General features: G+C 70.8%; 97 protein-coding genes, 3 pseudogenes and 1 riboswitch (2 of these 101 only partly in view). Of the genes and pseudogenes, 57 read left to right on the top strand and 43 right to left on the bottom strand.

Annotation, left to right across the window (positions count from 1 at the left end; genetic code table 11):
* On the top strand, window positions 1-1349 hold the 3' portion of the coding sequence (locus ACGFZF_RS18220) for a condensation domain-containing protein (RefSeq protein WP_393555213.1). It extends 4 nt beyond the left edge of the window; only the last 1349 of its 1353 coding nucleotides appear in the window; its start codon lies off the left edge, out of view; its stop codon occupies window positions 1347-1349.
* A gap of 93 nt (window positions 1350-1442) precedes the next feature.
* On the opposite strand, the gene ACGFZF_RS18215 is transcribed toward ACGFZF_RS18220, so the two are convergent.
* Window positions 1443-2306: a PP2C family protein-serine/threonine phosphatase gene (locus ACGFZF_RS18215; RefSeq protein ID WP_393555211.1), complete on the bottom strand. Its 864-nt coding sequence runs from the start codon at window positions 2304-2306 to the stop codon at window positions 1443-1445.
* Between the two features lie 338 nt (window positions 2307-2644).
* Between ACGFZF_RS18215 and ACGFZF_RS18210 the strand changes: the two genes are divergently transcribed.
* From ACGFZF_RS18210 to ACGFZF_RS18170, 9 genes are all read left to right on the top strand, one after another.
* The gene (locus ACGFZF_RS18210; protein ID WP_393555209.1) at window positions 2645-3487 is read left to right on the top strand and encodes an SDR family NAD(P)-dependent oxidoreductase; all 843 of its coding nucleotides are present in this window, start codon (window positions 2645-2647) and stop codon (window positions 3485-3487) included.
* Between the two features lie 245 nt (window positions 3488-3732).
* Window positions 3733-5277, top strand: coding sequence for an AMP-binding protein (locus ACGFZF_RS18205; protein ID WP_393555207.1), 1545 nt, complete (start codon window positions 3733-3735; stop codon window positions 5275-5277).
* 1 nt (window position 5278) lies between these two features.
* Entirely contained in the window at window positions 5279-5539 is a 261-nt protein-coding gene (locus ACGFZF_RS18200) for an acyl carrier protein (RefSeq protein ID WP_356777129.1), read from the top strand.
* A 2-nt stretch (window positions 5540-5541) separates the two neighbouring features.
* Window positions 5542-6612 (top strand): hypothetical protein, encoded by a 1071-nt coding sequence (locus ACGFZF_RS18195; RefSeq protein WP_393555205.1) that lies wholly within the window; start codon window positions 5542-5544, stop codon window positions 6610-6612.
* Complete coding sequence (gene trpA / locus ACGFZF_RS18190; protein WP_393555203.1) at window positions 6605-7420, top strand: tryptophan synthase subunit alpha; 816 nt, start codon at window positions 6605-6607, stop codon at window positions 7418-7420. Before ACGFZF_RS18195 ends, trpA begins: the two co-directional genes overlap by 8 nt.
* A 50-nt stretch (window positions 7421-7470) precedes the next feature.
* Complete coding sequence (locus tag ACGFZF_RS18185; protein ID WP_393555201.1) at window positions 7471-7845, top strand: ectoine synthase; 375 nt, start codon at window positions 7471-7473, stop codon at window positions 7843-7845.
* 33 nt (window positions 7846-7878) lie between these two features.
* On the top strand, window positions 7879-9018 hold the full coding sequence (locus tag ACGFZF_RS18180; RefSeq protein WP_393555200.1) for an acyl-CoA dehydrogenase family protein: 1140 nt from the start codon (window positions 7879-7881) through the stop codon (window positions 9016-9018).
* Window positions 9018-9701 carry an N-(5'-phosphoribosyl)anthranilate isomerase gene (locus ACGFZF_RS18175; RefSeq protein WP_393555197.1) on the top strand — a complete coding sequence of 228 codons (684 nt, stop codon included), beginning with the start codon at window positions 9018-9020 and terminating at the stop codon, window positions 9699-9701. Before ACGFZF_RS18180 ends, ACGFZF_RS18175 begins: the two co-directional genes overlap by 1 nt.
* Window positions 9685-10434: an indole-3-glycerol-phosphate synthase gene (locus ACGFZF_RS18170; RefSeq protein WP_393555196.1), complete on the top strand. Its 750-nt coding sequence runs from the start codon at window positions 9685-9687 to the stop codon at window positions 10432-10434. The genes ACGFZF_RS18175 and ACGFZF_RS18170 overlap by 17 nt, the downstream gene beginning before the upstream one ends.
* A gap of 64 nt (window positions 10435-10498) precedes the next feature.
* Here the strand turns inward: ACGFZF_RS18170 and ACGFZF_RS18165 are convergent, their stop codons facing one another.
* The 10 genes from ACGFZF_RS18165 to ACGFZF_RS18120 all read right to left on the bottom strand — a co-directional run bounded on the left by ACGFZF_RS18165 (window position 10499) and on the right by ACGFZF_RS18120 (window position 20379).
* Window positions 10499-11230: a hypothetical protein gene (locus tag ACGFZF_RS18165; RefSeq protein WP_393555194.1), complete on the bottom strand. Its 732-nt coding sequence runs from the start codon at window positions 11228-11230 to the stop codon at window positions 10499-10501.
* A 419-nt stretch (window positions 11231-11649) separates the two neighbouring features.
* Window positions 11650-12165 (bottom strand): RICIN domain-containing protein, encoded by a 516-nt coding sequence (locus tag ACGFZF_RS18160; RefSeq protein WP_393555192.1) that lies wholly within the window; start codon window positions 12163-12165, stop codon window positions 11650-11652.
* A gap of 206 nt (window positions 12166-12371) precedes the next feature.
* The gene (locus tag ACGFZF_RS18155) at window positions 12372-12731 is read right to left on the bottom strand and encodes a hypothetical protein (RefSeq protein WP_393555190.1); all 360 of its coding nucleotides are present in this window, start codon (window positions 12729-12731) and stop codon (window positions 12372-12374) included.
* A gap of 313 nt (window positions 12732-13044) precedes the next feature.
* Window positions 13045-13656: a TetR/AcrR family transcriptional regulator gene (locus ACGFZF_RS18150; RefSeq protein WP_393555188.1), complete on the bottom strand. Its 612-nt coding sequence runs from the start codon at window positions 13654-13656 to the stop codon at window positions 13045-13047.
* Between the two features lie 156 nt (window positions 13657-13812).
* A complete protein-coding gene (locus tag ACGFZF_RS18145) occupies window positions 13813-15003 on the bottom strand; it encodes an acyl-CoA dehydrogenase family protein (protein ID WP_393555186.1) in 1191 nt (396 codons plus the stop codon).
* Window positions 15004-15040: 37 nt separating this feature from the next.
* The gene (locus tag ACGFZF_RS18140) at window positions 15041-16216 is read right to left on the bottom strand and encodes an acyl-CoA dehydrogenase family protein (RefSeq protein ID WP_393555184.1); all 1176 of its coding nucleotides are present in this window, start codon (window positions 16214-16216) and stop codon (window positions 15041-15043) included.
* A gap of 33 nt (window positions 16217-16249) precedes the next feature.
* Window positions 16250-18343 (bottom strand): acetate--CoA ligase family protein, encoded by a 2094-nt coding sequence (locus ACGFZF_RS18135; RefSeq protein WP_393555182.1) that lies wholly within the window; start codon window positions 18341-18343, stop codon window positions 16250-16252.
* Window position 18344: 1 nt separating this feature from the next.
* Entirely contained in the window at window positions 18345-18536 is a 192-nt protein-coding gene (locus tag ACGFZF_RS18130; RefSeq protein WP_393555180.1) for a ferredoxin, read from the bottom strand.
* Window positions 18533-19951 (bottom strand): NADH-ubiquinone oxidoreductase-F iron-sulfur binding region domain-containing protein, encoded by a 1419-nt coding sequence (locus ACGFZF_RS18125; protein WP_393555178.1) that lies wholly within the window; start codon window positions 19949-19951, stop codon window positions 18533-18535. Before ACGFZF_RS18125 ends, ACGFZF_RS18130 begins: the two co-directional genes overlap by 4 nt.
* Window positions 19948-20379 carry a hypothetical protein gene (locus ACGFZF_RS18120; RefSeq protein WP_393555176.1) on the bottom strand — a complete coding sequence of 144 codons (432 nt, stop codon included), beginning with the start codon at window positions 20377-20379 and terminating at the stop codon, window positions 19948-19950. Before ACGFZF_RS18120 ends, ACGFZF_RS18125 begins: the two co-directional genes overlap by 4 nt.
* 331 nt (window positions 20380-20710) lie before the next feature.
* Here ACGFZF_RS18120 and ACGFZF_RS18115 point away from each other — a divergent pair, with 331 nt between their 5' ends.
* The 8 genes from ACGFZF_RS18115 (at window position 20711) to ACGFZF_RS18080 (ending at window position 29602) form a co-directional block, all read left to right on the top strand.
* Window positions 20711-21928, top strand: coding sequence for an aromatic ring-hydroxylating dioxygenase subunit alpha (locus tag ACGFZF_RS18115; RefSeq protein ID WP_393555174.1), 1218 nt, complete (start codon window positions 20711-20713; stop codon window positions 21926-21928).
* A gap of 209 nt (window positions 21929-22137) precedes the next feature.
* Window positions 22138-23277 (top strand): spermidine/putrescine ABC transporter substrate-binding protein, encoded by a 1140-nt coding sequence (locus ACGFZF_RS18110; protein WP_393555172.1) that lies wholly within the window; start codon window positions 22138-22140, stop codon window positions 23275-23277.
* Between the two features lies 1 nt (window position 23278).
* Window positions 23279-24193, top strand: coding sequence for an ABC transporter permease (locus tag ACGFZF_RS18105; protein ID WP_393555169.1), 915 nt, complete (start codon window positions 23279-23281; stop codon window positions 24191-24193).
* Window positions 24190-25023, top strand: coding sequence for an ABC transporter permease (locus ACGFZF_RS18100; protein WP_393555167.1), 834 nt, complete (start codon window positions 24190-24192; stop codon window positions 25021-25023). Before ACGFZF_RS18105 ends, ACGFZF_RS18100 begins: the two co-directional genes overlap by 4 nt.
* Window positions 25024-25028: 5 nt before the next feature.
* On the top strand, window positions 25029-26156 hold the full coding sequence (locus ACGFZF_RS18095) for an ABC transporter ATP-binding protein (protein ID WP_393555165.1): 1128 nt from the start codon (window positions 25029-25031) through the stop codon (window positions 26154-26156).
* Window positions 26153-27469, top strand: coding sequence for a flavin monoamine oxidase family protein (locus ACGFZF_RS18090; RefSeq protein ID WP_393555163.1), 1317 nt, complete (start codon window positions 26153-26155; stop codon window positions 27467-27469). The genes ACGFZF_RS18095 and ACGFZF_RS18090 overlap by 4 nt, the downstream gene beginning before the upstream one ends.
* A 55-nt stretch (window positions 27470-27524) precedes the next feature.
* Complete coding sequence (locus tag ACGFZF_RS18085; RefSeq protein WP_393555623.1) at window positions 27525-28865, top strand: aldehyde dehydrogenase family protein; 1341 nt, start codon at window positions 27525-27527, stop codon at window positions 28863-28865.
* A gap of 188 nt (window positions 28866-29053) precedes the next feature.
* Entirely contained in the window at window positions 29054-29602 is a 549-nt protein-coding gene (locus tag ACGFZF_RS18080) for a YciI family protein (RefSeq protein WP_393555161.1), read from the top strand.
* Window positions 29603-29635: 33 nt separating this feature from the next.
* Here the strand turns inward: ACGFZF_RS18080 and ACGFZF_RS18075 are convergent, their stop codons facing one another.
* Window positions 29636-30103 carry a hypothetical protein gene (locus tag ACGFZF_RS18075; protein WP_393555159.1) on the bottom strand — a complete coding sequence of 156 codons (468 nt, stop codon included), beginning with the start codon at window positions 30101-30103 and terminating at the stop codon, window positions 29636-29638.
* Window positions 30104-30359: 256 nt separating this feature from the next.
* Between ACGFZF_RS18075 and ACGFZF_RS18070 the strand changes: the two genes are divergently transcribed.
* Both ACGFZF_RS18070 and ACGFZF_RS18065 read left to right on the top strand, forming a co-directional pair.
* Window positions 30360-30842, top strand: a complete 483-nt coding sequence (locus ACGFZF_RS18070; protein ID WP_393555158.1) for a hypothetical protein — start codon at window positions 30360-30362, stop codon at window positions 30840-30842.
* Between the two features lie 123 nt (window positions 30843-30965).
* Window positions 30966-31343, top strand: a complete 378-nt coding sequence (locus ACGFZF_RS18065) for an FKBP-type peptidyl-prolyl cis-trans isomerase (RefSeq protein WP_393555156.1) — start codon at window positions 30966-30968, stop codon at window positions 31341-31343.
* Window positions 31344-31485: 142 nt separating this feature from the next.
* Here ACGFZF_RS18065 and ACGFZF_RS18060 read toward each other — a convergent pair whose 3' ends face one another.
* From ACGFZF_RS18060 to ACGFZF_RS18040, 5 genes are all read right to left on the bottom strand, one after another.
* Entirely contained in the window at window positions 31486-31866 is a 381-nt protein-coding gene (locus ACGFZF_RS18060; RefSeq protein ID WP_393555154.1) for a hypothetical protein, read from the bottom strand.
* Window positions 31863-32450 carry a TetR/AcrR family transcriptional regulator gene (locus ACGFZF_RS18055; RefSeq protein WP_393555152.1) on the bottom strand — a complete coding sequence of 196 codons (588 nt, stop codon included), beginning with the start codon at window positions 32448-32450 and terminating at the stop codon, window positions 31863-31865. The genes ACGFZF_RS18060 and ACGFZF_RS18055 overlap by 4 nt, the downstream gene beginning before the upstream one ends.
* Window positions 32451-32616: 166 nt before the next feature.
* Window positions 32617-33447, bottom strand: a complete 831-nt coding sequence (locus ACGFZF_RS18050) for a hypothetical protein (protein WP_393555150.1) — start codon at window positions 33445-33447, stop codon at window positions 32617-32619.
* A 93-nt stretch (window positions 33448-33540) separates the two neighbouring features.
* The gene (locus tag ACGFZF_RS18045; protein ID WP_393555148.1) at window positions 33541-35154 is read right to left on the bottom strand and encodes an alpha/beta fold hydrolase; all 1614 of its coding nucleotides are present in this window, start codon (window positions 35152-35154) and stop codon (window positions 33541-33543) included.
* A 14-nt stretch (window positions 35155-35168) separates the two neighbouring features.
* The gene (locus tag ACGFZF_RS18040; RefSeq protein ID WP_393555146.1) at window positions 35169-36572 is read right to left on the bottom strand and encodes an alpha/beta hydrolase; all 1404 of its coding nucleotides are present in this window, start codon (window positions 36570-36572) and stop codon (window positions 35169-35171) included.
* A gap of 633 nt (window positions 36573-37205) precedes the next feature.
* Here ACGFZF_RS18040 and ACGFZF_RS18035 point away from each other — a divergent pair.
* Window positions 37206-37997, top strand: coding sequence for a PIG-L deacetylase family protein (locus tag ACGFZF_RS18035; RefSeq protein WP_393555144.1), 792 nt, complete (start codon window positions 37206-37208; stop codon window positions 37995-37997).
* Window positions 37998-38244: 247 nt separating this feature from the next.
* Here the strand turns inward: ACGFZF_RS18035 and ACGFZF_RS18030 are convergent, their stop codons facing one another.
* A complete protein-coding gene (locus tag ACGFZF_RS18030; RefSeq protein WP_393555142.1) occupies window positions 38245-40611 on the bottom strand; it encodes an MMPL family transporter in 2367 nt (788 codons plus the stop codon).
* Between the two features lie 328 nt (window positions 40612-40939).
* Here ACGFZF_RS18030 and ACGFZF_RS18025 point away from each other — a divergent pair, with 328 nt between their 5' ends.
* Both ACGFZF_RS18025 and ACGFZF_RS18020 read left to right on the top strand, forming a co-directional pair.
* Window positions 40940-42142 carry a sensor histidine kinase gene (locus ACGFZF_RS18025; RefSeq protein WP_393555140.1) on the top strand — a complete coding sequence of 401 codons (1203 nt, stop codon included), beginning with the start codon at window positions 40940-40942 and terminating at the stop codon, window positions 42140-42142.
* Window positions 42139-42816, top strand: a complete 678-nt coding sequence (locus ACGFZF_RS18020) for a response regulator (protein ID WP_393555137.1) — start codon at window positions 42139-42141, stop codon at window positions 42814-42816. The genes ACGFZF_RS18025 and ACGFZF_RS18020 overlap by 4 nt, the downstream gene beginning before the upstream one ends.
* 144 nt (window positions 42817-42960) lie before the next feature.
* On the opposite strand, the gene ACGFZF_RS18015 is transcribed toward ACGFZF_RS18020, so the two are convergent.
* Window positions 42961-43728: a helix-turn-helix domain-containing protein gene (locus ACGFZF_RS18015; RefSeq protein ID WP_393555135.1), complete on the bottom strand. Its 768-nt coding sequence runs from the start codon at window positions 43726-43728 to the stop codon at window positions 42961-42963.
* Window positions 43729-44167: 439 nt separating this feature from the next.
* Between ACGFZF_RS18015 and ACGFZF_RS18010 the strand changes: the two genes are divergently transcribed.
* The gene (locus tag ACGFZF_RS18010; RefSeq protein WP_393555133.1) at window positions 44168-44581 is read left to right on the top strand and encodes a peptidoglycan-binding protein; all 414 of its coding nucleotides are present in this window, start codon (window positions 44168-44170) and stop codon (window positions 44579-44581) included.
* 271 nt (window positions 44582-44852) lie between these two features.
* The gene (locus ACGFZF_RS18005; protein WP_393555132.1) at window positions 44853-45728 is read left to right on the top strand and encodes an MBL fold metallo-hydrolase; all 876 of its coding nucleotides are present in this window, start codon (window positions 44853-44855) and stop codon (window positions 45726-45728) included.
* A gap of 82 nt (window positions 45729-45810) precedes the next feature.
* Here ACGFZF_RS18005 and ACGFZF_RS18000 read toward each other — a convergent pair whose 3' ends face one another.
* Entirely contained in the window at window positions 45811-46869 is a 1059-nt protein-coding gene (locus ACGFZF_RS18000; protein ID WP_393555621.1) for a phosphotransferase, read from the bottom strand.
* Between the two features lie 176 nt (window positions 46870-47045).
* Between ACGFZF_RS18000 and ACGFZF_RS17995 the strand changes: the two genes are divergently transcribed.
* From ACGFZF_RS17995 to ACGFZF_RS17955, 9 genes are all read left to right on the top strand, one after another.
* On the top strand, window positions 47046-47717 hold the full coding sequence (locus tag ACGFZF_RS17995; RefSeq protein WP_393555131.1) for a DinB family protein: 672 nt from the start codon (window positions 47046-47048) through the stop codon (window positions 47715-47717).
* Between the two features lie 35 nt (window positions 47718-47752).
* Window positions 47753-49099: an NADP-specific glutamate dehydrogenase gene (gene gdhA, locus ACGFZF_RS17990; RefSeq protein ID WP_393555130.1), complete on the top strand. Its 1347-nt coding sequence runs from the start codon at window positions 47753-47755 to the stop codon at window positions 49097-49099.
* Window positions 49100-49306: 207 nt separating this feature from the next.
* A complete protein-coding gene (locus ACGFZF_RS17985; protein WP_393555129.1) occupies window positions 49307-49543 on the top strand; it encodes a hypothetical protein in 237 nt (78 codons plus the stop codon).
* Window positions 49543-49920, top strand: a complete 378-nt coding sequence (locus ACGFZF_RS17980) for a fic family toxin-antitoxin system, toxin component (RefSeq protein WP_393555128.1) — start codon at window positions 49543-49545, stop codon at window positions 49918-49920. The genes ACGFZF_RS17985 and ACGFZF_RS17980 overlap by 1 nt, the downstream gene beginning before the upstream one ends.
* Window positions 49921-49999: 79 nt before the next feature.
* Entirely contained in the window at window positions 50000-50602 is a 603-nt protein-coding gene (locus tag ACGFZF_RS17975; RefSeq protein WP_393555127.1) for a TetR/AcrR family transcriptional regulator, read from the top strand.
* A gap of 115 nt (window positions 50603-50717) precedes the next feature.
* A complete protein-coding gene (locus ACGFZF_RS17970) occupies window positions 50718-51641 on the top strand; it encodes a TauD/TfdA dioxygenase family protein (protein ID WP_393555125.1) in 924 nt (307 codons plus the stop codon).
* Between the two features lie 51 nt (window positions 51642-51692).
* On the top strand, window positions 51693-53045 hold the full coding sequence (locus ACGFZF_RS17965; protein WP_393555123.1) for an MFS transporter: 1353 nt from the start codon (window positions 51693-51695) through the stop codon (window positions 53043-53045).
* 90 nt (window positions 53046-53135) lie between these two features.
* A complete protein-coding gene (locus ACGFZF_RS17960; RefSeq protein ID WP_393555121.1) occupies window positions 53136-54845 on the top strand; it encodes an aldehyde dehydrogenase family protein in 1710 nt (569 codons plus the stop codon).
* 77 nt (window positions 54846-54922) lie between these two features.
* Window positions 54923-56500, top strand: coding sequence for a long-chain fatty acid--CoA ligase (locus ACGFZF_RS17955; protein ID WP_393555119.1), 1578 nt, complete (start codon window positions 54923-54925; stop codon window positions 56498-56500).
* 48 nt (window positions 56501-56548) lie between these two features.
* Here ACGFZF_RS17955 and ACGFZF_RS17950 read toward each other — a convergent pair whose 3' ends face one another.
* Window positions 56549-57946: a DUF5685 family protein gene (locus tag ACGFZF_RS17950; RefSeq protein ID WP_393555619.1), complete on the bottom strand. Its 1398-nt coding sequence runs from the start codon at window positions 57944-57946 to the stop codon at window positions 56549-56551.
* Between the two features lie 250 nt (window positions 57947-58196).
* Window positions 58197-59696, bottom strand: a complete 1500-nt coding sequence (locus ACGFZF_RS17945; RefSeq protein ID WP_393555117.1) for a DHA2 family efflux MFS transporter permease subunit — start codon at window positions 59694-59696, stop codon at window positions 58197-58199.
* A gap of 391 nt (window positions 59697-60087) precedes the next feature.
* Between ACGFZF_RS17945 and ACGFZF_RS17940 the strand changes: the two genes are divergently transcribed.
* From ACGFZF_RS17940 to ACGFZF_RS17930, 3 genes are all read left to right on the top strand, one after another.
* Window positions 60088-60558, top strand: coding sequence for a pyridoxamine 5'-phosphate oxidase family protein (locus ACGFZF_RS17940; protein WP_393555115.1), 471 nt, complete (start codon window positions 60088-60090; stop codon window positions 60556-60558).
* A gap of 184 nt (window positions 60559-60742) precedes the next feature.
* Entirely contained in the window at window positions 60743-62698 is a 1956-nt protein-coding gene (locus tag ACGFZF_RS17935) for an amino acid transporter (RefSeq protein WP_393555113.1), read from the top strand.
* 856 nt (window positions 62699-63554) lie between these two features.
* A complete protein-coding gene (locus tag ACGFZF_RS17930) occupies window positions 63555-64037 on the top strand; it encodes an RICIN domain-containing protein (RefSeq protein ID WP_393555111.1) in 483 nt (160 codons plus the stop codon).
* Between the two features lie 328 nt (window positions 64038-64365).
* Here the strand turns inward: ACGFZF_RS17930 and ACGFZF_RS17925 are convergent, their stop codons facing one another.
* The 3 genes from ACGFZF_RS17925 to ACGFZF_RS17915 all read right to left on the bottom strand — a co-directional run bounded on the left by ACGFZF_RS17925 (window position 64366) and on the right by ACGFZF_RS17915 (window position 66266).
* The gene (locus tag ACGFZF_RS17925; protein ID WP_393555109.1) at window positions 64366-64944 is read right to left on the bottom strand and encodes a suppressor of fused domain protein; all 579 of its coding nucleotides are present in this window, start codon (window positions 64942-64944) and stop codon (window positions 64366-64368) included.
* 293 nt (window positions 64945-65237) lie between these two features.
* Window positions 65238-65654: a nuclear transport factor 2 family protein gene (locus ACGFZF_RS17920; protein ID WP_393555108.1), complete on the bottom strand. Its 417-nt coding sequence runs from the start codon at window positions 65652-65654 to the stop codon at window positions 65238-65240.
* A 159-nt stretch (window positions 65655-65813) separates the two neighbouring features.
* Window positions 65814-66266, bottom strand: a complete 453-nt coding sequence (locus tag ACGFZF_RS17915; RefSeq protein ID WP_393555106.1) for a winged helix-turn-helix transcriptional regulator — start codon at window positions 66264-66266, stop codon at window positions 65814-65816.
* A 135-nt stretch (window positions 66267-66401) separates the two neighbouring features.
* Between ACGFZF_RS17915 and ACGFZF_RS17910 the strand changes: the two genes are divergently transcribed.
* Both ACGFZF_RS17910 and ACGFZF_RS17905 read left to right on the top strand, forming a co-directional pair.
* Complete coding sequence (locus tag ACGFZF_RS17910; protein ID WP_393555104.1) at window positions 66402-67325, top strand: NADP-dependent oxidoreductase; 924 nt, start codon at window positions 66402-66404, stop codon at window positions 67323-67325.
* Window positions 67326-67386: 61 nt separating this feature from the next.
* Window positions 67387-67764: a DUF4267 domain-containing protein gene (locus ACGFZF_RS17905; RefSeq protein WP_393555102.1), complete on the top strand. Its 378-nt coding sequence runs from the start codon at window positions 67387-67389 to the stop codon at window positions 67762-67764.
* Between the two features lie 124 nt (window positions 67765-67888).
* Here ACGFZF_RS17905 and ACGFZF_RS17900 read toward each other — a convergent pair whose 3' ends face one another.
* The 4 genes from ACGFZF_RS17900 to ACGFZF_RS17885 all read right to left on the bottom strand — a co-directional run bounded on the left by ACGFZF_RS17900 (window position 67889) and on the right by ACGFZF_RS17885 (window position 71270).
* Window positions 67889-68458, bottom strand: coding sequence for an NADPH-dependent FMN reductase (locus tag ACGFZF_RS17900; RefSeq protein WP_393555100.1), 570 nt, complete (start codon window positions 68456-68458; stop codon window positions 67889-67891).
* 314 nt (window positions 68459-68772) lie between these two features.
* Window positions 68773-69102, bottom strand: coding sequence for a deoxyxylulose-5-phosphate synthase (locus ACGFZF_RS17895; protein ID WP_356777695.1), 330 nt, complete (start codon window positions 69100-69102; stop codon window positions 68773-68775).
* 602 nt (window positions 69103-69704) lie between these two features.
* The gene (locus ACGFZF_RS17890; protein ID WP_393555617.1) at window positions 69705-70232 is read right to left on the bottom strand and encodes a transglycosylase SLT domain-containing protein; all 528 of its coding nucleotides are present in this window, start codon (window positions 70230-70232) and stop codon (window positions 69705-69707) included.
* 510 nt (window positions 70233-70742) lie between these two features.
* A complete protein-coding gene (locus ACGFZF_RS17885) occupies window positions 70743-71270 on the bottom strand; it encodes a GNAT family N-acetyltransferase (RefSeq protein ID WP_393555097.1) in 528 nt (175 codons plus the stop codon).
* A 165-nt stretch (window positions 71271-71435) separates the two neighbouring features.
* Between ACGFZF_RS17885 and ACGFZF_RS17880 the strand changes: the two genes are divergently transcribed.
* On the top strand, window positions 71436-72173 hold the full coding sequence (locus ACGFZF_RS17880; protein WP_393555095.1) for a VOC family protein: 738 nt from the start codon (window positions 71436-71438) through the stop codon (window positions 72171-72173).
* A gap of 164 nt (window positions 72174-72337) precedes the next feature.
* Here the strand turns inward: ACGFZF_RS17880 and ACGFZF_RS17875 are convergent, their stop codons facing one another.
* Complete coding sequence (locus ACGFZF_RS17875; protein ID WP_393555093.1) at window positions 72338-72871, bottom strand: hypothetical protein; 534 nt, start codon at window positions 72869-72871, stop codon at window positions 72338-72340.
* Between the two features lie 326 nt (window positions 72872-73197).
* Here ACGFZF_RS17875 and ACGFZF_RS17870 point away from each other — a divergent pair, with 326 nt between their 5' ends.
* On the top strand, window positions 73198-73773 hold the full coding sequence (locus tag ACGFZF_RS17870) for a GNAT family N-acetyltransferase (RefSeq protein WP_393555091.1): 576 nt from the start codon (window positions 73198-73200) through the stop codon (window positions 73771-73773).
* A 139-nt stretch (window positions 73774-73912) separates the two neighbouring features.
* Here the strand turns inward: ACGFZF_RS17870 and ACGFZF_RS17865 are convergent, their stop codons facing one another.
* The 4 genes from ACGFZF_RS17865 to ACGFZF_RS17850 form a co-directional block, all read right to left on the bottom strand.
* Window positions 73913-74416, bottom strand: a complete 504-nt coding sequence (locus tag ACGFZF_RS17865; RefSeq protein WP_393555089.1) for an N-acetyltransferase — start codon at window positions 74414-74416, stop codon at window positions 73913-73915.
* Between the two features lie 153 nt (window positions 74417-74569).
* On the bottom strand, window positions 74570-75463 hold the full coding sequence (locus tag ACGFZF_RS17860; RefSeq protein WP_393555088.1) for an RNA polymerase sigma-70 factor: 894 nt from the start codon (window positions 75461-75463) through the stop codon (window positions 74570-74572).
* Window positions 75464-75534: 71 nt separating this feature from the next.
* Complete coding sequence (locus ACGFZF_RS17855; protein ID WP_393555086.1) at window positions 75535-76713, bottom strand: NAD(P)/FAD-dependent oxidoreductase; 1179 nt, start codon at window positions 76711-76713, stop codon at window positions 75535-75537.
* A gap of 124 nt (window positions 76714-76837) precedes the next feature.
* Window positions 76838-77266: an organic hydroperoxide resistance protein gene (locus ACGFZF_RS17850; protein ID WP_393555084.1), complete on the bottom strand. Its 429-nt coding sequence runs from the start codon at window positions 77264-77266 to the stop codon at window positions 76838-76840.
* A 108-nt stretch (window positions 77267-77374) separates the two neighbouring features.
* Between ACGFZF_RS17850 and ACGFZF_RS17845 the strand changes: the two genes are divergently transcribed.
* From ACGFZF_RS17845 to ACGFZF_RS17835, 3 genes are read left to right on the top strand one after another with little or no spacing between them, the layout of a single operon-like run.
* Window positions 77375-78319, top strand: a complete 945-nt coding sequence (locus ACGFZF_RS17845) for an LLM class flavin-dependent oxidoreductase (protein WP_393555082.1) — start codon at window positions 77375-77377, stop codon at window positions 78317-78319.
* Window positions 78316-79038 carry an esterase/lipase family protein gene (locus ACGFZF_RS17840; protein WP_393555080.1) on the top strand — a complete coding sequence of 241 codons (723 nt, stop codon included), beginning with the start codon at window positions 78316-78318 and terminating at the stop codon, window positions 79036-79038. The genes ACGFZF_RS17845 and ACGFZF_RS17840 overlap by 4 nt, the downstream gene beginning before the upstream one ends.
* A gap of 4 nt (window positions 79039-79042) precedes the next feature.
* Window positions 79043-79714, top strand: a complete 672-nt coding sequence (locus ACGFZF_RS17835; protein WP_393555078.1) for a winged helix-turn-helix transcriptional regulator — start codon at window positions 79043-79045, stop codon at window positions 79712-79714.
* Window positions 79715-80040: 326 nt separating this feature from the next.
* On the opposite strand, the gene ACGFZF_RS17830 is transcribed toward ACGFZF_RS17835, so the two are convergent.
* Window positions 80041-81660 carry a cation acetate symporter gene (locus ACGFZF_RS17830; RefSeq protein ID WP_393555076.1) on the bottom strand — a complete coding sequence of 540 codons (1620 nt, stop codon included), beginning with the start codon at window positions 81658-81660 and terminating at the stop codon, window positions 80041-80043.
* The gene (locus ACGFZF_RS17825; protein WP_393555074.1) at window positions 81657-82259 is read right to left on the bottom strand and encodes a DUF485 domain-containing protein; all 603 of its coding nucleotides are present in this window, start codon (window positions 82257-82259) and stop codon (window positions 81657-81659) included. The genes ACGFZF_RS17830 and ACGFZF_RS17825 overlap by 4 nt, the downstream gene beginning before the upstream one ends.
* A gap of 1396 nt (window positions 82260-83655) precedes the next feature.
* On the opposite strand from ACGFZF_RS17825, the pseudogene ACGFZF_RS17820 reads away from it, so the two are divergent.
* Window positions 83656-84030 (top strand): annotated as a pseudogene (locus ACGFZF_RS17820) (GntR family transcriptional regulator); the annotation flags it as partial.
* A gap of 190 nt (window positions 84031-84220) precedes the next feature.
* On the opposite strand, the gene ACGFZF_RS17815 reads toward ACGFZF_RS17820, so the two are convergent.
* Window positions 84221-84808 carry a hypothetical protein gene (locus ACGFZF_RS17815; RefSeq protein WP_393555072.1) on the bottom strand — a complete coding sequence of 196 codons (588 nt, stop codon included), beginning with the start codon at window positions 84806-84808 and terminating at the stop codon, window positions 84221-84223.
* A 494-nt stretch (window positions 84809-85302) separates the two neighbouring features.
* Here ACGFZF_RS17815 and ACGFZF_RS17810 point away from each other — a divergent pair, with 494 nt between their 5' ends.
* Window positions 85303-86262 carry an endonuclease/exonuclease/phosphatase family protein gene (locus tag ACGFZF_RS17810; protein ID WP_393555070.1) on the top strand — a complete coding sequence of 320 codons (960 nt, stop codon included), beginning with the start codon at window positions 85303-85305 and terminating at the stop codon, window positions 86260-86262.
* Window positions 86263-86410: 148 nt separating this feature from the next.
* On the opposite strand, the gene ACGFZF_RS17805 is transcribed toward ACGFZF_RS17810, so the two are convergent.
* Window positions 86411-87286, bottom strand: coding sequence for an alpha/beta fold hydrolase (locus ACGFZF_RS17805; RefSeq protein WP_393555069.1), 876 nt, complete (start codon window positions 87284-87286; stop codon window positions 86411-86413).
* Entirely contained in the window at window positions 87283-88026 is a 744-nt protein-coding gene (locus ACGFZF_RS17800) for a TetR/AcrR family transcriptional regulator C-terminal domain-containing protein (RefSeq protein ID WP_393555067.1), read from the bottom strand. The genes ACGFZF_RS17805 and ACGFZF_RS17800 overlap by 4 nt, the downstream gene beginning before the upstream one ends.
* 274 nt (window positions 88027-88300) lie before the next feature.
* A riboswitch (guanidine-III (ykkC-III) riboswitch) is annotated at window positions 88301-88363 on the top strand.
* Between the two features lie 78 nt (window positions 88364-88441).
* On the opposite strand from ACGFZF_RS17800, the gene ACGFZF_RS17795 reads away from it, so the two are divergent.
* The 4 genes from ACGFZF_RS17795 to ACGFZF_RS17780 all read left to right on the top strand — a co-directional run bounded on the left by ACGFZF_RS17795 (window position 88442) and on the right by ACGFZF_RS17780 (window position 94646).
* Entirely contained in the window at window positions 88442-88894 is a 453-nt protein-coding gene (locus ACGFZF_RS17795; protein WP_393555065.1) for an Ohr family peroxiredoxin, read from the top strand.
* Window positions 88887-89342, top strand: coding sequence for a hypothetical protein (locus ACGFZF_RS17790; RefSeq protein ID WP_393555063.1), 456 nt, complete (start codon window positions 88887-88889; stop codon window positions 89340-89342). The genes ACGFZF_RS17795 and ACGFZF_RS17790 overlap by 8 nt, the downstream gene beginning before the upstream one ends.
* A 316-nt stretch (window positions 89343-89658) precedes the next feature.
* Window positions 89659-92889 (top strand): fused isobutyryl-CoA mutase/GTPase IcmF, encoded by a 3231-nt coding sequence (icmF, locus tag ACGFZF_RS17785; protein WP_393555061.1) that lies wholly within the window; start codon window positions 89659-89661, stop codon window positions 92887-92889.
* Between the two features lie 218 nt (window positions 92890-93107).
* Window positions 93108-94646 (top strand): hypothetical protein, encoded by a 1539-nt coding sequence (locus ACGFZF_RS17780; protein ID WP_393555059.1) that lies wholly within the window; start codon window positions 93108-93110, stop codon window positions 94644-94646.
* 132 nt (window positions 94647-94778) lie between these two features.
* Here the strand turns inward: ACGFZF_RS17780 and ACGFZF_RS17775 are convergent, their stop codons facing one another.
* On the bottom strand, window positions 94779-95360 hold the full coding sequence (locus ACGFZF_RS17775; RefSeq protein WP_393555057.1) for a hypothetical protein: 582 nt from the start codon (window positions 95358-95360) through the stop codon (window positions 94779-94781).
* Between the two features lie 145 nt (window positions 95361-95505).
* Between ACGFZF_RS17775 and ACGFZF_RS17770 the strand changes: the two genes are divergently transcribed.
* Entirely contained in the window at window positions 95506-96177 is a 672-nt protein-coding gene (locus ACGFZF_RS17770; RefSeq protein ID WP_393555055.1) for a hypothetical protein, read from the top strand.
* 1056 nt (window positions 96178-97233) lie between these two features.
* On the opposite strand, the gene ACGFZF_RS17765 is transcribed toward ACGFZF_RS17770, so the two are convergent.
* Window positions 97234-98094, bottom strand: a complete 861-nt coding sequence (locus ACGFZF_RS17765; RefSeq protein WP_393555053.1) for a hypothetical protein — start codon at window positions 98092-98094, stop codon at window positions 97234-97236.
* Window positions 98095-98332: 238 nt separating this feature from the next.
* Between ACGFZF_RS17765 and ACGFZF_RS17760 the strand changes: the two are divergent.
* The 5 genes and pseudogenes from ACGFZF_RS17760 to ACGFZF_RS17740 all read left to right on the top strand — a co-directional run.
* Window positions 98333-98560, top strand: a pseudogene (locus ACGFZF_RS17760) (hypothetical protein); the annotation flags it as partial.
* Between the two features lie 35 nt (window positions 98561-98595).
* Window positions 98596-99024: a DUF5959 family protein gene (locus ACGFZF_RS17755; RefSeq protein ID WP_393555051.1), complete on the top strand. Its 429-nt coding sequence runs from the start codon at window positions 98596-98598 to the stop codon at window positions 99022-99024.
* Between the two features lie 638 nt (window positions 99025-99662).
* Entirely contained in the window at window positions 99663-110198 is a 10536-nt protein-coding gene (locus ACGFZF_RS17750; protein ID WP_393555049.1) for a LamG-like jellyroll fold domain-containing protein, read from the top strand.
* Between the two features lie 4 nt (window positions 110199-110202).
* Window positions 110203-110721 carry an SMI1/KNR4 family protein gene (locus tag ACGFZF_RS17745; RefSeq protein WP_393555047.1) on the top strand — a complete coding sequence of 173 codons (519 nt, stop codon included), beginning with the start codon at window positions 110203-110205 and terminating at the stop codon, window positions 110719-110721.
* A 164-nt stretch (window positions 110722-110885) separates the two neighbouring features.
* Window positions 110886-111170 carry a DUF4328 domain-containing protein gene (locus tag ACGFZF_RS17740; protein ID WP_393555045.1) on the top strand — a complete coding sequence of 95 codons (285 nt, stop codon included), beginning with the start codon at window positions 110886-110888 and terminating at the stop codon, window positions 111168-111170.
* A gap of 321 nt (window positions 111171-111491) precedes the next feature.
* Here the strand turns inward: ACGFZF_RS17740 and ACGFZF_RS17735 are convergent, their stop codons facing one another.
* On the bottom strand, window positions 111492-112610 hold the full coding sequence (locus ACGFZF_RS17735; RefSeq protein WP_393555615.1) for a serine hydrolase domain-containing protein: 1119 nt from the start codon (window positions 112608-112610) through the stop codon (window positions 111492-111494).
* Between the two features lie 417 nt (window positions 112611-113027).
* Between ACGFZF_RS17735 and ACGFZF_RS17730 the strand changes: the two are divergent.
* A pseudogene (locus tag ACGFZF_RS17730) lies at window positions 113028-113345 on the top strand (IS5/IS1182 family transposase); the annotation flags it as partial.
* A 41-nt stretch (window positions 113346-113386) separates the two neighbouring features.
* On the opposite strand, the gene ACGFZF_RS17725 reads toward ACGFZF_RS17730, so the two are convergent.
* Window positions 113387-115343, bottom strand: the 3' portion of a protein-coding gene (locus ACGFZF_RS17725; protein WP_393555043.1) for an MMPL family transporter. The gene runs 314 nt beyond the window's last position; 1957 of the gene's 2271 nt are visible here — the last part of the coding sequence; its start codon lies off the right edge, out of view — the gene reads right to left on this strand; its stop codon occupies window positions 113387-113389.

Raw genomic sequence — 115343 nt, 5'->3', positions numbered from 1 at the left:
GCATGGTCAGACTCTCGGAACTCGACGCGGGGCACGGGACTCTCACCGCCTGGCGGCTCTCCGAGACGGCTCCCGCACCGCTCTCACCCGCCCCGCCCGCACACAACCAGGAACTGCGGCTCCAGCAAGCGGCGCACGAGAGGGCCGCGCAGGGTAGCTGGAGCCGGCGCTGGCACCTCACCGCCTTCCACCTCGACGGTCCGCTCTCCCCTGGCCCCCTTGAGGACGCTCTGTCCGACTTCGTGCGCCGCCACTCCACACTGCGCAGTCGGTTCAGCGCCGAGGGCGACACCTTCGTACGCCACGTGATGCCTCCGGCCGACGTCTCCCTGTCCCGCCTCGACCTCGGCGTCTGTCCGGACTCGGACGCTGCCCGCGCCGCGTTGGTCCACCTCGCCGACGAGGGCACCGACCCGCTGGGGCGGTACCCGTGCGTCTTCGCCGCGCTGAGCGGTCCGCACGGCACCACTGTGTTCATGGCCGCCGACCACCTCCACGTGGACATGCACTCCCACGTGGTGGCCGTCGAAGAGATCCACCGCCTGTACGAGGCACGGTTGCGCGGTACCGACGCCGGCCTCCCGGGGCCCGGCGACCACGTGGAGTTCGCCCTTGCCGAAAGGGCCCGCGATGCCGGGGACGTCGACGCCGCCCTCGCCCACTGGGTGGCCTTCGCGCGTGCCGCGGGGGACCGGCTGCCCCCCTTCCCGCTCGATCTCGGCGTGGCTCCGGGCGAAGACGTCCCGCTGACCCAGGAGCTGCTGCCCCTGTTCGACGAGGAGACCGCCGACGCCGTCGAATCCTGGTGCTGGGCGAACGGGGGCATGTTCCTGCCGGGCCTCCTCGCTGCGGCCGCCCTCACCGTCGTCGAACTGGGCGGGAGCAGGGCATTCAGAACGATCATTCCGATGCAGACCCGCCCGGACCCCAAGGCACCGGCCGTCGGCTGGTACGTCAACGGCGTCCCGATCGCCTTCGACGTACCCGAGGGAGCCGGGCTCGACCTCGTCGTGCGGCGCGCCCAAGCGGCGTTCCTGGAGGTCCGACGCCTGCGCGACGCACCGATCGAGCGGATCCAGAGGCTGATGCCGTCCGACATCCGCCAGGACCGCGCGTCGTGGTTCTCCTACCTCGACCTGCGGGGTGGACGGGGCCCCTGGGACCCGCGCAGGCAGGCACGGGTCACCTCCAGTGCGCGCAACGGTGGTGGAGGCGACGTGTGGATCAACCGGACCCCCGACGGCACCGTGCTCCAAGCTCGATACCCCGACGTACCCGCCGCCCGGGCAGCCATGCGGGCCTACCGGGCGGGCATCGCCCGGCACCTCACCGCTGCCGTGGGGCGCTGACCGCCGCACACACGGACGGCGCCGGGGACATCCCCGGCGCCGTGCTTCATCGGTCGGCGCTCCGCGCCGTGGTCCATCTCGCGGGAACGCCGTTCAGCCCCACAGCAGCAGGAGGCAGCAGACACCGGCGACCAGCACCAGCGCCCCTCCGAGCAGGAGGCTCCGCCTTCCGCGCCGGGAGGCGTCCTGCGTCTCTTGCCCGGCCGAAGTGGGGAACCCCTCCGCATCGGTCATGTGCTCGTCCACCACGTCGGCCACGATCACCGTCACGTTGTCCGAACCGCCGGCACGCAATGCGAGCTCCACCAGGCCGCCGGCCACCGACTCACGCTCCGGCTCTCGCAGCAGTCGCGCGATCTCCTCGTACGGCACCAGGTCGGTCAGGCCGTCGGAGCAGAGCAGCAGTCGGTCGCCGGGCGCGGCGGGCAGCAGGGTCACGGCAGGCGCGAGCTGAGTACTGCCCACCACGGCGCACGTCACGACGGACCGGTGCGGATGGACGGCAGCCTCGGCCTCGCTGATGCGTCCCTTGTCCATGAGCGTCTGGATCAGGCTGTCGTCACGCGTGAGCGGAGACAGCTCGCCCCCACGCAGGAGGTACGTGCGCGAGTCGCCGACGTTCGTCACGGCGAACCGCGCGTCCGGCGTGAGCAGGACGGAGGTGACCGTCGTGCCCATGCCTTCGAGTTCCGGCCGCTCGGCGATCCTGCGTGCGATGTCCTCGTTGCCCGCGGCGATCCCCGACAGGACGGCGTGGGAGGGATCGTCGCCCAGGCCGATCGGAGCGATGTTCGCCATGCGCGCGACCAGCGCGGCACTGGCGACCTCACCCCCGGCGTGGCCGCCCATGCCGTCCGCGACGACGAGCAGATGCGAGGCGGCGAACACGGAGTCCTCGTTGGACTCCCTGACCAGTCCCTTGTCGCTTCTGACGGCGAACCGGAGGGTGAGGGGCATGGGCGCTTCTCCAGGATGAGTACGGGCCGCCGCGGCGATGGGCCGCGGCCGGCACGGGCAGGCGGTGTCCGCTGAGGGCTGACCGTCGGCCGATCTTGCCCGAATCGCGGCAGGTTCACGAGCCAACCCCCTTACTGTCCCCGCGTTCAGTGAAGCCTTGCCCCGGGTCCGCGGTGCGTGCGAATGTCTGCCCCGCACATCACGCCCAAAAGCCCGAAGGCCGGATCCCGGAGTCTGGAATCCCGATCGCCGGAATTCCCGCTGCGACCAGAGCGAGAGGCCCGGTGCGTCCCCGCGCCGGAGCCGGGCGATGAGTTCAAGCGGAATCGAGGAAAACGTTGCGGATCTCCGTCATCACCGGAGCGAGCTCGGGAATCGGTGCAGCGGCTGCACTTCAGCTGACACGGAGCGGAGAACGGGTTCTCATCACCGGCCGTTCCCGGGAGAAACTCCGTTCCGTCCATGGTGCGTTGCTGGCGGCCGCACCGGACGGCACGACCGTCCCCGAGCCGATCGCCGCCGACCTGTCCAGTCTGGCGGGCGTACGGGACCTGGCCAAGCAGATCCTCGACCGCTTCCCGCGTGTCGACGTGCTGGTCAACAACGCGGCCGTCCAGCCCAGCAGGCGACACGTGTCCGCCGACGGATTCGAACTCGGCCTCGCCGTCAATCACTTGGCTCCGTTCCTGTTGACCAACCAGCTCGCCGCGAGCATCCAGGCCGCTTCCGGGCGGGTCATCACCACAGCGTCCTCCTCGCACGTCAAGGGCTCGCTCGACCTCGCCGACCCGCAACTCACCCGAGGATGGAGCGGAGTGCAGAGCTACGGGCGCTCCAAGCTGGCCAACATCCTGTTCACGGCCGAGCTGCAGCGACGCACCCCCCTGCCTGCCTCGTGCTTCCACCCGGGCGCGATCCGAACCGACATCAACCGCGACTCGCCGTTCGTGCGCTTCGTCAAGCCGTTCGAGCGCTTCGTCCTGAAGCCGCCGGAGCAGGGGGCCGACACGCTTGCCTGGTTGGCCACAAGCGCTGAGGGCGGGGCTCCCTCCGCCGTCTACTACGCGGACCGTGCGCCGGCCGACAGCAGCCCCGCGGCCCGGGACGCAGAACTCGCCGCCCATCTCTGGGATCTCTCCATGGACCTCACCGGCGCCGATCCGTGGCCACGGATTGCCTGACGCCCTTTCGTCCACGAGGCCCGCGATCACGACCCGTCGGCTTGAACTCCGTTGACGGCGATGGCGGATGTCCTGATCATCTCTGTCGGGCCCGTCGAATCGCGTACAGCCGACGGCCCGATACCGAATCCCTGAAGGAAATCGGAACGTCCTCCGAAGCCCGTTCGCTGTGAAGAAGACCCCGCCGGCGGATGCGGCCCCTTTCGGGCAGACAAGCCAGCGTACGACCCCGTTCAGGAGAGGCGATGCCCGCATCAATCCCGCCGGACTCGATAGCCGACCGGATCATCCGGCACGCGAGCCGGCGCCCGGAAGCCCCGGCCATGATGTGGCACGACCGGACGACGACGTACGGAGAGCTGGCCGACCTCGCCCGGACCGTGCGAGCCCGTATCGAGGCGAGCACACCGGCACAGGCCCCGGTCGCGATGACGTCCAAGAAATCTCCCGAGGCAGTAGCCCTGGTCCTGGGGTGCCTGCTGGCCCGCCGTCCCGTGCTCCTGCCGTCCGCCGAGCTCGCCGAGCGCCCTCTGGCCGCGCTCCTGGCCGTCACCGGAGCCGCACGCCTGCCTGATCCGAAGCTGCTCACCGCTGCGGGCGACTGCACCCCGGAGCCGACGAGCGACCCGGGCGCCGCGACTGCCCGCGTCCCGGACGACACGGCATTCCTGCTCACCACGTCCGGGTCGACCGGGAACCCCAAGACCGTTCCGATCAGCCACGGCGCCGCTTCCCGCTTCGCACACTGGGCCGCGGCCCGCTTCGCCCTCGACCGGCACACCACCGTCCTCAACCACGCCCCCCTCAACTTCGACCTGTGCCTGCTGGACGTGTGGACCACGCTCAGCCACGGCGGCCGAGTCGTCCTCGTGGACCAGGACCGCGCCACCCAGCCGGCCCATCTGATCGGCCTCCTCCGACGCACTCCTGTGCACCTCATCCAAGGGGTGCCCCTGCTCTTCCAGCTCGTCACCGCCGGCGCCACCGAGGACGACGTCGCCGCGCTGAGCTCGGTCCGCCATGTCGTCACCACCGGCGACGCCCTGCCCGAGAGGGCCTTCGCCCCGCTGCCCCGGCTGTTCCCCCGGGCACGCTTCCACAACGTGTACGGCTGCACGGAGACCAACGACAGCTTCGTCCACGACATCGACCCCGCCGATCCCATGCCGCTCGGCTCCCTGCCCATCGGCCGCCCCGTCGAGGGGGCCGACGCGTGCCTCGTCGACGACGACGGCACCGTCCTGCACGGCCCGGGAGTCGGCGAACTCCTGGTCCGAACGCCCTTTCAGGCCTCCGGATACGCGGAACCGGCCAAGGACGCCGGCGTCTTCGTCGCCGCCCCTCCGGGATACGACCCCGCCGGACGGTGGTACCGCACCGGTGACCTCGCGCGTCGCCATCCCGGCGGCACCCTGACCCTGGAAGGGCGGCGCGACCATCAGGTCAAGGTACGCGGCGTCCGGGTCAACACCAGCGAGATCGAGGCCCTGCTGCGCGACCACCCCGACGTCGAGGACGCCGTGGTACTGGCCCTGCCCGACCCGTTGGCCGGGACCCGGCTGCACGCTGTCGTCCACCGACGGACCGGAGCTTCCCTCAGCCCGCTGTCCTTGAGAGGACACCTGGCGGCGCTCCTGCCACGCGTGGCCATCCCCGCGGCCTTGAGCCTCACCGACACCCCGCTGCCCCGCACCTCCACCGGCAAGCCCGACCGGACCGCCCTGCGGCAGCAGCTGACACACGACCGCCCGATGCCGGGCCGGCCCCGGCACACCGACGATGGAGCCTGACATGGACCGCCGCGCAGAAATCAAGCAGTTCGTCATCGACGAGTTCGCCGTGGGCATCTCCGCCGACGAACTGCCCGACGACTACGACCTGCTGGCCAACGGTGTCATCGACAGCCTCGGCCTGCTCACGCTGGTCAGCTGGCTGGAGAACCGCTACGCACTCGGCATCGACGCCATGGACGTCTCACCTCTCAACTTCCGCACCGTGGAAGCGATCGCCACGTACCTGGGCTCCGCCACACCGACAGCCGGAGCCCAGTAGCCTTGCTCCGCCTCCTCGACGACCTCATTCTCCGCGACCGGCCCGTCGCCGCGGAGACATGGCACGCGTTCTGGGACCGCCTCGACGGCGGTCGCCTCGACAAGGCCTATGCCCTCGCCGTCCTCACCTCACTGTCCACCCTGCCCCCGGACGCCCCCACCAGCCTCGGCCTCCTCGACTCGTTGGCCGCGCGCCGCCGTGCCCACCGCACCACCGTCACTCCGGCCACCTGGCAAGGAACCGTCAACGCGGTGGGCACCGGCGGCGGACCCGCCACGTTCAACCTCACCACCGCCGCCACCCTCGTCGCCGCGGCGGCCGGCACCCCCATGGTGAAGACCGGGTCCCGCGGCTACACCAGCCGGCACGGATCCCTCGACATGCTGCGCCTGCTCGGCATCCCGCTCTGCGGCAGCTACCCGGAGTGCGAAGACTTCCTCAGTCGCTACGGCGTCGCCTTCGCGGGAGGCTTCGTCTACCCGACGGAACTCGCCCGCCTCGCCCGGCTCACCATTCCGCACGACATCCGCCGCACCGGACGCGCGTTCAACACCCTCGGTCCCTTCCTCGCCGATCTGCCCGTCGCCACACAGATCACGGGCGTCTCGGACCGGCGGGACCTGCCTCGCCTCACGACGCTGGCCCTGCGCCCCGGCGCCCCGGACACCTGGCTCGTCCACAACGACCTGGGCGTCGACGAACTCGTCAGCTTCGCTCCGAACACCATCGACACCGGCGACGGCACCCCCCGGCAGGTGGGCGGGCAGGCGTCGCCCACCCTTCCGTCCACCCCCGGCACCCTCGCCGATCTCGCGCCCGCACCCGACCACGCCCCAGACCCCGTACCACACCTCCTTGACCTTCTCGGTGGCCACGGCCCCCCTCCTGCCGTCGAAAGCATCTGCCTCAGCGCAGCCGCAGCAGGCGTCGCCGCGGGCACCGCCCCCGACTGGGAAACCGCCTACCGCGCCACGACCGAGGCCGTCCGCAGCGGCGCCGCACGCGCACTCGTCCAGCGGCTACGCAGCCACCCCGGCCACACCGCCTTCGGAGCATCCCGTATCCATGCCTGACCCCCGGAACGGCCGCACCTTCTTCCCCGGCCGCACCCCCGACGACCCGGGACTCGCCCTCTTCCTCAACGCGGGCGACCCCGGACCCGACCAGACCCGTGAACTGCTGCTCGCCCTGGACGACTCGGGCGTCGACTGCGCCGAACTCGCCGTTCCCTTCCCGGACTCGCCCACCGATGGCCCCACCATCCGCCGCTCCGCCCAGCGGGCCCTGACCAACGGCATCGACCTCGACCGCACCCTTGGACTGATCGCCGGCGTGCGGCCCTCCCTCAGGCACACCAAGATCGCCCTGCTCGCCGACTGGCGACACAGCATCCGGGGACCCGGCATGGAGGAGTTCCTGAGACGTGCCCGTGGCGCCGGAGCCGACGCCGTCCTGCCCCATGGTCTGCCACCCCTGCTCAAGTCTCGCTTCCTGGAGACCGCGCACCGCCTGTGCCTGCCTGTCGTCACCACCTGCTACGCGACGTCCGACGAAGCAGTCGTCCAGCAGTCCGCACGCCAGGCGACGGCCTACCTGTACCTCGTCGCCCGCTACGGGCGCTCCGGCAGCGACGCACCGCTGGACCACACCGCCCTGCGACGTGCCCTGGACACCGCCCGCCTCCACACGGACGCACCCCTCGCCGCCGGATTCGGCGTCCGCACGGCGGCCGACGTCCGTGGCGTCGGCGAACTGGGCGCGCACGCCGCAGTCATCGGCACCGCACTCGTCGAAAGCGTCGAACGCGCCCTTGTCGAGGACCGCGACGTCACCGAAGCAGCGCTCCGGTACCTCAGCGGCCTCCTGCGCCGGCCGTCCTGACCACAGCCACTCCCATCCGTTCACACCCACCCGACCGAAGGAGCACCGACATGATCGTGCGCAGGCTTGCCGAAGTGAAGACCGTGGACTGGGGCAACGGCGTCAGCCGCCGCTTCCTCGTGCAGGACGACGGCCTCGGATACTCCGTCACCGACACGGTCGTCAGAGCCGGCACCAAGTCCTTCCTCGAGTACACCCGTCACCTCGAATCCTGTTACTGCATCTCCGGCAGCGGCGAAGTCGTCGACACCGCAGGAAACAGTCACCGCATCGAGCCGGGCACCCTCTACGCACTGAACGAGCACGACGCCCACTGGCTTGTCGCCGATCCCGACGAGGATCTGCGCCTGGTCTGCGTGTTCAGCCCCGCCCTCCAGGGCGACGAGCGCCACTCCCTGGACGCCGCGGGCTCGTCGCACTACTGATCCACCCCACCGCACACCCTGCAGGAGAGCCCCGTGATCGAATGGTCAGCAGACCAACGCGAACTGCGCGACACCCTCACCCCCTGGTTCGGCAGACTCGGGGACGGTCACGCCGACTACGACCGTGCCGCCCGATTCCCCACAGGACCCTGGGGCGCGGTCCGCGACAGCGGCCTCCTGCGGCTGCCCTTCGAGGCCGAGTGGGGAGGGCTCGACCAGAGCCTCCTCACCACGATGTACGTCCTCGAAGCCCTGGGGCACGGCTGCGCGAACGGAGGCCTCAACTTCTCCGTGACCACGCACATGGTCAGCACCGGAGTCCCCGTACAGAAGTTCGGCTCGGAGGAGCTCAAGAAGGCGTACCTTCCCGCCGTCGTCGACGGCAGCTCCATCGGCGCCCATGCCATCACCGAGCCCGACGGAGGCTCCGACGCCCTGTCCATGCGCACCACGGCGGTCCGTGACGGGGACCACTACGTGCTGAACGGCGCCAAGACGTTCGTCAGCAACGGACCCGTCGCGGACCTGGTCGTGGTGTACGCGCGCACCGACCCCACCGCGGGACCTCTCGGGACCAGCGCCCTTCTCGTGGAACGCGGCACGCCCGGCCTCACCTTCGGTCAACCCATCTCGACCATGGGGCTCAAGGCCTCGCCCATCGGCGAGATCTTCCTCGAGGACTGCCGCGTGCCTGCCCGGAACCTCATCGGCGCGCCGGGCACCGGATTCATGGTCCTCGACCACGTCATGAAGTGGGAGATCCTCTGCTCGTTCATCGTGACCACGGGTGAGATGCAGCGCCGCCTCGAACGCTGTGTCGACTATGCCAAGACCCGCCAGGCCTTCGGCCGTCCCATCGGTTCCCACCAGTCCATCGCCAACCGCATCGTCGAGATGCGCGTCGGCGTCGATTCGGCCCGGAAGTGGCTCTACGACACCGCCTGGAAACTCACCCGGGGACAGAACGTCGCCGTAGACCTTGCCGCCGCGAAGCTCGTGGCCAGCCAGGCTGCCCTCAGCTCCGCTCTCCACGCCGTGCAGATATTCGGCGGAAACGGCTACGCCACGGAGTACGGCCTCGAAGCGGAGTTGCGCAACGCGGTCGCCGGCACCATCTATTCGGGCACCACCGAGATCCAGCAGTCCCGCATCGCCTCACTCCTCGGCCTGTGATGCTGCTCAAAGTCTGCGGCGTCACCACCCAGCAGGACATCGCCGTCCTGGCGCGCACCCCCACCCAGTGGGCCGGGCTCTGGTACGGCGTCGCCCAGGGGCACGCCGACCTGGATCGGTCCCAGCTCGTCAGCCTGGCTGCCGCCGCCCGGACCTCGGGGCTGTCGCCCGTCATCGTCACGCTGCTCTCCGACCCCCACGGGCTTTCGGAGGTCGTGAACGAGTCAGGTGCCGCGCACGTCCAACTCCACGGCTTCCTGCCGCCCCGCCAACTCGCCCTCGTGCGGGAAGCGCTCCCGCACGCCACGCTCGTCAAAGTCCTCCACGTCGCGCCCGGCCGCGTACTTGAGCACACCTGGATCCCCGCCTACCAGGACTGCGGCACCGACGTCTTTCTCTTCGACTCCTTCGGTGCCGACGGGAGGGTCGGCAGTACGGGAACACCCCTCGACGGCGCCGCCGTCACGGCGGCCCTCGACCGCCTCGACCGCCCCTTCCTGCTCGCCGGCGGGCTCTCCACCCCCTCTGAGGGGGAATACCGGCACCTGCTGGGCCACCCCGGCTTCCTGGGCATCGACATCGACACGGCCGCCAGACACGACGACGGCCGCTTCGACACCGTTCGCATCGCACGCACCGCATCGACATGGCGAGAGGAGCATGAGCGTGTCCGCGTCACCTGAACACAGCCGGTTCATCTCCGCCGTCCTGGAGGCCCGGCTGCCTGTCGTGGCGGAGATCAAGCGCCGCACCGCCGACGGCACCGACCTGCTGCTTTCTCGTACCCCCCGCGAGATGGCCGACACCTACACCGCACTGGGCGCACCCGCTCTCTCCGTGGTCACCGGCGCCTGGTTCGGCGGCACCCCCGGCCTCCTCGACGAGACCGCGGCCGCCACCGATCTGCCCATCCTGGTGAAGGACTTCTTCACCACTCCCGCCCAGATAGACCGGGCCGCGACCGCCGGTGCGGCGGCCGTCCTGCTCACGGCGGCCGTCCTGCCACGAACGGTTCTGCCGTCCCTCATCGACCGATGCCTCGCACGCGGGCTGACCCCCTTCGTCGAGGTCACCAGCGAACAGGAGACGGCTCGCGTCATCCATCCCGAGCACTGCGCGATAGCCGTGAACAACAAGGACATCCGCAGCCGCGAACGCGGCACAGCCGATCACAGCCGCAGTCTGCGCCTCCTGCCCAGCCTCCTCGCGACCGGCACCCCGCTGCCGATGAGCGCGTCCGGTATCGACTCGCCGGCACTGGCCCGCAGCCTCATCGGCTCCGGCTACCGAGGCTTGCTTGTCGGCACCGCCCTCCTCGGCGCCGACGACCTGACCGGCTGGACGCGGCTGCGCCCCGGCCGCCCGAACGAACAAGGAGGAAACGCGACGGCAGGCCCCGTACGTGGACGGAGGTGACGGGGCCTCGCCTTCGGGCAGTCCGCACGGCTCACGTCGAGGACAATTCCCGCAGATCCTTCCTTCACGCCCCGGCCGCGGCCCCCTCGGCTTCCGCCACCTCCGCGGCGGCAGCGGTCGAGGCCGCGGGCCAGGTGTAGAGGACCACGCCCTGGCGATTGTCCTTCTCCAGGGCGCCCTGCGCGACCAGCTTCGTCAGCGCGTTGCGCACGACCTGCTCGGACGTCACCCGATGGGGGTGCGCCGCTTCCAGCTCGCCGCGGATCTCGCTGACCTTCTTCGGCTCACCGGGCTGCCGGGAGAGCAGCCCCTTGAGGAGTTCGCCGAGCGTGGGGCCTTGCGGTGCAACGGTCTTCTCGGCCGCCTTGGCAGGTTCCGCCGTCTTCGCCTCAGTGGCCTTCCTCGCGGGCGCGGTCCTCTTGGCCGGTGTGGTCCGGGCCGGCGTCTTCCTGACGGTGCGCTTCGGCGCAGGGGTCTTCCGCGTCGCGCTCTGCTTCGCAGGAGCCGCACCCCTTCCGGTCTTCTCCGTCCGCGGCTGCGGAACGGCCGCCTCGTCCCGCCCCCCGGCAGCCGGAACGGCGCTGCTCGCGGGTCCGTCGGCAGCCACGGGAACCGCCTCGGCGACCTCGAAGGCCGGCATGGACTCACGTGTGGTGACCAGCCACTTCTCCTCCTCCCGCAGCTGGTTCAGGCGTGCGGTGAGGTGCGCCTGCTCGGCATGGTTGGCTGCCAGGTCGGCGGCCAGCTGCTCGGCGTACTTGGTGTGGATCGGTGAGTTGACGGGCTCGACGGTCACGGTGCCACGCTCCTTGTGGGGTGTGTACTGCCGCCGGATGCTACTCGCCGCACCTGTGCGGATGTTGCCTTGTCAGGGTTGCACCACCCGCACGAGCACCGTCCCGCTGCCGCACCCGGGTCACCAGGACGACCAGCAGCAAGCACGCACGGACGTCGCTCCCAAGCGCTTCGCACGCATCGCCCGCGTTCGTACCGTGCTCGCGACCGACGTCGGCCAGTGGTCGGACATCGTCGCGACGGAGGGTGAACCGGGTCCGGGCCGTGCGGCCTCCGTGTGTGCGCCGGCGGGAGTGGGCAGCTGCCACCGCAACAGGGCGGGCCCCCTGGGCCCGCCCTGTGCCAACTCACCCGCGCACGACGCCCCGCACCTGCCGGATGCGGGCGCTGATCTCGGGGACTTTCAGCCTGACCCTGCCACTACGCGTAGTTGAAGACCCACTGCTGCTCGGTGGGGTAGTCGCTCGCGCAGCGCCACAGGGTGAGGTAGGTGCCGTTGGCGTGGCTGCCGCCCTTGTTCGTCAGGCAGCGGTAGTCCGGACCCGAGTAGGCGGTCCAGGTCCAGCCCTGGTCGTAGTCGAACAGCTGCGGGTGGTTGTCGCCGGTGGTGGCGCAGGTCCACAGCGTCAGGACCGCACCGTCGGTCTTGTAGCCGTTGCCGTACGGGGTGAGGCACTTGCCGCTCGCCCTGTTCACGATCTGGTAGCCCGAGCCGCCCACCCGGATCTCCCAGTGCTGGAGCGGGGAACCGGTGCAGTCCCACAGGGTGATGATCGTTCCGTTGGAGGTGCCGTTGCCCTTCGGCGTGGCGCACTTCCCTGAAGCCTTGTTCTTCAGCTCGTACCACGTCAGGGCGCTCGCGTCAGGAGCGGTCGAGACGTTCATGGCGAACACGGCCAGGAGAGCCGTGAATACGGCGACTATCGACTTACGCATGATCAACTTTCTCGGATGGAGCGCGCCGGCGGCGCTCCCTGTGACTCGAGCGACGAACCTCGGCTCGCGCTCTGTTTCCATCGGTACGACTGCGACGTGTTGCCGGAGATTTCCTGGCTCCGGCTCCCCGCCTCCTCGGCGCATTGCCCACCGGGCGGACCCGTCCAGGCCGGCAGAGAGGGCGTCACGGAAGGGAGGGGGCGTGGTCAGGAGGAGACGGTCGTCCAGTCGCCGCTCTGCGAGGTGGGCACCCACGCGTTCGTCTCTCCGTAATACGTGGCGAAGGAGCAGGAGTTGTTCTTGTAGAAGGTGACGGTGACCTCCCCCTTCCACCACCAGCCGCCGATCCAGGTGTCCTTGCTCGGGGTGGCGAAGCATCCCGATGCCACGTCGCCGTTCTGGTTGTAGCCCTCGATGCGGATGGAGTAGACGAGGCCGCTGGTGTCGTGGAAGCGGATCTGCTGGCCGTTCGAAGCGGCGGACGACTGGCCCGCGGACCCCAGCACTCCGGCGAAGGCCAGGGCGACGGCCCCGCCGGCGGTGGCAGCCTTCTTGATCAGACTCATCTTTTCTCCATGAGAGGGACTCGGCCCCTTCCTCGCGGGGACGCGAGGAGGCATGGAGGCACGGCTGTCACGGCCCGCCGCACTCGATGGTGCGCCGGTCACCAGGCTGGGGCGCCGCCCCAGTGGATCCGTTCACGCTCCGGTGTCTCCAGAGGTGAACTTAGGCCCGAGCGCCGTGCGGTGGTGTTCGTGGCGTGCAGGGATTCTGTGCTCTGCGTACCGTACGGGGACCAGGGAGAACACACGACGTTCGGGCCGGGGGATGCGTGGGCTCCGCGAAACGCCGGTCTGTCCGGCGCCCGCGACGCCCGGTTCAGACCTCCGGGAACTCCGGGGGGATCCCGAGGACGGGGGCGATCGTCCCCCAGATCGTCGACCGGGCCGTCGCCAGATCGACCCTGGGGTCGTCCAGCATCACGCGAATGCCGAGCCCGTCGCAGAGTGCCAGGACCAAGGTGCCGAGCGCGGTGACGTCGCACTCCTCGAACTCCCCCGACGCGATGCCGCGTTCGACCGCCCCGGCGACCCAGGCGTGCAGCTGGTCGTACAGGTCGACGGCGAGATGACGCGCCGCCGGGTCGCGCTGCGCGCGTACCCACAGTTCCTGCCAGAGCTTCCAGTCCTGACGGAGCTCCTCGTCCGTCGGCAGCATGCTGCGCAGGATGCGGGCGAGCAGGACGGCGGCCGGGACGGAGTCGGCGTCCGACGCGGTGTCGGCTCCGGTCTCGGCGAAGGAGTGCGTCATCGCCTCGGCGAAGAGCTTCTCGCGGGTGTCGAAGTGGTAGTGCAGCAAGGCCTTCGAGACGCCGGCGTGTTCGGCGACCTTTCGCATGCTGATGTTCTCGAAGCCGATCTCGGCGATCACTTCGCACGCGGCCCTCAGGATCCGCTCCCGCGTCTCGAGGGCGCGCTCCGCCTTGGTCACTTGGCTACTCCCGGTCTCGGCGCCCGCGGCACGGGCGGGTGGGCCCGGCTGCCGGACCCACCTGGGCATCATCCTCGCGCATTCCGCCCCCGGACATCCTCCGTGCGGGGGCGGCGGGCCGGGCAACACGGGGAACCCCGACCCGCTCCGTACCGCTCACCGGCTCCCCGCGCCCCCGATCGCCGCCGGCATCTGCAGGACGCCCGTACCGCGCTTGACGAGTTCGCCCGCGATGATGAGCCGTTGGATCTCGGAGGTTCCTTCCCAGATGCGGTCGACGCGCAGCTCGCGGTAGAGCCGCTCGACGGGGTACGAGCGGTCGTAGCCGCGCCCGCCGAAGATCTGCAGGCAGCGGTCGACGACCCGGCCGGACGCCTCGCTCGCCGCGAGCTTGGCGATCGCCGCCTTGGCGTGCAGGGTCTTCCGGTCGACGAGGCCCTCGTCGACCTCCCAGGCGACCTGGTGCGTGTAGGCGCGGTTGACGGCGATGTCGACGGCGCAGTCGGCGAGCATGCCCTGGATCAGCTGGAAGTCGGCGATGGGGGAGCCGAACTGGCGCCGCTCGACCGCCCAGTCACGGGCGAGTTCCAGCGCCCGTTCGGCGGCCCCGATGGTGCGGGCGGCGATCATCAGACGCTCCTCGGTGAACCAGGAGCGGGTGATGTCGTACCCGCCGCCGACCTCGCCCAGGACCGCGTCGTCGCCCACGTGCACATCGGTGAAGGTGAACTCCGGGTGCTCGTAGACGAAGGTGTGCATCCAGCGGGGCACGCGGGTCATCTCCACGCCCGGCGTGTCCTTGTCCACGAGGAACAGGGTCGGTGCCCGTTCCTCGCCGGCCGCCGCGAGCACGATCATGAAGTCGGCGTGGTCTCCGACGGTGACGAACCACTTCTCGCCGTTCAGCACCCAGCCGCCGCCGGTCCGGGTCGCCGTGGTCCTGACGCTCTGCGGGTCGGAACCGGCCTCCGGCTCGCTCACCGCGTAGCAGTCGCGGCGCCGCCCGTGGATCACGGGGACGAGGTACCGCGCGCGCTGCTCGGGTGTGCAGAAGGACAGGGCGTTCGCCGGCCGCCACACCATGTCCCACAGCGCGCCGGTGAGCCGCCCGAGCTCCGCTTGGACAGTGACCTGCTCCAGGACGGTGAGGCCCGCGCCGCCCCACTCCACCGGCATGTTGACGGCCTGCAGGCCGCTGTCGAGAACGGCGTCCCGGATCTCGGTGTGGGCCTGCGGGGGCAGGCCGTTGTTCTCCTCGCAGTCGAGTTCGTACTTCATGATGAAGTCGGTCAGCGCGCGCGCCGCGCCCCTGAGCTCTTCCTGGCGGGCGCTGAGACGGAAGTCCATGCCGGTGACTCCTCCTGATCGGGGTGGGGAAGGGGCTTCAGACGGTGGTGGGCAGGGCGAGCGCCCGGGTACCTCGTTTGATCAGCTCGTTGGCGATGATCAGGCGCTGGATCTCGGAGGTGCCCTCCCAGATGCGGTCGACGCGCAGTTCGCGGTACATGCGCTCGACAGGGTACGAGCGGTCGTAGCCGCGCCCGCCGAAGATCTGCACGCACCGGTCGATCACCCGGCCGGCGGCCTCGCTCGCGGCGAGCTTCGCCGTCGAGGCCTTGGCATGCAGGGTCTTGCGGTCGGTTTCCGGCCGGTCGGCCTCCCAGGCGACCTGGTGGGTGTAGGCGCGGTTGACGGCGATGTCGACGGCGCAGTCGGCGAGCATGCCCTGGATCAGCTGGAAGTCGGCGATGGGGGAGCCGAACTGGCGGCGTCCGACCGCCCAGTCACGGGCGAGCTCCAGAGCGCGCTCGGCGGCGCCGACGGTGCGGGCGGCGATCATCAGCCGTTCGTCGGTGAACCACTCCTTGGTCAGTTCGTAGCCGTTGCCGACACCGCCGAGCACGTCCTCGTCGGGGACGTGGACGTCGGTGAACGTGAACTCGGGGTGCCCGTTCACCGCGGAGTGCATGAACCGCGGCACACGCGTCATCTCCACCCCGGGCGCCTCCTTGTCCACGAAGAACAGGGTCGGGGCCCGCTCCGGCCCCGCGTCGGCCTGCACCAGCAGGAAGTCGGCGACGTCCCCGCAGGTGACGAACCACTTCTCGCCGTTCAGCAGCCAGCCGCCCTCCGTGCGGGTCGCGGTGCTCGAACCCGAGCCGGGGTCCGAACCGGCGCCGGGCTCGGTCACCGCGAACGCGTCGAACCGCTCTCCCCGGATCACCGGCAGGAGGTACTTCTCGCGCTGGGCCTCCGTGCCGTACGCGAGGACGTTCGCGGGGCGCCAGGGGATGTCCCAGAGGCAGTTGGTGACCTTGCCGAACTCCTCCTCGACGATGACCTGGTCCAGCAGGGACAGGCCGGCACCGCCCCACTCGGCAGGCATGTTGATGGCGTAGACGCCGGCGTCGACGGCCGCCCGGGTCAGCTCCCGGACGGTCTCCGCCGGCAGCGGGCCGCCCGCCTCCTCGGACTGGTCCTCGTACCTCGTCAGCAGCTGTGCGTATGCGGCGGCGCGGGCCTTCAGCCCGGCCTGCTCGGGGGTGTAGCGGAAGTCCATCGGGTCTCCTCCGGATGGTGGGGGCGGGGCGGGTCAGTGCAGGACGGCACGGGCGTCCAGGGCCAGGGCTCCGTCCGGACGGACCAGCAGGGGGTTGACCTCCAGCTCGGCGATCTCCGGATGCGCGGCGGCCACGGCGGTGATGCGCTCGATCACGGCTGCCGCGGCGGCGACGTCGACGGCCGGCCGGCCGCGTACGCCCCCGAGGAGCGCCGCGGTCCGCAGGCCGCGCAGCAGGTCCTCCGCCCGGCCGGCCGGTACGGGCGCGAGCGAGAAGGCGACGTCGCGCAGGGTCTCGGTGAGGACTCCGCCGAGACCGACCATGGCCACCGGCCCGAACCGCGGGTCGCGGTTCACGCCCACGATGAGCTCGATGCCGCCGGTCAGGTCGGCCATCGCCTCGACCGAGTAGGCGGGCGCGCCGAGCCGGGCGTGCATGACGCGGTACGCGGCGAGCAGGGCGTCCCGGTCGGTCAGGCCCAGCGCCACGCCGCCGGCGTCGGACTTGTGCAGGAGGTGCAGCGCTTTCAGCACGTACGGGCCGTCGAACTCCTCGGCCGCGGTGAGCAGTCCGGCCTCGTCGACGATCTCGCGCGCGTGCGGGAACGGTACCCCGGCGGCGGCGAGGAGCGCCCGCACCCCGTGGTATCCCGGATTCCGCAGCGGGTCGGCGGCGGGTGGCAGCTCGGGCACCCCGCGCTGCCCGTCGCCGACTCGGCCGGTCATCGCCGCGAGCGCGCGGGCGGCGTCCTCGGTGGCGGCGAACACCGGCACGCCGGCCTCGGCCAGCACCCGGCAGCTCGGCGACCGCGGATACATCGACTGCACGACCAGCGGCTTCGACACCGAGGCCAGATGCCCGACGATCTCCTTCGCGGCCCGCGTCTCGCCCTCCGCGAGCACGGAACCGCCGTCGGCCGGGCCGCCGCCGAGCCCGCCCCCGGAGGCGGCGTAGCCACCGAAGTACCCCGTCATGAGGACGGCGTCGACCTCGTCGGCCGCGAGCAGCTCCGCGACCGTGTCGGCGTACGAGAGAGGGCGCTGTTCGCCCATGCCGGCGAGGTCGACCGGGTTGCCGACCGCGGACTGCTCCCACAAGGCGGACCTCAGCCGGTCCTGCGCCGGCCCGGAGAGCTCGGGCACGGCGAGCCCGGCGTCCTCGGCCGCGTCGGCGGCGACGGCACCGTGGCCGCCGCCGTCGGTCAGGACCGCCGTCCGCCGTCCCTGTCCCCGCGGTCCCTTCGCCCGCGGTCCCGGCCCGGCGCCCAGGGCGGCCAGCACGACCGTCATCTCCCGCGGTGTGCGCACCGGTTCCACGCCCGCGTCGCGGCAGACGGCGGCCACCACGTCGGCCGAGGAGGTGAGCGCCCCGGTGTGCGACCGGGCGCTGCGGGCGGAGGCGCTGCCCCGGCCCGCGGTGAGCAGGACCACGGGCTTTCCCGCTGCGGCGGCGGCCCGCGCGAAGGCCCGGCCGTCACCGAAGTCCTCGGCGTACACGGCGATGGCCGAGGTGGCCTCGTGCCGGGCGCAGTCCTCGACGAGGTCGACGAGAGTGACGTCGGCCTGGTTGCCGAGCGAGACGAAGCGGGAGAAGCCCAGGCCGTGCGGAGCGCCGCGGAGCTGGAGTTCGAGGGCCAGGTTGCCGCTCTGGCTGAGCAGGGCCACGCCGCCGGGCGCGAACCGGTCCGAAGCGAGGTACAGCTCGGTGGTGTTGTCGGCGATGCCCAGGCAGTTGGGCCCGACCAGAACGGCCCCGGCGGCCCGGACGCGTTCGGCGACCGCCCGCTGCCGGGCCAGTCCCGCGGCACCGGCCTCCGCGAAGCCGGCGGTGATGGCGACGATCGCCTTCGCGCCGCACGCCAGCGCGTCGTCCACGGCGGCCTCGAACCCGGCGCCGGGAACGGAGATCACCACCAGCTCGACGGGTTCCCCGATCTCGGCGAGGGAGGTGGCGGCCTTCCGGCCGAGTACGGTGCCGCCGCGCCGGTTCACCAGGTGCACGGGCCGCCGGCCGGGGGCCCGCAGCGCCTGGGAGGCCACCGCGTGGCCGTACTTGGCGGGATCGTCGCTGGCGCCGACCACGGCGACGGAGGCGGGGTCGAAGAGTGCGGTCAGATCGCGTCCCATGTCAGCGCTCCACCCGGAGCGCGGCGGTGGGACAGTTGTCGGCGCAGGCACGCGCGGACTCCTCGGCGGCGGGCGGCACGTCGAGGACGAGGACCTTCGCGTATCCCCAGTCGTCGATTTCGATCAGTTCCGGGGCGTGGTCCTGGCACAGCCCGTATCCCTGGCAGCGGGTGGAGTCCAGCAGGAGTCTCACGGCGTCGTTCCTTTCAGTGCGGGCAGCGGGGAAGCCGGCGGCGGGGTGGAGGCGGCCGGGGTGTGGGCGGCCGGGGTGTGGGCCGGTGGCGGGGTACGAGGGGCGGAAGCCGGTGGCGGGGTACGGCGGGCAGGCGCGTCCGCGACCCGCGGCACGGCCACCGCGAGCCGCTGCGGCTCGCCTCCACGAGCGCAGGCGGGGCACGGGGTGGCGAGGTGGGTGCGGACGACCGCGGGAAAGGAGCGCAGGAGGCTCCCCGCGTTCGACGCGGCGGCGTCGAGCAGGCCACAGGCGCCGCGTCCGGGCAGGCCGGTCGCCCATCGCTCCAGGCACGCCACGGTGTCCGGGCCGGCGGAGCCCGCGGCGAGGGCGGTCAGGGCGCCGCTGACGGCCGCCGTACCCGCGACGCAGACCCCGCACTGCCGGGAGCTCTCGGCCGCGAGGTGGGCGACGGCGTCGACGGCCACGGCCACCGGGCAGGCTCCGCCGGTGAGGAAGTGGACGGCTCCGCAGCCCGGCGCCGAGCCCGCCCCGGCCGGCGCGTCCGGATCGAGGGGGAGGCGCAGGGCGTCCGCGTCGACGAGTCCGCCGAACAGTCCGCCCGTGAGGGCCCCGGCCGCGTCGGGTATGCCGTTGGCCGCCGCGAGCGCACGCAGAGGAGTGCCGTACGGGACCTCGGTGAGCACGGGCGCCCCGGGCCCGCCGGAGAGCGTCACCAGGGTGGTGCGGGCGATGCGCCTGCGCAGGTCGGGCCGGGCGGCGGTGAGGGCGATGCGGGCGAGGGTCTCGACGTTGGCGACCAGGGTCGGCGCGCCGCCCACCCCTCGTTCGAAGGGACGGGGCGGCTTGGCGACGGGGAGGGCGGGGCCGCCGTCGATCCGGCGGACCACCGCGCTCTCCTCGCCGGCCACGTAGGTGTGGGCGGTCTCGATCACCTCGACGGGAAGGCGTTGCTCGTGTGCGGCGAGGGCCCCGCGGACGCGGGCGGCGGCCTCCGGGTCCGAGAGGTAGACGTAGCCACGGGCGGCCCCGGTGACCGCGGCGGCCAGCGCGAGGCCGTCCAGGACCAGGTGGGGGCGGGCCCGCAGCAGCCAGCGGTCCTTGACCGAACCCGGTTCGCCCTCCTCGCCGTTGGCCACCACGACCGGGGCGCCGCGCCGGTCCCCGGCGCCGTGGTCCCGGGGAGCCCGGTCGTGTACGGCGCGGTCGCGTACGGCCTTGAGTTTGACGGCGGTCGGAAAGCCGGCCCCGCCGCGGCCGCGCAGTCCGGACGCGGTGAGGTGGCGCAGCAGCTCCTCCGGGCCGGTCGTGCCGGCGTAGCCGCCGGCGGACCGGTAGGACTCGAGGCTCTCCGCCAGGTCCGGCGTCGTGCCGAGCACGCCGGCCGGGGACGGTGGCGTCCGGATCACGGTCATCGGGGGTCTCCTGTGCGGGTGGGTGTGCGCAGGGTCCGTACCGCTTCCTCGAGTGCGGTGCGGTCCCCGGCGGTGCGGCCGTACCCCGCGCCCGGGAGGCCGATGAGCATGCGGTGGTGGTCGAGGACCACCTCGGCGGCGAGCAGGGCGGCCGCGCGGTCGCCGGGGCGGGTTCCGGTGGCCACGGCGGTCACCAGATCGGTGACCTCGGCGAGGTAGCGGAGCCAGCTGTGCCGGCTGCCGCGCAGGACCAGACGTTCCACCCGGCGCCGTTCGTCGGCCTCCAGAGGGTTCGGCGTGGCCGGTCGGCCCGACCATGGCGTGGGCGGGCGGGCGAGCGAGGCGCGCAGGGCGGCGACCGCCGTGGGCAGTTCCCGCTCCGGCTCGGGGGTGAGACCGAGCCAGTCCAGACGCCGGTGACCGCTCATGAGTGCCTCCGCGGGTGGGGTGCCGCCACCGCCGGGCGGGCGGTGGGGGAGGAGGGCGAGGGGTGGGCGGGCTGTTTCCCGGCCCAGGGCCAGCGCGATCGCGCTAGGACGCGAGCGTGGCGACAGGCATCACGCATGCTGACCGAGCGGTCAGTGACTTCACGCTAGCTGACCGATCGGTCAGCGTACAAGTCTTGACCCGGCGGAAATCAGCCAGCAATCTGGCTGTCCAACCGGTCAGCATGCTGGCGGCGTCCGCCCCGGCCTGCTGCCCCCACCCGGCACGCCTCGACATCCGATCGCCGCAACCACGGCATGGAGGAGTCACCCGATGCAGCCCAGAGCGCCGGAAACACCACAAGCCGAGCCCGGCCGGGAGACTCCCGGCGCGGCTCCGGGACGGGACGGCTCCGGCCCCCCCATCCCCCGCCGGGACGACCCCGGGCCCGCGCTGGCGGCCCGCTACTACACCGATCCCGACGCGTCCGCCGCGGAGATGCGGCACGTGTTCGCCAAGGCGTGGCAGCTCGTCTGCCACGAGTCCGACCTGCCGGACCCGGGGGCCCGGATCGCCGCCACGGTCGCGGACCGTGAGGTCCTGGTGGTCCGCACCGAGGCCGGCGGCCTGGCGGCCCACCTCAACGTCTGCCGCCACCGGGGAACGCGACTCGTCACCGCCCCGGAGCCGGGGGGCAAGGCGATCCGCTGCCCTTACCACGGCTGGACCTACCGCCTCGACGGGAGCCTCGTCGGCGCCCCCGAGGCCCGCCAGATCCCCTGCCTCGACAAGCCCCGGCTCGGCCTGTTCCCGGCCCGCGTCGAGTCGTTCCTGGGGTTCGTGTTCGTCAACCTCGACATGGACGCCGTACCGCTGGCGAAGCAGTGCGCGGGCCTGGCGGAGGAGGTCGGCCACTACGCGGGTCCCGACCTGGTGCCCGTCGGCCGCAGCCGGATCCACGACCTGGCCGGCGCCGAGGTCCAGGAGGCCAACTGGAAGGTGGCGGTCGACAACTACCTGGAGGGCTACCACGTCCCGGTCGCCCACCCCGGGCTGATGCGGCTGCTCGACTACCAGAACTACACCTGCCGGACCGAGGAGTCGTACGCGCTCTTCGCCTCGCCGCTGCGCGACAAGCCCTCCTCGAACTGGGCCGAGCGCCTCTACCAGCGCCTTGCCGCCCCCATGCCCGGCCTCGGCGAGGCCGACCGCAGGGTCTGGCGGTACGCGGTGATCTACCCCAACACCCTCATCGACCTCTACCCCGACCACGTGCTGGCCTGGACAGCGATCCCGACGGCGGTGGACCGGGTGGCCGTACCCGGCGCGTTCTACACCCGCCGCGGTACGAGCCTGCGCACCCGCCTGGCCCGGCGCCTCAACATCCACATCGGCTGGATCACCAACGACGAGGACGCCGAACTGGTCGCGCGCGTCCAGAAGGGGCTCTCCACCCCCGGTTTCGAGCCCGGGCCCCTGTCGCACCGCGAGTCGGCGGTCGGCTGGTTCGCCGCCCGCATCCGGGCCGACCTCGACGCCGCGGAGCGGTGAGCCGGGCCTGCCCCACCCCGCCGGCGGGCAGGGCGACCCGCCGTACCGCCCCGCCGGCACGGCGAACCTCCGGACCCTGACGCCCGGTCGTCCCGTCCGGCCGCAAGCAGCACGAGAGCCACCCGTGTGCGCACCCCTCCGAGCCCGCGCGCTGACGCGCCGTCCGTTCCCCTCGCCGTCCCCCCGGCGGCCCTACGGAGAGGACCCCCATGTCCCCCGAGGCACGACCCCTGTCCCGCCGCACCCTCCTCCGCGCCGGTGTCGCCGGCACCACGGCCACCCTCGGCCTCACCGCGGCGGGCTGCGGCTTCGCCTCCGGCCCCGACCCGGCCGACGCGGCGGCGGACGACAGGCCGATCGACGTCAAGGTCGACGGCGACCTCGTCTACTTCAACTGGGCCGACTTCGTCGACCCCGCCGTGTTCGAGGGCTTCTCGAAGAAGTACGGCGTCAAGGTCGTCCAGTCGAACTTCGACTCCATGGAAGGCATGGCGGCCAAGCTCAACGCCGGGAACCGCTACGACATCATCTTCCCCACCGCGAAGTGGGCGCAGCGCCTCGCCGCCGGCGGCAAGCTCCGCGCGATCGACCACACACGCCTGGGAAACGCCGAGGCGGTCTTCGCCGGCTACACGTACTTCGCCGACCCCTGGTACGACAAGGGCTCCGCCCACACGGTCCCCTTCACCATGTACAAGACCGGCATCGGATGGCGCAAGGACCGGCTCGGTGACCTGACCGGCTCCTGGGACGACCTGTGGAGCGCCGCGGCGAAGGGCAAGGTCTTCGTCCTCGACGACCGCGACGAAGTGCTGGGCATGGGCGCGCTCAAGCACGGATTCGACCTCGGCACCGAGGACCCGGACGACCTCCGGACGATCACCGAGAGCCTGCGCACGCTCCGCCCCCGACTGCGCGGCTTCTCCAGCGACAGCTACAACAACCTGCTCAACGGCAACGCCGACATGACCCAGGCGTGGAGCGGGGACATGGCCGCCATGCTCGCCCAGGCGAAGGACCCCTCCGTCTTCGGCTTCGAGGTCGCCCGGGAGGGCGCCCCCGTCAACTCCGACTGCTACGCCATCCCCGCCAACGCCCGGCATCCCGGCACCGCGATGCTCTTCATCGACTGGATGCTCCGCCCTGAGAACGTGAAGAAGAACATCGAGTACATCGGCTACCCGATGCCGGTCCGCGGCTCCGAGGACACCTACACCGCCCTGGTGGAGCCCTTTCCGCAGTGCCAGGTGACCGCCGACGACCTCAAGCGCGACCTGTTCTTCCGCAACGGCACCGCCGAGGGCGAACGGGCCCGCGACGCCGCCTGGACCGACGTGAAGGCCGGCTGACATGGCACGACGTGACCGTACCGGCACGGCCACCCACCCCCCGGCCCTCCACGAGGGGCCGGCCGCGGCGGGGGCACGGCTGTGGACCTGGCTCATGCTCCCCGGCACCCTCTGGATGACCGGCTTCCTCGTCGTCTCCCTGCTGCTGGTCGGCACGCTGGCGTTCGGCACCACCGACCCCCTCGGGAACCCGCACTTCGGCCTGGACTTCGGCAACATCGCGGCGCTGGCCGACCCGGTCTACCGCACCGTCCTGCTGCGCTCCCTCGGCTACGCCCTCGTCACCTGCGTCGTCTGCCTGGCCGTGGCCTACCCCGTCGCGTACGCCATCGCGCTGTGCGGCGGGCGCTTCAAGAACCTGCTGATCGCCGCGATCGTCGTGCCGTTCTTCGCCAACTACCTGGTGCGGATGTACGGCTGGTCCGTCGTCCTCTCCGACGACGGTCCGCTGCTGAAGGCCCTCCGGGCTATCGGCCTCGCGGACGGCGACACCAGGATCCTCCAGTCCGGCCTCGGGGTCGTCGCGGGGCTCGTCTACGGGTTCGTGGTGTTCATGATCATCCCGTTGTACGCGGCCCTGGAGCGCATGGACACGTCGCTCATCGAGGCAGGCCGCGACCTCTACGGCGGCCCCCTGCGCACCTTCTTCTTCGTCACCGTACCCGCCACCCGGCAGGGGGCCGCGGCCGGCTGCGTCCTCGTCTTCCTGCCCGCCATGGGCGACTTCGTCAGCGCCCAGCTCATGGGAGGGCCCGACCAGATCATGATCGGCAACCTGATCCAGGACAAGTTCTTCCAGGGCCAGAACTGGCCACTCGGCGCCGCCCTGACCATGCTCCTGATGGCTGTGCTGTTCCTCGGGATGCTCGGCTACCTGCGGCGCACCCGCAAGGACGAGGCGGAGGCGACCCGATGACCCTCCGTCCGGCCCGCCGGGGCGCCGAGCGCCGCCCCCGCTTCGCCATCGCGGTCACCGTGGCCTTCTTCATGCTGCTCTACCTCCCCATCGCCGTCGTCGTCCTGTTCTCCTTCAACTCGCAGAAGTCCCTCACCGTCTTCCACGACTTCAGCCTCCGCTGGTACCAGGCGTTCCTCCACGACGACGTGCTCATCGACTCCATCGGCATGAGCCTGGAGGTCTCGCTCGTCGCCATGGCCGGCTCACTGGTTCTCGGCGTGGCCCTCGCCCTCGGCCTGGTCCGCGGCCGGAGCCGCCTCGGCTCCTTCGCCGGCCTGGTCATGCTCGTCCCGCTGATCACCCCGGAGATCGTCACCGGAGTCGGCGCGATGCTGCTCTTCAAGGGCCTGGGCATCACTCTCTCCACCACCACCGTGATGCTGGCCGAGATCACCTTCTCCATCTCCTACGTCACGGTGATCCTGCGCTCCCGCATCGCCGCACTCAACCCGGAGGTCGAAGAGGCCGCGATGGACCTCGGCGCCACCCGCCGCCAGGCGCTGCGCCTGGTGACCCTGCCCGCCCTGCTCCCCAGCATCCTCGCCTCCGCGGTCCTCGTCTTCGCCCTGGTCTTCGACGACTTCGTGCTCGCCTACTTCACCACCGGCGTCGAGCCGCAGCCGCTGTCCGTACGCATCTACTCGGCGATCAGATTCGGCGTCCAGCCCACCATCAACGCCGCCGGCACCCTCATGCTCGCCGGATCCCTCGCGCTCATCGCCCTCGCGCTCGCCATCCCGCGCCTGTTCGGCCGCCGCGGCGGCCTCGATCTGCTCTCGGGGAAGTGACACCCATGCAGCACCCCCACCCGCACCCCGCCGTCCGGCTCGACCGGGTCAGCAAGCGGTACGCCGCCACGTACGCCGTCGACGGCGTCACGCTCGACATCGCCCAGGGCGAGTTCTTCTCCCTCCTCGGCCCCTCCGGCTGCGGAAAGACCACCCTGCTGCGGATGACCGGCGGCTTCGCCGATCCCACCGCCGGCAGCGTTCTCCTCGACGGCGAGGACGTCACCGGCCTGCCGCCCGACAAGCGCAACGTCAACACCGTCTTCCAGAGCTACGCCCTCTTCGACCACCTCTCGCTGGCGGACAACGTGGCCTTCGGTCTCAAGCGGAAAGGAGTCGCCCGCGCCGAGATCCGCCGGCGCGTGGCCGACATGCTCGACCTCGTCCAGCTCGGCCCGCTGGCCGACCGCAAGCCGACGACGCTCTCCGGCGGGCAGCGCCAGCGCGTCGCGCTCGCCCGCGCGCTGGTCAACCGCCCCCAGGTGCTGCTCCTGGACGAGCCGCTGGCCGCCCTCGACCTCAAGCTCCGCCGCCGGATGCAGGTCGAGCTCAAGCAGATCCAGCGCGAGGTCGGGATCACCTTCGTCTTCGTCACCCACGACCAGGACGAGGCGCTGACCATGTCGGACCGCCTCGCCGTGATGAACGAAGGGCGCGTCGAGCAGTGCGGCACGCCGGAAGACGTGTACGAGCACCCGACGAGCGGCTTCGTGGCCTCCTTCATGGGTACGTCGAACCTGGTCGCCGGCACCTACCGCGCCGGCGAGGTCGTGCCCGACGAGGGCGGCCCCGCCCTGCCCGTGGGCCTCCGCCCCGATGTGTCGGACGGCAGCCGGGTCAGCCTCTCGATCCGTCCCGAGAAGGTCTGGCTCTCCGACTTCGAGCCGGGCATGGCCAAGGTCCGCGGCACCGTCCGGGAGACCGTCTACTCCGGACCGACCACGACGTACCTCATCGAACTCGCCCCCGGCGTCACGGTCTCCGTCCTGGAGCAGAACACCGTCCGCTCCCGCCGCGAGGACCGCTGGAGGGGCGGCGAAGAGGTCGAGATCGGCTGGAAGCCCGAACACTGCCTGGTGCTCGACCGGCCCGCCGCGCACCTGCCCGGTTCCGACCGGAGGAACTCCTCGTGAACCACGACGTCATCGTCCTCGGCGCGGGTCTCGCCGGTCTCGCCGCCGCCCGCGACCTGGCCAGGGGCGGAGCCGACGTCCTCGTCGTCGAAGCCCGCGACCGGGTCGGTGGGCGCGTCGAGCAGAACCGGCTCCCCGACGGCCGCCTCGTCCAGCTCGGCGGCGAGGTGGTGGGCCGGGCACACACCGCCTACACGGACCTCGTCGCCGAACTCGGTCTCACCCTGGTCCCCAGCTATGTCGCCGAGCCCGGCGCCCTCACCCGTGCCACCCCCGAAGGCGTCTCCGCCGACGACCCGCCCCACTGGTTCGGCCCCGGCGACGAGGCCGCCCACCGCAAGGCCACCGCCGCCTTCGTCTCGCTCGCCGCGACCGTCGACCCCGCCGATCCGTGGTCCCACCCCGACGCCACCGCACTGGACCGGCTCTCCGTGGGCGACTGGCTGCGTGCCGAGGGCGCGCCCCCGGCCGTCGTACGCCTCTGGGAGATCGGCCAGCTGGCCCTCGCCGACGGCTCGTACGAACGCACCTCCCTCCTCGCCGCCCTCCGCAAGCACACCGCCGTGCCCGCCGACGGCCACTACGCCTACGAGGCGTGGGAGGGCCTCCGGGTGGCCGAGGGCTCGGCCACGGTCGCCCTGCGCATGGCCGAGGAGCTCGACGGCCGGATCCGAACGGGCGCACCGGTCGCGGCAGTCGCCGTACGGCGGCCCGGCGGCTGCACCGTACGCCTCGCGGGCGGCGAGTCCCTCACCGCCCGCGCCGTCGTCAGCGCCCTGCCGGTCGGACCGCTCCGGTCGGTCGCGGTCACCGGAGTGTCCGACGAGCGTCTCGCCTCGCTCCACCGGCAGCGCCACGCGGTCGCCGCCAAGTTCGTCGCCGCCTACGACGAGCCGTTCTGGCGCGCCCGCGGACTCAGCGGCCTCTCCGAATCCGAAGGGGTCCTCGGCAGCACCTGGCCCCAGAGCGAGGGCATCCTCTCCGCGCTCGTCCCGCCCGAGCGGTACGGCGTGCTCCTCGGCATGCCGCCGGCGCTGCGCACCGCCGAGCTGCTGGCCGAGATGGCCCGCCTCTACGGCGCGGAGGCGCACCGGCCGCTCGCCACGTACCTGCGCACGTGGGGCACCGACCCGTGGACCCAGGGCTATGTCACCCACTGGACCCCCGGCGACGTCATGGCCGTGGGACCCCGCCACGGCACCCACGAACCGCCGTTCTACGTCTGCGGATCCGACCAGTGGGTGGCGGGCTACATGGAAGGCGCCGTACGCACCGGCCGTGCGGCGTCGAAGGAGGCACTGACCCGTGGCTGACACGCTCGCGAACCACATCGGCGGGAAGGACCGCCCCGCCGCGTCCGGCCGGACGATGGAACTGGTGGACCCCGCCACCGGCGAGGTCCACGGCCACGCCCCCCGCTCCGGTCGGGCCGACACCGACGCGGCCTGCGCGGCGGCCGCAGCGGAGTTCCCGCACTGGTCGGCGGCCACGCCGGCCACCCGCCAGCGGGCCCTGCTCGGCATCGCCGACGCCCTCGAGGCACACGCCGACGCCCTGGTCGAGGCCGAGTGCCGGGACACGGGCAAACCGGCCGAGCGCTTCCGCGAGGACGAACTCCCGGCCGTCGTCGACACGGTCCGCTTCTTCGCCGGAGCGGCGCGGACCCTGCCGGGCATCGCGGCGGGGGAGTACACCGAGGGCCGCACATCGGTGCTGCGCCGCGAACCGGTCGGCGTATGCGCCCAGATCACCCCCTGGAACTACCCGCTGATGATGGCGGCCTGGAAGATCGCCCCGGCGATCGCGGCGGGGAACACCACCGTGCTCAAACCCGCCGACACCACGCCCTCTTCGGCGGTCCTCCTGGCCCGGATCGCGGCTGCGCACCTCCCGCCGGGTGTTCTCAATGTCGTCTGCGGCGACCGCGACACCGGCCGGGCGCTCACCGCACACCGGGACGTCGCCCTGATCGCCGTCACCGGCAGCGTGCGGGCAGGTCAGGAGATCGCTGCCGCCGCGGCCGTCGGCCTCAAGCGACTGCACCTGGAGCTCGGCGGGAACGCCCCGGTCATCGTCCACGACGACGTGGACGTGGAGTCCACCGCCACGGCACTCGCCGAGGTCGCGTACTACAACGCCGGACAGGACTGCACGGCACCCAGCCGCCTCCTGGTCCACGAGCGCGTGTACGACGCGTTCCTCGCGGCCTTCGCGGCCGCGGCCGCCACCCCCGCCCACCGCGAGGCCGCCTTCGGCCCGCTGAACAACGCGACCCAACGGGCCGCGGTCGAAGCCCTCTTGGATCGCCTCCCGTCCCACGCCGAGATCGTCACCGGTGGGAAGGCCCTCCCCGGCCCCGGCTGGTTCCACCAGGCGACGGTCGTGGCCGGCGTCCGCCAGGAGGACGAACTGGTCCAGGAGGAGACGTTCGCCCCCGTGGTGACGGTCCAGCCCTTCCGCACCGAGGAGGAGTCCCTGCGCCTGGCCAACGACGTCCGTTTCGGCCTCGCCGCCGGCATCTGGACCACGAACCACGACCGCGCGATGCGCGCCACCCGCGCCCTCCGGACGGGCATCGTCTGGGTCAACACCCACGGCACCACGGTCTCCGAGATGCCCCACGGCGGCATCGGCCACTCGGGCTACGGCAGCGACCTCTCCCTGGCGGGCCTCCTCGACTACACCCACCCCAAGCACGTCATGTTGTGACCTCGGGAGCTAGGGACCGGGGGCCGCCCGACGGCGCCGGCGGCGGCCGGGTGACGTGTCTCCGCCCGGCACGGGAACCGGGACCTGGGACGGTGACTCCGCACGTGCCCTGCCGGAGCAACGCCGTCGAGCAGCCATCGCGGTGAAACCCGCTCGACCTGGTCGCCACCGTGAGGAGATCCTTGGGCATGGAGTTCCTCTGCTACCACCGTGACCGGCCCGGATCGTTGCCGCTGCGCCTTGAGCTGCTGGAAGAGCACTGGTCGTACATGGACCAGTACGCGAAGGAGATGATCGCCCGGGGACCGACCCTTGCCGACGACGGAGACACACCCACCGGCAGCGTGCACATCGTCGACCTGCCGGATCCCGCCGCTGCCCGCAGGTTCGCCTTCGACGAGCCCGGCTACCAGGCCGGCGTCTACCGGGACGTGCTGCTGCGGCGGTGGCGCAACATGCTGGGGCGCACGATGTGGGATTTCCCGGGCGGCCGGACCGGCGGCAACCGGTACCTGGTCGTCGGCCTCGGCGCGGGGCAGCCCGCCGACCTCGCGGTGCCGTCCGACGTGGACGGGCTGATCGCCTACGGGCCACTGCTGTCCGATGACGGCGCCATCTGGCTGGGCACGGCGGCGTTGGTCCAGGCGCCGGACCCGGACACGGCAAGCGCCGTCCTGACCCCGGACCGGTATGCCGACATCGAGGTCCACAACTGGCGGTTCGGCGGGCGGCCATGAGGGCCGAGGACGACCGGGGCGGTGGAAACGGCCCTATGCTTCAGGGTCGACCGAGGTGCGTTTGTAGTGGCAAGGGTAGGGATAGGGGTCCCCGCCGCCCGCGTGGACAGTCCCGTCCATCTGCAACTCCCCATGCTCCACATAGAAGTGCAGAATCTGGATGTCGTTGTGATTCTTGAATCGAAGCACCAGGTACGGTGACAGGCCGGGGTCCTTGTTGACCCCGTGCCATTTCCCGTCGGATGAACGGCGCGTCACCTGCGAGTCCGGCCCGGGGCCGTCCCACTCGACTGGAAAGTCCTTGCTGGAGAAAGTGTAATCGTCACGTAGCCGGAGCATCGGTGATCCGCATTGCTGCTCCCCGTCCCATCGGCCGACCAGTTCGGGGTGGGTCACGGCCTCTGGAGTGACGACGGGCTTCCCCTCGCAAGAGGACGGACCGAGTGCCGTCACGGCGGCAGCGGCAAGGCTTGCGCTGATGCGAAGTATTTCGGATTTCACGCTATCTGCTCCCGGCCGTAGGTGGGATGGTGCCCGGTCTGCCCGTCGATGATCCGAACGAGATGCCCGTGCCGTCGGAGTACGTGCCGGCGATCCGGCTGTCCCTCACACGCGCCCGGGCCCGCGCCGACACCGGAACATGAAGTTCTGAACACATTCAAATCTCCTCCGGTGCACATCATGCACCACGGCGGCGCACGCTCGCCCGGCAGGGCCGCGCCGACGAGGCGACCGGCTCCGCGCTTATGGTTCGCCCATGAGCGTTCCCGAGGTGATCCCCGTCCGGCACGAGCCGGAGTACCGCACGAGCACGATCGGGCAGTGGGAGGGCGGTCAGTTCTTCGCCTCGGTCACCGCGGCCTTCCCGGAGGACTGGAGCGGCGACGACTGGCAGGCGCACAAGCGCTGGTGCGCCGTACTCCATCGGTTCGACGCGGGCGGTCGGCATATCGGGTCGCGCATCGAGTTCACCGGCACGTCGGCGGAGGGGGAGGAGCAGGCGGTCGCTGCCGCTCGTGAGCTCCTGGGGGAGTGGCTGGATGCCTTGCCGATGCGGCGGTACCAGGACATCGCCATCGCGCCCTTCGAGGTGCGGTTCGAGGGAGCCCTGTTCGGGCTGGTCCTGGAGGAAGAGGACGACGAGGGCGACGAGGACGACGGCACGGAGGGACTGTCGGCGGAGCTCTATCCCGATGGGCTGGGGTTCTACGCTCCCTGGGACGGCAGCTACGACACCTGAGCCGTTGGAGTGGTTGCACTTCGGGGGACTGCTTTGTCGGTAGCGTGATGATCTGCTGCATGGAGTGTCCATGCGTCCGGCTGGTCCGCGCGAGGGCTTCCGGCGGAGAGTGATGAGGCTGGGATGAGTGACCTGACGAGGCCCGTGATCGATGTTCCGGAGGGGGACGCTCCTACTGAGCTGACGATCCGGGACCTTGTCGTCGGGGACGGGGCCGAGGCGAAGCCGGGCAGGGTTGTCCAGGTTCACTATGTCGGGGTGACCTTCGAGTCCCGAAGGGAGTTCGACGCCTCCTGGGACCAGGGCCGGCCGTTCAAGTTCGCTGTGGGCGGTGGCCGAGTCATCAAGGGCTGGGATCGGGGGGTGAGGGGCATGAAGGTCGGCGGACGGCGCGAGATCATCGTTCCCCCGCGTCTCGGCTACGGCAAGCAGTCGCCCTCGCCGTTGATCCCGGCGGGTTCGACGCTGGTCTTCGTGGTGGATCTGCTCTCGGTGGTCTGAAGCGGGCCTGCCGGTGGCCTGCCGGGGCTCGACCTGCTCACCACGTCGACGACGCGTCCTCCGCCGGGCCCGGTGTGTGCCGACCGTTGACGGGTCCGGGCTCGCGGCTCCGTGGCGGACGGCGGCGGCCGCGGGGGCGGTGCTACGCGGCACCCGCCGCTGCCAGTACCGCGACCGGCAGGAGCAGGATCCACTGCGGCAGGCGGAGCAGCGGTCTGGGCCAGCCGACGGACAGTGTGACGACCAGGAAGGCCGCCGCGTACGCGATGAAGTGCGCGGCCACGAACCACGCCACCAGGCCGGCCCCCGGCGTACTGCCCGTCAGGGAGAGGTGGAACAGAGCGAGTCCGGAGAGCACCAGGTCGACGCTCACCATGTGCCATACGGCGTGCAGGACACGCTTGGGTTCGTCCGCGAGCCCGCAGGACAGCAGAGGGCGCACCACATCGCGGCGCCCGCCGACGATGTGCACCGCGGCCACGCCGAGCGCCGTGATCCCTGCCGCGAGAAGCCAGCCGTTCATCGGACCTCGATTCCCTTGGCCACGACTGCGGCAAGCAGTGCGGCCAGCTGCTGGTCAGGGTGTTCCCCGACCAGTCCTACGTGGAAGAACACGGCTCCTGCCAGCGTGTCCAGGACCAGGTCCACAGGTGTGTCGGCCGTGATCTCCCCACGCAGCAGGGCGCGTTCGAAGACGACCAGCAGCCGTTCCTTCGACGGGGCGAGGAAGTCGCCGCGGATGCGCGCCCTCAGTTCCGGGTCGGCGGCGAAGTCGGCGAGCAGCCCGGGGAGTGCCGCGGCGGCGGCAGGCGCGTGGAACTCGTCGACCAGGCCCTGCAGCAGTACGGTCAGGTCCCCGGTCAGCGTTCCGGTGTCCGGGGCCGGGGCGTCGTCGGTGGTCGTGAAGACGGCCTCGAAGACCAACTCCGGCTTGCCCGACCACCGCCGGTAGATCGTGTCCTTGCCGACACCGGCCCGCGCGGCCACCGCCCCGATCGATGTCGCGGCGTAGCCGACCTCGACCACCAGCTCTGCCGTCGCGCCGATGATCGCCTGGTGTGATCGAGGATCCCTGGGACGCCCCCTGGAGGGCAGAGAGGAGCTCATGTATTTACCTTACGGGTCGACCCGTAAGGTAAACAAGGGCAACACCGGCAAGACCGACCCGGCCAGAGCTTCCGCCCACGTCCACGGTTCAGTCGGCGTCTGTGATCAGGGCGTCGGTCAAGTGGTCGGTTGTCTTCTCTCCGCAGGGTTGGCCGGCCGTCTCTCGTCACCGGGAGTCCGGTTCCCCAGGGACGCGCGGCAGTTCGTTCACGCGGTAGTTCATGAACCAGTGGGTGTCGAAGTAGCGGGCCATGGTGAAAGGGTGGTCCGGTTCGAGGAGGATGCGGCAGACGAACTCCGCGGCCGGGCAGCCGAAGGGGACGTTCTCGCCGTCGAATGTCTGAACGGTGACCGGCCACTGGTCGGGGTCGCCGTCGTCGATCTGCCAGCAGTACAGATTCTCGTGCTCGGTGCCCGCCCAGATCAGCAGGCCGTCCTCCTTGAGGTCGGTCCACGGTTCCTGGTTCAGGCTGAGGTACTCGTCGAAGGCGCCCTCCCCGAACGTCTCCACCATGCGCTTGTAGTCGCGGGGAAGACGTGTGCCCACGCGTGCTTCGGTCTGCGCCCAGTCGACGTCCGGCCGCTGCGGGGGCAGGGTCCAGCCGGTGATGCCGATGAGCCGTTCGACCCAGTCTTCGTCCTGACCGGTCATCCCCGCGGGCGCCACCCGTGTGCGCCGCGGGGCGACGAGCAGCACCGGCACGACATCGCCTTGCGCGTCCTGTGCGGTCCCTGCGCCGATCCACTGTCCTGCGTGGGCCCAGGCAAGTATCCTCTCGCCCCGGTCTTCGAGGAGGTCGAGGAGACCCGCGCCAAGAGCCTCGTTCACGCTCGGGTCCGTGATGCCGTCCAGGACCAGGGTCCTTGGTGCCCCATGACGGGAGGCCAGCTTCTCGACGAGCGCATGGGGGTCGACGTCCTGCGACAGGTACAGGATCCCGCTCGGCTCCGTGAGCCGGGCCAGCAGGTCGTTGAGCATCGAATGAGTGAACTCCATGAAGGACAGGAAAGCGCACCGCACCGCAGGGGCCCGCATCCCTCATGGGGGATGCGGGCCCCTGCGGTGCGGGCACCGTGGCCGGCGGGTGCCTTACGGTGCGATCTCGAACTGCGGCGGCTGCAGTCCCGCCAGGCAGCTGGTGTCCGGCGCGGTCGGACGGGCGAAGAACGAGGTGGTGATCGTCTGGGCGCACCGCGAGTCGGCGAACACCACATGGGCGACGTAGGGGACCGTGACGGCGGTCGAGCGACGCAGCGTGCGGGCGACGTACGCCCCGTTGCTCGGCGCCGTCTGGGCGTCGAACCCGCCGGACAGCGCGAGGGTCGGGATGTCGCTGCGGGTCACGTCCCGGACCGAACGGGGTGCCGGGGGGACGTCCCAGGCGCGGCAGTCGTCGTGGAGCCAGGCGAGCTGCGGCGCGTTGGCCAGCATCGAACGGGGGAACGACGGGAACGCGCGGCGCCCGCCCCGGATGATGTCGGCCCGGCTCTCGTACGGGGTCCACTGGCTGCAGAAGACGCCGTAGACCAGCCCGTGGGCGACCCTTCCGATCGCCTGCGGGCTGTACTTGCCACCCGCGAGCTGCTCGGCGATCCGCTGCGGGTTGCCGTGGGCCAGTTCGTCGATGGAGCGGGGTACACCGGCCGCCACGTGGGTGGCCGAGGTCAGCCAGGTGACCAGGTTGCTCCCGTCCAGCACGACCTTCACCGGCTCCGGGTGGACCGGGACCGTGACGGTGGTGGTGACCGGGTCGGCCTCCAGTTCACTGACGAGGCGGAGGAAGGTCGCCTTGAGGTTCGGGTAGCGGGTGTTGCAGGCGGGCTGCTCCTCGCACGCCTTGAACAGGCCGTCGAAACCCTCTCGTGCGGCCTTCCAGGTCACGGCCCCGCCGGCGATGGACGGCGGCAGGACGCCGTCGATGCCGACCGAGCGGATGCCCTTCGGGTGCAGACGCATGTAGTTGAGCGCCAGGTGGGTGCCGTAGGAGATCCCGAAGACGTTCCACTTCTTGACTCCCAGCGTCTTGCGCAGGGCGTCGTAGTCGGCCGAGCTCTCGATGTCGTTGTAGGTGCTGCGGTCGGCGCCCTCGGCGTCCACGCGCCCGCGGCAGGTCCGGGTCGCCTCGACGTGCAGGCGCCCGGTGGACGGTGCGTTGGAGACGAGGCCGAGGGCGCGGGCGTTGAACTGGTCGATGTTCGGGCAGGTGAGCTCCGGGTCGGCCGAGTAGGTGCCGCGCTGGGACATGAAGATCACGTCGCGGTCGCGGTTCAGGTCGCCGGCGAGCGCCATCGGGATCTCGGAGACCGCGTCGTCGCCGGGGCCGCCGGCGAACCACACGATCGGGTCGGGCGCGGGGCTGCTGCGCTCCGCGGGCATGATCGCGACAGCGAGGGTGATCGTGCGTCCGTGGTGGCCCCAAGGGTTCTTGGGTCTGGCCGTGGAACGCTTCTCGGGCACGGTGAGGGTGCCGCAGCGGGCGCGCGCGAGATCGGGGATCGGGTCCGCCGTCCTGGGACAGGGACCCGGTTCGAAGCGGGCGTCGCCCACCGTACGGGCGACCGTGCCGATCGGGCCGTCGGTGCCGGAACCGGCGTGTGCGGGCATCGCGGCCAGACCGACGACGAGGGCGCCGGCCGTGGCTCCGGCCAGCGTGGCCGGGAGCCGTCTCGCGGGGCGCCGGCTGAGGGTCGTACTGGGGGACATCGTGCGTACTCCGGTCAGGGGATGATGGTGAACGGCTTGGGTTCGACTCCCGGCACGCAGCCGGTGTCGGGGGCGGTCGGCCGCTCCAGGAAGGAGAGCAGGACCGACGCGGCGCAGGGGTTCTGTGGCACCACCCAGTGGGTGATGCCGGGAATCACCACGGCGGTCGAGCGCGGCAGCGTACGGCCGGCGTACGGCCCCCAGCTCGCACCGGTCTTCGCGTCGAAGGTCCCGGTGATGATGAGCGCGGGCACCTTGCTGTGGGTGGCCACCCGCTGGACCGCGGTGCGGTCCCGGACGTTCCAGACGCGACACAGATCGTGCTCGAAGGGCAGCTGCGGTGCGTGCGCCAGCACGGAGTCCGGCCATCCGGGGAAGGCCCGGCGGCCCGCCGACAGCACGTCGCGCTTCGAGAAGCCCGGGACCCACTCGGCGCAGGCCACCGAGTGCGTCAGCCCGTGGGCGAACTCGCCGATGGCGGGCGTCGCGCCGGCGGCCTGGGCCCGCGCGAAGCGCTCCGGATTGCCGGCGGCGAGTTCGTAGAGCGCCGCGGGGACATCGACGGACGGAACCAGTCGGCCGTTGGCGACCAGCAGGTTCACCAGCGTGCCCCCGTCGAGGACGACCTTCACCGGGGTTCCGCCACCGGGCGGCGGTACGGTCAGCGTCAGCGGGTTCGCCTCCAGCCGCCGGACCTGCTCCGTGAGCGTGCGGGAGAGCTCCGGGTAGCGGGACTTGCAGGCGGGCTGGGCCTCACACGCCGCGAAGATCGCGTTGATGCCCTCCTGGGCGCTGTCCCAGGCCCACGGCAGGCTCACGATCTGCGGGGGCACGACCGAGTCGATCGCCAGCGAGCGGATGCCCTGGGGGTGCCGGCGCAGATAGGTGAGGCCGAGGTCGGTGCCGTAGGAGTAGCCGTAGACGTTCCACTTCTTGATGCCCAGGGCCTTGCGGAGGGCGGCGAAGTCAGCGGCGTTCTCGGTGGTGTTGTAGGCCGTGAGGTCGTTCCCCTCGGCCGTCAGGCGGTCCCGGCACTCCTTGGCCGCGCGTACCAGCCCCCGCCCGGTGGACGGCGCGTCGTAGGGCAGGCCGACGGCGGTCGCGTTGAACCGGTCCATCTCCGGGCAGGCGAGGTTCGGTTGTGAGTGGAGGGTGCCGCGCTGGGCCACGACGATCAGATCGCGGTCGCGGTTCACGGCGGAGTCGATCAGGAAGGGGATGGCTCCGAACGCGTCTCCACCGGGGCCCCCTTCCATGAACACCACGGGGTCCGCGGCCGGCGTCCTCGACGCTGCCGGGATGATGGCGACGGCCAGCCGGATGGTCCGTCCCTTGCGGATCTTGCGGTTCTCGGGGACCTCCAGGAAGCCGCACCGCCCCGGGACCGGCTCGGGCGTCTGTGGGCAGGGACCCGGCACGAACCGTGCCGGATGGCCCGACGGCGGCCCGCCGGCAGGCGCCGACTGGGCGCTGCTCGGCGCGGTCCCGACCGCACCGAGGACTCCGAGACATACGGCGAGGAGCGCCGCCTTCGTACGCGCGCTCCGGCCGAGTCGTGGAGGGAGGTGCCGAGTTCGGCTGCGTCCAGTCCTTCCGGTCCCGGCGCGGGAGGGCAGGGGCCCGGGACCGATGTCGTGTTCGGCCATGTGATCTCGTCTCTCTGACGTCCCTGGCCAGTCCGGTCGGGGGACGGTTGGCATGGCTGCGCCCGCGGCATGGCCGGGCAGGGCGCGTACGCCAGCCTGCGTTCGGGCAGGGGCCCCCACCACTCGTCGCCTCCACTTGGAGCAGCCCCATCCAGGACCGCGGGCGGTCCCCGGTCACCCGGTCGGCCGGGGACGGAGCCCCCGCTGCGGCGGCGGTCGCTCCGCCGTGGGCCCGACGCATCCGGCGCGGACTCACTGGTCCGTCACGAGCCCGGGAGGGTCGAGCGAGTCCGCCGGCGCGGTGGACCGGGAGACCGCGCACGCCGTGGGCCCTGACGTCGGCCCTTCGCGGGTTCGGACGCGCGCCTCGGTGTCAGGACGCTTCCTCCGGGCCAGTATCAGAAGATGACGACGCGAGATGACACGGGCCCGTCCGGCCCGCAGGGCGCGCTCCCGCCGCTGCCGGAGGACTGGGAGAGGTGCCTGGCCGTGGCGGCCCATCCGGACGACATCGAGTACGGCACGGCCTCGGCCGTCGCCCGCTGGACCTCCCAGGGGAAACGGGTGACCTATCTCCTGGTCACCCGGGGGGAGGCGGGTATCGACAGCATGCACCCCGCCCAGGCGGGGCCGCTGCGCGAGGCCGAGGAGCGTGCCGGCGCCCGCGAGGTCGGCGTGAGCACGGTGGAGTTCCTCGACCATCCCGACGGCGTCGTCCAGTACGGGCCCGACCTGCGCCGCGACATCGTGCGGGCGATCCGGCAGCACCGGCCCGAGGTCGTGGTGACCGGGGCTTTCACGGTACGGATGATCGCCGGTGTCACCAACCAGGCCGACCACCGTGCGGTGGGCCTCGCGGCCCTGGACGCCGCGAGGGACGCGGGCAACCGATGGATCTTCCCCGAACTGGGAGACGAGGGACTCGAGCCGTGGGGCGGAGTCCGTCTCGTGTGCATGGCCGGGCCCGAGCGGCCCACCCATGCATTGGACGTCACCGGAGAGCCGCTGGAACGCGGCATCGCCTCCTTGTCCGCGCACGCCGAGTACACCAGGGGACTGGGGGAGCAGGGCTTCGAACCCCGCGCCTTCCTGACCTGGGCAGCGCGCATGGCCGGCCCCGCGCTCGGTGTCGAGGCGGCCGTCCCCTTCGAGGTGTACCGGTTGATGTCCGACGGAAAGCCACCGTGGGAGGAGTAGGGGGTGTCTTGCCGATCTTGCCGGGCTCGCGGTGTCCTGGGACTCCGTCTCCGGCGTTGTCGTCGGTCGGCATGGCTCCGCCATGCCTTCTTCCTCCGCCTTGGATCCGAAGCCCCAGGACACCGCTCGCTGATCCGGCCTGATCGACAAGACACCCCCTAGGGCCCGGTCCGGGCAGCCGGCCCGCCGCGCTGGACGCGGCGGGTCCGGGCGGCCACCGGCCGGTCCGGCGACGTACCCTGTCCCGTCACTCGGCGTCGTGTGTCGTCCGCCGCCCCTCCCGGTGGACCCGCCGGTCGGCCGTACGGTACGGCCCGTCGGCGTCCGCAGAGCTGTACGCGGCGATCGCCCCCTCCTCGCTCCCGACCGATGTGCCGAGGGGGGCGTGCCCCGGGTACGGGCGCGGGTGACGGGGGGAGACGCCCTCGGGTTCCGTCGAGGCCGACTCGGTGCGCCTCGCGCTCCCGGCGGGGCCCCCACGCATCGGCCACCACATCCCGCGGCCCAGCAGGGCCGCGGCCGCCGGCACCAGCAGCAGGGACAGGACGAAGGCGGAGAGCAGGATGCCCAGCGCGGTCGCGAAACCGATCTGCCGCGTGGAAGGCTCCGCGTTCACCCCGAGGCTGCCGAAGGAAGCCGCCAGCACGACGCCCGCCGTGGCGATCGCCGGCGCCGTGTGGCGTACCGCGCGGGCCACGGCCGCGCGGCTCGACCCCGCGCGGGCCATCTCCTCCCGCAACCGGTCGCTGATGAGGATGTTGTAGTCGGTGCCCAGGGCCACCACGAACAGGAACAGCACCAGCGGCAGGACGAAGTTCACGCCCGGCTCGCCGCCCAGGTGCTGGAAGGCCAGCGCCGAGGCGCCGAACGTCGCCGCGAAGCAGAGTCCGACCGAGAGCATCAGCACGGCCGGAGCCGCCAGGCTGCGCAGCAGCACCAGCAGGATCAGGGCGATCAGCGCCGCCGCCACCGGGAACACGGTCCGCAGGTCCTCGTCGACCGCCGTCGCCACATCGGCGAACACGGCCGCCGTGCCACCCACATGGGCCGTCGACCCGGCCGGCGTCGCCTTGCGGACGGCTTCGCGCACCGGGCCCGCCACGAGGTCGCGAGCACGCTGGGTCTGCGCGTCCTCCGTCAGGTACGCGTCCAACCGGACGGCGGTGCGGTCGGCGTTGAACACGGGGGAGCCCACCCGGCCCACGCCCTCCACCCGGGCCAGGGCGCGCGGCAGGCCGCCGAGCGCGGCGGTGTCCAGGGTCCGGCCGTCCCGGGCGGTGACGTACACCGTCGTGGGATCGGACACTCCCGACGGCAGGACGTGGGCGATCTCCCGCGCCGTCGCCGCGGCTGCCGTGTCCCGCGGGGAGCCGCCGGTGCTGAAGTCCATGTGCACGCCCTTCGCGCCGAACGCGAGAGCACCGAGGAGAGCGACCGACGCCGTGAGCACCAGCAGGGGGCGTCGCGCCACCAGCTCGCCGGTACGGCCGGCCAGACCCGGCCGCTCGGCCCTCTTCAGGCTCCGCGACGGCCAGAACATGCGCCGCCCCGCCACCGCGAGCAGCGCCGGCATCAGGGTCAGACTCGCCACGAGCATCACCAGCACGGACACCGCCACCGCGGGGCCGAGCACGCGGAACTGACCGAACCTGGCCACACCGAGGGTGGCGAAGGCCGCCACGATCGTCAGAGCCGCCGAGGTCACCGCGGTGCCGACCCGGCCGGCCACGTCCGCGGCCACCACCCGATGGTTCGCCTCCGGGCGCCGTCGCAGCTCCTCGCGGAAGCGGAACAGCAGGAACAGGAAGTAGTCGACGCCGATGCCGAGCAGCACGGTGCCGATCAGGCCAGGGGTGCCGGGGTCCAGGTCGAAGCCGGTGAGCAGGGCCGCTCCCACGGCCGTACCGGCCGCCGCTCCGCCCACCACGGACACGGCGAACAGAGGGATCAACGCGGCCAGGACACTACGGAACACCAGCACGTTGACCAGCACGATCAACCCGACCATGAGCGCACCGACCACCGTCTGCGTGGCCTTCTCCGCGTCCGCTCGGTCCACCGTGTCCGCCAGGCCCCCGGTGAACCCCGTGCGCAGCCCGGCATCGCCGAACTCCTTCTCGGCACGGTCGCTGAAGGTCCGGTAGAGCGCGTGCATGCCCGGGTCGGTCGGATTGCCCCGCAACCGGGCGCTCAGCAGCGCGAACGACCCGTCGGGCGCGGTCATCGACAGCGCCACCCGGGGGACCTGGGAGTAGTCCCTGGAGAGCCCGGGGATCTGCTCCTCGGCCCACGGCATCTTCATGCGCTCGGCGCTCAGCCCGCGCGCCACCTCGCCCACGCGGCGCCGGTCCGAGTCGGCCAGCGGCCTGCCGTCGCGCCGGGCCACCAGCACCGTCACCACGTCGGCGCCGGGCTCCGCGCCGAACTTCTCCTCGGCGACCCGCAGCGCCGCGGCCGCGTCGTACTCCGAAGGCAGGAAGCCGGCGCTGTCGGTCTGCGTCACGCGGAAGACCAGCACCTGGCCCAGGACGGACACGAAGATGCCGATCACCGCCCACAAGGCGATGACCCGCCAGGGTCTGCGGGTCGAGAAACCGGTCAGGGCACGGATCACGGAAGTCCTCCGGTACGAGTACGCGTACGGGATCGGCGTACGCGGTGGTGTGCACGGCGCCGGGGTACCCGGGCGCCCCGTGCCGGGCGACTTCCGGCACGTGTCCAGCACATCAGCGCGATCCGGCCCGGACCTCGGAGCCGGGAACGAGAACCCGCCTGGGAGCACGGCCCTCCACCACCCTTCGGCTGGGACCCTGCTCCCAGCCGACGCTCACTCCCGCTCCCGACCCGGCGCCACGAACCGGGCTGACACAATGGGTCATCGACGGACAAGCCGCAGCTCAGCAGGCCACTGCGGCGATCCCAGGGAGAACGCGGGGGGCGACATGGAACGGCGCGAGAGCGCGACGAGGCGGGGCCGGGCATCGCAGGAGGCAGCCCCGCGACGCGGTGGCCCCGACCTGTGGAGCCGGCACGACGGGCTCGTCGCCGTCGGGGCCGCGGCCGTCGACCTGGTCGGGTTCACCGTCACCAGCCAGATGGACCAGGGCCGCGTCCCCGCGGCCGGCTGCCTGGTGGTGGTCGCCGCCTCCCTGTTCCTGCTCGTGCGCCGCCGCGCCCCGGTCAGCGTCCTCGTGGGCGTCCTGGCGACGAACCTGTCGCTCAACTGGTTCAGCGCCGTCGGCCAGCACTACGGCGCCGCCACCGTCGTCGCGCTCTTCACCGTCGTACGTCACCACCGTGCCGTCGTCAGCGCCCCCGCCGTCGTCGGGCACGTCGCGGTGCTCCAGTTCGTGCACCCGGCCCTGCCCTCCCCCTCCCCGCTCGATCTCGCGGCCAACGCCGCCTCCGCGCTCCTCGTGTCCGGCACCGCCGTCGCCGTGGGCCGCTGGCAGCGCAACGCCGAGGCCCACCGGCAACTCCTCGCCGACCGCGCGGTCGCCGACGAACGCCGCCGCATCGCCCGCGAGCTGCACGACATCGTCGCCCACCACCTGACGACGATGCAGCTGCTCGCCGGCGGCGCCCGCGCCAACCTCGAGCGGTCTCCCACGACCGCCCGGGAGGCCCTCGTCACCCTCGAAGGCTCCGGCCGCACCGCCCTGCACGAGATGCGCCACCTGCTCGACGTCCTGCGGGCGGGCGACGAACGCGCCGAGGGCGAGGACACCGCGCCGCAGCCCGGCATCGCCGACCTCGACCGAGTCGTCGAGGACAGCCGCCGCTCCGGCCTGCCCACCACCCTCAGCAGCGACGGCGACGCGCGGACCCTGCCGCCCAGCGTCGCCCTCGCCGTGTTCCGCATCGTCCAGGAAGCCCTCACCAACGCGCGCAAGCACGCCGGCCACGGCGCGAAGGTGGACGTCCGCCTCAGCTACGCGCCCCGCGAGGTGCGCGTCACCGTCACCGATGACGGCCCACGCCCCGAACACCCCGCCGCACGAGGCTCCGGCTACGGCCTCATGGGAATGCGCGAACGCGTCGCCCTGCACGGCGGAACCCTGCACGCCGGTCCCGGCGACGACGGTGGCTTCACCGTCCGGGCCCGCCTGCCACTGCGCCCCGATCACGAGGAGGCGTACGCGTGACCGCGCCCGCCACGATCCTCATCGCCGACGACCAGCCCCTGGTGCGCCGGGGCCTGGCCCTGATGCTCGCCCCCGAACCGGACTTCCAGGTCGTCGCCGAAGCCGCCGACGGAGCCGAAGCCGTACGCCTGGCCCATGAACACCGACCCGACGTGGTCATCATGGACATCCGCATGCCGGTCCTCGACGGCATCGCCGCGACCGAGCGTCTCGTCGCCGAACTGCCCGGCTGCCGCATCCTCGCCCTGAGCACCTTCGACATGGACGAGCACGTCGTGGCCGCTCTGCGCGCCGGGGCGTACGGCTTCCTGCCCAAGGACATATCACCCGAGGACCTGGTCGCGGCCCTGCAGGTGGTCCGCGACGGCGAGGCGATCCTCGCCCCCAGGCTCCTCACCCGCCTCATCTCCTCGCACGTCAAGGCCGCCGTCCACCCCACGTCGACCCGGGTGCCGTCCGGTGCCGAAGGACTCACGCCGCGCGAGAGGGAGGTGTGGCGGCTGATCGCCGCCGGCCTGGACAACACGGAGATAGCCGAACGGCTCGGCGTCAGCGCCTCCACCGTGAAGAACCACATCACCGGCCTCTTCGCCGGGCTCGGCGTCCGGGACCGGGCCCAGGCGGTCATCGCCGCGTACGAGACGGGCCTCGTGACGGCGCGACGGGAATCGTGACCCGTGCCGGGCTTCCCCGGCGGACGGACGGACTCCGGCGAGTCCCGCGCGCACGGCCAGGGGTTGGGTCCGGCGCGTGTGCGCGGACGAGCAGATCCGGTCCGCCGGACCGGGAAGCCCCGTCTCCTGCCGTGTGTCGCGGGATCAGACGGGGGCCGTATCCGCCCCTCCGGGTGACCGTCGCCTCGCCAGGGCGGGTGCGAGTGGATCGGCCCGGAGGAGCGCCGCGCCGAGTGGGGTGAGGGTGTGCAGCACTCGGTTGGCCGAGCGCCGGCTGTTGATCAGACCGGCGTCGCGCAGTGCGGACGTGTGCTGGGTCGCGGCCGAGGCGGAGATCCCCACCGCTCGGGCGAGTTCCCCCGTGGTCGCCCCCGCCGCGCAGGCATGGAGGATGCCGGCACGACTCCGGCCGACGACTCCGGCCAGGGCCGCCATGGCGGCCGGCGCCGCGACCCGTTCGCAGCTCGGCATCCCGTCGAGGACCGAATACACGACGACCGGCGGCAACTCGGGGTCGGCGATGGGCACGGGCGAGCCCCAGCAGAAGTACGAGGGCACGAGCAGCAGCCCCCGGCCGGCCAGATGAAGGTCCCGGTCGCCGCCGAGCGCGTTCACATGGAGGACCGGCGGCTCCCACCGCATGGTCGGACGAAGGCTCCGAAGAAGACCGTCGATGCCCTCGGTGAGCAGGGCGCGGGTCCGCAGACACCGCTCAGCCTCCAGGGTCGCCTGGACATGGTCGGCCTGGGGCGCGACGACGGCGTCGTAGTAGGCCCGTAACACCCGCACCAGCTCCGTGCGGGTCTCCGTCTCGGCGAGGCGTGGCGCCCAGGGGGGAGCGCCGCTCACCCGGGCCAGCATCTCCACCTCCTGCAGCACCTGAGGGCCGGGCGTGGACAGGATCGCGTCCACACCGGCATCCCAGCCGCCGCCCCCGGCGGCCGGAGTGAGGAAATCGGGGAAATAGGCCGCCCGCGGGAAAAGCGGTAACAGCATGGTGCGTACAGCCGTTTCCAGCCCTTGCTCGCGAAGCCGGGTCCGGGCCGTGCGATGCCATTCGGCATAAGCCCAGCGCCCGCGGCGCGTCTGGAATCGATGCAGGCTGGAGGCGATCTCCCAGAACGGGTCCGCGGCGGCCGCCACACGCGTACGCCCGAGATCGGCATCGGTGAAATGAATGCGGAGCATGCAGTTCCCCCCGATTGCCGTGCGTCTTTTACATACGGCGAAACATGATGGCTGGCGCCTATCACGGCTGACAAGGTTCGCCGTATAGCACACGCAGTTCCGTCGCCCCGCCACCAGCGGCCGGCGACGTCCTTCCTGCCCGATTCCCGAAAAGGAGATCCCTGTGCGCAAGCCTGTCAACGCACTGCTCGCGACCGTCCTGGCCCTGGGTGGAGCAGCAGCGATGGCGCTCGGCTCGGCCGCCCCGGCCGCGGCCGCCAACCCGACGTGCAACTGGAGCGCCAAGTACTACGGCGCCTGGGTGCCCAATTACGGCACGACCAGCGTCAACGTCAACTGTGCGCTGTACCAGGGCGTCATGAACAACGTCGCGGTGGGCACGCTGCAGGAGACGCTCAACATGTGCTACGGGGAGAACCTCGTCGTGGACCAGGACTTCGGCGCCGCCACCGAGGCCGCGCTGCGCCGCGCCCAGCAGAAGGCCGGCACCACCGTGGACGGCGACTACGGTCCGCTCACCCGGAAGGCCATCAAGCACAAGCCCGTCAGCGGCAGCACGTGCGTCCGCGTCCCCTGACATCGGACCCCGGTGATGCCCCGTCGACCTGCTGACGTGGTTCGGTGATGCGGGCTTCGGCCCCTGCTGCGCCCCGTCGACCATGAGGTCGACGGGGCGCAGTGCCGAGATCCGGTTCGCTCCGGCGGGGCCGGCCCGCACGATCCTCGCTGCCGCGTGCGGGAATCCGATCGATGCGTGTTGCTACCCTCGTCGACGAGGCGTGCACGGGCCTCACCTGGGCACATTGCGGCGCATCCGTTCAGGACGGCGACGCGGATGAGGGGACTTCATGGGCTCCCGGATCTCACCGATCGACTTCGCCGACGTGGTGCCCCGGCCTCGGCCGCTCGACGTGCGGTGGATCCACGGCTCGCCGTCGGCGAAGCACAACACCGACCCCGACATCCAGGTGCACGCCTACGACGAGCACACGTTCATCCTCCGGCAGAACATGGCGATCGACTACGAGGCGCCGTTCCTCTTCCTGCTCATGGGGAACACACGAGCGGTGCTGATCGACACCGGGGCCACCGCCTCCCCCCGGTTCCTTCCACTGCGCCGCGTGGTCGACGAACTCGTCCGGTCCTGGCTCGCTCGCCATCCGCGGGCCGACTACCACCTGCTGGTGTTGCACACGCATCCGCACGGCGACCATGTCGCGGGAGACGGCCAGTTCGCCGACCGCCCGGACACGACGGTGGTCGGCGCGGAACGCGCCACCGCCTGGCCGTACTTCGGATTCGACGACCGCCCCGAGTCGGTCGCCGAGGTCGATCTGGGCGGCCGTGTGCTGGAGTGCCTGGCCACTCCGGGCCACCATGACGCCTCGGTGACGTTCTACGACCGGTGGACCGGGATCCTCCTCACCGGGGACACCGTCTACCCGGGCCGGCTCTACATTCAGGACTGGCCGGCCTTCCGCCGGACGATCGACCGTCTCATCGACTTCTGCGACGAGCGGACCATCACCCACCTTCTCGGATGCCACATCGAGATGACCCGCAGGCCGGGCGTCGACTACCCCGTCCGCACCGTGTACCAGCCCGAGGAACCACCCCTGCAGATGACCACCGGCCATCTCCGCGACATCCGGGCGGCACTCGACGAGATCGGCGACCAGCCCGCCCGACGCGCCTTCCCGCTGTTCATCCTCTGCCCCACCTGACGAGCCGGACCCGAATCCGGATGGCCGCCCTCGACTTCCCCGGACGGCCGACCAGGCAGGTCGGCGAGCCCTGGAACACGGCCTAGTACCAAGGGCGGGTGTCATGCGCGGGCAGCGGACGCAGCGTCGGCCAGCGTTCGAGCAGGCGGTTGGCCAGGGCGGAGCTGAGGCGGCCGACGGCGTGCAGGTGATCGTGGTCGCGGGTCATGTCGGCGACCACGCCCAAGCGGTGGACGAGCCGCTCGCGGGCGGAGACGTAGCCCCACTCGAAGTCCTCGGCGGGCACCCGGGCGAGCTGGTCGACCGTCCCGCGGTGGGCCCGCTCGACGAGTGCGTCGCCCTGGATCAGCCATCCCGCGCACGCGTCGGCGAGGTCACCCGGCACGTCCTTCCCGGTGAGGCCGCGCCAGGTGGTCCGGTAGATGTCCTCGACCTCCGTGAGCGGGGCCGCGGTGACCGACATGGCGCACCAGCAGGTGGGAAAGCCGATGCGGAAGTAGGCGAGTTCGATCAGGCCGTTGCCGAGCGAGGCCCGTTCGAAGTCGACGAAGCGGACGCCGTCGGCGGTGCGCAGGTCATTGCCGGGGCAGGGGTCGCCGTGCAGCAGCGCATGGTGCGGGGTGGGGTCCAACCGCTCCAGGAGACCGGCGAGTTCATCGGGAACCGTCGAAGGTACGGGTACGTCGAGCGCCCTGGCCAGGGTGAGGAAGGACTCCGCGTCCGTGGCCGTGGGCCCCGACCAGACCGGTAGGGCGCCCGCGTCGGCGGGCCCGGTCAGGGCGTGCAGCCGGGCGAGCGACTCGGCGTACCCCGGCATCCAGTCGTCCGTCCTGCCGAGGTCGTCCACGTACTCCAGGACCAACACCCGCGAGGACGGGTCCGTGGCGAGCACCGCGGGGGCGACGGCGAGCCCGGCGGACCGCCCCGCCAGGCGCAGCCCGGCGACCTCCCGCGCGAAGCGCGTGTCCGCGTCGGCGCCCGTGTCCCCGCCGTCGGTGATCTGCTTGACGATCACCAGCCGCCGGTCGGCCAGCCGCACGCGCCACACCCGTGACCGTGGACTGCTGTCCAGGAGCTTGGCCTGCTGGGGAATGCCCACGTTGCGGAGCAGCTCGTCATGGAACGGAACCCGGTTCGGCATGCCGACGAGCGTAGCCGTTGTCTCGCACGCGCGAGCGAACGCCGTGCCCCCGTCGAAGTCCTCCGGGGGCGTGTCCAGAGCGGCGGCCATGGCCAGGCCACCGCCCGTCCGCCGGTCGTTGCGGACCACGTACGCGATCTTGAGACCACGAGCAGCCCATGGCAGGCTCATGCTGCATGATCGATGAATTCGCGAAGGACAACCTGCACGGGAGACTGCGGCGGGACCGCGAGGCGCTGCTCTGGAAACTCGACGGCCTGTCCGAGTACGACGCCCGCCGACCTCTGACAGCGAGCGGGACGAACCTCCTCGGCCTGGTCAAACACGTGGCCACCGTCGAGGCCAGGTACTTCGGCGAGGTCTTCGACCGCCCTTCCCCGGAACCGCTGCCCCGGTGGCAGGACTCCGACGGCAGCGATCTGTGGGCGACCGAGGACGAGACCCGTGATCAGATCACCGGGTTCTACCGGCGCACGTGGGAACACTCGGACGTGACGATCAACGCGCTTCCGCTCGACGCCCCCGGCCACGTGCCGTGGTGGCCGGCGCCTCATGCCGACACCAACCTGTTCGCCGTCATGGTCCATGTCCTCGGCGAGTCCATCCGGCATGCCGGGCACGCCGACATCCTGCGCGAGGGCATCGACGGCCGGACCGGGTTGCGCGCCGAACACGAGAAGCGGATCGACGAGGAAGCCCGTGCGGCGCACTGCGCGAAGATCGAGCAGGCCGCCAGGTCGGCGCAACGCCCACGGGGCGGTGAGGTCCGGACGATTGATGGGATGTCCGATCGGCGCGACCCGAAGAATTCCGGATCGGCGACACACGGAGCGCACACGGTCGGGTAGAACGGACCCTCAGCCGAGGAAAGTGGGACGCAGCGGTGAACGTGAGCGAACATGTCGAGGCCGTGTACGCGGAGGTCTGTCGACGGAACCCCGGGGAGGCCGAGTTCCACCAGGCGGCGGTCGAGGTGCTGGAGTCCCTCGCCCCCGCCCTCGACCGGCACCCCGAGTACGTCGAGACCGGGATCGTGGAACGGCTGGTCGAGCCGGAGCGGCAGCTGATCTTCCGGGTCCCGTGGGTCGACGACCGAGGCACCGTCCGCGTCAACCGCGGATTCCGCGTGGAGTTCAGCAGCGCCCTCGGACCGTTCAAGGGCGGGCTGCGGTTCCATCCGAGCGTCAACCTCGGGATCGTGAAGTTCCTGGGGTTCGAGCAGGTCTTCAAGAACGCGCTGACCGGAATGACGATCGGCGGCGGCAAGGGCGGCGCGGACTTCGACCCCAAGGGCCGTTCGAGCGGCGAGGTCATGCGGTTCTGTCAGTCCTTCATGACCGAGCTCTACCGCCACCTCGGGGAGCACACCGACGTACCGGCCGGGGACATCGGCGTGGGCGGACGGGAGATCGGCTACCTCTTCGGGCAGTACAAGCGAATCACCAACCGGTACGAGTCCGGCGTCCTCACCGGAAAGCCGGTGGGGTGGGGCGGCTCCCACGCCCGTACCGAAGCCACGGGGTACGGGGCGGTCTACTTCGCCCAGGAGATGCTCGCCACGCAAGGCGACGGCTTCGACGGGCGACGCGTCCTGGTCTCCGGATCCGGGAACGTGGCGCTGTACGCGGTGGAGAAGGTTCATGCGCTGGGCGGCCGCGTGGTGGCCTGCAGCGACTCCTCCGGGTACCTCGTCGACGAGGACGGCATCGACCTGGACCTGCTGAAGGACGTCAAGGAGGTGCAGCGGGCCCGGATCTCCGCCTACGTGGACGCGAAGCCGTCCGCGCGGTTCTCGGCACGGGGCACGGTGTTCGACATTCCGTGCGATGTCGCGCTGCCGTGCGCGACTCAGAACGAGTTGGGCCGCGAGGACGCGGTGTCGCTGGTCAAGAACGGGGTGCGAGCGGTGGCGGAAGGCGCGAACATGCCTTGCACGCCCGAGGCGGTGGCGGTGTTCCGTGAGGCCCAGGTGCTCTTCGGCCCCGGAAAGGCCGCCAACGCGGGTGGCGTGGCGACGTCGGCGCTCGAGATGCAGCAGAACGCCGCCCGTGACAGCTGGTCCTTCGAGCAGACCGAGTCCCGCCTGGCCGAGGTCATGCGCGACATCCACCGGCAGTGCCGTACCACCGCCGAGGAGTACGGCGGCAACCCCGACGACTACGTGGTCGGGGCCAACGTGGCCGGGTTCCTGAGGGTTGCCGAGGCCATGGCGGCGCAGGGCGTCATCTGAGCCGGCCCCTCCGGTTCGCCCCCGGGGCCCGGCCTCCGGGGGCAGGGTGATGGTGCAGCGACTGGCGAGGACGGTTCGCCATCCGTCGACCGTGTCCACGACGGGGGCGAGCCGACCCGACGGACCCCGTGCGGACGGTGGGTCACGCACCTCGTCCAGGCGCTCGCCTGCCTACCCTCAGCTGGTAACGACTGTTACCATGCGGTCATGGGTAAGACGCAGCTGGGTGCCAGGGTGGACGCGGATGTGGCGGAGCTCGCTCGGAAGCGGGCCGCCGATCTGGGGATGAGCGTGGGGGACTACCTCGCGCGGCTGGTCCAGGACGACGCCAGCGGTCTGCGCGCCCGGGCGGTCGACGCGGCCGCTCGCTTCCTGGCCGAGCATCAGGACGTCTTCGACGAGGCAGAGGAGTCCCGGGCACCGCGTGGGGCGCACGCGGCGTGATGGACCTGAACATCGACGTCCCCTGGATCCTGCAGGTCGCCGAAGCCGCCGGCGCGAACGATCCGGCACCCGACGACTACGGCGTGCCCATCGCGGCGGTCGCCCGTCACCGCGCGGAACTGTTCGAGCAGCCCGTCTACGACGGCTCCTACGCCAAGGCCGCCGCCCTGGTGCACACGCTGGGCCGGTGCCGATGGCTGGAGCGTTCGAACATGGCTGTAGCGGCGGCGACCGGCGTCATGTACCTCGAGGCCGTCGGCATCTCCGTGAAGCCCGCACGCAAGGACGCCGTCGCCCTCAAGGACCTCCTGCTCGACCCCGCCTGCACGTCCCGAGAGATCGCCTCCCTGCTGCGGTCCTGGCCCACCGGCACGTAACTGACCCGACTCGGCAGGGGCTCCGGTCGACGGACTCGACTCGTTCCGGCAGGTCCGGCGGAGACCGTAGGCTCTGAGCATGGTGGATATGAAGCCGGGCGGGGCCGTACGAGGACCGGGGCGACCGCGCGAGGAGCGGGTCACCGCCGCCGTCCTGAGTGCGGTGGTGGACATGGTCACCGAGCAGGGGATCGGGGCGGTCACGATGGACGCCGTCGCGTCCCGCGCCGGGGTGAGCAAGCCGGCCATGTACCGGCGGTGGCCCACCAAGCAGGACCTGATCATCGCCGCCGCCGAGAGTCGTCTCGGTGTCCTGTCGGTGCCTGATCTGGGCGACTTCCGCGCCGAGCTCCGCTTCATCCTCACCGCTCGCCTGGAGGCGTATCGGCTGCCCGGGTCGGACCGGCTGATCGCGGGACTGATCGGGGCGACGGCCGAGGCGGGTGCGTCCCGGGGCCAGTACGCGGCGTACACCGAGCGGATCACGGGCGAGACGAGGCGCATCCTGGAGCGGGGGATGGACCGCGGTGACGTGGACCCGGACACCGATGTCCGGGCCGCGGCCACGCTGGTGGCCGCACCGCTGCTCTTCCGGCTGGTCGGTGAGCAGGAGATGCCCGACACCCGCTTCGTGGAGACGCTGGTCGAACTCGTGGCCCGGGCTGTGGGCCCGACCGGCTGACGCCTGGCGTCAGCGGCTTTCCCGCGCCCGATTCTTCGTGCCGCCAAGCCCTTGCCTACCCGCACCCTGATAACGATACTTCCGGTAACGATTTTCCGGCCGTTACGGAGGACTCATGGACAGCGCTGTCACCACCCCCGCCCCCGCGCTCGACAAGCCGCTGATGCACTACGGCAAGCGCACGCTCGACCGCATCGCGCCGGACGCGCCCCAGCCCGACTACCGGCTCCTGGACATCAGCCCGCTCACCCCGCACATCGGCGCCGAGATCGAGGGCGTCGACCTCTCGCTCCCGATCGGCGAGGATGTCGCGGAGGAGATCCGGCAGGCCCTTCTGGAGTGGAAGGTGCTCTTCTTCCGCGACCAGCACGGCTTCGACCCGCAGTCCCAGCTCGCGTTCTCCGCACTGTGGGGCGAGCCGGAGGCCAACCCGTTCTTCCCCAAGGGCGACACGGTCGGAGTCTCCCGGCTGGCCAAGGACGCCATGGCCATGGGCACGGAGAACATCTGGCACAGCGACCACTCGTTCATGGCCGCGCCGGCCCTCGGCTCCGTGCTGCGGGCCGTCGAGGTCCCGTCCGCCGGCGGCGACACCATGTGGGCGGACATGGCGGCCGCCTACGACAACCTCACCGAGTCCCTGAAGGCCCGGATCGAGGGGCTCACCGCGGTGCACGACTGGGTGCCCAGCTGGGGTTCGCTGATGACCGCGGCCCAGCTCGCCGCGCATCGCGAGAACCTGCCGGCCGTCGAGCACCCCGTGGTCGTCCGCCACCCGCGCACCGGCCGCAAGCTGCTCTACGTCAACGAGCCCTTCACGACCCGGATCGTCGGCCTGTCGGACGCGGAGAGCCGCGAACTGCTGGGCGAGCTCGTCCTCCAGGCCCGTATCCCGGAGTACCAGGTGCGCTTCCGCTGGCAGCCGGGGTCCGTCGCGATCTGGGACAACATCGCCACCCAGCACTACGCGATCAACGACTACTTCCCGCAGCGCCGTGTCATGGAGCGCATCGCCATCGCCGGCGTCCCGCTCTCCTGATCGAGCTCCAGGCCCCCTCCCCCCTCCCCATCCAGTCTCCGCGGAGCCCCTGTGACCGACACCGACGTCGCACCCGCTGTGCCCGCCGGCCCCCCGAAGGTGCCGAGCAGAACGAGACGCCGCGCGTGGATCGTCACGGCGCTGCTCGTCGTCTTCATGATGATCAATTTCGCCGACAAGTCCGTGCTCGGTCTGGCCGCGGAGGAGATCCGACAGGACCTCGGCCTGTCCGCATCGGCCTTCGGGCTCGCCAGCAGCGCGTTCTTCCTGCTGTTCTCGATCTCCGGTGCCGCGGTGGGGCTGCTCGCCGACCGCGTCCGGCCGAAGTGGCTGCTGCTGATCATGGCCGTCCTGTGGTCCGTCTCCCAGGCGCCACTCGCCATCGGGGGAGGGCTGGCGGTGCTCATCGCCTCACGTGTTCTCCTCGGCGCCGCCGAGGGGCCCGCCTATCCGGTCGCCCAGCAGACGACCCTGTCCTGGTTCCCCAACCACCGGCGCAACCTGCCCGGGGCGCTGATCGTCCTGGGGATCACGCTGGGGGTCCTGGTCGCCGCTCCCGTGCTGACGTGGTTGATCGACCATCACGGCTGGCGCTCGGCCGTCGCCGCGGTGGCCCTGGTCGGCGTGGTGTGGACGCTGCTGTGGATCCCCTTCGGAGGAGAAGGGCCGTACGCGACCGCATCGGACGGCGACCCCCCGGCCGAGGCGTCCTCCGACGACGGGCCGGGGACGGGCACCGGGACCGAGGCCGGGACGGGCCAGGCACAGCCCAGGGTGCCGTACCGCCGGATCCTCGCGACCCGCACCTGGATCGGTGTCACGATCGGCTACTTCAGCACCTACTGGGTCATCGCCTTCGCCCTGGTGTGGCTCCCCTCCTACCTCCGCGACGGGCTGGGCTACTCCTCGGCCGTGTCCACACAGCTGCTGATGCTGTTCTGGGGTCTGAGCGGAATCCTGGTGCTCGGGCAGGCGGGCCTGACCGGATGGATGCTGCGCCGCGGTATCGCGAGCCGGTGGGCCCGCGGTCGGGTCGGCGGCGGCCTCCTGCTCGTCTCCGGTGCTTCCTGTCTGACCCTGCCTGTGGCCCCGTCCGGCGCTGTGACGGTCCTCCTGCTGCTCGGCGCCTTCGGCCTTGCCGGAGCGATGGGCAGCATCGCCGCCACCACCATCATGGAACTGGCTCCTGCCGATCGTCGCGGCGGCGCCCTGGGCTTCATGAACGCCGTGGTGACCACCGCCGGTCTGATCGCCCCGACGCTGATCGGCAGCCTCGTGGACACCCATGCAGCGGAGGGCTACCAGTACGCGGTCCTGATCACCGGTGCCCTGCTCCTGGTGGGCGGAACCGCCGCCGTCACGCTGATCAACCCCGACCGCGACGCCCGCCTGCTCTCCGTGTGACGACAGGTACGGGCCTGCTCCTCGCGCAGCGCACGGGGCAGGCCCCACCTTCCCCACCTTCCCGCTCCCGACCTTCCGCAAGGGACGACGTTGAACACCAGCGCCCTCGACACCTCCTTCCTCGACCGCACCGTGGCCGACGTACGCGGCAACGCCGAGTCCTGGTCCGCCACCCCGCTCACCGAACGCATCGCCCTCCTGGAGCGGTTGCAGCCGCGCGTCGTCGCACGCGCGGCCGAGATGGCCGGCGCGGGCAGCCGGGCGAAGGAGGTCGAACCGGACTCCACCTGGGCGGCCGAGGACTGGATCGGCGGCCCCTGGGCCCTGATCCAGAACGCCGCGGCGCTGTTGCACGTCCTGCGACGGATCGCCGCGGGCAGGGACCCGCTGGACGGGAGGGCCGTCCACGAGGAGAACGGCCGCACCCGCGTCGACGTCTTCCCCGCCACCGGCTGGGACACCCTGCTGCTCAACGGCTTCCGGGCCGAGGTGTGGATGCGCCCCGGCGTCACCGCGGAGCAGACGCGGGCGGGCGCCGCCGGCGAGTACCGGGGCAGGCAGGGAGACCCGGCACTGGCCCTGGTACTCGGCGCCGGCAACGTCGCCGCCATCACCGCGCTGGACGTCCTGCACAAGCTCTACGCCGAGGGCCAGGTCGTCATCGCCAAGATGAACCCGGTCAACGCCTATCTCCGCCCCCACTTCGAGTACGTCTTCGCCGAGTTCGTCGAACGGGGCTGGGTGCGCTTCGTCGACGGCGGCGCGGCCGAGGGCGCCTATCTCACCCGCCACGAAGGCGTCGACACCATCCACGTCACCGGCAGCGACCGCACCCACGACGCCATCGTCTGGGGCACCGACGAGGACGCGGAGCGACGCCGCCGTGACGACCTCCCGCTGATCACCAAGCCCTTCAGCAGCGAACTCGGCGGCGTCAGCCCGTGCATCGTGGTGCCGGGCCCGTGGAGCGACGCCGACTTCCGCTTCCAGGCCGAGCACATCGTCACCAGCAAGATGAACAACTCCGGCCACAACTGCATCGCCAGCCAGATCCTGGTCCTGCCACGAGACTGGGACGGCACCGACCGGCTCCTGGACGAGATCCGGCGGATACTGCGTGAGCTGCCCCCGCGCACCGACTACTACCCCGGCGCCGAAGGCCGTCTCGCCGCGGTACGCGAGGCCCACCCGCAGGCGGAGACGCACGGTCCGGACTGCCGGCTGCTCGTCCCCGACATCACCGACCACCACGACGACGTCCTCGTCACCGGCGAGGTCTTCGGCAGCGCCCTGGGCGTCGTCCGCCTGCCCGGCGCGACCCCGGCCGAATTCCTGCGGCACGCGGTCGACTTCGCCAACGACACCCTGCCCGGCACCCTGGGCGCCACTCTGATCGTCCACCCGAAGACCGAGAAGTCCCACCGGGACACGGTGCGCACCGCCCTCGCCGAGCTGCGCTACGGCACCCTCGGCGTCAACTGCTGGTCAGGCGTCGGCTTCCTCCTCGGCTTCACCCCGTGGGGTGCCTTCCCCGGCCACACCCGCCAGGACATCGGCAGCGGCATCGGCTTCGTGCACAACGCGTTCATGCTCGAGGACATCGAGAAGACCGTGCTGCGCGCCCCCTTCACACCGGCCCCCCGGGGCCTGGTCACGGGTGACCCGTCGCTGTCACCCCGCCCCCCGTACTTCGTCACCAACCGCACCTCGCTGACCACGGTGCAACGCCTCACCCGCTTCACGGCGGCGCCGAGCCTGGCGAAACTGCCCGCACTCCTCGCCTCCGCGCTGCGGGGCTGACCTCCGGCCGCCGTCCTGCCGGTCCCTGAATCCGCCACGCCTTCGGCGCCCGCCGAGGCATCCCCAACGGAGACCTCATGCTCAATCTCGCCGCCCTGCTGGAGAACAGCGCCCGCACCGTGCCCGACCGCACGGCAGTCGTGCTGGGCACCCAGCGGCTCACCTACGCCGAGCTGGACACGGCCGCCCGTCAGGTGGCCGACCTGCTGTGTTCGCGCGGCATCCAACCCGGCGACAAGGTCGCACTGTCGTGCCCGAACCTTCCCTGGTTCCCGATCGTCTACTACGGCATCCTCAAGGCCGGCGCGGTGGTCGTCCCGCTCAACGTGCTCCTCAAGGGACGCGAGATCGCGTACCACCTGGCCGACTCCGAGGCGAAGGCGTACTTCTGCTTCGAGGGCACCGCGGACCTGCCGATGGGGCAGGCGGGCTGGTCCGGCTTCGGTGAGACCCCCGGGTGCGAGAACTTCTTCCTGATGACCGCGGCCCCCACCGACGCCTCCCCGATCGCGGGCGCCGAGACCCTGACCGCGGCACTGGCCTCCCGGAGCGCGGACTTCGAGACGGTGGCCACCGAGTCCGGTGACACCGCGCTCATCCTGTACACCTCGGGCACCACCGGCCGTCCCAAGGGCGCCGAGCTCACCCACTCCAACGTGATGCTCAACGTCCTGACCTGCCACAAGCTGTTCGGCGAGGTCGAGCACGACGTCCATCTGATCACCCTGCCGCTCTTCCACTCCTTCGGCCAGGTCGTGCAGATGAACGCCGGCATCGCCTCCCGGGCGACGCTCGTGCTGCTGCCACGCTTCGACGCCCGCTCGGCCCTCGCCCTGATGCAGCGCCATGCCGTCACCTTCTTCGCGGGTGTTCCCACGATGTACTGGGCCCTGCTCGAAGAGGAGGCGCACGATGTCGACCTGCCGCTGATCGCCAAGAACCTGCGGATGGCCGGGTCGGGAGCCTCGGCGCTGCCGGTCGAGATCCACCGCCGGTTCCGTGAGCGTTTCGGGGTCACCGTCATGGAGGGCTACGGCCTCTCGGAGACCAGCCCGGCGGCCACCTTCGTGCCGCCGGGCGAGGAGGCGCGTCCGGGCTCCATCGGGCGCCCCGTCTGGGGTGTCGAGGTGGACCTGGTCGACAAGGACTGGGCACCGGTCCGGGGCGCCGACGCGATCGGCGAGATCGTCGTCCGCGGCCACAACGTCATGAAGGGGTACTACAACCGACCCGAGGCGACCGCCGAGGTGATGCGCGACGGGTGGTTCCGCACCGGTGACCTGGCCCGCCGTGACGCCGACGGATGGTTCTACATCGTCGACCGCGCCAAGGACATGATCATCCGCGGTGGGTTCAACGTGTACCCGCGCGAGATCGAGGAAGTCCTGCTCACCCACCCCGCCGTGAGCATGGCAGCCGTCATCGGTGTGCCGCACGACCGTCACGGCGAGGAGATCAAGGCGTGCGTGGTCCGCGCCCCGGGGGCGACGCTCACCGAGGAGGAGCTGATCGCCTGGTGCAGGGACGAGATGGCGGGCTACAAGTACCCCCGCCTCGTGGAGTTCCACAACGCCCTGCCCATGAATGCCACCGGCAAGATCCTCAAGCGCGAGCTGAGGGACGCGGAGTACCACGCGATCGACGCGGCTCGATAAGGACGCCGGCACCGGGCCCCTTCGGGGCCCGGATGGTTCGTCCGCCGGTCAGTCGCAGCAGTCGCAGCAGCACTTGCACGGGTTGCAACAGCCCCCGCCGCAGCCGTCACCCGAGCCTCCACCGGAACCACCGGAACCACCGGAGCCGCCGGACCCGTGGCCTCCGCCCGAACCGCCCCAACCGCCCGAGGAGCCCGACGAGTTGCCGCCACCGTGCCCGCCGAACCAGCCGTCGCCCCCGGAACCGTCCCTGCCCGAGGCATCCCGGCCCGAACCGCCGCTGCTGTTGCCGTCGCCGACCTGCCAGGGCTCACCCTCACCCGGATCCGCGTCGTCGTCGCAGCGGCAGCAGTGGTGGCACAGCCTGCAATCGCCACACAGCCGACGATGCTCGCGACAGCGCCGGCACTCTCCCTCCGGCGGCCGGCCCGATGCCGTCGGCGCGGCATCCGGGTCCGCACCCGCCAGCACACCGATGCCGCACGTCGTGCCGGCGGCGGTCGCCGAGGGCTCTTGCGTCGCCGTCCGGCGACCCAGCCACGGCAGCATGCGCAGGCTCGGCGTCCGGCGGTCGTGCTGATGGTGGCGATGCCGGGGGTCGAAGACGCGATCGACGGCGCGCTCCAACTCGCTGCCGAGGAGAGCCCGTACCAGTTGCCCGTCGACGAACACGGCATCGGACAGGGAGAGCCGGATTCCGTGAACGGCGTCGTCGCAGAGCCTGCGCACCTCCGCGCGGTCCGCTCCGGTCACGGCGATCGGATTCCACGCGCCCGACGCCTCGTCCGCGTCCAGGTCCTCCACCGCGTCCAGCAGATGCGCCAGCCGACCGAACAGGCGACCGGCCTCCGCCAGCGGTTCCGCATTGTCCGGGCGGTCCGTGAGGACGGCGGTGTAGGCGAAGGCGGCGGCGGTCGCGGTTTCCGTGGGCTCCGTGACCGCCAGCAGCGAGCCGCCTCGGCCGGTCGACCGCTCGATCTCCGGCTGGCGCTCGACCGCCCCGAGCAGCACCGAGGTGTCGAAGCCGAGCCGTTCGCCGCCTGCGGCACCCGCGCGGTCCCAGCCGTCGGCGATCCGGCGTGCTGCCATCGCCACCGGGCGGCGTCCCAACAGCCCGTCGCGGTCGGCCACGTGGTCACGTATCTTCGCGGCGGCGAGCACCAGCGACACCGTCGCCGCCAGCCGCGCGCCCTCGCCCTGCGCAACGTCCGCCGACCGCATTCCGCGCAGCGGGCACGGACCTGCCCCTCGTCGCCAGTCGCCGCTTCGCTCCGACTGCGCTTCGGTCAGTACCGAGACGATCAGACCGTCGTAGTTGGTGGCTGCCCGCGCGAACTGCCCGTACTCTCCGCGCAACGCCAGGCACAGCCCGCACAGGTGCGCCATCCACTCGGTACGCAAGCCCTCGCCCAGCCGATGACGGCACGGCCTGATGATTCCGAACACCGAAAATCTCCCCCGTAGAACAGCTACCCGGACGCATCGGTCGGACGACTCACCGACGAGAGACCGCACCACTGGCACGACCTCGGGTGACGTCAACCGCATGCGCCATCAACGCGCGGTCGTCATCCTAAAGGGGCCTCCTGAAAAGCGTCCCTCCCGGGACGCCGACCGGCACCTCTGCCCGGCTGTTCCGGTCCTGAGTGCCGACGCCGGCCACGCCGGCACTCCTTCGCCGAAGACCTTCAGGCCGCTACGCGGGTTCGGGGGCGGTCTTGTTCGTCGTGGTGCCGTCCTCGTCCTGGGCCTCCGGCGCAACGGGCTGTTGCGGCGCGGGCGGAGTGCGGACCAGTAGTGCGACCAGCACGGCAAGCCCCCCGAGTACGGCGCCGATACCGAATCCCCACCGGATGCCCGTGGCCAGGGCGTCCGTGGGGGCGGCGCCGCCGGCTGCCGCCGTGGCGGCGCGTCCCGACATGACACTGATGACGAGGGCGGTGCCGGCGGCCGCCGCGACCTGTTGGAGCGAGCCCAGGATGGCGGATCCGTGAGGGTAGAGGTGCGGCGGAAGTACCGACAGGCCGGAGGTGAAGACGGGGGTGAAGACGAATGCCATGCCGGCGCTCAGTGCCACGTGAAGGGTGAGCACCAGCCACGGCGAGGTCTGTGCGTCCGTGAAGGCGAACAGCGCGAGGCAGAGCGCCGTGAGTGCGGCTCCGGGGACGACCAGCCGCGGTGCGCCGAGCCGGTCGTAGAGCTTTCCGACCTGGGGTCCGAGCAGGCCCATGGTCAGGCCGCCGGGGATGAGGAGCAGTCCGGTCTGCAGTGAGGTCAGGCCGCACACCTCCTGCAAGTAGATCGGCAGCAGGATGAACGCACCCATGAGTGCCATGAAGGACAGGCACATCAGGCCGAGTGCCACGGAGAAGTGGCGGAACGTCAGGGCTCGCAGGTCCAGCAGCGGTGCGGACGAGCGCTGCAGGGCCAGCTGCCGCCAGGTGAACAGGCCGACCAGCACGGCGCCGACCAGGGTCGTGGCCTCCGGGGGCACGACCGCCGTGGCTTCGTCCCCGGCACCGAGGCCGCTCAGGCCGTAGACCAGGGCGCCGAAGCCCGCTGCCGCGAGAGGGACGGACAACCAGTCGATCGGACCGGCCTGCGGCTCACCGATGTTGACCAGTCGGCGCTGACCGACGAACGCCATGGCTCCGGCGATGGGCAGGACGGCCAGGAACAGCAGGCGCCATGTTCCCAGCTGCAGCAGGACACCGGAGGCCGCAGGGCCGAGGGCGGGTGCGACGGAGATGACGAGGGTGATGTTGCCCATGACGCGGCCGCGGTCGTGCGGGGGCACGAGGGTCATGAGCGTCGTCATGAGCAGCGGCATCATGACGGCGGTGCCACTGGCCTGGATGACGCGGGCGACCAGGAGCACGGGGAAGGCGGGCGCGGCCGCTGCCAGCGCCGTGCCGGCGAGGAACAGTGCCATGGCCAGGCCGAAGGCGGTCCGGGTCGTCACGCGCTGGAGGAACCACCCGGTCACCGGGATGACGACGGCCATGGTGAGCATGAAGGCCGTGGACAGCCATCCTGCGGCCGCCGCGGTGACCTCGAACTCGCGCATGAGTCGCGGGATCGCGTTGACCATGATCGTCTCGTTGAGGAGAACGACGAAGGTGGACAGCACGAGAATCCGCAACACGGCGGTGACCCGGTCGGGCGGGAGGGTGGGTGTGGCGTGTGGTGCGAGCATGGCGCCTTCCGTCAGGTGAGTGTTCTCCGCACGTGGCAGGTCACACCGATAGACCGCAGCGTCGGAGAGAACTCATCGGTGTTCCCCGATCCTGTCGGCGCCGCCGCCGCGCGCTCAAGCGATTTTTCGGACCTGATGCGGCCGGGGCGGGCTCGTCAGGGTCGGGGATGACATTATCGTCTGCAACAAAACTATCTGCTACAGTCTTTTCCGTCGGGTCAACGGGCGACGAGGGGCGGCGTGTTCGCCGCATGCGACCCGTGCCGTCCTCCACCTCACCGCAGCCCGAGCGGTGGCCGCCCCCGAGCCCGCCGTCGACGGGTCGGCTCCCGCCCTGTCGCGGCCGTCCGACCTGTCACCACGTCACTCCGATCGCTGAAGGTTGGTACCCATGAGCCGGCTCACCGCCACCGAGACCACCGCTGGTACGACACAGAACGATGGCCCGGCCCCGAGAGTGCTCAGCGACGAGGAGCTCTCCGAGCTCTTGCGCCAGGGGCGGTTCGGTGTGCTCGCGAGTGTGCGGAGCACCGGCCACCCGCATCTGTCGACCGTCCTCTACGACTGGGATGCCGCGGAACGCGTGCTGCGGGTCTCCTCCACCGCTGATCGTCTCAAGGTCCGGCAGCTGCGTCGTGACCCGCACGCATCACTGCACGTCAGCGGCCCGGACGTGTGGTCCTTCGCCGTTGCGGAGGGAGAGGCGGAGATAGTGGACCCGGCCGACGGGGCGGCCCCCGGTGGGCAGGTGCTGCCTGACCGGCGCGTGACCATCGCGCTCCGGGTTTCGCGCCTGTACGGGACCGCACTCGACATCCCCACGGAGGAATCCTCTCCGCATCGGTCGAGCCCGCGCCTCTGACGACCTCGTACCTCTCCCGTACCCCTCTCGGCTGCGCCCGGTGTGACGCATCCGACGTCCGACCGGGGCATCTTGATGCTTCCCTGACGCGCTCGCCGAGGTTCCGGCCGATCGTGCTGCTTACGCTGGCTCGGCCGCTGGTCAGGCGGCCGATCACCCCCTTCAGCCACGTCCGGGAGCATCCATGTCCACCACGAACGAGACGCGCGGCGGCCGGCTGCGCTCGTGGATGCTGGAGGGGCTGTCCGACATGGGCAAGGGCAAGCCCTCCCGCCCCAAGGAGCCCGCGCCCGACGCCGGGCACAAGGGGCAGCGCTGGTGGCGGGTGATGTGTCTGACCGGCGTCGACTACTTCTCCACCCTCGGCTACCAGCCCGGGATCGCCGCCCTGGCGGCCGGCCTGCTCTCGCCGATCGCCACCATCGTGCTGGTCGTCGTGACGCTGGCCGGCGCGCTGCCGGTCTATCGGCGGGTGGCGGAGGAGAGCCCGCACGGCGAGGGCTCGATCGCGATGCTGTCCCGGCTGCTGTCCTTCTGGAAGGGCAAGCTGTTCGTCCTCACCCTGCTCGGCTTCGCCGCGACCGACTTCCTCATCACCATCACCCTGTCGGCGGCCGACGCCTCCACCCACCTCGTGGAGAACCCGCATCTCGAATCGGCCCTGCACGACAAGCAGGTACTCATCACCCTGATCCTGATCGCGCTGCTCGGCGCCGTGTTCATGAAGGGCTTCCTGGAGGCGATCGGCGTCGCCGTCGCCCTGGTCGGGATCTACCTGGGACTGAACGCGGTGGTCGTGGTCACCGGCCTGTGGCAGGTCGTCACCGAAGGGCACGTCGTCACCGACTGGACCGCGGCCCTCACCCAGGAACACGGCAACATCTTCGTGATGATCGGGGTCGCGCTGGTCGTCTTCCCGAAGCTCGCGCTCGGGCTGTCCGGGTTCGAGACCGGCGTGGCGGTCATGCCGCATGTGAAGGGCGATCAAGGCGACACGGAGGCGAAGCCGGCGGGCCGGATCCGCGACACGAAGAAACTCCTCACCACCGCCGCGTCGATCATGAGTGTCTTCCTGATCTGCACGAGTTTCATCACCACGGTCCTCATCCCGCACCAGGAGTTCGAGTCCGGCGGCAAGGCCAACGGACGCGCGCTCGCCTACCTCGCCCACGAGTACCTCGGCAACGCCTTCGGCACGGTCTACGACGTCTCGACGATCGCGATCCTCTGGTTCGCCGGCGCCTCCGCGATGGCCGGCCTGCTCAACCTGATGCCCCGCTACCTGCCCAAGTACGGCATGGCACCGCACTGGGCGCGCGCGGTGCGCCCCATGGTGCTGGTCTTCACCCTGATCGCCTTCCTGGTGACCTGGATCTTCGACGCCGACGTCGACGCCCAGGGCGGCGCGTACGCGACCGGTGTCCTCGTCCTGATCTGCTCGGCCGCGATCGCCGTGACCATCGCGACCCGCAAGGCCGGCCAGCGGGGCTGGACCATCGGCTTCGGCGCCATCTCCGTCGTCTTCCTCTACACCACCGTCGTCAACGTCATCGAGCGTCCGGACGGCGTGAAGATCGGTGCCTGCTTCATCGCCGGCATCATCCTCGTCTCCCTCCTGTCCCGCCTCGGCCGTGCCTTCGAGCTGCGCGTCACCCACGTCGAACTCGACGAGCTGGCCCAGCGCTTCATCCAGGACGTCTCCCGCCGCACACCGCGCTTCATCGCCAACGAACCCGACACGCGCGACGTCGCCGAGTACCGCGACAAGATCGAGCAGATCCGCGCCGACAACGACCTGCCGACGACCGAGGACTTCGTCTTCGTCGAGGTCACCGTCACCGACCCGTCCGAGTTCGAGGCCGAGCTGACCGTACGGGGCGAGGTCCTGCACGGCCGTTACCGCGTCCTCACCGTCGAGTCGTCCTCCGTCCCGAACGCCCTCGCAGCCCTCCTGCTGCACGCCCGGGACCTCACCGGCACCCGCCCCGACATCTACTTCGAATGGACCGAGGGCAACCCCTTCGCCAACTTCCTCCGCTTCTTCCTCTTCGGCCAGGGCGAGATCGCCCCGGTCACACGCGAGGTGCTGCGCGAGGCGGAGTCCGACCGCGACCGGCGGCCTCGCGTCCACGTCGGCTAGGGGCTCGCTCTCGGGAGACGCCGAGAGGCCCCGGGCTCCCGCCCGAGAAGCACCGCCGCCGTGTCCTGCCCGGTCGTTCCGGACGCGTGCTTCCGGCCCGGGTTCGGCTTCCGGAAGCCGACCTCCTGGAGGATCTTCTGAGCCTCCGGCGAGAACAGCCACGGGTGATGGCGGCGCCGGACTCGCTCGCGGCGGACAGGTGAGGCACCGAGGGGGGAGGCTTTCTCTTCGTAGCGGGGTCGAGCCCGCCGTGGTCGCTTCCGTGGTGAGCGTTCAGCGGGGGAGGCCCGTGGGGCACGCCGTGCGTGACATCCACACGCTCGCCCCGCCTGTCGGGTCGTGCTGACGGGCGGTGCGCTCCGTGTGCAGGATTGCCGCGCGCTGCGCACACTCTCACCCGTTGCGCCGTTCTAGATTCGTGGGTGCCGGGATCCTGTCTCGGCGGTGAATGGTGTCGTCGGCCCAGCGAATGGTCCGGCGACGGGGAAGGGTGAGTGCGTTGCCGGGGGTGGTCCTGTGCGGCTGCTACACGACCGACGGGGGAACCGCACAGGTCGTGCGGGCGTGTGGGGCGTTCGCGACCTGCAGGATCGTCGTGGCGACCGGCACGCGACCGCGTACTGCAGGGAAGTGACCCGGTCTCGCCGATCGCCCGCGTGTCGCCTGTCCGGAACGACCACCGGATCTGCGCGAACCCGCGGAAGCGGCCATCAGGTGAGCTCGGAACGCCCCACCCCTCACACCTGCACAGGCTCGCCTCGGCCTGTGGCCATCACCCATCACTGACCACCACCCCGGACGTCCCGGCCCCCTGCGGCCGCCAGGTCCGGGGAAGCCTCTTCGGGGAAGATCGAACATGATACGTAAGGCATCAGCGCTCCTCATCTCGCTGCTCACCGTGCTGGGCGTCAGCGTCCTGTCGACGGGCCCGGCCCAGGCCGCCGGCACCCGGCTCTACAACCTCGGTAGCTGCGCCACGCCTGAGGGCAACGGCACCTCCAACGGGACTGTCATCACCGTCTGGTCCTGCACGGGCAGCAACCTGCAGAACTGGCACTGGCTCAACCAGCACATCGTGCACGACGTCAGCGGCAAGTGCCTGACCCCGCGCGGCAACGCCTCCGCCACCAACGGCGCGGTCCTCACCCTGTGGACCTGCGACTGGAGCGACACCAGCCCGCAGGTGTTCGTCGGCAACTCCGGCCGGACCTGGACCAAGTACGGCAGCAAGTGCATCACGAACAAGGGCAACTCGTCGGCCAACGGCACCTGGCTGACCCTGTGGACGTGCAACCCCGAGTTCAACACCGCCCAGGCCTGGGGCCTCGTCTTCCCCTGACCCGATCGCGGGGCGCGCGCAGCCCGCTGCTCCCACAGTGAAGCCGTCAGCGGTTCACAACCACCCGCGCCCACCCGTACGAAGGCCCCCCGCCGATCTCGGCTGGGGGCCTTCGACATCCGTGCTGCGGCACCGCACGAGGACGGTCAGGGACGGCCGAGTCCCGGAGCCGTAGTGATCTACCGCAACCTGGACGGCGACTACGGCACCGACTACCTCCTTGCTCGTCCAGGGACGAGCGACGTCGAGCAGATCGCCCGCTGGGACGCAGGATTCTCAGGAACCGGACAGACGTGGATCGCAGCCTGGTCTCGTCTCCGCCCACTCCTCAGACGACGGAGGCCCGCTGCGGATCGACGGGATCGATCGCACGCTCGTCGAAGAGGACTTCGAGTGCCTCGAGTCCCCTCTCCCGACGGAAATCCTTCTCCGCCGCGGTGATCGGCAACAGCCACAGGATCCGGGCATGGGCTCCGCCCTCCCAGGTGCAGACCTCGAAGTCGGGTCCGAAGGGATACGGCAGGCTCACCAGGTAGTGGTCGCAGGCGGAGTCGGCGAGCCACGGTCGTCCAATGGGGACGGTATGTCCGACGTCAAGCCGCTGGGTCACCGGTCCGCAGTGGCAGTACGCGTTGACGGTGACACTCTCCAGGTTGATCCACTCGTCACGCGGTGCCGCGAGAAAGAACTCCGTGCCATGGCCGTCGTGCTGAGTCGCCTTCCAACAGCCCGACGTCACATACAGCCACCAGTCGCCCGGATACGCGGGATGAATGCGGAATACCCGGAATCCGGGCACGCGATCCTCGATGGGCCCTTCCACACCCGCGACCTCGTCAATGACGCGACCGGGAAGTGTTCGGCGAAGATGATCGAGAAGAGCGGTGCGTGCTGCGGTGTCGGGCATCCCGTCATGATGCCCGAGACCGTCTCGCCCATCGGCTGGGGGCACTGCCGGCCCTGACCTCAAGATCTTCGCCAGACCCGTAGGAACCTCGCCTGGGGTCGGCGCACGAAACAGCCGTGTCACCCTCACACCCAGGGCCAGTGCAAGCCGCCATCACCAGCGCCAACGGACAACGTCAGCGCGCCATACCCGGCCGTGGTGGGTGCCGGGCGGTCGACGGCGTCGGGCCACTTCTTGCGGGCTCCTTGCCGGGCGATGCCCCGGGCGGCCGCGCGGTTCCTCGACCCCGGAACTCACTGATCCGGCGCTGCCGTGGTCGTGTCGGCGAACGAGTGGTGTTCGTGTGCGACGACCCAGCGGTCTCCGGTGCGGCGCAGTCCGATGGTGAGCCGCAGGCGCTGGTCGGGGTGGGCGGCGAGTTCTTCCGGGGTGCCGCAGCGGAGCAGTGCATGGGCGAAGGCGACGTCCTGCCCGGCGGTGACGTCGAGCGAGACGATGTCGAACGACGCGCCTTGGGCCTGCCAGTCGAAGAACGGCGGCCACGTCGAGCGGTAGGCGTCGATGCCCCGGACGCCGTCGTGCGGTGGCGGGACGTCGAACATCACGATGTCGTCCGAGTGATCCGCCAGGACGGCGGGCAGATCACCCCGGTGAACCGCGGCGGCCCATCGAGTGATCAGCGCACGGATCTCACTCTCATCGGTAGTCATGGCTTCCTGCTCCTTGCCGCCGTGTCGTGTGGGATGACGCCAAGGCAGGTTCTCCGACGCCGGCCGAGGCTCGGTGTACCGACACCCGGCCGGCCGCAGGAAGCGCGTCGTGGTCGGTCCGATCCAGCGACCTCCGATCCAGGGACCGAGGTCATCGCCTCAGTCGGCGGCGCGGCATTCCCTCTGGTCGTAGCCGTCGCGATGGGTGAGGACCTCCTCCATGTGGCCTTCCGCCCAATCCTTGATGCCCCGCATGACTCCCTGGAGCGAGCGACCGAGATCCGTCAGCTCGTAGCTCACGGTGACGGGCACGGTGGGGGTCACGGTCCTGGTCACCATCCCGTCGCGCTCGAGTGCGCGCAGTGTCTGCGTCAGCATCTTCTGGCTCACGCCCGAGATCCGGCGTGACAGCTCGGAGAAGCGCAGGGGCTGCGGTGCGCCGACGGCGCTCTCCCCAGGGCGCGGACCATCCCCGCCGAGCGCGGCCAGCACAAGGGCGACCCACTTGTCGGAGATGCGCTCAAGGAGTTGGCGGCTGGGACAGAGCGCGAGGAATGCGTCGTACTCCCGCTTGGCCACGGCCCGCCGCTCGGACGCGGTCCTGGTCGCCATCAGTCAATCGTCCCCTCGGCTCGGTGACTTACTTACTTCAAGGTGCCTACTTCCCCCTGGAAACAGGGTTCTTCCATGCTGGTGCTGCAGCACAGGGATGGCAAGACCCCGCAGAAGTCCTTCCAGAAGGAGTAAATGACGATGCATCAGGTGACCTCTCGACGAGCCGTGGTCCGCGTTCCGTCCGGGCCCGAGTCGATCGAGATCGTCGACGTGCCGGTGGCCGAGCCGGCGACGGGGGAGATCCGCGTCAAGATCGCCGCGGCCGCGATCAACCCGGTCGACCTCGGCGTGGCCGCGGGTGTCTTCCACCGGCTCGGCATGGTGCACCAGCCGGACTGGACCGGTCTCGGCTGGGACTTCGCCGGCACCGTCGAGGCTGCCGGCCCCGGCGTCGATCTGCCGGTCGGTGCCCGTGTCGCCGGGTTCCTCGACGGGTTCGATCGCGACCACGGGTCTCACGCCGAGCACCTCCTCGTCCTCGCCGCGCACGTCGCCGTCGTACCGGACGGACTCGACCTGGCCGCGGCGGCGACGGTGCCGCTCAACGCCACCGCCGCAGCCCAGGCCGTCGACCTCCTCGGCGACGCGCCGAGCACGGATCGGCGCCTGCTGGTGACCGGCGCGGCCGGTGCGGTGGGCGCGCACATTGCCGTGCTCGCCCAGCACCGCGGCTGGCAGGTGACCGGACTGGCGCGAGCGGCCGACGAACCGTTCGTCCGGGGCCTGGGCGCCGATTTCGCCACCGGCCTCGGCCAGGACTGGGACGCCGTCGCGGACGCCGCAGCCTTGCAGGAGCCCGCCCTCCGGGCGGTGCGTGACGGCGGCCGCTTCGTCGGCGTGCAGCCCGCCGCGAGACTCCCCGAGGAACGCGGCATCACCGTCGAGGTCCTCTTCGCACGCCCCGACGGTCCGCTGCTCGCCGACGTGCTCACGCGGGTCGCAGCGGGAGAACTACCGGCTCGCGTCCACGCCCTCGCGCCGCTCGACGAGGCGGCCGACGCCTACCGGACCATGGCCAAGGGCGGCGTCCGCGGCCGGATCGTCCTCGTCCCCTGACCGCGCCACACGAACGCACGACACCGCTTCGCCAGCATCGACCCCCTCGACGGACAGGACAATGATGCTCACCACCTTCGCCACCGTTGTCGCCGGCCTCCTCGGCGCAGGCCTCCTCCTCATGGGCGGCAGCGCCATCGCAAGGCCGCGGGGCCTCGCCGGTTTCGGCATCCCCGACGCACAGGTCGACGACCCCGGACTCCGGCCGTGGCTCCGCGTGAAGGGCCTGCGGGAGCTCGCGCCCGGGGCCTTCGTCTTCGCGCTGATGCTCACCGCTACCCCGTCGGTGCTGGGCTGGTACCTGATCGTGTTCGCCGCCGTACCCGCTGGAGACGCCCTCGTCGTGCTGCGCAGCGGCGGGCCGAAGGCCACCGCGTACGGCGTCCACGCCGCGACCTCCGCGGTGATGCTGGCGACCGGCATCTGCCTCCTGGTCTGACGCGCCGGATCCACGCCCTGGCGCGAGAAGATCCCGCTCGACCTCTGTGCTGCCGGCCAACCCCCGAGGGCCCGCGGCGATCACCGCACTGAACCGGCAACTCCCATAACCGGTACGGCGTGTGTCACTCCCGTGGCAGCACGGTGAGCACGCGGATGACGTGCTCGCGGAATTCCTTCATGAAGTCGCTCAGGAACTGGCGGGTCGATTCGTCCCTGACTTCGCCGTCTTCGCCGAACACCTCGGGTGTGAACTTGATGTACGCCTCGGGCGCGGTCATCTGCCGAGCGTTGCAGAACGCCATCACCGCCCTCAGGCTCTGCTGGGCGACCGCTGTGCCGATCTGCCCGATCGATGCGCCGATGAGCGCAGCGGGAATGTGGTCGAAGGAGTTCTGCCCCCAAGGGCGCGAGGCCCAGTCGATCGCGTTCTTCAGCGCCCCCGGAATCGACCGGTTGTACTCCGGCGTCACGAACAGCACGGCGTCCGATCGTGTGATCGCCTCCTTCAAGGCGAGGGCCTCCGCCGGGTAGTCGCTGTCGTAGTCAGGGCTGTACAGCGGAAGGTTCCCGATCGGGATCTCGGTGAACCGCAGGTCCTCTGGCGCCAGCCTGATCAGGGCTTTGGACAGCACGCGGTTGATCGAAGTCGAGGACAAGCTGCCGACGAAGTAGCCGACGTCGTAGACAACCATCAGGTACGCCTCCCGGAATCGCTGAAGCCGATCGGGGCAATGTGCGCCCGTTCGGGACAGAAGCACCTTATGGGGGCGCTGCTGGGGCACCCGTCCGCGGACACGCGTGACGCGGACACATTCTCTGGAACTCGTCATTGCGCGGGACCCCGTCGACCCCGTGGTGCAGTCGCGCAGGGCTAGGTCCCGGCGGCGGCGTGGTCCACTTCAGCACCCGCGCGTCACCGTCGCTCGACCCCCGAGCACCGCCGCTGCCCCCAGCGGCTGACGTCTGGGCGGTCCGAGCTGTCCGCGGATCGGCGGCAGGTGGAGGGTTACGGCAGCTCGCGGCGCACCAACGCACGTGCGAACGGTTCACCGGTCCTTCGCGCGTAGGCCATCCGCTCCCGCACCTCGCTGAGTGTGCGGGGACGATAGCCGGGGCCGCCACAGCAACTCTTGTGGAAACGCACGCCGGCGTTCAAAAGCACCGACAGGGTCCGCCAGGCAGCGGTGTCGCGCCGCCGCGGCGCAGCGAAGGCAGCACCCACATGGATCAACGGCTCGGCGCAGCGAGGGCAGAGCCGCTCGTGGTCACCGGGATACGACTGCTTGTAGGAGGCCCGACAAGGCAGGCAGACAAAGGAGGTCTTCGTGTGGGCCATGCCGGCCAGAGTACGGCCAGTCCGGGATGAACTCGACCGGGTTTCCGTGACATCCAGCAAGAGAGGCCGGAGCTTCGCCGTAGGCGTGGGCACGCTGCCACCCGAGCATGACTTCGAGGGATCGGGGCACGCGAGGGTGAAACCTCAAGGAGGAGCAATGTCAGCGTTGTTGACCCGCATCAGGCGCTTCACGCGCAGTCCGCAGGGCCGGCGGGCTGTTGCCGCGGTTCGTCAGGCCGCTCGTGACCCCCGCAACCGTGCGCAAGCCGGCCGCCTCCTGGATCGCCTGCGCCGGCGGCGGTGAGTCGGGGGTGCAGTCGGAAGAGCCCCGGCCGAGGTGACTGCACCCGGCCGGGCTCAGGCGATCGGCGCATTGAGCTCGAACGAGATCCGCACCGGGGCCCGCGCCCCTGGCCACGACGTCCCTGATCACGGCCGGATCTCCGCTGCGATCGTCGACGCCTGGCAGCAAGTCCAGCACCGGTGCCCCGCCCAGCGAGGTCGGCGTCACCGTTCGGTACGAAGGGAAGGGCACGGCCCTCGTCCGCGTCGTCGCCTACGACCACTGAGCGCGGGGCCCGAGGGTGACGATCTGGGGTGGGTCAGTAGGCGGAGTCGACGTTGTCGATGGAGCCGTACTTGTCGGCCGCGTAGTTGGCGGCCGCGGTGATGTTGGCGACCGGGTCGGTCAGGTCGTGCGGGGTGCCGGCGACGTGGTAGGCGTCGAAGGTCGGCTGGATGACCTGGAGCAGGCCCTTGGACGGCGTGCCGTTCTGGGCGTTCACGTCCCAGTTGTTCTGGGCGTCGGGGTTGCCCGAGGACTCGCGCATGATGTTGCGGTGCAGGCCCTCGTAGGTGCCGGGGATGTGCTCGGACTTCATGATGTCCAGGGCTTCCTTGATCCAGCCGTCGAGGTTGTCGGCGTACTTCTTCTTCGCCTTCTTCGCCGCCGGAGCGTCCGCCGCCGCCACCTGGACCGCCGAGGCATTCGCCGGTACCGGTGCTGCCTGAGCGGGCGACGGGGCCAGGGTGAGGGCCGCCGCTGCGGCCCCCGCGGTGGCTATGCCTGCGACGGACAGCTTGCGGAATCGGGCGGTGCGGCGGGTGGTGTGGTGCGTGGGGGCGGTCATACGCGAGTAGCTCTCCATCTGGGTGACGACGTGGGGGGTGCCGATCGGATGCGGCACTGGGGGAGCGGAGGTTCTCCGCGAGGTGGCTGCGGGCGGTCGAGTGATCGTGCTCGTCTCTCAAGCCCGCACCGGGCTCCCCGGAACGTCCGCCATGGTGCGGGGCGCTCCGAGCGCAGCGCAAGGATGTGACGTACTACCCCACGGCATAGCAAATGTCTGGAATGGCCTCCCGGGCTCCGCACCGGCAGGGGATGGCCGGGCTCGCCGCCTACTAACCCCCGTAGGACGTGACCTGGCTCCTATGCGGGGGATCACAACCGCGGCGCCTGGTGGAGGGGCCCGATGACTCACCGGTCAAGGCGTCTCACGCTGCGTGCGTATCTGCTCGCCCGTCCGGGCCACCCGTCACTTCGGGGTTCTCCCCTTCGTGGCCGCGACGGAGGTGGTCCTGACGCGGTTCTCGAACGAAGGAAACCCGTTCGTCGCGGCTGCGGACTTGATCGTCGGGGGTCAGTGACGTGCGATGACGCGTTCGCGTGCGTGGAGGTGCCCTTCCGCCTCATCGCGTGCACGGGGCGGCAGGACGCTCTTCAGGACGTAGCCCGTCTTCTGTGCGACCCGGCAGGAGGCGGGGTTGCCGGCGTTGTGGATCAGTTCCAGACGACTGAGTCCCGCTCCCGTCCCGGTGTCGAAGGCCCAGCCCGTCAACAGTTCCACGGCCCTGGAAGCGACGCCCAGGCCCCGTGCCGGAGCTCCCGTCCAGTAGCCGACCTCGCCGCACGCCTCGCCCTCGGACCGCTTGAGAACGATGTGCCCCACGACCCGCCCCGTCACGAGGACGGCGAAGCTGAGGCGTTCCCCGGACTCCCAGCCCGCTGCCTGCGTTGCGATCCAGCGCGCCGCGTCCTCCGGGCCGGCCACCCGGTGCGACGTCCAGCGACGCAGTTCCTCATCGTCGGCCAGCGCCGCCAGCGCATCGGCGTCACCCGGCTCCCACGGACGCAGCGTCAGATCGGACGAGCTCAGTATCACCGTCATCAGCACTCGGCCCTTCCTGTCCTCGCGCCACCTTAGATGACCGCAGCCCCACCCCTTGGCCCGCATGGGGTATCCGATGGGTGGAGCAGCCACCCGCTCACCTGATCGAGCACATGTCTCCTCGTGGTGGCCGCCTGGGCCGCCAGAGCTTCTAAGCTCTGCGCCATGGCAACCCGACTCGTGCAGATCAACATGAAGGCTCAGGACGACTCCGCGCTCGGCCGGTTCTGGGCGGAGGCACTTGATTGGTGTGTCGACAGCGAGGGACCCGGTGTGACCAACCTCGAACCCGTCGGTTTCGCCTACCCCGACCCCGTGGCCGTCTGCATCGACATCATCGCCCGCCCGGAACCCAAGACGGTCAAGAACCGCGTGCACCTCGATCTGGCCACCACCTCGACGGCCCATCAGGCGGAGCTGGTCGCACGCCTGAAGGGCCTGGGCGCGACACTCGCCGACGTGGGCCAGGGCGACGTCCCTTGGACGGTCATGGCCGACCCGGAAGGCAACGAGTTCTGCGTCCTGGAGCCCCGCCCCATCTACCGGAACACCGGGCCGATCGCCGCGGTGGTGGTCGATTGCACCGACCCGCGACGGATGGCCCGGTTCTGGGGCGAGGCGATGGACTGGACGCTGCACGAGGTCACCGACGACCACGCGACCATGCGCTCCGCCAAAGGCGTCGGCCCCTACCTGGAGTTCCTCCGCACCCCTGACACCAAGAGCGGGTGGAACCGAGTCCACCTCGACATCCGCCCCTACCCCGGTGACGACCTGGCCGCGGAGGCAGCCCGACTGCGCGCCTTGGGCGCCACCGACCCTGATGTCGACCGGTCCGCCATCTCCTGGACGGTGCTGGCCGACCCGGAAGGCAACGAATTCTGCCTCCTCGGTCCTCGCTGACTCAGCAACGACTCCGGCTGCTTCCGGAGCGGCGGTGAAGACCGCGCAGCGTCAGCCCAGGCCGCCGGCGGCGGGGAGGAGCGCGATGCCACAGCGATCCGCACCCGGGTCGCGGTTATCGGCTCGGGCTCGGGATCGCGCCTGGCATCGCGCCGTGGGCTCCGTCAGTTGGGGAAGGAGAAGTAGAGCGCGTCGCTGTAGAAGGACGCGAAGTGCCTCTGCCAGTCGGCTCGGACCGAGGCCAGCCAGTCGTCGTTCCGGCCGGTGATCGCCGCTTCGGCCTTGGCCACGGCGTCGGGGATGTCGTCGGATGCCAGACGCCGCACGCTCGCCGCCGGATCGTCGTCCGTCATCGAGACGATCTCCCCGGTCTCGAGGACGAAGTACTGCGCCTGCTGCTTCTCGAGGTGGGCCGAGGTCCTGGCAAGGCATTCGGCGAACTCGGCGTCGCCCTCCAGGCCTTGGCCGACCGCGTGCAGGAGGTCGCGGAGCAGGGCCGCCCCGCCGGCGTAGTCCGCGGCGATGCCGATCGGAGGGTTCCAGATCATGGACGGGACGATCGTCGTTCCGCGCCCCACCAGGAGCTTGTGCGCGAGGGGGATGTCCCCGTTGTGCTCGGATATGCATCGGATCCGCCGGGGGAGCTCTGCCTCGTTCGGCATCGAGTCCGCGGAGTAGAGATAGGAACGGTTTGCCATGGTCGCGACGCTAGCACCGGGGGCTGACACTGCCGGTGCCGTCGGACTCCTCCCGTACGGTCAGAACGCGCGGGAGGGGCCGCGGTCTTGAGGGGCCGGCCCGCTCCCGGCCCAGCTCTGGTCACCTTCCTGCGCACTCCTGCCCTCTCCTGGTTTGCTGAGCGGCCCCGGCCCGCTCGTGGAGCCGGCCGGGGCGATCGGGTTGAGCGGTGGCCATTTCGCCGGGCGCGGTGTCGACGTCGACATCCACGCGGGTGCGGCGGCAGCACCTCGCGGTTCGCCGACAGCCCGCGTAAAGGCGTTGAACTGCCCGACCTGCTCTAGGCATGATCCACTCTGTGGACACCTACCTGGAGACCGAGCGCCTGACCCTGCGCCGCTTCACCACCGACGACGCTGACCTGCTGATCGAATTGGACAGCGACGCCGCGGTGATGCGCTATTTGACCGGGGGCAGTCCGACCGCCCCGGAGACCGTCCGCGACCGGCACCTGCCGAGCATCATCGCCGGCTATGAGAGGTGGCGTGGCGATCTCGGACTGTTCGCCGCGTACGAGAAGGACGGCGGCGCGTTCATCGGCTGGTTCTGTCTGCGTCCCGAGCCGCAGGGCCCGCTGGACGAGGTCGAACTCGGCTACCGGCTACGGCAGGCGGCATGGGGCAAGGGTTATGCCACCGAGTGCTCGCGGGCTTTGCTGAGCAAGGGGTTCGTAGAGCTCGGTGTGCGCGTGGTCTGGGCCGAGACGATGGCAGTGAACCACGGATCACGCAACATCATGGAGAAGCTCGGAATGAGGCTCGTGGACACCATCCCCACTCCCCCCGACATGGAGATGGTCGAGGGCTCCGAGCAGGGGGGTGTGCGGTACGAGATCACCCACGAACAGTGGGAGCAGCAGTAGCCACGTCAACCTGCCAGGGCACGTACAACAAGGCCACCAGGGCCTCCGGGAACCACTCGGAAGGGGATCGCACCCCCGAGCTGCCTGGAGGCCCTGCTTTCACGCGCGGAAACCGCCTCAGCCACCCGATCAAGACTCCTTACGTGCCGGGATGCTCCGGCAGGGCGAGCCAGTCCGACCAGGAGATCTCGCGGCCGAGGAAGCGCGGCTGCTCGAACGGCCAGTCGGCGGCGATCCACTGCGGCACCAGCTCGTCGAAGGCCTGCTCGACCTTGCTGCCCACCAGCTCGTCCACCACCCACCAGGAGATCTCGCCGTCCGCGCCGGCCCTCTCCGGTGGGTCGATGTAGACACAGCCGAGCAGCGCTGTCTCCGCCGCGTCGAACAGCGCGTAGTTGAAGGACTGGTGTGCGGCGATCTCCTTCTCGTGCCGCAACAGGTCGGCCTGGTCGGCCTCGTAGGTCATGGTGGCCGCGGGCCAGCCCCAGGCCGGGCCGAAGATGGTCCACAGCCGCTCGCGCGAACCCATCACAGCCGGATAGTCGAGCGGGGTGTCCGCCTCCCGGATCGGCCGCAGGTGATGGCCACCGCCCGGCAGCGGTACCAGGACGGGGTGGACGAAGTCATCGGGAAGCCAGCTCATGGCGCCCGACCGTAGCAGCGCGCGGCCGTCCGCTCCGCTGGATTTTCCCCTTGTACCGCCAGGCCCTGCTCTCATGCCGAGCAGGGCCCGCGATCACCCGATCGAGACTCCCGTTCGATCGACAGACTCCATGATCGGTATGGCAACGGCTTCTCAGGGCAGAGCCAAGCTGTTGTCGAGGGTCAGCCCGCCGAGCTTTTCGGGGTTCACCTGGAAGCGCAGGTTCTGGATGCGATGGTCGACGAGGTCGAACGTGAGGGCGCCGACGGTGTGTCCGCCGAGGGTGGCCAGGATGCCGAGCTCGCCGTTGATGATGGCCGTCTTCATGGTCAGGGTGGCCAGATCGGGCTTGGCCAGGAAGCCCACGATCCAGCGCGCGACGTGGTTCGTGCCGTTGAGGGGGCGGCGGGCCGCGGTGACCTTGCCGCCGCCGTCGGACCAGGCGGTGACGTCGGGGGCGAGCAGTTCCATGACGGCGTTCAGGTCGCCGCCCGCGCAGGCTTCCATGAACCGGGTGGTGATCCTCCGGCGCTGGTTCTGGTCGGCGTCGAAGCGGGGGCGGCGGGCCTGGACGTGCTCCCGTGCGCGGTGGGCGATCTGGCGGACTGTCGGCTCGGGGCGTTCGAGGGTCTCGGCGATCTCGGCGTGCGAGTAGCCGAAGACCTCGCGGAGCAGGAAGACGGCGCGTTCGACGGGGCTGAGGGTTTCCAGGACGACCATCATCGCGGTGGAGACGCTGTCGGCCAGTTCGGTGTCCGCGGCGATGTCGGGTGAGGTCAGCAGGGGCTCGGGGAGCCAGGGACCGACGTAGGTCTCGCGGACCGCCCGCGCGGAGGTGAGGCGGTTCAACGAGAGGTTGGTGACCGTGCGCACCAGGTAGGCCTTGGGGTGGTGGACCGCGTGGCGGTCCACCGTGCTCCAGCTCAGCCAGGTGTCCTGGAGGACGTCCTCGGCGTCGGTGACGCTGCCCAGCATGCGGTAGGCGGTGGCGAACAGCAGCCTGCGGTGTTCGATGTACGGGTCCTGCTCGTCCCTGGCGTCGACCATCGATTCATGCTGCCAGTGCCGTAACCGGGCGGCAAGGCCCGGGATCATGGCACTGGGAGCCGCGGTGCCCGTCATGCCGCGGGCCTGCGGGTGGCGCGGCCGCCCTTGGAAACGATGGTGGTGACGTTCATGCGCTTGCTGAGGCGGTAGGTCGTGAGCGGGCTGCCGCTGACCATCTCCTTGTACGCGACGGCGCTTCGGCCGGTGAGGAGCATGCGGCGGGGGGTCTCGTCGGCCTTGGTGAACTGGATGACGGCATCTCGGCGGCCGAGGCTGACCGGCTGATGGAAGTAGCCGAAGCGGAACGGCTTGACGGCCTTGCCGCGCACGAGTCGCGCGATGGTGTCGGCGGTGTACTGGGCGGTGGGCAGGCCGCTCTGACAGGTGCCGTGGATCTGTCCCCAGGGCAGACGGACGGCGGCGGCGTCGCCGATGGCGTGGATCTCCGGGTGGGAGACCGAACGCAGCGTGGCATCGACCTGGATGAGGCCGCGGTCGTCGGTGGCGATCCCGGCGTGGGCGGCGAGCGGCGACACCTTGACACCCGCGGTCCACAGGCAGGCGTCGGAGCGGACGAGCCGGCCGTCGGCCAGTTCGACCGCGTCGGGCAGCACCTTGGTGACGCGGGCGCCGGTCTCCAGAGTGACGCCGAGGCGGTCCAGCGCACCGTGCAGGTATGCGCGGGCCTTGGCACCCATCATGCCGCCGGGCTCGTCCAGGCTGATCAGCGTGACGTTCAGGCCGGGGTGGCTCTCGGCGATCTCGGTGGCCGCCTCGACGCCGGTCAGACCGCCGCCACAGACGCTGACCGTGCCGCCGGACGCGGCGACCTCGGTGAGCCGTGCGGCGAACCGACCGGCGAACTGCGGGTTGTCGAGGGTGAACGCCTGTGTGTCGGCGCCGGGAACCTTCCTGGTGTCGGTCGAACTGCCCAGCGCGTAGACAAGCGTGTCGTACCCGAGGGCCTCGGCGTTGTCGACGGTGATCCGCCGCGCCTCGGGGTCGATCGCGGTGGCAGCGCCCTGTACGAACGTGACGCCGGTCCCGGCGAGCAGGTCGGGGATCCGGTGGTCGGCCAGCTTCTGCCCGGTGGCGATCTGGTGCATCCGCAGCCGTTCGACGAACCGGCTGGAGGGGTTGACCAGGGTGATCTTCACGCCGGTCCGGCGCGTTCGGTGGGCCAGCCGGATGGCGCTGAACAAGCCCGTGTAGCCCGCGCCGAGGACGACGATGCGGTGGTCGTTGTTCATGGGATCTCCCGAGGTCGGGCACCGGCTTCGGTTCCGGTGACGCCTAGGGGACAGGCAGCCCGCACCGGACGTGACAGGTCACGGTTGTGAACCACGTCACGTCGAATGTGCTGTTGGTGTGCTGTCAGATCCTGGTGCCGTCGAGGCGAAGGGTGACGTCGATGTTGTCGCGTGTGGCGTGGGAGTAGGGGCAGATCCGGTGTGCTGTCCTGATCAGTTCCACCGCCTGTGGGGCGGGGATCGAGGGCAGCGAGATGTGCAGCTCGACGGAGAGCGCGAAGCCGCCGTCGCCGTTCGGGAGCAGGGAGACCGACGCTTCGATCTCCGCGTCGTCGGCCGTGGCTCCGGTGCGCTGTCCGACCAGCGCGAGGGTGGTGCCGAAGCAGGCTGCGTAGCCGATCGCGAAGAGCTGCTCGGGGTTGGCTCCGGCGCCGTCGCCGCCCAGTTCTTTCGGCTGTCGCAGATCCAGCGCGAGCTGTCCGTCGGTGGTGCGCCCGTGACCGTTCCTGCCTCCGGTGACGTGGGCCTGTGCCGTGTAGAGCGCCTTGGTCATGGTGGAACTCCCTTCCTGATTACCTGAATGAGAAGTCTGCACTTCAAAATCAGGAAGTCAAGAACTAGGGTTGGCGACCAGGAAGTTCCACGGCCGCCGGGAGGGGCGATGGCACGACTGGAGATCGGCTACCTGTTGCCGACGCGTGATCAGACCGTTCGGGCAGAGCACGAGCCAGGGCGCCTCGTCGCCCAGGCACGGCGGGCCGAGCGGCTCGGCCTCGATTCCGTGTGGGCGGGCGACAGCCCCGTCACCCGGCCACGAGCGGACCCGCTGCTGCTCCTGGCCGCCGCGGCGCGGGCCACCGAACGGGTCACGCTCGGCACGGCGGTGCTGCTGCCGGCCCTGCGCCACCCGATCCTGCTCGCGCACCAACTGGCCACCCTCGACCGGCTCTCCGAAGGGCGACTGGTCGCCGGCTTGGGCGGGGGGTTCCCGAACGAGGCCACGCGGGCCCAGTTCGAGGCCCTCGGCATCCCGTACGCCCGCCGCCTCGACCGCCTCGAGGAGTCGGTCCACGTGATGCGGAGACTGTGGTCGGGTGCACCGGTGTCCCATCAAGGCGAGCACTTCGCCTTCACCGACGTACGGATCGCGCCGCCGCCGAACCGTCCGGGAGGGCCGCCGCTCTGGCTGGCCGGTGGCGGCCGACCGGCGCTGCGACGCGTGGCCCGCCTCGCCGACGGATGGCTTCCCTACCCGCCCGCAGCGACGACGTACGCGGCGGAACTCCGCACCATCGGGCAGTCCGCACCCGCCCGCCCGGTCACTCCCGCCCTGTACGCGACCCTCTGCCTGGACCCGGACCCGGAACAGGCTCGCCACCGCCTGCGGAGCAGCGTCGAGCGCTACTACGACGCCCCGCTCGAACGCGTGGCCGCGGTGCAGTGCCTCTTCGCCGGCACCGCCCGCCAGGCCGCCGACCACCTCACCGGCTATGTCCAGGCCGGCGCCCGGCACCTCGTGATCCGCCTGGCCACCGACGACCACGAGGCGGGCCTGGAGGAGTTCGCCGACCAACTGCTGCCCCTGCTGCGCGAGGAGACCCGATGACCACCACCTACGTACTCGTCCACGGGGCCTGGCACGGCCCATGGGCCTGGGACCGCGTCGTCCCCCTGCTGCACGCCGCCGGGGCCCGCACCGCCACCCCGGACCTCGGCACGCCAGGCGACCGCGGACTGCACGACCACGCCCGGACCGTGGCAGCCGCCCTCGACGCGGTCCCGGACGACGACGAAGTCATCCTGGTCGGCCACAGCTACGCGGGCCTGGTCGTCCGAGAGGCAGCGGACACGGCGCGCCGGACCACCGACCACATCGTCCTCGTGGACGGCTGGGCAGGCCCCGACGGCGCCGGCCTGCTCGCCCTGGCCCCCGAGGCCTTCGCCGGCGCGATGCGCGCGGCCGCCAGGCCCGCGCCCGACGGACTGCTGATACCGCCCCCGCCTCCGGCGGCCTACGGCATCGTCGACCCCGACGACGCGGCCTGGCTGGCCGCACGCCTGGTCCCCCAGCCCCTGCGCACCTTCACCGAGGCCACCCGGCTGACCGGGCGTGTCGACACGATCCCCGGCACGGCCGTCCACTGCCGCCCGTCAACCTTCGCGTTCGACCGCTTCGGCGCCGCCCTCGGCTACCGGACCCGCGCGCTCGACGGCCCGCACGACATCATGCTGACCGCCCCCGAGCCACTCGCCCGGCTCCTGCTGGACATCCGCCGACCCGACAACCCGACGATTCAGGAACAAGAAGCGCGAAGTCTAGAATGAGGACGTGGAGCAGCAGCGAACGTACAACCAGTACTGCGCGACCGCGCGCACCCTCGACCTCGTCGGCGAGCGCTGGACCCTGCTGCTGATCCGCGAGCTCCTCACCGGGCCCAAACGCTACGGCGACCTCCAGACCAGCCTGCGCGGGCTGGGCACCGGATTGCTCGCAGCCCGGCTCAAGCACCTCGAACGCGAAGGTCTCGTCCACAAGATCACGCTCCCGCCGCCCGCCCGCACCCCCGCCTACGCCCTCACCGAGGCCGGGCAGGAACTCGGCCCCGCCGTCCTGTCCCTGGCCCGCTGGGGAATGAAGTGGGCCATGGGCGAACGGCGGGAGACCGAAACCTTCCACCCCGGCTGGGCGGTCCTCGGCCTCCGCGCCTGCTTCGAGGCGAAGGCCGCAGCCGGACTCCGCGCCGTGTACGAGTTCCGGGTCGGGGACGAGGTCTTCCATGCCCGGATCGACGACGGGACGATCGAGGCGCTGCACGGCCCCGCCCAGCACCCGGACGCGACGGTCGCCATGAGCGATGAGGAATTCCTCCGTGTGACCGGCCAGGAACAGACCCTCGCCGAGGCCATCGCGGCGGGGGCCGCCACGGCGAACGGTGACACCGAGGCCCTGCGCCGACTGAACGGACTCTTCCGGCTCCCCTCTCCCCGCTCCCGTCGGTGAGCTGACCTCGCCGTTCGCGGTGGTCACCCCGACTGCCGTCCTTGCCGGTCCTCGCCCGGGTGCCGAACTCGGCGGACGGAGGCGAACGTCCCGTGATCGCCGGCAGTTGCCGGGGACCGGATGTCTTCGCCCGCTCATGGCGCGCGGCGCCGCGGCGAAGGCCGCCGCGCCCGCGGCGCCGGCCGACTTCCCGGCGACGAGGGCAGGTGGCCGGCGGGTGGTCTGCTGCGGAGATCGCGTTGGACCCCCCCTGGGCACCTCGGGACAGCGAAAGGGCGCCCGGCCTGGAATTCCAGGCCGGGCGCCCTTTCGGCGGGGCGTGCGCGTCAGGACGCGGAGGCGCCGTTCGCCGCGGGTGTGCCGGCCAGGATCGTCTCCTCCACCGCTTCGTACCGCATGCGCTGGTCGGCCGGGTCACGTTCGTAGAGCACCGTGCCGAGCCAGCCCGCGAGGAAGCCCAGCGGGGCGGACAGGATGCCCGACGTGGTGAACGGGAACCAGTTGAAGTCCTGGTCCGGGAAGATCGCCTGGGGCGATCCGGACACCAGGTTGCTGCCGGTCATGAGGATGAACGCGGAGGCGCTGCCCACGATGAGGGTGCAGAGCAGTCCCGTACGGGAGTAGCGGCGCCAGAAGAGGCTGTAGATGAGGGCCGGCGCGACGGCGGACGCGCCGATGCAGAACGACAGGGTGAGCAGTGCCTGAAGGTTCAGATGCCGTGCACCGGCGGCGATCGCGATCGCCACGAGCCCGACGACCGCCGCGGCGGTCCGGGCGATGGCCATCTCCGTGGAGCCCTTCAGTTGCGCCTTGCGGCGCAGCCCGTGCGTGATGAGGTCGTGCGCCAGGGTGTTGGCGCAGGCGAGGGTGATTCCGGCGACCGAGGCCAGCAGGGTGAGGAAGATGGCTGTCGCCACGGCCGTGAACAGCAGTGTCTCGACGGTCGTCTGGTCCGCGCCCATGACGGCCTGGCTGACCATGAGGAACGCTGTCTTGCCCTGCGGGTCGCCGGCGACGATCCCCTGGTGGCCGACGATCGCCGCCGCGCCGAAGCCGATGACGGCGATCAGCAGACAGGTCACGACGACGGTCGACACGGCCCAGGACATCGAGCGCCGGACGGCTGCCGCGCTGCGCGCGGTGAACATGCGCATGGTGATCTGCGGCAGCACCGCGGCGCCGAGCACGACCGTCAGCTGAGTGCTGATCATGTCGAGTTCGTTGCCGCCGAACTGCAGACCGGAGGCGAGATAGGCGTCTCCCGCCCCGCTGCCGCGCTTGGCGGCGTCCAGCAGGGAGGGCAGGCTGAAGTCGAAGCGGTTGAGGATGAGCGCGGCGATCGCGAGGGACGCGCCGAGCAGGGCGACGGTCTTGACGATCTGGATGAAGGCGGTGCCCTTCATGCCGCCGATCGCCGCGTACGCGATCATCAGCAGGCCCAGGAACACGATCGCCCCGGTCTTGAAGCCGTCGGCGTCGAAGCCGAGGACGACGGAGAGGAGATCGCCGGCGCCCGCGAGCTGGAAGATCACCAGCGGCAGCAGTGCGGTCAGGGTGACCGCGGCCGTGGTGATCCGCACGGCGGGGCCGGGGAGACGCCGGGTGAAGACGTCGCCGATCGTGAACCGGCCGGCGTTGCGCAGCGGTTCGGCGAGCAGGAACATCATCAGGACCAGCGAGAGCACGGTGCTCAGGGCGAGCGTGACGCCGTCGTAGCCGACGAGCGCGATGATGCCGATGGTGCCGAGCACGGTGCCGGCGGAGATGTAGTCGCCGGCGATCGCGAGGCCGCTCTGCACGGGGGAGAGCGAGCGGTAGCCGGTGTAGAAGTCGCCCAGGTCGTCACGATCGGGGCCGGTCATCACGCACAGCAGCAGCGTGACGGTGATGACCGCGATGAACGCCATCAGTGACATGGTCTGGGCTTCGGAGCTGAAGCTGGTCATGCGCGCGCACCTCCGCTGGGCTGCTGCCACACGGGACGTCCGGAGCGGCTCTGGCGTTCCGGCCGGGGCGCGGCTGCCGCGGCCGCCTGCTCGGCGCGTTCGCGGATCGCCGCGGCGAGCGGGTCGACGCGGTTGCGCGCGATCCGCTCGTACAGCGCGATCGCAGCCAGCGCCACGGGCAGCTGGAGGAGCCCCAGGACCAGACCGATGGTGAGTCCACCGGTGATGGTGCTGGTCATCATCGAGGGGGCGTACCCGGACAGGAAGAGGAAGATGACGAAGTAGCCGAGCGCGGTGAAGGTGGCGACGCGGCGGAGCCTGCGGTAAGCCGAGCCGAGCCGGTCCAGATCACCGCGATCGTCGGCGGCGGCGGGCGGTTGCGGCTGTGGGGACGCGTCCCAGGGCTGCTGTGCGGAGTCCCAGCCCTGCGGCGAGGAGCCCCACGCTCGCGGGGACGAGTCCCAGGCTGCCTGTGGATCGCTGCCCCAGGACGGCGATCCACCCTCCCAGGACTGCGACGCCGCCTCTTGGCGGTGCCGCCCGGCATTCTGGTGCTGGGGCACGGGTGGGGGGCCGGGGAACGGCTGGTGGTATGACATCGATCTTGCTCCTTGCCGCCCCGGGGAGCGGGCGGGTGGCGCTGGTGGTCCGCGTACGTTACTCATGGGTATAGCCTCCGCGTAAGGGGTTTCCGACCGCTTGGTATGTCGGTTCGGTGACGATCGTGTGCGCGTGGCGACGAAACCCGCGGTAACCCCCGTCGTGGATCTTTCCGCAGGTCACGGGTGAGTATCGGGCCGCCCCTGATCGACTTCCCGGGATGTCGAGCTTCTCGCCGCGCCTGTCCTCGTCGCGTCGTCCGGGTTGCGCCAGCCGCTCCGGATCACGTGCGGCCCTTCGCGTCGCACCGTGACGTGGACGGCGCCGCGGCATGCTTCCGTGCACTCGGCTTCGGCGAGCCGGACCTCCCGAGGGGCGTCGGTCGCATGCGACGGCGCGTTCGGGCCCAGCGGACGGCCGGGGTCCGCTGCCGCGCCGGCAGGGCACGTCACCCGTCCCGTTCTTCGCAGTCGGCAGGCCCCTCCAGGGCGAGCTGGAGGTGAGGCGTGGCACGACCACGTCTTTCTTTGTATCGGGTAGTTGACACAAGATCTTCGGGCAGGGCATCTTGTATTCACAGTTTGATACAAGAAGATCTGGGGGGATCTCCCATGCTCGACGCCCCGCTCCAGTCCCGGTTCCTGGATCACGCCGACCACTTCGCCCGATGGTCCGGCCTGGCCATCGGCATCGCGGTCGCGCAGGTACTGGTCACGATGGAGAGCGGGGACATCACGATGCCCCTGGTGTTCGCCCTCGCCGCGTTCGGCCTCTGCGCGGTGGGCGGTGTCCTGATCGGCGACGCGTTGACCCCCCGCCCCCAGGAAGCGGTACGCACCGCGAGTCTCGCCCCACGGCTCGTCCGGGACCAAGTACCGCCACGCATGGCACCGTTGCTCCTGCTGCAGGCCGCGTCCCTCGTCGTCCTGCTGGTGATCGGCGCGGTCACGGCCTCGTACGACTCCGACCGGACAGGCGAGACCGGGCGCGTCATCACCCTCACCTGCGAAGGGATCCGCGCGTCCCTCGGTCCCTGGCCCGGCCTCTACTACAGCGGCCCGATGTTCGCCGCCCTCGCGCTCGCCACCCCCGTCTGCGTCTGGGCCCTGCGCCGTATCGCCCACGGCCCCGGCGACGACCAGCAGCGTCGCGACCGCGCGTGGGCGATCACCGGGGCCTGGGGCCTGCTGGTGTCGAGCCAGCTGCTGCTGGCCGTCCTGATGATCCTCGTCGCGCTGACGGAACAGGCTTGCGCCGGGCCGCTGGGCGCGGCGACCATTGTGGCGATCTGCCCCCTGGGTCTGCTGAGCCTGTTCACGATCGGATGGTCCCTGGTGACCGTGGTGGCGCCCAGGGCGGTCGAGGACGAGGCGGGCGACGAGGGGACCGGCGACGATGAGTGAGCCTGCCGTTCGCGTCGACACGACCAGTCAGGTCCCGCCGTACGAGCAGATCCGCGCGCAGCTGGCCGCGCTCATCCGCACCGACCGGCTGGCCGAGGGCGAGCGCCTGCCGACCGTGCGACAGCTGGCCGCCGACCTCGGTCTGGCGCCGGGCACCGTAGCCCGCGCCTACCGCGAGCTGGAAGCCGACGCACTGATCCGGACGCGCCGCGGCGCGGGCACCAGGGTCGCGGCCCTCCCGTCCGGGCCGCCCCCGCACGACTCCGCCCGTCTCGCCACTCTGGCCCGGGACTTCACCTCCGCCGCGCGAGCGCTGGGCGCCGACATCGAGGACGTCCTGGCCGCCGTCCGCGAGGCGCTGGACCCGGGGCAGGCCACCACCGGGGCATCCGGCGGCGGAGCGGGCGATGCCAGGACGGCCGGGGTCGGTGCAGGGGACAAGGACAAGAAGGAGGCCTGACCGACATGGAGGCGGAAAGGAACGAGCCTCGGTCGCGGCGCGTCCGCCGAGCCTGCGTTCCACCCGCGTCGGGCGGGTCTACGTGTGGCGGTGGGTCTCAGCTGCGCCATCTGGCCACGAGGTCGCCATAGCCCGCCAAGTAGGGTGCGGGAACGGTCTCCTGGCTCGGCCGGCCGTTGAGCCGGCACACCTGCACCGTGTCGATCTCGCTATCGAACAGGCAAGCCACTCCGCCGCTCGCGACGGTGAGGTCGGTGAACGTCGCCCTGACGCTTGCGGATCGCTCGAACAACCTGCTCATCCGCGAGGTGGCCGCGGTGAACTCCAGCGACGCGAAATCCGGGTGCTGCTCGAGTGCGAAGGTCACCGTGAGGTAGATGTAGCCGATGGCGACGCGCCCGAGCTCATCGCATTCCGTATGAGAGTCCTCGCAGTACGCGCGTACCGCGTCGTCGCCGCTGAACGTCATCGAGGTGTCGAGATGCAACGTGCTGCCGGACGAGCAGTCGACGGGGTCGCTCTCGAAGTGGGATGTGAAGGGGAGGACGACCTTGTCACCGCCGGGCAGGGTGACCGTCAGTGGTGAGGCCCGACGGTTTTCCGGCGCCAGCTTCGCGAGCTCGACCAGGGCGCCGGCGACGTTCCGCGCGGGCGTGATGATCTCGTAGCTGTAGTCAAGCCCCATGCAGGCCACCCCTCTGCAGACCGAGACGAACCTTCCCATGACATGCCCGCGAGGTGCCTGGGTATTTTCCGGGACCTGCGCGGCTGTGTGCCGGCGGACGGGCTGGAAAGGCTGCGGATGACACGCCCGAGTCGGGTGGTCGGCGATCCGGCTGTCCGGTCGCCGATCCATCGCATCACCGGGACGCCGGACAAGCCGCGTGCCGCGCTGTCGGTGCGAGTCGGAACGCCCGCACCCGCCACGACGTCCAGGGCTCCGCCGTCTCCTGGGAGCACCGGACGCGCCTGTTCGCGGACCGGGTGCGCCCCCTGTTCGACGACGGCGTGGACCTGGCCCGCCGACTGCCCGTCCGCCCGTCTGCCCGTCTGCCCGTCTGTCCGTCAGCGTCGACGAGCCATGGTGGCGATCACATGAGAGGGTGCTCATGATCATCTGCCGCGCGGTGCGGCGCCGGTCGGGGGACGACCGGGTTTCCTCAAGGGGAGGGCTTCTTGATGCGAGAGTTCCGGATGGCGCGGCTGGCGGCGGTTGGCGCGTTGGTCGCCGTGATGCTGCCCGTGGGCACGGCGCAGGCCGAGACCGCGAGCCCGACCTCGTACAACATCTGGCAGTGGAACGTGGCGGGCAACACCTTCCACGGAGGCCGGACCGACACCAACATGGTGTCCCTGGCGGCCTCTTCGATCGTCTACCGCGACGCGGACTTCGCCGCCTTCAACGAGCTGTGCAAGGGCCAGTACGACGAACTCGTGAGACAGCTCGCGGCGGCGGACTGGCCGCAGGTGGAGACGAACTTCGCCCGCTTCGAACCGAGTCGGCAGGCCGACACCGGTGTGTGCGGCGGCGGGGCGTTCGGGAACGCGATCTTCAGCAAGCGTCCGCTCGGCACGGCCGACCGGATTCCTCTCGCCGACGACGGGAACGCGCTGGAGCGGCGCAACATGCTGTGCGCGCCGCTGGCCGACGGTTCGGGAGTGCGGTTCTGCACCACCCACCTGACGACGGTCAACTCCTTCAAGTGGACGCAGCTCGGCGAGATCAACCAGAAGCTGGAAGCCTGGAACACGGCCGGGGAGACGGTGCTGACCACCGGCGACTTCAACGTCGAACCCGACTACCCGTCCATGAACAGCTTCTACTCGGCCACCGCGAACACGTCGTACAACGGCGGCAACACCGGTGCCTACCGCGAGCTCGACGACGCCGACGCCGGCAACTGCCCGGGCTACGGCGAGCCGACCTCGAACACGCCCTCCTCGCCCACCAACCCGACGCCCTGCGGCGGGAATCCGAAGATCGATCTCATCCTGGTCCGCGAGTCCGCACTCGCCGCCCCGGGCAGCTACAGCGCGGACGCCCTCACCACGTCGAAGGACTGCACTCCGGGGAGCAAGAACCCGGACGGGCTCTGCTCCGACCACCGCATCCTCACCGGCACGGTCACCGTGAAGTAGGACGCCGGGGTCGTTCCGCTCCGCACTTCCGCCGCGGGCGAGGCCGGGCCCTTGCCGGTCCCGCTCGCGGCCGGTGACGGTGGCGTGAGAGGCGCATGCCCTCCTGCCGTGGCGGGTCGGGCCCTCACCCCCCGGTCACGTCCTGGTCTCAGGACGTCAGGAAGGAGCGCAGCGCTTCTGCGACCGCTGCCGGATCCTCCAGTTGCGGGTAGTGCCCGACCGCGGGTGGTCCGGTGAGTTCGACGACCGAGGCCCGCGGCATGGTCGTACGCACGCGTGCCAGTACATGCGCGCCGCTGATGGGGTCGGCCGGTCCCCAGATGAAGAGCACCGGGCCGGGGTACCCCTCCAGGGCGGCGGTCCACCGCTCCCTGTGGCTGCGGCGCTCGTCGATGTAGCGCAGCAGTCGCGGCGCGCGCCGTCTTCCGCCGGCTCGGGACGCCGCCGCCCACAACTCCCGGAGATCCTCGTCGCAGAGCTCCCGCCCCAGTACGCCGCGCAGGGTCGCGCCGAACCTGCGGCGCGTGGTCAGCGGGGCGATGAGCGGGCCGAGGGGCCCGTGGAGCAGGCGCTGGGTCAGTACCGGGCGGTGCAGGTCGGGGTAGAGCCCGCCGTTGAGCCAGACCATGCGGGTGACCCGCGCCGGATCCCGTGCGAGCAGTTCCTGCCCCACGCTGACGCCGTAGTCGTGGGCCACCAGGGCAGTGCGTCCGGTGCCGGTCCGCCGCCACACCTCCTGGACCAGGTCTGCCTGTTCGAGCACCGAGTACGTGTGGCGACGCGGCTTGTCGCTCTCCCCGAAGCCGAGGAAGTCCAGGGTGGTGACGCACAGTCCGGCCGCCGCGAGGGTGGGGACGATCGGTGCCCAGTCGTGGGAGGAGGTGGGAAAGCCGTGGAGCAGGGTGACGGGTATCCCGTTCGCGGGGCCGTCGCGGCGTACGAAGATCTCGTGACCGCCGACCGGGACGCGTGCGCCGCCGGCGGTCCACTGATCCCAGGGCGGTAGGACTGGTGTGGTCCTCATGCGTCGATCTCCTCGTGGTGGAGCCGGCCCAGACCCGCTGTCAGCGCGCGAAGTCCGAAGGTGAACTCGTCCACCCCGTCGGGCGCGTTGAGCAGGTCGGCGTGTCGGCGGACGACGGGGTGGGTCCGGGGGGACAGGTTCGCGAACAGCTCGGCCATGGCCGCGCGCTGCGGGCCGGTCCGGGCCGCCCCACCGCTGTCGAGTACGGCGGAGCCGATCACGAAGTGGGTGACGGTGAGGTAGACGTGTACGGCCGTGCGGGGGTCCCATCCCTGGTCGAGGAGCTGCCCGAGGGCATGCTCGCGGGCGCGCAGAGCATGGGGTCCGAGGAGCTGGCCACTGGTGAGCGCCGGTACGAGGGCCGGGTGGGCGGCGAGGACCCGGCGGAACTCCCTGGCCCCTTCCTCCAGGCCGGACTGCCAGTCCGCGGTGAGGGACGGCAACCGGATCTCGCCGAGCATGTGGTCCACGGTCTCGATCAGGAGTTCCTCCCGGCTCGCCACGTGGCGGTACAGGGAGGTGTGACGGACCTGGAGGTGGTTCCCGAGACTGCGCATGGTGAGGGACTCCAGGCCGTCGCGGTCGGCCAGTTCGAGCGCGCCCGCCGTGATTCGCGCGAGGGTCAGCCCGCCCGTACGGGGCCGGCGCCGCGCGCGCTCGGTGTAGCGCGCCTGCCACCAGGCCGGGGAACCGGGATCCGGGGGCTCGGGGACGGACGGTGTGCGGCTGCCGGACGTCATGGACACCCCTTCCCTCGGCCGTCGCGTCATCGCGGTCCCTTCACTGACGCGTCCAGTGGACGCACATCATGCGTCCACTGGACGCGTTGCGCAAGATCCCCGGACCGGGGAGGACGGATTCCCGTGCCGCTCCGCGGCCCTCGCCCGGGCCGCGGAGGGGGCCGATCCCGGCGACGACCGACTTGCTCAGGTGCCCTCCGGGGGCGATCCTCGCAGGTGAGGAAGGTCACCGGACCCCTTCGTTCCGGTGCCCGCGTCCGTTGCTAGATTGTCCGGCGGCCTGATCCCGAGGCCCCGGACGAGATGCGCCGTACCCGGTCACGCACGACGACGCGCCACGGACCTCCCCAGCGGAGGCACCGTCACGCCGCCCGGACCCGAGCGGCGTTCCCTCGTCGCACAGATGGGCCGAAACGTGACCGTGCCACTCACCCGCACCCTGTATCGGACGACCGCGCACGCCAGTGGCGGCCGCACCGGATCGGTTGCCACCGGCGACGCCCGGCTGGACGTCCGACTGGCCCCGCCGCGCAAGAACGTGCCGGGCACCACCAACCCCGAACAGCTCTTCGCCGCCGGCTTCGCAGCCTGCTTCACCTCCGCGCTGGCCGAGGTGGCGGACGAGTTCGGGGCGGACGCCTCGGCCGCGCGTGTCGCATGCGAAGTACAGCTGGGCACCACGGACACCCCCGCGGGCTACGGCCTCGCCGTCATCCTCACCGTCGGCCTCCCCGGCTGGAAGGCGGCGGAACTCCTGCCCCTCCTGCACCGGGCCGACGCGGTCTGCCCCTACGCGCAGGCGGTGAAGGGGAACATCCCGCTCACCCTGCTGGCAGTCGACGACAGCGACGCCGCCGCCGATGCCTGAGCCGGCGGGCGCCGCCCGCGACGTCACCCCGGCACCGACCGGTCCCGGCGTACCGGTTCCCGAGCGGGGCGCGTGGCTGCGACACGGCATCAGCCGGAACGGCGGCCCCCTGGTGGAGGACCGTGTCGTGGTGTGGCTCCAGGCCGGGCACTACTTCGCCGACAGCCGGGGATTTGCCGGCCGCACCTCCTTCGACGGCACCCACGTGCACTTTCATCACCTCACGGGAGAGCCGGGCGAAGACAGCGGCATGCTCACCTGGAAGGGCGCGGACCTCGTCGAACGAGGTACCAACACCGACGGCAGCACCTTCCTCGAGATCTGGAAGCCGCTCCCCGTCGACGACACGGAGAGCGGCTCCTGGGCCGGTCCGGACTACCACGTGGTCCGGGTCGGCACACATCTGGTGCACGTCGACTCCCGTTCCGGCACGTACTGGCGGATGTGACCGCAGGGAACTGCTCGACGTCCTGACCGAACTTGTCCGAACGGGCTGATGGGCGCACCGGAGGCCGACTCCGGCTTCCGGGCCGGGCCACGAGCGGGCGAGCCGGGGCCACCCCGCTGAAGGCCGGTACGGGGCGGCGGTCATGCCCCGCCCGGTTGCCGGCCGCCGGCACTCACCCGCAGCCCGGGAGCCGATCCCGAGGGCCGCGCCCCGGCGGGGACTGTGCTCGCCGTCACATGAGGTGACCCCCTGCAATTTACTAGGACGTCCTAGTATCTCTTGTGTATGAGCTCCACCGCATGCTCCGGAGGGCCCCATGAGCGATCTGCACCGTCCCGCGAACCCCGTACGCCTCGTCACCGCTTCCGCCCTGTTCGACGGCCATGACGCCTCGATCAACATCATGCGGAGGATCTTCCAGGCGCAGGGCGTCGAGGTGATCCACCTCGGGCACAACCGATCGGTCAAGGAAGTGGTCGACGCGGTGCTGGAGGAGGACGCGCACGGTGTGGCGGTCTCGTCCTACCAGGGCGGGCACGTGGAGTACTTCGAGTACCTCGTGGAGTCGCTGCGCGCCCAGGGTGCCGACCACGTCCGGGTCGTCGGCGGAGGCGGGGGCGTGATCGTCCCCGAGGAGATCTCCCGGCTGCGGGCGAGCGGGGTCACCATCTTCTCCCCGGAGGACGGGCAGCGGATGGGCCTCGCCGGGATGGTCAACTCGGTCGTCCAGGACTGCGACTTCGACCTGTGGGACACCAAGCCCGTCGAGGCGTCCGCCGTCCTGGCCGGCGACCGCTTCGCCATCGCCCGCGCCGTCACCGGGGCCGAGCTGGGCCGGCTTCCGGCCGCGTTCCTGGAGGAGCTGCGCGCCGCCTCCGCGGCGCGTACGGTCCCCGTGCTCGGCATCACCGGCACCGGTGGCTCCGGCAAGTCCTCGCTCACCGACGAGCTGGTCCGCCGGCTCCGCGTCGACCAGCAGGACAAGCTGCGCATCGCCGTGATCGCCGTGGACCCGACGCGCCGCAGGGGCGGCGGCGCCCTGCTCGGCGACCGCATCCGGATGAACGCGCTGGACGGCGGCCAGGTGTTCTTCCGGAGCCTGGCCACCCGCGGCAGCCACGAGGTGCCCGAGCACCTGGCCGACGTGATCGACGTCGTGAAGGCCGCCGGCTTCGACCTCGTCATCGTGGAGACCCCGGGCATCGGCCAGGGCGACGCGGCGATCGTGCCGTTCGTCGGCACTTCGCTCTACGTGATGACGCCCGAGTTCGGCGCCGCCTCCCAGCTCGAGAAGATCGACATGCTCGACTTCGCCGACGTCGTGGCCATCAACAAGTTCGAACGGCGCGGTGCCCTCGACGCCATGCGGGACGTCGCCCGCCAGCTCATCCGCAACCGCGAGGCGTTCGGCAAGCGGCCGGAGGAGATGCCCGTCTACGGCACCTCGGCGGCCACCTTCAACGACGACGGCGTCACCGCGCTCTACCAGCACCTCACGACCCTGCTCGCCGCCGAGGGCCTGTCGCTGTCCGAGGGCACGCTGCCGGCCGTCGACGTCCGGCACTCCTCGGGCATCCGCCGCGTCGTCCCCTCGGACCGGGTGCGCTACCTCGCCGAGATCACCGAGACGGTCCGCCGGTACCACTCCGAGACCCTCGCCCTCTCCGAGGCCGCCCGCCGCGTCCAGCGCCTGGACGCGGTCCGGGAGGAACTCGCCGACGCCGGCCACGACGGCTCCGGCGTCCAGGCGCTCCTCGAAGGCGCCCGCGAGCAGCTGCCCCACGACGTGACGGCCCGGATCGAGGGCTGGCCCGCCGTCGTCGCGTCGTACGCGAAGGACGAGCTGGTCGTGAAGGTGCGCGACCGGGAGATCCGTACGCAGCTGATGCGCGAGTCCCTCTCCGGCAACAAGATCCCCCGCGTCGCCCTGCCCCGCTACACCGACCACGGCGAGCTGGTGCGGTTCTGGCGCAACGAGAACCTGCCCGGCCACTTCCCCTTCACCGCGGGAGTCTTCCCCTTCAAGCGGGACGGCGAGGACCCGGCGCGCATGTTCGCGGGCGAGGGCGACCCGTTCCGCACCAACCGCCGATTCAGGCTTCTGTCCGAAGGCCAGCCGGCCACGCGTCTGTCCACGGCCTTCGACTCCGTCACCCTCTACGGCCGCGACCCCGACGAGCGCCCCGACATCTACGGCAAGGTCGGCACCTCCGGCGTCTCGGTGGCCACGCTCGACGACATGAAGACGCTCTTCGACGGCTTCGACCTGGTCGCGCCGACCACGTCCGTCTCCATGACCATCAACGGCCCCGCCCCCACCATCCTGGCGTTCTTCCTGAACACCGCGATCGACCAGCAGACCGAGCGCTTCCGGGCGGACGAGGGCCGGGAGCCCACGCCCGAGGAGGCGGACGAGCTGCGCGCGAAGGCGCTGGCCAACGTCCGCGGCACCGTGCAGGCCGACATCCTCAAGGAGGACCAGGGCCAGAACACCTGCCTGTTCTCCACCGAGTTCTCCCTGCGGATGATGGCCGACGTCCAGGAGTGGTTCATCGAGAACCGGGTCCGCAACTTCTACTCGGTGTCCATCTCCGGTTACCACATCGCCGAGGCCGGCGCGAACCCCATCAGCCAGCTCGCCTTCACCCTGGCCAACGGCTTCACCTACGTCGAGGCGTACCTCGCCCGGGGCATGGACATCGACGACTTCGCCCCGAACCTCTCCTTCTTCTTCTCCAACGGCATGGACCCCGAGTACTCCGTCCTCGGCCGTGTCGCCCGCCGCGTCTGGGCCGTCGCGATGAAGGAGAGGTACGGCGCCAACGAGCGCTCCCAGAAGCTGAAGTACCACGTCCAGACCTCGGGCCGCTCCCTGCACGCCCAGGAGATGGACTTCAACGACATCCGCACCACGCTCCAGGCCCTCATCGCCATCTACGACAACTGCAACAGCCTGCACACCAACGCCTACGACGAGGCCGTCACCACGCCCACGGAGGAGTCGGTCCGCCGGGCCCTGGCGATCCAGCTCATCATCAACCGGGAGTGGGGCCTCGCGATGAACGAGAACCCGCTCCAGGGGGCGTACGTCATCGACGAGCTCACCGACCTGGTCGAGCAGGCGGTGCTCACCGAGTTCGAACGGATCAGCGAGCGCGGGGGCGTTCTCGGTGCCATGGAGACCGGCTACCAGCGCGGCCGCATCCAGGACGAGTCGATGCTGTACGAGCAGCGCAAGCACGACGGCACCCTGCCCCTGATCGGCGTCAACACCTTCCGCAACCCGCACGCCGCGGACGCCGAGCCCGTCGCCATCGAGCTCGCGCGCGCCACCCAGGAGGAGAAGCAGTCCCAGCTGGACCGCGTCCGCGACTACCAGGCCTCGCACCAAGAGCCCGCGAACGCTGCCCTGGCGGCCCTCAAGAGCGCGGCCATGGAAGGACGGAACGTCTTCGCCGTCCTCATGGAAGCCGCCCGCGTCTGCTCGCTGCAGCAGGTCACCGACGCCTTCTTCGAGGTGGGCGGCCAGTACCGCCGCAACGTCTGACCTCGCCCGAAGGCGGACGAGCGCCGCTCGGGGCCACGTGCCACTCCCACCCGGCACGTGGCCCCGCTTTCGACGGGTCCCGGGTGGGAGGGATTCGGACATGTTGCGAACAGGCAGCGATTGGCATGGTCTCGTCAAAGTGATCGTGGCATTCTGTGCAGCCCCTCAGGCCGCGCCCGAACCACGCGCCCGTGTATGCCCCTCGGAGGCATGAGCCCATGTCCGCATCGCGAAGAAGTACGGCACCACGAAGCAGGACGGCACAGCGAAGAAGAACCGCGTCGGCCCGTCTCCTCGTCCTGCTGGCGACGCTCGCCATGATGTGGCTGCCGACCGCCGGCCAGGTGCGGGCCGACAGTCCTCCCGCGGCGGCGCAGATCCGCCTCGACTCGTGGATGGGCGACCTGGCCCCGCGCATCGCCGGTACTCCGCTCAACCGGATCGCGATGCCCGGCAGCCACGACGCGGGATCCTGGAGCATCACCGCGCGGTCGGGGCAGTGCCGCACCGGCTACATCTACGACCTGGCCAGGGGCTTCCCGCAGTTGGCCGCGAGCGTCGCCAGGACCCAGCGCGTGTCGATCGCCGAGCAGCTCTCGAACGGATCCCGCTACGTCGACCTGCGCTTGTGCAAGCAGGACGGCCAGTGGTTCACCTTCCACGGCTCCCCGCTCGGTGCCCCGTTCTTCGAACCGAACGGGGAGGCCGAGCAGATCGGCCGATGGATCGCCGCGCACCCGTCGGAGCTCGTCGTCATCAGCCTGTCCGTGAGCGCCCCCGCGGCGGAGCTGCCCGCGGCCACCGCGGAGGCGTACGACCGCTTCGCCGCCGTCGCCGGTACGGCGAGGCTCGCCTCCCGGTCGCAGTTCGCCCCCACCTCGACCTACGGCAGCCTCGTCGCCGCCGGGAAGAGCGTGATCCTGCTGGACGACTCCGGACTGGCCGACCGGGACTGGGCCTGGCGCGCCACCGCCACCTCGTCCGGCCGCGGAAGCTACCCCGCGGAAAGCCCGCCGGCCGGCAACTACCTCAGGGATTTCGCCAGTCCCCAGGCGCTGTTCGCGGAGACCCTCGCGCGCGACCGGGCAGCCCTCGCACGGGAACCGGGAGGCGACGCCGGAAAGTTCTTCGTCATGGCAGGGATCGTCCAGCCGGACACCCTCCTCGGCCTCGCCGGCCTGCAGCAGAGCTTCACGGCACTCCCCGACTCGATGACCTGCGTCTCGGGCTCCTTCTACGACCCCCGCAACGGAGGGGAGTGCTGGTCCTGCCCGGCCGAGTACGTACGGAACATCACCCCCGTCACCCAGGGCGACGCCTGCTGGCTGCCCAGCCGCGCCGTCAGCACCGCCGCGACGTACGTGCGGAACGAGACGTGGGCGTGGAACTGCCCCGCGGGCACCTTCTGGGACCCCCGCATGGACGCCTTCCCCTGGCAGGGGCAGTGCTGGTCCTGCCCGCCGGACCACCTGCGCAACGTCACTCCCGTCACCAGCGCGACCGCCTGCTGGCGCATGACCCCCATCCGCCAAGCGCCGGCGACCCTCCGCGGCCTTTCCGGGATCACCCGCACGTTCCTCCTGGACCGCGCGGCGTCCTACAACGCACTCCTCCACCAGCAGCTGCTCGGCCCCTGGAAGGCTCCGGAGCTGCGGAAGAACCTGAACATCGTCGCCGTGGACGACGTCACCGGCGCCCCGGACGGCCTCCAGCCGGGCGACCTGGCCCGCGCGATCATCGCGTACAACACGCAGTGACAGCTGCGGGATGCTCCGCGAGGCCCCACCTCGCGGAGCATCCCGCGGGCAGCGGCCCGATCCGGTGGCGCCCGCTGAACGGCCGCGGTCTCGTGGTACCCGCTGAACGACCGCCGGGGCCGGAAGCGGGCGTCAGCTGTAGACCATGGGGCAGCCCCGCCGGATCGAGTGCTGAGCAGCGCGCAGGAACACCGCGACGTAGAACGCCGCGTCCAGGTCCTTGCTCCACGGCCCTGTCCGAGGATCGGCCGGCTCCTTCCTCCGGTCCCTGAACCACGTGCTCAGATCGAGGTTGTCGCAGGTCGCCGGAACATCGGAAGGCAGATCGATGGCAGCCGCCAGCCTCTCGGCCAGCGGCAACACCTGGGGAGCGCCGGCGACCATGGAGTCGTGGTCGTCGGAGTCGATGGGCAACCAGACCTCCTCGTCGAGCGAGAAGGGCACCAGGACGGTCCAGCCGCAGAGGATCTCCGACTCCTCGCGTGACAGGTGCGTCTCGCAGAGGGCGAGAAACCCCGTCATGAGCGGGGCCATCTTCTCCTCGAAGGCCTGTCCGGATCCGGGCGCGAAGTCCGTCTCCGCAGGTACGTCCACGTAGGGAGGCATGCCTCGCCGCCTGAGCTCGGCGTTGAGCGTCGAGGCGACCTCGCCCCATCCGCCCTCCTCGTCACCGAACCACTCCTCCGCGCCGATGCTCACCAGGTACACACCCATGCGGGGAAACTATCGCGCGCATCTGACACCGCAGGGTGAGCCACGGTGGGCGAGCTGCTGTCCTTGGTGACGCCCTCGCGGGGTGGGAGCGCGAGCCCGGCTCCGAGGTGTTCCCCATTGTGTGACGGTCACCTAACCTTGTGTCATGCAGACGGTAGGGGTGGACCGTTCGAATCCCGACGTGATCGACCTGGTTCTCCGGGAGGGAGGCGGGTCGCTCCGCCACGCCGCCAAGGGCTCGCTCGGGATGGCGCGTGCTGTACCCCTGCTGGCCGCGATCGGCGTGCTGTGCGCCCTGCCGGCCTACATCGTCATGCTGTTGGCTGGTACGGGCTGGGGTCCGGTCTGGACGGTCGCCGGGATCGCGGGCGCGGTGGGCGCCGTCCTCGGCGCGGCCGCGGGGGTGTATCTGGCCTTCCTGGACGTGCACCGGCTCCGGTTCTCACCCGCCACGACGCCGGCCACCGTCACGCTGGTCCGGGGCACCCGCACGGGCCGGCCGAGGCCGCTCACCACGGTACGACGCATCCGGATCGACCACTCGACCGAGGAACCGTACGACGGGGATCCGCTGCCCGAGTCCGTCACGGTCACCCTGACCGTGCATCTGCGGCACGGCCGGACCCGGTCCACGTCGCTGAGCCCGGCAACCGACACCACCGCTCTGCACCGAGAGTTGCACCAGGCTCTCACCCCCGGCATCCAGGTCGACCTGTTCGTCCGGCACCACCGGCGGCCCAAGCCGCCACCCCAGGACCCGCACAGGAGAATCTCCTTGGACGGGGTCGGCCGCGGCACCGGTGCCGGCGGCTGCTGAGCTCCGTGACCACTGACCGGACCGCCATGTCCGGTCTGCCGTCACCCTCAGCGACGAGCGGCGCCGTCACCACCGGTCCGGACCCGGCATCCTCGGCCCCCGCCCACACGGCATCGACGGCGAGGAATGGGACCACCTGCCCGACGCCAGCAACCTCTACACCCACGCCCGCCGGACGCCATCAGTGCTCTCGTCGGCCGGGCCGACCACCCCGACCGCGGCCTTGACCACTGGCAGAACGCTCAGGCCTGCTGGGTCGAGCGTCACTGCCGGGGCTCTGCGCCGACGTGTCAGGGGCCGACGCAGGCACTGCTGCAGCCATCGCCGGCTAGCGCGAGCACGGTGCCCAACATGAGGACGACGAGGATCACGATGAGTACGTGGATGAAGTCTCTCCGGATGTAGTGGTTGTCCTCGTTGGGTGGCTTCGGAGCGCTGGGCTCCTGGCTCCCACCGCCGCCCGCGGGCTCGACACCGGGCCCGTCGCCTCCTGCTGTCGCCATCGGACCCCCCACCGTCGTTGCCCCTGTTGTGAGAACACGGCATCGGACCTCCTCTGTCAAGCCCCGTTCACAGCCGGCTGTTCCTGACGATCGAGGGAATGGGGCGGCGCCGTGCACCCCGGCAGGAGTACCGCGCCGTTCGTGCTCGGCGCACTGGATCGGATCAACCGGTTGAAGCGGGTAGGCCCGCCGGCGACCAGCACCCCGTCCGCGCCGTGGCCGACTTAGGGGTTCCTCGGCGGCGCCCACCGCCACGATGTTGCGCCGGCCGCTGCGAGCCAGGACGTGGGCTGTACCCGTACCTCCTCGACTCTTGCGACCTGGCCAGCTCCTGGCAGCGTGGGCCGAACGAGGACACCAGCGGGCTGCTACGGCGACCGGGAGATTCCCCCTTTTGCGCTGCCGCAGGTGACCGTGCATCGGGGGCTCGCGGTGATCATCGGGGTGGGCGGACGAGCGCGTCTCTCTCGTACCGCGAGATCACCGGGCTGGTGATGACGCGAGCGCCGGCCGTGTCGGCCACGCTTGACCCCGACAGGCGGCGCTTGCGGCGTCAGGACTGAGGCTCCTCCAACTTGACGGGAGCGGCGTCTGCATCGCGCTGGTGAGGGGGCGCTGGAGCGAAAGGCCCGTGCTCTTCCACGGTTTCCCCATCCGCGACATGCAGCGACGGCTTCGTCAGCTCCAGGCTGGCGAGGTGCTTCTTCAGCCTCTTGGCCATCGGACGGTAGGTCGCGAAGGTCAGCCCGCCGGACACAGCGGCTCCGACGACAGGGATGGCCTTCGAAACACTCTTTGCGAAGGTCTGCTTCGTCATTTGGACACCGATGTACGCCGCGACCTTCTTCACGATGGGGTAGATCACCCCCTGAGTGAGCGCCCTCTGGGGCAGCTTCTTGGCGACTTGCTCCGCCATCATTCCGGCGACCTTCCCCACGGCGGCGTTCGCCGACTGGGTTCCGAACATCACGCCGAAGAACAGGGTGAGTACACCCATGGTCGCATCATCGACGTCGTCGCCGCTGTCGGAGAACAGGTCCGGCCAGCTGTAGAGGTACGCGAGCTTCTGCGAGATGCGCAGCATGTGGCCGAAATACTGCGCCATGTCGGCGGGCACGGTGGCGGGAAGGGCGAGGATACCGGGCAGGCCGGCGGCGGCGGAAAGGGCGCTGGCCTTGGCGGTTTCGTAGAGGATGGAGTCGTTGGCCGCCTTGTCGAGCACGTCGAGGGTGATGCCCGCCGCTGCGGGGGTCTCCTTGACAGCTCTGTGGATCTCATCCTCGGAGCAATAGCGTGACAACGCCCTCCGCAGGTACGCCTCGCGCTGGATCCGCACGCCCGGCAGCCTGGCTGCGCCCACCAGCACGGTGGAGAAGCGCGATTCGGGGTTCTCGCCCGCCATACCCTGATTCATGACAGGAACCTACAGTAGGTCCGTCCTCCGGCGACCGCTTTGCATCGAATAGGTGCGGCAGCTTCGAGCCAGGCAACGGCAGGAGCAACAGGACGTCAACGAGTGTGCTGTATCGATCGGTTGACCCGACTGGGGTGTTGTTGCCCGGCCTGAGCGGTGCGGCTGTGGAGCAATGCTCAGGACCTGTGGATCGGGCTCGAGTGAGGACACGAAGGGCGTACCTTCCCGAGTGATCGATCGGCTCCGCACGACGGTGACCAAGGGCGCCGGCAGCGCGGCCGCCGCCCTCGCCATGGTCTTCAAGCTCGTCGAGTCCGCCCAGCAGCGGTGGCGGGCCGTCAATGCACTCCACCTCGTCGCCGTCGTCCGCGCCGGAGCCCGCTTCGAACGAGGACACCTCGTCGAACGCCCCGAAGCTCACGCGGCCTCACACCTCACCCGATCCTGTGTCCGTGCCGACGATTAGTGTTCGTCAGCATGCGCGAGTGGGGAGGGGCAGTCATGGCCGAGGATCCGATCGACCTGATCCGCCTTGAGGGGGATGGCAATAGCGTCATTCTCCGGATCGCGGGGAAGGAGGAGCGGAAGCGTCCCACCGAGGCGGACGCCCTGGTCGGAGAGTTCCTGGTCGATACGCCCTTCGTCCGTGGCGCCCTCGAGACCTGGGTCTTCTCCGAGGACCTGCTGCAGTGGCAGCAGGCCCTGGACTCGCTCGACGCAGGACAGGACATTTCCTGGCGCGAGGGGAAACGCGCTCCGTGGCTGTTCATCGAACGTGACGAGGACGATGACCGGTGCGAGGTCACGATCAAGGACAGCTCAATGTCCATGACGACGGTGACGGTCACCGTCCCACTGGCCGATGCCTGGTTCGACGACGCATACCGACGCCTTGACTCGGTCTGGGAGACCTGGCCCATGACCGACTGACCCATGTCCAACACGAAGGAGATCGCCAGCCTCATCGGGTCAGGGGACCTCGACCCCATGCCCGTCGCCGGTCAGCGTCTGCCGGCTGCTGCCGGCGTTCGACTTGTCGGTTCGCGTCGGTAGCTGTCCAGTCGTGAGTCCGCGTTCTGTGGGCGTGTGTCGGTTGCACGGGATGTGCAGATTTGCTGCACGCACTGCTGAGGGCGCTGTCTGCCGGGCGTCTAGTTTCGCTGGCGGCAGCAGCCTGAGCGGGTGATGGCCGCGCCTCTTCGTCTGCGCATTCTGGAAGGTTTCCGTGTGCGGGGGAGAGGTGAGTCTGCGTGAGAAGCGGTGCGGTGAACCCCTGTTGGGGTTCTGATCGGGGTGGGTCGCGCACGTGTGAGCGGATCGTGCGCGGATGGGCGAGTGCGCAGCAGGCCACGTGATCTTCACCACTGGCAGGGGTGGACCGTGCGCGAGACCTGATGGTGCATCACGAAATGCCGGGTTGATCACTCGTGCCTCTGATGGCCTGACACCCGCATTTTGGCTGAAAGTGTGTGCTGCAGTGGAGGTGGATACGACTGACCTCCACCGAATCGTTTCTGTGGGGGAATTACGTGCGTACAGCGCGACCACTAGTACTGCTGGTGGCATTCATGATGGCCTTTCTGGCAGGTACAGAACAGGCTGCTCTTGCGGTGACCCGCTGGAGCGCTGCGAAGCTCGGTATGGCGGCGGGTGAGCGGCCCGAGCAGGGTTGGGGATCGGCCCGTGGGAGGGGGCACAGTGCCTCCGGCGACGCCACCGACGCACAGACGGGAGGGGGTCGCGACGGTGCGCTCAAGGCGCCGGGTGAGCTCGCTGCGGACTCCGGTACCGCCCGTCTGAAGCTCGGCAACGTACCCGAGTCACCGGCCAGGACGCCCTACACGAAGGTGCAGGCGCCGCGCCGTGCCGCGCCGAAGGGCTTCGATCCGAAGGTCAGCACCGAGGTCGCCGGCAAGCGGACCGAGCGGGGGCGTACCTTCGCCAACGAGGACGGGACGTTCACGACCCGCTTCTACAACGAGCCGGTCAACTTCCGTGGCGACGACGGCAAATGGAAGGCGATCGACACCCGGCTGACAAAGGGTGCGCCGGAGGCCGAGGCCGCGCAGGCGTCGGGTTCCGGCTGGCAGTCCCGGTCGACCGAGGACAAGGTCTACTTCTCCGAGTTCGCCGACGCCGGCCCGCTCGTGCGTCTGGGAGTCGGTGACACCCACGCGATCGGCTATTCGATCGACGGTGCGGCCCGCTCGCAAGGCCGCGTCGACGGCAGTGTGATCACGTATCCGGATGTTCGCCCTTCGGCGGACCTGGAGCTGATCGCGGGGAGCGACTCCGTGAAGGAGACGCTGATCCTCAAGGGAAGGAATGCCCCGACCGAGTGGCGTTTCCCGCTGGCCCTGGAGGGGCTGACGGCGAGGCTCGACGGTCACGGCGGGGTCGCCTTCATCGACACCACGGGCCGTCAGCAGGGCTGGATGCCGGCCGGCTGGATGGAGGACTCGAAGAAGGCGCCGAACTCCAACGAGGGGGTCATCTCCTCCGGTGTCACCTACGACATCGTGCGGGAGGGATCCCGTCAGGTCCTCGTCGTGAAGCTGGACCGGAAGTGGCTGGCGGATCCCGCTCGGGTCTATCCCGTGAAGGTCGACCCGTCGGTCAACGGCCTGGAGGCGGCCTCCGGCACCTATGTCGAGGCCCCGTTCAACCAGAACTTCTCCAGTGACACCGTCCTCAAGGTCGGCACCTACGACGGTGGCGCCCACAAGGCGGCCTCCTTCCTGAAGTTCAACGGGCTCGACACCACCCTCAAGAACGCGTACGTGATCAACGCGAACCTGAGCCTGTACAACACCTGGTCGGGATCGTGCACCGCACGGCCGGTGACCGTCCACGAGATCACCTCGAACTGGTCCGAGGGCAGCACGTCCAGCTACCCCGGTCCCGCGACCGGCGGCGCCCTCGGCTCCAAGTCCTTCGCGCACGCCTGGCGTCCGGAAGGCACGACCAGCTGGCCCTGCGGCCCCGCGGCATGGGAGGCGATTCCGCTCGGCGAGTCGGGCCGCAGGCTGGTCGACGACTGGACGCACAGCCGCAAGGCCAACTACGGCCTCGCGGTGAAGGCGGCCACCGACGACTCCAGGACCTGGAAGCAGTTCGGCTCCGACGAGTACCCGAGCGGCAAGCCCAGCCTGGACGTCACGTGGTCGAAGTACGGTGCCACGTACGAGCTGGGCGGGTTCGTCCAGCCCCCGACGGCTGCCGCGGACGGCATCTTCAAGGTCACCGTCACCAACCAGGGCCGTGAGACCTGGGGCAGGACCAGCAACTACAAGCTGCGCTACGACCTGTTCGACGCCAACGGCAACAAGGTCGGCGGCGACTACTGGAGCAAGATCCGGTGGACGCCGATGCCCTCCGACGTCGGCCCGGGCGGCTCGGTCACCCTCGACGCGCACATCGCCCCGCTGACGCCCGGCACGTACACGATCCAGTGGACCATGGACGAGTACGGCGTCCGCAGCTTCGTCGACGACGGAGTGCCGGGCCCGACGGTTCGGTTCGACGCGGTCAACGTGCCGCCCCATCTCACGGGCGCGGCGCCTCCGAGCGGCACGGTCGTCGACACCCGCACGCCGACGCTGTGGGCCAGGGCCACCGACCTGGACAGGTCTCCCGGCGCGCTGACGTACCAGTTCGAGATCTGTGAGGTCGAGGGCAAGGACCTGCGGAAGAACTGCCACGGCAACACGCACGCCGCTTCCGAGAGCTGGACGGTTCCCGGCGACTGGCTCACCTGGGCGAAGACGTACGCCTGGTACGCATACGCCAACGACGGCAAGGACCAGTCGGCGCGCACCGCGCCGTCGATCCTGACCACGCAGGTCCCGCAGCCCGTCATCACGTCCCACCTGGGCGGCGCCGACAGCGGGCGGACCTACGGCGAACGGTCGGGCAACTACGTGTCCGCCGCCACGGATGCCGCCCTGCCGTCGGTCGGTCCCGAACTCGGGATCACGCGTACCTACAACTCGCAGGACCCTCGCATCACCAACGCCTTCGGTGCCGGCTGGGCCACCCGCTGGGACATGCGAGCGACCGACGAGGTCGACGGCAGCGTCGTGATCACCCTCGCGAACGGCAGCCAGGTCCGGTTCGGCAAGAACAACGACGGCAGCTTCAGCGCGCCGTCCGGCTCCATGGGCGTCCTGACGGCCGCTTCCGGCGGTGGCTGGACCCTGCGTGACGCGAGCGCGGCTCTGTACACCTTCGACGCGACAGGCCTGCTGACCAAGGTGGCGGACGGCCACGGCCGTGAGCAGCTGCTGACCTACACGGGCGGCAGACTGACCAAGGCCACCGACGCGCTGTCGAAGCGAGCACTGACGTTCACCTGGAGCGGTGCGCACGTCGCGTCCGTCTCCACCGACGCGGTCGGCCCGTCCACGCCGGCACTCGTCTGGTCGTACACCTACCAGGGCGACCTCCTCACCAAGGTCTGCCCGCCCTCGTCCACGACCGCCTGCACGGTGTACGAGTACACCGGCGGTTCGCACTACCGGGGCATGGTGCAGGACGCCAACCCGGTCGCGTACTGGCGGCTGAACGAGGCCGAGGGCTCGGCCGCGCAGAGCGAGGCCGTTTCCCGTACCGGCATGAACGCCGGCCAGTACCGCGACGTCGCCCTCTCCAGCGCCGGCGTCCTCGCGGGCACGAGCAACAAGGCGGCGTCCTTCGACGGCACCAGCTCGTACGTGGAGCTGCCGGAGTCGACCCTGGCGTCGTCCACCGTCCTGTCGGTCGAAGTGTGGTTCAAGACGGACAAGGCCGGAGGCGCGCTCGTCGGCTTCCAGGACGCGCCGGTCGGGCCGACTCCTCCGGTCCGCTACAACCCGGTTCTCGCCGTCGACGCGGCGGGCAAGCTCCGCGGCGCGTTCGAGAAGGCCGACGGCGGCCTGGTGCCCATCACCTCCGCCTCCGCCGTCACGGACAACACCTGGCATCACGCGGTACTCACCAGCACGGCCACGAACCAGACGCTCTACCTCGACGGCACGGCTGTGGGAACGCTCGCCGGTCCGGTCAAGCACGACGACAAGACGCACGCCTACCTGGGTGTGGCCTACAGCAACAGCAGCTGGGACGGCATCACCGCCACGGGCAACCGCTTCTTCAAGGGTTCGATGGACGAGGCCGCGGTCTACCACCGTGCCCTCGACGCCGGTTCGGTCCGTTCGCACTACGAGGCCCGCACCGGCACCTCGAAGCTGTCCAAGGTCACCCTGCCCTCCGGCCGGGTCGGCGGCGCCGCCGAGTACGACACCGACACCGAGCGCGCCACCAAGGTGACCGACGCGAACGGCGGCGTGTGGCAGATCTCCGCGCCCCGCTACGCGTCGGGCTCCCAGGGGTACGCCGACGTGGTGCACTCCGCGACCCCGGTCAACTACTGGCGTCTGGGCGACAGCAGCGGCGCCGCCGCGGCCGACGAGATATCCGCCGGCGGCAACGGCTCCTACCGTGACGGCGTCACCCTCGGCGGCATCGGGGCCTTCCTCGACGGCGGCGACGGCGCGGTCACCCTCGACGGCTCGAAGGGCGCCATCTCCGTACCGTCGGAGTCCATCAGCAACGCCACCTCCCTCTCCGCGGAGCTGTGGTTCAAGACGGACAAGCCCAACGGTGTCCTGCTGGGCCTGCAGAACGCCGAGCTCGGCACCACCCCGACGATGTGGAACGCAAGCCTCCTCATCGACGGTGAAGGCAAGCTCCGCGGCCACCTGTGGGACGGCCCCTCTGCCGGCTGGCCGGTCATGGGCGGCGTCAAGGTCACCGACAACAAGTGGCACCACGTCGTGATCACCGGCGGACCCGCCGGACAGTCGCTCTACCTCGACGGCGCCGCCATCGGTTCCAAGACCGGTGTGGTCAAGCCCGAGACTCTGCTCCACGCCTACCTCGGCGGCGGCTACTCCAGTGAGGAGTGGGACGGACAGGCACGCGCGACCCGCTACTTCAACGGCCGGCTCGACGAGGCCGCCTTCTACACCAAGGAACTCGACGCACAAGCCGTGGCGGACCACTTCAAGGCCCGCAACAAGGTGGTGAACGGCACCGGGGACCAGTACCGCGGCGTCGTGACGGCCGCGGGTCCCGCGGGGTACTGGCGTCTGGACGAGAGCAGCGGCACCACGGCGAAGAGCCGGGTCGCCGCCAACGACGGCACCGGCACCTACACCAAGGCGACCCTCGGGACCACCGGCGTGTTCGGCCCCGGTGACAGCACGGGCGTGCAGTTCAGCGGTGACGGATTCGCCGAACTGCCGCCGATCGGAACCGCCACCACGGACGCCTCCGCCAGCCTGTGGTTCCGGACCGACAAGCCGGGCGTCATCCTCAGCGACCAGGCGAACCCGGTTGCCGGAGCCACCGACGCCACCGGCACCTGGACACCCGTCCTGTACGTCGGCGCCGACGGCAAGCTGCACGGCGAGTACTACTCGGCCGGCGTGACCGCGTCGAACGCCTCGACCGGCACCGTGACGGACAACCAGTGGCACCACGCCGCCATCACGGCCAAGGGCGACACCCAGACGCTCTACCTGGACGGCGCACAGGTCGCGACGAAGTCCGCCGCCCCGGTCGGACACCAGAGCAACAGCCGGACGTTCCTCGGTGCGGGATTCGCCAAGTTCTGGCCTTCCGCCCCCGGCAACGTCAGCTACTTCACCGGCGCGCTCGACGAGGCAGCGATCTTCCGCCGCGGCCTCACCGCCGACGAGGTGGCCGCACAGTACGAGGCCCGCAACTCGTCGTCGATGTCGTCGCTCACCTCCACCGTGACGGTCACCGACCCGACGGGCGTGAAGACGTCCAGCACCTTCGACGCGGTCCGCGGCCAGCGCCGCACCGCCGCGACGGACGCGGACGGCGGTGTCACCACCTACGCGTACGACATCGGCGGCTTCCTGCACACGGTCACCGACCCCAACGGCCACGCGACCATCACGGGCCACGACGAGCACGGCCACACCGTCTCGACGACCACGTGCCGGGACACCGACTCCTGCTGGACCTCGTTCGCGGAATACCACCACAACGAGGCGGACAAGCTGGACCCGAGGAACGGCAAGCAGACCGCGGTCCGCGACGCCCGCTCCACCGGCCCGGCCGACAACCGATACCGCACCGCCACCTCCTACACCGCCCTCGGCCTGACCGACACGGTCACGCTGCCGGACGGCCGTACGACGTCGACCACCTACACCACGGGCACCGAGCCCGCGGTCGGCGGCGGACTGACCCCCAAGGGCCTGGTCGCCACCAAGAAGAGCGCCGGCGGCGCCATCGCCTCCTACGCGTACTACGCCGGCGGTGACCTGGCCACCTCCACGGCACCCTCCGGACTGGTGACCTCGTACACCTACGACGGCATCGGCCGGAAGCTGACCGAGACCCAGGTCTCCGACGCCACCCCGGACGGCGCGACCACGACGTACACGTACAACGCCATGTCCCGCGTCTCGTCCGAGACCGGCCCGGGCGTGAAGAACGAGATCACCGGAGTCACCCACACCGCCAAGATCTCCCGCACCTACGACGCCGACGGGCAACTCCTCACCGAGTCCACCCAGGACACCACCGGCGGCGACGCCACCCGCACCACCACCTACCGCTACAACGTCTTCGGCCTGAACGAGGCCGTGACGGACGCGGCGGGCAACGAGTCGACCTTCGGTCACGACGCCCTGGGCCGGGTGATCCGCGAGACCGACCCCGCCGGCAACGTCATCACGCACGCGTTCACCAAGCGCGGGCAGCTCGCGGAGTCGGTCCTGAAGGACTGGACGGGCGACCCCTCGGGCCAGACCCGCGACCTGGTCGTGGTCTCCCACGCCTACGACCCCGCAGGCCGCCTGGCCTCCACGACGGACGCGATGGGAGCCGGCACCGCCTTCACCTACTACGACGACGGCCGCAGGGCCACCGCGACGGCGAAGCAGGTCACCCAGGACAACGGCTCCAAGAAGGACATCGTCCTGGAGTCCACGTCCTACGACGGCGCAGGCAACACGGTCTCCCGGACCGCGAGCGGCGGCCGCACCGTCGTGAACACCGTGGACGCCACCGGCCGGGTCACCCGCTCGGTATTCGACCCGAACGGCCTGAACCATGTCGCGACAACGGCCTACGACGGTGACGACAGGATCACCGAGCAGACGCAGTCGATCGACGGCTCGGGCAAGAAGCTCACCTCGACGACCGAGTACGACGCTGCCGGCAACCCCAGGAAGGCAACCGTCACCGACGGCACCAGCACCCGCGTCACGTCGAGCACCTTCGACCAGCGGGGCCTCCCGCTGACGCACGTCACCCCCCGGGGCAACACCGCGATCAGCCGCTACGACGCACTCGGCCGCCTGGTGGAGACAACAGCGCCGCAAGTCCAGGCAGAAGAGAACGGTGGTACGGCCGCGGCCGTCACCCCCAAGACCCTGACCGGCTACAACACCTTCGGAGAGGCCACCGAGTCGCGCGACACGCGCGGTCTCGTCACCCGGACGGAGACCGACAAGCTCGGCCGACCCGTTGCGGTCACCCTGCCCGACTACACCCCACCAGGCGCCACCACGCCGATCACGGCCGTCTCCCGCACGACCTACGACCAACTCGGCCACCCGGCCTCCGCGACCGACCCACTGGGCCGCACCACGACCTACGCGTACAACCAGCTGGGCAACCTGATCACCAAGACCGATCCGGCCGTCACCGGCGCACAAGGCCTCCAGGCCCCGGGCGCCACGACCTTCGACAGCGCCTCCACCGCCCTGTCCGGCGGCGGCATCTCCACCTACACCTGGACCCCCACCGGTCTGCCGCTCTCCGCGACCGACCCGACAGGAGCCCGCGCCGAGGCCACCTACGACGAACTCGGCCGCAGGCTCACCGCGACCACCATCGAACGCAGACCCACCCTGCAGAACCTGGTCTCCCGCTTCACCTGGGACGACGCAGGCAACCAGACCGAGTCGACCACGCCCGGCGGTCGCCGCACCACGGCGACCTACGACAAGGCCGGCCAGGTCCTGTCCGTCACCGACCCGCTCGGAGGCGTCACCCGCTCCACCTACGACGGCCTCGGTCGCCAGACCGAGTCGAAGGACGCCACCGGCCGCAGGACGGCCACGACGTACGACGTCCTCGGCAAGCCACTGGCGGTATCCGACTACGGAACCGGCACGACGATCCTGCGCTCGGTCTCCTCGGAATACGACGCCGACGGAAACCTCACCGCATCCGTCTCCGCCACCGGAGCCCGGCGCACCTACACCTACGACGCACTCGGCCGGACGACCAAGCAGGTCGAACCGGTCACGGGCACCGACTCGATCACCACGACCTTCGGATACGACGCAGCGGACAACCGCACGCGTCTGACCGACGGCCGCGGAAAGGCCACGTACTACACCTTCAACACCTGGGGACTCCCCGAGTCGACGATCGAGCCCAGCACCACCCTCCATCCGGCCCTCGCCAACCGCACATGGACCAACGTCTACGACGCGGCGGGCCAGCTCGTCACCGAGCTGCTCCCCGGCAACGTCAAGCGTCACAAGACGTACGACGCGCTGGGCCGCCTGACCGGTGAGACCGGCTCCGGAACCGCCGTGGCCACCCGGCCGCGCACCCTGTCCTACGACCTCGCCGGCCGCCTGACCGGCGTGGGAGGAGACGGAGTCCTCGCAGGAAACACCTACGCCCACAACGACCGCGGCCAGCTCCTGAACGCCGACGGCCCGTCCGGCACATCGGCCTACACGTACGACGCAGACGGCCAGATGACCTCCCGCACCGACGCGGCGGGTACGACGGCCTTCACCTACGACCAGGCCGGACGCCTCGGCACCACGACGGACCCGCTCACCGGCACCCAGCTCCGTAGCGACTACGACGCCGCCGGTCGCCCGACCCTCGACGAGTACGCCCGCCCCGCAGCCGGCGGCACGTGGACGATCGGTGCGCAGCGCTCGTACACCTACGACGCTCTGGGCCGGATCGCGGGCGACAACGTCACCAAGAGCGGTACGGGCACCGGGGTCCAGGGCACGACCTACGACTACGACCTCGACAATCACCTGGTCAGGAAGAGCGCCTCGGGCACGGCCGGCGCGGGCGAGGAAATCTACGCCTACGACCTCGCCGGGCGCATGACCACCGAGACCACCGGGGGAAGCACCACCGCCTTCGAATGGGACAAGGCCGGCAACCTCACCAAGAAGGGGGACGTCACCGCCACCTACGACTCCCGCAACCGCGTCCAGACCTGGGGCACGCAGACCTTCGACTACTCCGCCCGCGGAACGATCAAATCGGTCACCGACGGCGCCACCACCCGGACCATCAGCACCGACGCGTTCGAGCGCACGGTCAACAACGGCACGAGCACCTTCACCTACGACTCGCTCGACCGGGTCCTGACCAACGGCGGAACCGCCTTCGGCTACGACGGCGGCTCCAACAACCTGGTCAAGGACGGCACGTCCACCTACAGCCGCACACCCCACGGTGCGCTGCTGGCCACCGCCACCACCGCCACCACCGGGACGCCGGGCTCCGCCCGTCTCGCGATCACCGACCAGCACACCGACGTGATCGCCAGCCTCGCGGCGGACGGCACCTCGGTGTCCTCGTCCCGCGCCTACGACGCCTTCGGCAACGTGACCGCATCGGCGGGCACCAACCCGTCCCTCGGCTACCAGTCGGGCTGGACGGACAGCGCCACCGGCGAGGTCAACATGGCCTCGCGCTGGTACCAGCCGGGCACGGGCGGCTTCACCAGCCGCGACACATGGCAGCTGGATCCCGATCCCTCGGTCCAGGCGAACCGCTACACGTACGGCAACGCGAGCCCGCTCAACGGCACCGACCCCACCGGCCACTACCAGGACACCGGCACCGGGCGCTACAGCGCGCCCAAGACCATCCCGAACATCGGACAGCCGCCCAAGTCGACGCCGTCAGGGCCTCGTATCGCCTTCCGTGTCGGCGGCCTCTGGGGCGTGCTGGGACGGCTCAACGCGCCCGTACGCAGACCCAGTCCCGAGACCATGTCTCGGTACTTCGAGCACCTCAAGCCAGGCCCCTGGGGCTGGAGCCCGGGCAGCGGCTGCAACCACTGGATGTGCGGCAACGGCACTGCCCCGAGAGCCACCACGATCACGCCTGCCTACGGATATGCCTGGACCGAGACCCGCACCCGGTACTACGGCCCGCCCCCGTCCGGGTGCAAGCGCCACTGCACCGCCGGTACGGGCACGCCTCCGCCCAGCCGGCCCCTGCCACCCCCGATCGACCAGAACCCCAACAACGGCAAGAACCCCCTGCCGGCACCCAAGCATGTCGCCGAAATCGCCACGGACGCCGTCCGGGCTGCCGGCTGGATCCTCGGCGACGCCGTGGACGCGACATACACCGACGACGACCTGCTGAACCTCTTCCACGTAGGCGCCTTCGAACCGGACGCACTGTCCGATCCCTTCCTGGACGAGGCACGGAACCCGGGCGGAGACGCTTCGCGATCCGACGACTGTGACGATCAGCCCGGCCAGAACGCGCTCGGGAACATCACCTACCTCCCGCGGGAACGATTCAAGCCGGGCAAGGACGGCTGCCGCGCCACCGGGGCCCTCGCGACCTACACCGGAGCGGAGGACATGCAGGAGGGGACCACAACCGTCAGCGGCGGCCGTCGCCTCGATGCGGAGACCGGCGCCCGCTGGCTCGCACCGCCCAGCGGCTTCGACGAGCTGCCATCAGGCTCTTCATGGCTGCGACACCGAGGACACCTGATCGGCCGCCAGCTCGGCGGTTCCGGAACCGACCTGAGGAACCTGATCCCGCTTCACGCGGCGGCCAACTCGAAGGTCATGAACGAGGTCGAGGGCGAGCTCTTCAAGGTGATCGCCGAGGGCCGCCAGACCGTGCGCTACGAGGTGTTCCCCGTGTACGGCAGTCCCACTTCGGGGGTTCCCCACGCCGTCCACATCAAGGCCCTCGGAACAGCCGGGCTCGACGTGGATTGCTACGTTCTCAATCGCCCCGACTGGAAGGCGAGTCCGATATGCAGCTCGAAGAAGTACAGGTGAACACGTGTCCGACAGACTGACCGCCGTCTTCGGCCCCCCGCAGAGGTACCGGCCGGCCGCCGGGACGTCCTGGGCTGCGGTAGAGGACATCATCGGCACCCGGCTGCCCGAGGACTACCGCCGATTCGTCGACGGATACGGGGATGCCACCGTGTTCGGGCACCTCGGCATCCCTCACCCGGAAGGAGCGCACCATCCGCTCGGGGAATTCATCCGAGACCTCGGGGGTGCATTCCTTTCCTGGCAGACCGTCCGCAGCGGGTCACCGATCGACCCGGACCTGGAGCGCCTGATCCCGTGGGCGATGCACAACTGGAACGGGGACATCTGTCTGCTCGACCCTCCGAAGGAGCAGGAAGAGTGGTCCGTTGTTGTCGCCTACCGACACTTCCCGACCATGGACGTCTTCCCGGGCAGCGTCACCGACTTCCTCGAAAGGCTGCACGAGGGACGTGAACTGCCCAGGGAATGGCCCGCCGCTCCCGCCGACTGGCAGGGAACGGAAGGTTCGCCCCTGATCTGACCCCGCCACCCCAGCGCCGCCCCTGCCCTCCGGTCCCCACGGACCGCGAGGGCAGGGGCGGCGTGAGTCGGTGGCGGACACGGGCGCCGGCGATTCGCTCCCCAAGACCGCACCCTGGTCGATGGCCAACGACCTTGTCGTCGATCCCTCCGCGGTGTCGGAAGATGGCCAGCGCACCCCTGGGACCCAGCAGTGCCCCGCGCAGGGTCTCCACGGCGCTTCCGGCGGCGTGGTGGGCGCTGCGGGCCGGCTCGGGCGTCCTCTACGCCGTCGCCGACCAGATGTTCAAGCGGGCCGAGGAACCGGAGGCATGGCGCAACAGCCTGGCTGTCGGGATCCTTGCCGACGCGCTCATGGCTGCCTCGGCCGTACTCGCCATCCTCTTCGTCCGCAAGCTCACCGCCATGCAGCACGCCAGAACCAGCAGCGGCCCCTCCACGACAGCCTGACGAACGAGGCGATCCCGCGGGCCGTACCCCTCGGGCACGTCTCGTCACCGGGCCCAGTCCGGGTCCACCACCGTATGCCGCCCATCAGCTGTCGTGGAGTCCGCCGGCGGACGGCCCGGCTTGGTGCCCTGCGGCGGCAACGGCTCAGCCGGGCGCACCGGCCCTTCGTCGAATCCCAAGGTCGCACGGAAGGTGATCAGTCACGACCAAGATCTCCTTCCGCACCAGACCCCGGCCCCTGCCCGGACCACCGGTACGGACACCGGTGGTCCGGGCAGGGATGTTCGGGGTCGGAGTCTCAGCGGCGCCGGTCCACCGGCATCAGTGCCGCTCGGGCAGGTCCCGCTCCGCCGGCAGGTCCGTCGCCGAGTCCGGCGCCGTGAAGGCCCGGGCCGTGGGCGAAGCGGCGGCCGGCTTCTTGCCGCAGAACGCGGCCTCCAGGGTCCCGCCGAGCGCCGTGTTCGCCGCTCCGTGGTTGGAGGTGTTCGCGAGGGCCGACAGACTGCGCCGGCCGTCGCGCGTCGAGAAGGCGTACGTGTAGAAGCCCTGCACGGTTCCGGTGTGGCCGAACACCTGGGTCCCGCAGGACAGGTCGTAGCGGCGCAGTCCCAGCCCGTAGAACCGGGTGTTGGTGGTGTCGGTCGGGGTGACCGTGGTCATGGCGTCCAGCATCGCCGGGGACAGCAGCCGGCCGCGCATCAGCGCACTCGTGAAGGTGTTCAGGTCGGCAGGCGTGGAGATGACGGCGCCCGCCGACTGCGCCCAGGACACCGTCTGCTCGGTGGAGTCCACGAGCGGCGCGCCCGCCTCGTCGGGGTGCAGATAGCCGCGCGCGTGCAGCCCCTTGATGCGCGTGTCGGGGTGGACGTACGAGGTCCCGCGCAGCTTCAGCGGCTTGAAGATGCGGCGCTCGTACGCGTCCGCCACCGGCCGGCCGGTGAGCTTCTCGATCAGCATGCCGACCACGACGAAGTTGGTGTTGGAGTACTTGTACGCGACGCCGGGCTCCGTGGTGCGCGGCTCGGCCAGGGACAGGTCCACGAGCTCCTGGTAGGAGAACACCCGGTTCCGCACGGCCTCGAAGCCCGGCACCGTCTTCTCGAACATGGCGTCCGTGTAGTCGGCCAGCCCGCTGCGGTGGGTCATCAGATGACGGACCGTGATGCGGTCGTCGGGCAGCAGTCCCGGGAGATAGCCGTTGACCGGCGCGTCCAGCTCCAGGCGGCCCTCCTGCACCAGTTGGAGGAGGACGACGCTCGAGAACGTCTTGCTGACGCTGCCGATCCGGAAGCGCGCGTGGATGTCCATGGGAGCCTGCGCCTCGCGGTCCCGGACGCCGACGGTCCGGCTGCGGGCCCCGTCAGGGCCGGAGTACCGGGCCATCGCGCCCGGAGCCCCGTTCGCCAGGGCAGCGTTCAGCGCGGCGACGACACCCTCCATGTCGGGCGCCGGGGCTGCGGATGCGGCGGGCGTGGTCGTGGTGGTGACGGGGGCCGGTGCGGCGGTGGCGGTGGCGGCGGGGGCGAGACCCCCGGCGAGCGCGGCGATGACGGTGGCGCCCACGGCCAGGCGTCGGTGCGGCGAACGGAGCACGTAATTCCTCTACTTCTTCCTCGACGGGGTCGACCCGGGCGGCCCGGGCGACTCGTTCACCGATCATGAGTGCTGGAAACCTGGAAAGGTTCCTGCCTCGGGCGGCGTGTTCCGGCCCATCCGTGGGACCGCCGTGCGGAGACGGGTCTTGGCCGGTTCCGCTGGGCCGGCGAGGACGCTCGCAGAGACGTCCGTCGCCCGGTCGGAGCCGGGAAACGGGGGACTTGACCACGGAGAACCGGCGGCGGGCAGACCAGCAAGGTCCACCTCGCCGCCGACCGCAAGTGCCGCCCGCTGGCGTTCGTCCTGACCAACGGCCAGGCAGCGGACAGCCCGCAGTCATCCCCGTCCTGGAGAAGGTACGGGTACGCGGGCCCGTCGGTAGAACCCGCATCCGGCCGGACGCGGTCGCTGGGGGACGAGGCGTACGCCTCCCGTGGAAACCGCGCCCACCTGCGCAAACGCCGTATCAAGGCGGTCATCCCGGAGAAGAAGGACCAGGCCACCGACCTGAAGAAGAACGGCTCCAGAGGTGGCCGACCCGTCAGCCACGACGCCGATCCCTGCCATGCCCCTAGGTGACGCGCCGAGGTGCCGGACGCCAAGGGCGGGCAGGAGTCGAGTCAACGGTCGACCAGCCGTGGACGCGGGGCCTCACCCGTGGATCCCGCGTCGGTGTCGTCGGTGCCGACCGGGCCGCGGGGAAGCATCCGGTCCAGCCACTTCGGCAGCCACCAGTTGGTCCGGCCGAGGAGGGTCATGGTCGCCGGTACCAGCACCATGCGTACGACCGTCGCGTCGATGAAGATCGCGGTGGCCAGGCCGAGCCCGAACATCTTGGTGGAGGGGTCCTCGGCGACGGCGAAGGACAGGAAGACCGCCACCATGATGAGGGCGGCCGACGTGATGATCCGGGCGGTGCCCGAGACGCCCTCGACGATCGCCGTACGGTTGTCGCCGGTGCGCAGGTACTCCTCGCGCACGCGGGAGAGAAGGAACACCTCGTAGTCCATCGACAGGCCGAACAGGATGGCGAAGAGGAACATCGGGATGAACGACACGATCGGAACCGTCGCCTCCAGCCCGATGAGTGCGCCGCCCCAGCCCCACTGGAAGACCGCGACCATGATGCCGTAGGCCGCGCCGATGCTCAGCAGATTCAGCAGCACCGCCTTCAGCGGTACGACGACCGAGCGGAAGACCAGCATCAGCAGCAGGAACGACATCGCCAGCACGGCGGCGACGAACGCCGGCAGACGTTCGCTGGTCCGTCGGCCCACATCGGACAGGCTCGCGGCGGCCCCGCCGACGTGCGCCCTGGCCGGGCCGTGCCCGATCGCCGCGGGCAGCACCTCGGCACGCAGCCGGGCGATGGTGTCGGCCGTGGCCTCGTCCTGGGGGCTGGCGGTCGGGAACACCACGAGGGTCGCGACGCCGGTGGCCCGATCGATGCGCGTCGGCGCGACGGACGCGATCCCCGGATCCGCCGCGACCCCCGCGACGAGGCGGTCCACCACTCCCGGATCACCGGCGGGGTCCGCGGCGATGACGAGGGGACCGTTGGTGCCCGGGCCGAATCCCTCGGCGACGAGGTCGTAGGCCCGGCGCTCGGTACGGCTCTGCGGCAGTGAGCCGTCGTCGGGCAGGCCGACGCGCAGGCCGAGCACGGGCAGCGTCGCCGTCAGCAGCAGCGCCGCGGCGCCGACCGCGTACGGCACCGGGTGCCGGCCCACGTGCCCGAGCCAGCGCCGCCACCCGACGGCGGGGACGGCGCCCGCCGCCGTGTCCCGCCGTCGGCCGAGGCGGCCCGACCGCCCGGCCCGAAGTGCCCGGCCGATGCGGCCGGCCCGGCCCAGCCGCGGGCCCGCCGCGCCGAGGAAGGCCGGCAGCAGCGTCACCGACGCGAGCACCATCGTCAGGACGACGATCGAGACGGCGACCCCGCCCACCGTCATGAACGGCACGTTCGCGACCGCAAGGCCGAGGATCGACACGACGACGGTGCCGCCGGCGAAGACCACCGGCCGCCCCGCCGTTGCCACCGCTCGTCCGGCCGCCGCCTGCGGATCGAGCCCGCACGCGAGGTACTCCCGGTGCCTGGCGAGCACGAACAGCGCGTAGTCGATGCCCACTCCGAGCCCGACCATGCTGCCCAGGACCGGTGCGAAGGTGGGGACCTCTGTCACCCCCGCCAGTACCGTCATCGTGGCGACCCCGACGGTCAGCCCGAAGACCGCCATGCCGATCGGCAGCGCGGCGGCGACGAGCGAACCGAACGCCAGGAACAGGATCGCGGCCGCGGCGAGGAGGCCGATCAGCTCGCTCGCGCCGCCGTCGGGGTCGGAGAAGGCGTAGAAGAGGTTCCCGCCCATCTCGATGCGCAGCGGCAGTTCGGCGCGCAGCCGGTCGCCGAGATCGACGAGGGCGCCGAGGTCTTCGGCCGACAGCCGGCTCTGGTCGGGGTACTGCACGCGGACGACCGCGATCCGCCCGTCGGCCGAAACGAGGCCGCCGCGCACGGCGGTGTCCCCGCCCGCTGCGAGCGCCCCCGCCGGGTCGCTCGTGCCGAGCACGTGCGGC

Source organism: Streptomyces sp. NPDC048338 (assembly GCF_043201055.1).
Classification (GTDB): Bacteria; Actinomycetota; Actinomycetes; order Streptomycetales; family Streptomycetaceae; genus Streptomyces.
Note: the sequence above shows the minus strand (reverse complement) of the source record. Positions and strands in the feature narration are given on the sequence as shown.

Coding starts and splice junctions, on each gene's coding strand:
- ACGFZF_RS18115 (WP_393555174.1), top strand. CDS start 20,711: ATGCAGCCCAGAGCGCCGGAAACACCACAAGCCGAGCCCGGCCGGGAG.
- ACGFZF_RS17875 (WP_393555093.1), bottom strand. CDS start 72,871: ATGGCAAACCGTTCCTATCTCTACTCCGCGGACTCGATGCCGAACGAG.
- ACGFZF_RS18205 (WP_393555207.1), top strand. CDS start 3,733: ATGCCCGCATCAATCCCGCCGGACTCGATAGCCGACCGGATCATCCGG.
- ACGFZF_RS17880 (WP_393555095.1), top strand. CDS start 71,436: ATGGCAACCCGACTCGTGCAGATCAACATGAAGGCTCAGGACGACTCC.
- ACGFZF_RS17865 (WP_393555089.1), bottom strand. CDS start 74,416: ATGAGCTGGCTTCCCGATGACTTCGTCCACCCCGTCCTGGTACCGCTG.
- ACGFZF_RS17885 (WP_393555097.1), bottom strand. CDS start 71,270: ATGACGGTGATACTGAGCTCGTCCGATCTGACGCTGCGTCCGTGGGAG.
- ACGFZF_RS17830 (WP_393555076.1), bottom strand. CDS start 81,660: ATGACCAGCTTCAGCTCCGAAGCCCAGACCATGTCACTGATGGCGTTC.
- ACGFZF_RS17940 (WP_393555115.1), top strand. CDS start 60,088: ATGAGCCGGCTCACCGCCACCGAGACCACCGCTGGTACGACACAGAAC.
- ACGFZF_RS17810 (WP_393555070.1), top strand. CDS start 85,303: ATGCGAGAGTTCCGGATGGCGCGGCTGGCGGCGGTTGGCGCGTTGGTC.
- ACGFZF_RS17895 (WP_356777695.1), bottom strand. CDS start 69,102: ATGGCCCACACGAAGACCTCCTTTGTCTGCCTGCCTTGTCGGGCCTCC.
- ACGFZF_RS18105 (WP_393555169.1), top strand. CDS start 23,279: ATGGCACGACGTGACCGTACCGGCACGGCCACCCACCCCCCGGCCCTC.
- ACGFZF_RS17780 (WP_393555059.1), top strand. CDS start 93,108: ATGTCCGCATCGCGAAGAAGTACGGCACCACGAAGCAGGACGGCACAG.
- ACGFZF_RS17955 (WP_393555119.1), top strand. CDS start 54,923: ATGCTCAATCTCGCCGCCCTGCTGGAGAACAGCGCCCGCACCGTGCCC.
- ACGFZF_RS18185 (WP_393555201.1), top strand. CDS start 7,471: ATGATCGTGCGCAGGCTTGCCGAAGTGAAGACCGTGGACTGGGGCAAC.
- ACGFZF_RS17925 (WP_393555109.1), bottom strand. CDS start 64,944: ATGCCCGACACCGCAGCACGCACCGCTCTTCTCGATCATCTTCGCCGA.
- ACGFZF_RS18110 (WP_393555172.1), top strand. CDS start 22,138: ATGTCCCCCGAGGCACGACCCCTGTCCCGCCGCACCCTCCTCCGCGCC.
- ACGFZF_RS17935 (WP_393555113.1), top strand. CDS start 60,743: ATGTCCACCACGAACGAGACGCGCGGCGGCCGGCTGCGCTCGTGGATG.
- ACGFZF_RS17890 (WP_393555617.1), bottom strand. CDS start 70,232: ATGACCGCCCCCACGCACCACACCACCCGCCGCACCGCCCGATTCCGC.
- ACGFZF_RS17800 (WP_393555067.1), bottom strand. CDS start 88,026: ATGACGTCCGGCAGCCGCACACCGTCCGTCCCCGAGCCCCCGGATCCC.
- ACGFZF_RS18140 (WP_393555184.1), bottom strand. CDS start 16,216: ATGGACTTCCGCTACACCCCCGAGCAGGCCGGGCTGAAGGCCCGCGCC.
- ACGFZF_RS17735 (WP_393555615.1), bottom strand. CDS start 112,610: ATGGAGGGTGTCGTCGCCGCGCTGAACGCTGCCCTGGCGAACGGGGCT.
- ACGFZF_RS18055 (WP_393555152.1), bottom strand. CDS start 32,450: ATGAGCTCCTCTCTGCCCTCCAGGGGGCGTCCCAGGGATCCTCGATCA.
- ACGFZF_RS18070 (WP_393555158.1), top strand. CDS start 30,360: ATGAGCGTTCCCGAGGTGATCCCCGTCCGGCACGAGCCGGAGTACCGC.
- icmF (WP_393555061.1), top strand. CDS start 89,659: ATGAGCGATCTGCACCGTCCCGCGAACCCCGTACGCCTCGTCACCGCT.
- ACGFZF_RS18085 (WP_393555623.1), top strand. CDS start 27,525: ATGGAACTGGTGGACCCCGCCACCGGCGAGGTCCACGGCCACGCCCCC.
- ACGFZF_RS17855 (WP_393555086.1), bottom strand. CDS start 76,713: ATGAACAACGACCACCGCATCGTCGTCCTCGGCGCGGGCTACACGGGC.
- ACGFZF_RS18045 (WP_393555148.1), bottom strand. CDS start 35,154: ATGTCCCCCAGTACGACCCTCAGCCGGCGCCCCGCGAGACGGCTCCCG.
- trpA (WP_393555203.1), top strand. CDS start 6,605: ATGCCTGACCCCCGGAACGGCCGCACCTTCTTCCCCGGCCGCACCCCC.
- ACGFZF_RS17860 (WP_393555088.1), bottom strand. CDS start 75,463: ATGGTCGACGCCAGGGACGAGCAGGACCCGTACATCGAACACCGCAGG.
- ACGFZF_RS18050 (WP_393555150.1), bottom strand. CDS start 33,447: ATGGAGTTCACTCATTCGATGCTCAACGACCTGCTGGCCCGGCTCACG.
- ACGFZF_RS17740 (WP_393555045.1), top strand. CDS start 110,886: ATGGCCAGCGCACCCCTGGGACCCAGCAGTGCCCCGCGCAGGGTCTCC.
- ACGFZF_RS17850 (WP_393555084.1), bottom strand. CDS start 77,266: ATGACCAAGGCGCTCTACACGGCACAGGCCCACGTCACCGGAGGCAGG.
- ACGFZF_RS17985 (WP_393555129.1), top strand. CDS start 49,307: ATGGGTAAGACGCAGCTGGGTGCCAGGGTGGACGCGGATGTGGCGGAG.
- ACGFZF_RS18155 (WP_393555190.1), bottom strand. CDS start 12,731: ATGAGTCTGATCAAGAAGGCTGCCACCGCCGGCGGGGCCGTCGCCCTG.
- ACGFZF_RS17900 (WP_393555100.1), bottom strand. CDS start 68,458: ATGGTTGTCTACGACGTCGGCTACTTCGTCGGCAGCTTGTCCTCGACT.
- ACGFZF_RS18095 (WP_393555165.1), top strand. CDS start 25,029: ATGCAGCACCCCCACCCGCACCCCGCCGTCCGGCTCGACCGGGTCAGC.
- ACGFZF_RS18100 (WP_393555167.1), top strand. CDS start 24,190: ATGACCCTCCGTCCGGCCCGCCGGGGCGCCGAGCGCCGCCCCCGCTTC.
- ACGFZF_RS17975 (WP_393555127.1), top strand. CDS start 50,000: ATGGTGGATATGAAGCCGGGCGGGGCCGTACGAGGACCGGGGCGACCG.
- ACGFZF_RS17910 (WP_393555104.1), top strand. CDS start 66,402: ATGACGATGCATCAGGTGACCTCTCGACGAGCCGTGGTCCGCGTTCCG.
- ACGFZF_RS18065 (WP_393555156.1), top strand. CDS start 30,966: ATGAGTGACCTGACGAGGCCCGTGATCGATGTTCCGGAGGGGGACGCT.
- ACGFZF_RS18000 (WP_393555621.1), bottom strand. CDS start 46,869: ATGCCGAACCGGGTTCCGTTCCATGACGAGCTGCTCCGCAACGTGGGC.
- ACGFZF_RS17750 (WP_393555049.1), top strand. CDS start 99,663: ATGATGGCCTTTCTGGCAGGTACAGAACAGGCTGCTCTTGCGGTGACC.
- ACGFZF_RS18120 (WP_393555176.1), bottom strand. CDS start 20,379: ATGAGCGGTCACCGGCGTCTGGACTGGCTCGGTCTCACCCCCGAGCCG.
- ACGFZF_RS17815 (WP_393555072.1), bottom strand. CDS start 84,808: ATGGGGCTTGACTACAGCTACGAGATCATCACGCCCGCGCGGAACGTC.
- ACGFZF_RS17775 (WP_393555057.1), bottom strand. CDS start 95,360: ATGGGTGTGTACCTGGTGAGCATCGGCGCGGAGGAGTGGTTCGGTGAC.
- ACGFZF_RS18125 (WP_393555178.1), bottom strand. CDS start 19,951: ATGACCGTGATCCGGACGCCACCGTCCCCGGCCGGCGTGCTCGGCACG.
- ACGFZF_RS18215 (WP_393555211.1), bottom strand. CDS start 2,306: ATGCCCCTCACCCTCCGGTTCGCCGTCAGAAGCGACAAGGGACTGGTC.
- ACGFZF_RS18025 (WP_393555140.1), top strand. CDS start 40,940: ATGGAACGGCGCGAGAGCGCGACGAGGCGGGGCCGGGCATCGCAGGAG.
- ACGFZF_RS18160 (WP_393555192.1), bottom strand. CDS start 12,165: ATGCGTAAGTCGATAGTCGCCGTATTCACGGCTCTCCTGGCCGTGTTC.
- ACGFZF_RS17905 (WP_393555102.1), top strand. CDS start 67,387: ATGATGCTCACCACCTTCGCCACCGTTGTCGCCGGCCTCCTCGGCGCA.
- ACGFZF_RS18145 (WP_393555186.1), bottom strand. CDS start 15,003: ATGGACTTCCGTCTCAGCGCCCGCCAGGAAGAGCTCAGGGGCGCGGCG.
- ACGFZF_RS17755 (WP_393555051.1), top strand. CDS start 98,596: ATGGCCGAGGATCCGATCGACCTGATCCGCCTTGAGGGGGATGGCAAT.
- ACGFZF_RS17970 (WP_393555125.1), top strand. CDS start 50,718: ATGGACAGCGCTGTCACCACCCCCGCCCCCGCGCTCGACAAGCCGCTG.
- ACGFZF_RS17945 (WP_393555117.1), bottom strand. CDS start 59,696: ATGCTCGCACCACACGCCACACCCACCCTCCCGCCCGACCGGGTCACC.
- ACGFZF_RS17930 (WP_393555111.1), top strand. CDS start 63,555: ATGATACGTAAGGCATCAGCGCTCCTCATCTCGCTGCTCACCGTGCTG.
- ACGFZF_RS17825 (WP_393555074.1), bottom strand. CDS start 82,259: ATGTCATACCACCAGCCGTTCCCCGGCCCCCCACCCGTGCCCCAGCAC.
- ACGFZF_RS17770 (WP_393555055.1), top strand. CDS start 95,506: ATGCAGACGGTAGGGGTGGACCGTTCGAATCCCGACGTGATCGACCTG.
- ACGFZF_RS17995 (WP_393555131.1), top strand. CDS start 47,046: ATGATCGATGAATTCGCGAAGGACAACCTGCACGGGAGACTGCGGCGG.
- ACGFZF_RS17790 (WP_393555063.1), top strand. CDS start 88,887: ATGCCTGAGCCGGCGGGCGCCGCCCGCGACGTCACCCCGGCACCGACC.
- ACGFZF_RS18080 (WP_393555161.1), top strand. CDS start 29,054: ATGGAGTTCCTCTGCTACCACCGTGACCGGCCCGGATCGTTGCCGCTG.
- ACGFZF_RS17805 (WP_393555069.1), bottom strand. CDS start 87,286: ATGAGGACCACACCAGTCCTACCGCCCTGGGATCAGTGGACCGCCGGC.
- ACGFZF_RS17870 (WP_393555091.1), top strand. CDS start 73,198: ATGATCCACTCTGTGGACACCTACCTGGAGACCGAGCGCCTGACCCTG.
- ACGFZF_RS18060 (WP_393555154.1), bottom strand. CDS start 31,866: ATGAACGGCTGGCTTCTCGCGGCAGGGATCACGGCGCTCGGCGTGGCC.
- ACGFZF_RS17845 (WP_393555082.1), top strand. CDS start 77,375: ATGGCACGACTGGAGATCGGCTACCTGTTGCCGACGCGTGATCAGACC.
- ACGFZF_RS18200 (WP_356777129.1), top strand. CDS start 5,279: ATGGACCGCCGCGCAGAAATCAAGCAGTTCGTCATCGACGAGTTCGCC.
- ACGFZF_RS18005 (WP_393555132.1), top strand. CDS start 44,853: ATGGGCTCCCGGATCTCACCGATCGACTTCGCCGACGTGGTGCCCCGG.
- ACGFZF_RS18035 (WP_393555144.1), top strand. CDS start 37,206: ATGACGACGCGAGATGACACGGGCCCGTCCGGCCCGCAGGGCGCGCTC.
- ACGFZF_RS18135 (WP_393555182.1), bottom strand. CDS start 18,343: ATGGGACGCGATCTGACCGCACTCTTCGACCCCGCCTCCGTCGCCGTG.
- ACGFZF_RS17915 (WP_393555106.1), bottom strand. CDS start 66,266: ATGGCGACCAGGACCGCGTCCGAGCGGCGGGCCGTGGCCAAGCGGGAG.
- ACGFZF_RS17840 (WP_393555080.1), top strand. CDS start 78,316: ATGACCACCACCTACGTACTCGTCCACGGGGCCTGGCACGGCCCATGG.
- ACGFZF_RS17765 (WP_393555053.1), bottom strand. CDS start 98,094: ATGAATCAGGGTATGGCGGGCGAGAACCCCGAATCGCGCTTCTCCACC.
- ACGFZF_RS17920 (WP_393555108.1), bottom strand. CDS start 65,654: ATGACTACCGATGAGAGTGAGATCCGTGCGCTGATCACTCGATGGGCC.
- ACGFZF_RS18175 (WP_393555197.1), top strand. CDS start 9,018: ATGCTGCTCAAAGTCTGCGGCGTCACCACCCAGCAGGACATCGCCGTC.
- ACGFZF_RS17980 (WP_393555128.1), top strand. CDS start 49,543: ATGGACCTGAACATCGACGTCCCCTGGATCCTGCAGGTCGCCGAAGCC.